General features: G+C 68.7%; 92 protein-coding genes (1 of these 92 only partly in view). 53 read left to right on the plus strand and 39 right to left on the minus strand.

What is annotated here, in order from left to right:
• Positions 1–53: 53 nt before the first annotated feature.
• Complete coding sequence (locus OD750_RS10715) at positions 54–6,098, plus strand: RHS repeat-associated core domain-containing protein (RefSeq protein ID WP_263544705.1); 6,045 nt, start codon at positions 54–56, stop codon at positions 6,096–6,098.
• Between the two features lie 8 nt (positions 6,099–6,106).
• Entirely contained in the window at positions 6,107–6,478 is a 372-nt protein-coding gene (locus tag OD750_RS10720; RefSeq protein ID WP_263544706.1) for a hypothetical protein, read from the plus strand.
• Between the two features lie 96 nt (positions 6,479–6,574).
• Here the strand turns inward: OD750_RS10720 and OD750_RS10725 are convergent, their stop codons facing one another.
• Positions 6,575–6,979, minus strand: a complete 405-nt coding sequence (locus tag OD750_RS10725) for a hypothetical protein (protein ID WP_263544707.1) — start codon at positions 6,977–6,979, stop codon at positions 6,575–6,577.
• Positions 6,980–7,132: 153 nt separating this feature from the next.
• Here OD750_RS10725 and OD750_RS10730 point away from each other — a divergent pair, with 153 nt between their 5' ends.
• The 4 genes from OD750_RS10730 to OD750_RS10745 are packed head-to-tail and all read left to right on the plus strand — an operon-like array spanning position 7,133 to position 10,986.
• Positions 7,133–8,221, plus strand: a complete 1,089-nt coding sequence (locus OD750_RS10730; RefSeq protein WP_263544708.1) for a DUF6895 family protein — start codon at positions 7,133–7,135, stop codon at positions 8,219–8,221.
• The gene (locus OD750_RS10735; RefSeq protein ID WP_263544709.1) at positions 8,218–10,083 is read left to right on the plus strand and encodes a YkgJ family cysteine cluster protein; all 1,866 of its coding nucleotides are present in this window, start codon (positions 8,218–8,220) and stop codon (positions 10,081–10,083) included. The genes OD750_RS10730 and OD750_RS10735 overlap by 4 nt, the downstream gene beginning before the upstream one ends.
• Positions 10,076–10,366 (plus strand): GNAT family N-acetyltransferase, encoded by a 291-nt coding sequence (locus OD750_RS10740; RefSeq protein ID WP_263544710.1) that lies wholly within the window; start codon positions 10,076–10,078, stop codon positions 10,364–10,366. The genes OD750_RS10735 and OD750_RS10740 overlap by 8 nt, the downstream gene beginning before the upstream one ends.
• Before the next feature lie 20 nt (positions 10,367–10,386).
• Positions 10,387–10,986 (plus strand): YdeI/OmpD-associated family protein, encoded by a 600-nt coding sequence (locus OD750_RS10745; protein ID WP_263544711.1) that lies wholly within the window; start codon positions 10,387–10,389, stop codon positions 10,984–10,986.
• Here the strand turns inward: OD750_RS10745 and OD750_RS10750 are convergent.
• Positions 10,974–11,870: a hypothetical protein gene (locus OD750_RS10750; RefSeq protein WP_263544712.1), complete on the minus strand. Its 897-nt coding sequence runs from the start codon at positions 11,868–11,870 to the stop codon at positions 10,974–10,976. The two genes, OD750_RS10745 and OD750_RS10750, sit on opposite strands and share 13 nt — an antisense overlap.
• 205 nt (positions 11,871–12,075) lie before the next feature.
• On the opposite strand from OD750_RS10750, the gene OD750_RS10755 reads away from it, so the two are divergent.
• The 4 genes from OD750_RS10755 (at position 12,076) to OD750_RS10770 (ending at position 20,307) form a co-directional block, all read left to right on the plus strand.
• On the plus strand, positions 12,076–15,165 hold the full coding sequence (locus OD750_RS10755) for a CHAT domain-containing tetratricopeptide repeat protein (RefSeq protein WP_263544713.1): 3,090 nt from the start codon (positions 12,076–12,078) through the stop codon (positions 15,163–15,165).
• A 72-nt stretch (positions 15,166–15,237) separates the two neighbouring features.
• On the plus strand, positions 15,238–15,597 hold the full coding sequence (locus OD750_RS10760; protein WP_263544714.1) for a hypothetical protein: 360 nt from the start codon (positions 15,238–15,240) through the stop codon (positions 15,595–15,597).
• Positions 15,598–15,648: 51 nt separating this feature from the next.
• Entirely contained in the window at positions 15,649–16,962 is a 1,314-nt protein-coding gene (locus OD750_RS10765; RefSeq protein ID WP_263544715.1) for a hypothetical protein, read from the plus strand.
• Between the two features lie 222 nt (positions 16,963–17,184).
• Positions 17,185–20,307, plus strand: a complete 3,123-nt coding sequence (locus OD750_RS10770) for a CHAT domain-containing protein (protein WP_263544716.1) — start codon at positions 17,185–17,187, stop codon at positions 20,305–20,307.
• Here OD750_RS10770 and OD750_RS10775 read toward each other — a convergent pair.
• The 6 genes from OD750_RS10775 to OD750_RS10800 form a co-directional block, all read right to left on the minus strand.
• Positions 20,287–21,516 carry a DUF1028 domain-containing protein gene (locus OD750_RS10775; RefSeq protein ID WP_263544717.1) on the minus strand — a complete coding sequence of 410 codons (1,230 nt, stop codon included), beginning with the start codon at positions 21,514–21,516 and terminating at the stop codon, positions 20,287–20,289. The genes OD750_RS10770 and OD750_RS10775 overlap by 21 nt on opposite strands.
• 52 nt (positions 21,517–21,568) lie before the next feature.
• Positions 21,569–23,341 carry a M14 family metallopeptidase gene (locus OD750_RS10780; RefSeq protein ID WP_263544718.1) on the minus strand — a complete coding sequence of 591 codons (1,773 nt, stop codon included), beginning with the start codon at positions 23,339–23,341 and terminating at the stop codon, positions 21,569–21,571.
• A 149-nt stretch (positions 23,342–23,490) separates the two neighbouring features.
• Entirely contained in the window at positions 23,491–23,910 is a 420-nt protein-coding gene (locus tag OD750_RS10785; protein WP_263544719.1) for a hypothetical protein, read from the minus strand.
• 115 nt (positions 23,911–24,025) lie between these two features.
• Complete coding sequence (locus tag OD750_RS10790) at positions 24,026–24,874, minus strand: hypothetical protein (protein WP_263544720.1); 849 nt, start codon at positions 24,872–24,874, stop codon at positions 24,026–24,028.
• 95 nt (positions 24,875–24,969) lie between these two features.
• Positions 24,970–25,098 carry a hypothetical protein gene (locus tag OD750_RS10795; protein WP_263544721.1) on the minus strand — a complete coding sequence of 43 codons (129 nt, stop codon included), beginning with the start codon at positions 25,096–25,098 and terminating at the stop codon, positions 24,970–24,972.
• Positions 25,098–26,333, minus strand: a complete 1,236-nt coding sequence (locus OD750_RS10800; RefSeq protein ID WP_263544722.1) for an MFS transporter — start codon at positions 26,331–26,333, stop codon at positions 25,098–25,100. The genes OD750_RS10795 and OD750_RS10800 overlap by 1 nt, the downstream gene beginning before the upstream one ends.
• Positions 26,334–26,431: 98 nt before the next feature.
• Here OD750_RS10800 and OD750_RS10805 point away from each other — a divergent pair, with 98 nt between their 5' ends.
• The gene (locus OD750_RS10805; RefSeq protein ID WP_263544723.1) at positions 26,432–27,328 is read left to right on the plus strand and encodes a LysR family transcriptional regulator; all 897 of its coding nucleotides are present in this window, start codon (positions 26,432–26,434) and stop codon (positions 27,326–27,328) included.
• Between the two features lie 4 nt (positions 27,329–27,332).
• Here the strand turns inward: OD750_RS10805 and OD750_RS10810 are convergent, their stop codons facing one another.
• From OD750_RS10810 to OD750_RS10825, 4 genes are all read right to left on the minus strand, one after another.
• Complete coding sequence (locus tag OD750_RS10810) at positions 27,333–28,025, minus strand: glutathione binding-like protein (RefSeq protein ID WP_263544724.1); 693 nt, start codon at positions 28,023–28,025, stop codon at positions 27,333–27,335.
• Between the two features lie 83 nt (positions 28,026–28,108).
• Positions 28,109–32,497, minus strand: a complete 4,389-nt coding sequence (locus OD750_RS10815) for a M64 family metallopeptidase (RefSeq protein ID WP_263544725.1) — start codon at positions 32,495–32,497, stop codon at positions 28,109–28,111.
• A 70-nt stretch (positions 32,498–32,567) separates the two neighbouring features.
• The gene (locus OD750_RS10820) at positions 32,568–36,989 is read right to left on the minus strand and encodes a M64 family metallopeptidase (RefSeq protein WP_263544726.1); all 4,422 of its coding nucleotides are present in this window, start codon (positions 36,987–36,989) and stop codon (positions 32,568–32,570) included.
• A gap of 100 nt (positions 36,990–37,089) precedes the next feature.
• Positions 37,090–37,341: a hypothetical protein gene (locus OD750_RS10825; protein WP_263544727.1), complete on the minus strand. Its 252-nt coding sequence runs from the start codon at positions 37,339–37,341 to the stop codon at positions 37,090–37,092.
• A gap of 672 nt (positions 37,342–38,013) precedes the next feature.
• Here OD750_RS10825 and OD750_RS10830 point away from each other — a divergent pair.
• A complete protein-coding gene (locus tag OD750_RS10830) occupies positions 38,014–40,815 on the plus strand; it encodes a winged helix-turn-helix domain-containing protein (RefSeq protein WP_263544728.1) in 2,802 nt (933 codons plus the stop codon).
• A gap of 425 nt (positions 40,816–41,240) precedes the next feature.
• Here OD750_RS10830 and OD750_RS10835 read toward each other — a convergent pair whose 3' ends face one another.
• Genes OD750_RS10835 through OD750_RS10855 form a run of 5 tightly spaced genes read right to left on the minus strand, consistent with a single transcriptional unit; the run spans position 41,241 to position 48,979 of the window.
• Positions 41,241–44,591: a response regulator gene (locus OD750_RS10835; protein ID WP_263544729.1), complete on the minus strand. Its 3,351-nt coding sequence runs from the start codon at positions 44,589–44,591 to the stop codon at positions 41,241–41,243.
• A 40-nt stretch (positions 44,592–44,631) separates the two neighbouring features.
• Complete coding sequence (locus tag OD750_RS10840; protein ID WP_263544730.1) at positions 44,632–47,154, minus strand: methyl-accepting chemotaxis protein; 2,523 nt, start codon at positions 47,152–47,154, stop codon at positions 44,632–44,634.
• Positions 47,151–47,693: a chemotaxis protein CheW gene (locus tag OD750_RS10845; protein ID WP_263544731.1), complete on the minus strand. Its 543-nt coding sequence runs from the start codon at positions 47,691–47,693 to the stop codon at positions 47,151–47,153. Before OD750_RS10845 ends, OD750_RS10840 begins: the two co-directional genes overlap by 4 nt.
• Complete coding sequence (locus OD750_RS10850) at positions 47,693–48,061, minus strand: response regulator (RefSeq protein WP_263544732.1); 369 nt, start codon at positions 48,059–48,061, stop codon at positions 47,693–47,695. Before OD750_RS10850 ends, OD750_RS10845 begins: the two co-directional genes overlap by 1 nt.
• A 33-nt stretch (positions 48,062–48,094) precedes the next feature.
• Positions 48,095–48,979, minus strand: a complete 885-nt coding sequence (locus OD750_RS10855; RefSeq protein ID WP_263544733.1) for a response regulator — start codon at positions 48,977–48,979, stop codon at positions 48,095–48,097.
• Positions 48,980–49,511: 532 nt separating this feature from the next.
• Here OD750_RS10855 and tcdA point away from each other — a divergent pair.
• Together tcdA and OD750_RS10865 are read left to right on the plus strand one after the other, a co-directional pair.
• Positions 49,512–50,303, plus strand: a complete 792-nt coding sequence (gene tcdA / locus OD750_RS10860; protein ID WP_263544734.1) for a tRNA cyclic N6-threonylcarbamoyladenosine(37) synthase TcdA — start codon at positions 49,512–49,514, stop codon at positions 50,301–50,303.
• A gap of 53 nt (positions 50,304–50,356) precedes the next feature.
• Positions 50,357–50,593 (plus strand): DUF6116 family protein, encoded by a 237-nt coding sequence (locus OD750_RS10865; RefSeq protein ID WP_272841928.1) that lies wholly within the window; start codon positions 50,357–50,359, stop codon positions 50,591–50,593.
• Here OD750_RS10865 and OD750_RS10870 read toward each other — a convergent pair.
• Complete coding sequence (locus OD750_RS10870; RefSeq protein ID WP_272841929.1) at positions 50,590–51,375, minus strand: TatD family hydrolase; 786 nt, start codon at positions 51,373–51,375, stop codon at positions 50,590–50,592. The two genes, OD750_RS10865 and OD750_RS10870, sit on opposite strands and share 4 nt — an antisense overlap.
• Positions 51,376–51,475: 100 nt before the next feature.
• Here OD750_RS10870 and OD750_RS10875 point away from each other — a divergent pair, with 100 nt between their 5' ends.
• Positions 51,476–52,456: a glycosyltransferase gene (locus tag OD750_RS10875; protein ID WP_263544735.1), complete on the plus strand. Its 981-nt coding sequence runs from the start codon at positions 51,476–51,478 to the stop codon at positions 52,454–52,456.
• Between the two features lie 59 nt (positions 52,457–52,515).
• On the opposite strand, the gene OD750_RS10880 is transcribed toward OD750_RS10875, so the two are convergent.
• Positions 52,516–53,067, minus strand: a complete 552-nt coding sequence (locus tag OD750_RS10880; protein WP_263544736.1) for a DUF11 domain-containing protein — start codon at positions 53,065–53,067, stop codon at positions 52,516–52,518.
• 197 nt (positions 53,068–53,264) lie between these two features.
• The gene (locus OD750_RS10885; protein ID WP_263544737.1) at positions 53,265–54,449 is read right to left on the minus strand and encodes a magnesium transporter; all 1,185 of its coding nucleotides are present in this window, start codon (positions 54,447–54,449) and stop codon (positions 53,265–53,267) included.
• A gap of 139 nt (positions 54,450–54,588) precedes the next feature.
• Here OD750_RS10885 and OD750_RS10890 point away from each other — a divergent pair, with 139 nt between their 5' ends.
• Positions 54,589–55,029, plus strand: a complete 441-nt coding sequence (locus OD750_RS10890) for a glycine zipper 2TM domain-containing protein (protein ID WP_263544738.1) — start codon at positions 54,589–54,591, stop codon at positions 55,027–55,029.
• 96 nt (positions 55,030–55,125) lie between these two features.
• Here OD750_RS10890 and OD750_RS10895 read toward each other — a convergent pair whose 3' ends face one another.
• From OD750_RS10895 to ygfZ, 3 genes are all read right to left on the minus strand, one after another.
• Positions 55,126–55,563, minus strand: coding sequence for a cell wall hydrolase (locus tag OD750_RS10895; RefSeq protein WP_263544739.1), 438 nt, complete (start codon positions 55,561–55,563; stop codon positions 55,126–55,128).
• Between the two features lie 790 nt (positions 55,564–56,353).
• Positions 56,354–57,172: a phosphate/phosphite/phosphonate ABC transporter substrate-binding protein gene (locus OD750_RS10900; protein WP_263544740.1), complete on the minus strand. Its 819-nt coding sequence runs from the start codon at positions 57,170–57,172 to the stop codon at positions 56,354–56,356.
• 72 nt (positions 57,173–57,244) lie between these two features.
• Entirely contained in the window at positions 57,245–58,069 is an 825-nt protein-coding gene (gene ygfZ / locus OD750_RS10905) for a CAF17-like 4Fe-4S cluster assembly/insertion protein YgfZ (protein ID WP_263544741.1), read from the minus strand.
• A gap of 117 nt (positions 58,070–58,186) precedes the next feature.
• Between ygfZ and OD750_RS10910 the strand changes: the two genes are divergently transcribed.
• The 12 genes from OD750_RS10910 to OD750_RS10965 all read left to right on the plus strand — a co-directional run bounded on the left by OD750_RS10910 (position 58,187) and on the right by OD750_RS10965 (position 67,791).
• Positions 58,187–58,357 carry a DUF1674 domain-containing protein gene (locus OD750_RS10910; RefSeq protein ID WP_263544742.1) on the plus strand — a complete coding sequence of 57 codons (171 nt, stop codon included), beginning with the start codon at positions 58,187–58,189 and terminating at the stop codon, positions 58,355–58,357.
• A 91-nt stretch (positions 58,358–58,448) separates the two neighbouring features.
• The gene (gene sdhC, locus OD750_RS10915) at positions 58,449–58,844 is read left to right on the plus strand and encodes a succinate dehydrogenase, cytochrome b556 subunit (protein ID WP_263544743.1); all 396 of its coding nucleotides are present in this window, start codon (positions 58,449–58,451) and stop codon (positions 58,842–58,844) included.
• On the plus strand, positions 58,841–59,233 hold the full coding sequence (gene sdhD / locus OD750_RS10920) for a succinate dehydrogenase, hydrophobic membrane anchor protein (protein WP_263544744.1): 393 nt from the start codon (positions 58,841–58,843) through the stop codon (positions 59,231–59,233). The genes sdhC and sdhD overlap by 4 nt, the downstream gene beginning before the upstream one ends.
• Before the next feature lie 19 nt (positions 59,234–59,252).
• Complete coding sequence (gene sdhA, locus OD750_RS10925; RefSeq protein WP_263544745.1) at positions 59,253–61,040, plus strand: succinate dehydrogenase flavoprotein subunit; 1,788 nt, start codon at positions 59,253–59,255, stop codon at positions 61,038–61,040.
• 10 nt (positions 61,041–61,050) lie between these two features.
• A complete protein-coding gene (locus tag OD750_RS10930) occupies positions 61,051–61,428 on the plus strand; it encodes an Mpo1-like protein (protein ID WP_263544746.1) in 378 nt (125 codons plus the stop codon).
• Positions 61,421–62,209, plus strand: coding sequence for a succinate dehydrogenase iron-sulfur subunit (locus tag OD750_RS10935; protein ID WP_263544747.1), 789 nt, complete (start codon positions 61,421–61,423; stop codon positions 62,207–62,209). Before OD750_RS10930 ends, OD750_RS10935 begins: the two co-directional genes overlap by 8 nt.
• Entirely contained in the window at positions 62,209–62,460 is a 252-nt protein-coding gene (locus OD750_RS10940) for an FAD assembly factor SdhE (protein ID WP_263544748.1), read from the plus strand. Before OD750_RS10935 ends, OD750_RS10940 begins: the two co-directional genes overlap by 1 nt.
• Complete coding sequence (locus OD750_RS10945) at positions 62,432–62,875, plus strand: protein YgfX (protein WP_263544749.1); 444 nt, start codon at positions 62,432–62,434, stop codon at positions 62,873–62,875. Before OD750_RS10940 ends, OD750_RS10945 begins: the two co-directional genes overlap by 29 nt.
• Positions 62,876–62,907: 32 nt before the next feature.
• Positions 62,908–63,456 carry a DUF4124 domain-containing protein gene (locus tag OD750_RS10950; protein ID WP_263544750.1) on the plus strand — a complete coding sequence of 183 codons (549 nt, stop codon included), beginning with the start codon at positions 62,908–62,910 and terminating at the stop codon, positions 63,454–63,456.
• A 72-nt stretch (positions 63,457–63,528) separates the two neighbouring features.
• The gene (locus tag OD750_RS10955) at positions 63,529–64,770 is read left to right on the plus strand and encodes a lipoprotein-releasing ABC transporter permease subunit (protein ID WP_263544751.1); all 1,242 of its coding nucleotides are present in this window, start codon (positions 63,529–63,531) and stop codon (positions 64,768–64,770) included.
• Between the two features lie 4 nt (positions 64,771–64,774).
• A complete protein-coding gene (gene lolD, locus OD750_RS10960; RefSeq protein WP_263544752.1) occupies positions 64,775–65,479 on the plus strand; it encodes a lipoprotein-releasing ABC transporter ATP-binding protein LolD in 705 nt (234 codons plus the stop codon).
• An 8-nt stretch (positions 65,480–65,487) separates the two neighbouring features.
• Positions 65,488–67,791 (plus strand): DNA internalization-related competence protein ComEC/Rec2, encoded by a 2,304-nt coding sequence (locus OD750_RS10965; RefSeq protein ID WP_263544753.1) that lies wholly within the window; start codon positions 65,488–65,490, stop codon positions 67,789–67,791.
• A 120-nt stretch (positions 67,792–67,911) separates the two neighbouring features.
• Here the strand turns inward: OD750_RS10965 and OD750_RS10970 are convergent, their stop codons facing one another.
• From OD750_RS10970 to OD750_RS10990, 5 genes are all read right to left on the minus strand, one after another.
• Positions 67,912–70,554 (minus strand): DUF349 domain-containing protein, encoded by a 2,643-nt coding sequence (locus OD750_RS10970; RefSeq protein ID WP_263544754.1) that lies wholly within the window; start codon positions 70,552–70,554, stop codon positions 67,912–67,914.
• Positions 70,555–70,567: 13 nt separating this feature from the next.
• A complete protein-coding gene (locus OD750_RS10975) occupies positions 70,568–71,815 on the minus strand; it encodes a TraB/GumN family protein (RefSeq protein WP_263544755.1) in 1,248 nt (415 codons plus the stop codon).
• 4 nt (positions 71,816–71,819) lie between these two features.
• A complete protein-coding gene (locus OD750_RS10980; protein WP_263544756.1) occupies positions 71,820–72,707 on the minus strand; it encodes a carbon-nitrogen hydrolase in 888 nt (295 codons plus the stop codon).
• Positions 72,704–73,738 carry an agmatine deiminase family protein gene (locus OD750_RS10985; protein ID WP_263544757.1) on the minus strand — a complete coding sequence of 345 codons (1,035 nt, stop codon included), beginning with the start codon at positions 73,736–73,738 and terminating at the stop codon, positions 72,704–72,706. The genes OD750_RS10980 and OD750_RS10985 overlap by 4 nt, the downstream gene beginning before the upstream one ends.
• A gap of 124 nt (positions 73,739–73,862) precedes the next feature.
• A complete protein-coding gene (locus tag OD750_RS10990) occupies positions 73,863–74,204 on the minus strand; it encodes a hypothetical protein (protein WP_263544758.1) in 342 nt (113 codons plus the stop codon).
• Between the two features lie 240 nt (positions 74,205–74,444).
• Here OD750_RS10990 and OD750_RS10995 point away from each other — a divergent pair, with 240 nt between their 5' ends.
• The gene (locus tag OD750_RS10995) at positions 74,445–75,338 is read left to right on the plus strand and encodes a DUF1800 domain-containing protein (protein WP_263544759.1); all 894 of its coding nucleotides are present in this window, start codon (positions 74,445–74,447) and stop codon (positions 75,336–75,338) included.
• Positions 75,339–75,548: 210 nt separating this feature from the next.
• On the opposite strand, the gene ykgO is transcribed toward OD750_RS10995, so the two are convergent.
• The 3 genes from ykgO to OD750_RS11010 all read right to left on the minus strand — a co-directional run bounded on the left by ykgO (position 75,549) and on the right by OD750_RS11010 (position 76,702).
• Complete coding sequence (gene ykgO, locus OD750_RS11000; protein WP_263544760.1) at positions 75,549–75,674, minus strand: type B 50S ribosomal protein L36; 126 nt, start codon at positions 75,672–75,674, stop codon at positions 75,549–75,551.
• Positions 75,675–75,777: 103 nt separating this feature from the next.
• Complete coding sequence (locus OD750_RS11005) at positions 75,778–76,410, minus strand: TetR/AcrR family transcriptional regulator (protein WP_263544761.1); 633 nt, start codon at positions 76,408–76,410, stop codon at positions 75,778–75,780.
• Positions 76,411–76,444: 34 nt separating this feature from the next.
• Entirely contained in the window at positions 76,445–76,702 is a 258-nt protein-coding gene (locus OD750_RS11010) for an acyl-CoA-binding protein (protein ID WP_263544762.1), read from the minus strand.
• A 252-nt stretch (positions 76,703–76,954) separates the two neighbouring features.
• Between OD750_RS11010 and OD750_RS11015 the strand changes: the two genes are divergently transcribed.
• Positions 76,955–78,943 carry an SDR family oxidoreductase gene (locus tag OD750_RS11015; RefSeq protein ID WP_263544763.1) on the plus strand — a complete coding sequence of 663 codons (1,989 nt, stop codon included), beginning with the start codon at positions 76,955–76,957 and terminating at the stop codon, positions 78,941–78,943.
• Positions 78,944–79,127: 184 nt separating this feature from the next.
• Here the strand turns inward: OD750_RS11015 and OD750_RS11020 are convergent, their stop codons facing one another.
• From OD750_RS11020 to OD750_RS11030, 3 genes are all read right to left on the minus strand, one after another.
• Positions 79,128–79,595 carry a phasin family protein gene (locus tag OD750_RS11020; RefSeq protein ID WP_263544764.1) on the minus strand — a complete coding sequence of 156 codons (468 nt, stop codon included), beginning with the start codon at positions 79,593–79,595 and terminating at the stop codon, positions 79,128–79,130.
• A gap of 223 nt (positions 79,596–79,818) precedes the next feature.
• Complete coding sequence (locus OD750_RS11025; RefSeq protein WP_263544765.1) at positions 79,819–81,108, minus strand: patatin-like phospholipase family protein; 1,290 nt, start codon at positions 81,106–81,108, stop codon at positions 79,819–79,821.
• 134 nt (positions 81,109–81,242) lie between these two features.
• Positions 81,243–81,524, minus strand: coding sequence for a polyhydroxyalkanoic acid system family protein (locus OD750_RS11030; RefSeq protein WP_263544766.1), 282 nt, complete (start codon positions 81,522–81,524; stop codon positions 81,243–81,245).
• Between the two features lie 232 nt (positions 81,525–81,756).
• Between OD750_RS11030 and OD750_RS11035 the strand changes: the two genes are divergently transcribed.
• From OD750_RS11035 to OD750_RS11050, 4 genes are all read left to right on the plus strand, one after another.
• Positions 81,757–82,425, plus strand: coding sequence for a cupredoxin domain-containing protein (locus OD750_RS11035; RefSeq protein WP_263544767.1), 669 nt, complete (start codon positions 81,757–81,759; stop codon positions 82,423–82,425).
• A complete protein-coding gene (locus OD750_RS11040; RefSeq protein ID WP_263544768.1) occupies positions 82,412–85,114 on the plus strand; it encodes a serine/threonine-protein kinase in 2,703 nt (900 codons plus the stop codon). The genes OD750_RS11035 and OD750_RS11040 overlap by 14 nt, the downstream gene beginning before the upstream one ends.
• 2 nt (positions 85,115–85,116) lie before the next feature.
• Entirely contained in the window at positions 85,117–86,208 is a 1,092-nt protein-coding gene (locus OD750_RS11045; RefSeq protein ID WP_263544769.1) for a putative porin, read from the plus strand.
• A 115-nt stretch (positions 86,209–86,323) separates the two neighbouring features.
• Positions 86,324–87,148: an FHA domain-containing protein gene (locus tag OD750_RS11050; RefSeq protein WP_263544770.1), complete on the plus strand. Its 825-nt coding sequence runs from the start codon at positions 86,324–86,326 to the stop codon at positions 87,146–87,148.
• 157 nt (positions 87,149–87,305) lie between these two features.
• On the opposite strand, the gene OD750_RS11055 is transcribed toward OD750_RS11050, so the two are convergent.
• A complete protein-coding gene (locus OD750_RS11055) occupies positions 87,306–87,920 on the minus strand; it encodes a protein-methionine-sulfoxide reductase heme-binding subunit MsrQ (protein WP_336407559.1) in 615 nt (204 codons plus the stop codon).
• Positions 87,920–88,909, minus strand: coding sequence for a protein-methionine-sulfoxide reductase catalytic subunit MsrP (gene msrP / locus OD750_RS11060; RefSeq protein WP_263544771.1), 990 nt, complete (start codon positions 88,907–88,909; stop codon positions 87,920–87,922). Before msrP ends, OD750_RS11055 begins: the two co-directional genes overlap by 1 nt.
• A 148-nt stretch (positions 88,910–89,057) precedes the next feature.
• Here msrP and OD750_RS11065 point away from each other — a divergent pair, with 148 nt between their 5' ends.
• The 17 genes from OD750_RS11065 (at position 89,058) to OD750_RS11145 (ending at position 109,851) form a co-directional block, all read left to right on the plus strand.
• Positions 89,058–92,258 (plus strand): PAS domain S-box protein, encoded by a 3,201-nt coding sequence (locus tag OD750_RS11065; protein WP_263544772.1) that lies wholly within the window; start codon positions 89,058–89,060, stop codon positions 92,256–92,258.
• Between the two features lie 104 nt (positions 92,259–92,362).
• Entirely contained in the window at positions 92,363–93,445 is a 1,083-nt protein-coding gene (gene serC, locus OD750_RS11070) for a 3-phosphoserine/phosphohydroxythreonine transaminase (RefSeq protein WP_263544773.1), read from the plus strand.
• Positions 93,446–93,458: 13 nt separating this feature from the next.
• Entirely contained in the window at positions 93,459–94,559 is a 1,101-nt protein-coding gene (pheA, locus tag OD750_RS11075; protein WP_263544774.1) for a prephenate dehydratase, read from the plus strand.
• On the plus strand, positions 94,556–95,662 hold the full coding sequence (gene hisC, locus OD750_RS11080) for a histidinol-phosphate transaminase (protein WP_263544775.1): 1,107 nt from the start codon (positions 94,556–94,558) through the stop codon (positions 95,660–95,662). The genes pheA and hisC overlap by 4 nt, the downstream gene beginning before the upstream one ends.
• On the plus strand, positions 95,659–96,978 hold the full coding sequence (gene aroA, locus OD750_RS11085) for a 3-phosphoshikimate 1-carboxyvinyltransferase (RefSeq protein ID WP_263544776.1): 1,320 nt from the start codon (positions 95,659–95,661) through the stop codon (positions 96,976–96,978). The genes hisC and aroA overlap by 4 nt, the downstream gene beginning before the upstream one ends.
• Before the next feature lie 73 nt (positions 96,979–97,051).
• Positions 97,052–97,738 carry a (d)CMP kinase gene (gene cmk / locus OD750_RS11090; RefSeq protein ID WP_263544777.1) on the plus strand — a complete coding sequence of 229 codons (687 nt, stop codon included), beginning with the start codon at positions 97,052–97,054 and terminating at the stop codon, positions 97,736–97,738.
• Positions 97,739–97,894: 156 nt separating this feature from the next.
• On the plus strand, positions 97,895–99,559 hold the full coding sequence (gene rpsA, locus OD750_RS11095) for a 30S ribosomal protein S1 (RefSeq protein WP_263544778.1): 1,665 nt from the start codon (positions 97,895–97,897) through the stop codon (positions 99,557–99,559).
• 169 nt (positions 99,560–99,728) lie between these two features.
• Positions 99,729–100,034, plus strand: coding sequence for an integration host factor subunit beta (locus tag OD750_RS11100; protein WP_263544779.1), 306 nt, complete (start codon positions 99,729–99,731; stop codon positions 100,032–100,034).
• 208 nt (positions 100,035–100,242) lie between these two features.
• Positions 100,243–100,527: a lipopolysaccharide assembly protein LapA domain-containing protein gene (locus OD750_RS11105; RefSeq protein WP_263544780.1), complete on the plus strand. Its 285-nt coding sequence runs from the start codon at positions 100,243–100,245 to the stop codon at positions 100,525–100,527.
• Positions 100,524–101,696, plus strand: coding sequence for a lipopolysaccharide assembly protein LapB (gene lapB / locus OD750_RS11110; protein ID WP_263544781.1), 1,173 nt, complete (start codon positions 100,524–100,526; stop codon positions 101,694–101,696). The genes OD750_RS11105 and lapB overlap by 4 nt, the downstream gene beginning before the upstream one ends.
• An 11-nt stretch (positions 101,697–101,707) precedes the next feature.
• The gene (locus tag OD750_RS11115) at positions 101,708–102,733 is read left to right on the plus strand and encodes an MraY family glycosyltransferase (RefSeq protein WP_263544782.1); all 1,026 of its coding nucleotides are present in this window, start codon (positions 101,708–101,710) and stop codon (positions 102,731–102,733) included.
• Positions 102,734–102,797: 64 nt separating this feature from the next.
• Positions 102,798–104,615 carry a nucleoside-diphosphate sugar epimerase/dehydratase gene (locus tag OD750_RS11120; protein WP_263544810.1) on the plus strand — a complete coding sequence of 606 codons (1,818 nt, stop codon included), beginning with the start codon at positions 102,798–102,800 and terminating at the stop codon, positions 104,613–104,615.
• Positions 104,616–104,640: 25 nt separating this feature from the next.
• A complete protein-coding gene (gene galU / locus OD750_RS11125) occupies positions 104,641–105,510 on the plus strand; it encodes a UTP--glucose-1-phosphate uridylyltransferase GalU (protein WP_263544783.1) in 870 nt (289 codons plus the stop codon).
• A 563-nt stretch (positions 105,511–106,073) separates the two neighbouring features.
• Positions 106,074–107,234 (plus strand): aminotransferase class I/II-fold pyridoxal phosphate-dependent enzyme, encoded by a 1,161-nt coding sequence (locus OD750_RS11130; protein WP_263544784.1) that lies wholly within the window; start codon positions 106,074–106,076, stop codon positions 107,232–107,234.
• A gap of 48 nt (positions 107,235–107,282) precedes the next feature.
• Positions 107,283–108,242 carry a hypothetical protein gene (locus OD750_RS11135; RefSeq protein WP_263544785.1) on the plus strand — a complete coding sequence of 320 codons (960 nt, stop codon included), beginning with the start codon at positions 107,283–107,285 and terminating at the stop codon, positions 108,240–108,242.
• Entirely contained in the window at positions 108,239–109,519 is a 1,281-nt protein-coding gene (locus tag OD750_RS11140; RefSeq protein WP_263544786.1) for an NAD(P)/FAD-dependent oxidoreductase, read from the plus strand. The genes OD750_RS11135 and OD750_RS11140 overlap by 4 nt, the downstream gene beginning before the upstream one ends.
• Complete coding sequence (locus OD750_RS11145) at positions 109,516–109,851, plus strand: tRNA-binding protein (RefSeq protein ID WP_263544787.1); 336 nt, start codon at positions 109,516–109,518, stop codon at positions 109,849–109,851. Before OD750_RS11140 ends, OD750_RS11145 begins: the two co-directional genes overlap by 4 nt.
• A gap of 146 nt (positions 109,852–109,997) precedes the next feature.
• Here OD750_RS11145 and OD750_RS11150 read toward each other — a convergent pair whose 3' ends face one another.
• The 3 genes from OD750_RS11150 to OD750_RS11160 form a co-directional block, all read right to left on the minus strand.
• Positions 109,998–111,194: an acetyl-CoA C-acyltransferase gene (locus OD750_RS11150; RefSeq protein ID WP_263544788.1), complete on the minus strand. Its 1,197-nt coding sequence runs from the start codon at positions 111,192–111,194 to the stop codon at positions 109,998–110,000.
• Between the two features lie 46 nt (positions 111,195–111,240).
• Positions 111,241–113,610 (minus strand): 3-hydroxyacyl-CoA dehydrogenase/enoyl-CoA hydratase family protein, encoded by a 2,370-nt coding sequence (locus tag OD750_RS11155; protein ID WP_263544789.1) that lies wholly within the window; start codon positions 113,608–113,610, stop codon positions 111,241–111,243.
• 119 nt (positions 113,611–113,729) lie between these two features.
• Positions 113,730–114,350 carry a TetR/AcrR family transcriptional regulator gene (locus tag OD750_RS11160; RefSeq protein ID WP_263544790.1) on the minus strand — a complete coding sequence of 207 codons (621 nt, stop codon included), beginning with the start codon at positions 114,348–114,350 and terminating at the stop codon, positions 113,730–113,732.
• A 289-nt stretch (positions 114,351–114,639) separates the two neighbouring features.
• On the opposite strand from OD750_RS11160, the gene ndk reads away from it, so the two are divergent.
• Positions 114,640–115,065, plus strand: a complete 426-nt coding sequence (gene ndk, locus OD750_RS11165; RefSeq protein ID WP_263544791.1) for a nucleoside-diphosphate kinase — start codon at positions 114,640–114,642, stop codon at positions 115,063–115,065.
• 26 nt (positions 115,066–115,091) lie between these two features.
• On the plus strand, positions 115,092–115,343 hold the beginning of the coding sequence (gene rlmN, locus OD750_RS11170; protein WP_263544792.1) for a dual-specificity RNA methyltransferase RlmN. It continues 855 nt past the right edge of the window; only the first 252 of its 1,107 coding nucleotides appear in the window; its start codon is at positions 115,092–115,094; its stop codon lies beyond the right edge, outside the window.

Genomic DNA, 115,343 nt, shown 5'->3' on the forward strand with positions numbered 1-115,343 from the left:
GAAGCCGGTTGCTGCCGGCTTGCGTGAGCGTTGGCTTTTTCCTGGCTCTCTGCTTGTCGTTCGGTGTCGTCGGTGCCCGCGGCGGCCCGGCCGACGATCCGATCTTCGCCGACGGTTTCGAACCTCGGCCGCCGTGCCTGCCGGGCGTGCCGGACGCCGACGGCGACAACCTCATCGATCTCGCCTGCGCGACGCCGTTCGTGCCGCCCGATCCGGCGGCCGTCGCGACGCCGATCGACCCGACCGTCGCGACCGACTTCCACGAGGCGACGCGATTCCTGTACGCGGGACCCGAACCGGTCCAGCGCGGCGTGGCGCCCGACGCGATCAGAAGCTGGCGCGCGGCGGTGCTGCGCGGTCGCGTGCTCGACGGCGACGGCGCGCCGCTGCCCGGCGTGCTCGTGCGCGTGCTCGACCGGCCGGAACTCGGCTACACGTATACGCGCGCCGACGGCATGTACGACCTCGCGGTCAACGGCGGCGGCGAGCTCACCGTCGATCTGCGCAAGCAGGGCTATCTGCGGGCGCAGCGCGCCGAACGCGCGCCGTGGAAGGACTGGCGCGTGATGCCCGATACGCGCATGGTCGCGCTCGACGACGCCGTGACCACGATCGGCCTGACGCCGACGAGCGACGTGCAGGTGCACCGCGCGAATCTCGTCGCCGACGCCGACGGCGCGCGCCGCGCGACGGTGATCTTTCCCGCCGGCGTCACGGGCGAACTCGTCGCCGCCGACGGCACGCGCCGGCCGCTGTCGACGATCCGCTTCCGCGCGACGGAATACACGGTCGGCCCCGAAGGCCCGCAGCGCATGCCCGCGAGCCTGCCGGCCAGCGCCGGCTACACGTACGCGGTGGAACTCGGCGCCGACGAAGCCGTCGCGCAGGACGCGCGTTCGGTCGAGTTCGACCGGCCGATCGTCCTGTATTTCGAAAATTATCTCAATTTTTCGACGGGTAGCCGCATCCCGCTCGGCTACTACGATTTCCGGCGCGGCTCGTGGCTGCCGGCGCCGAACGGGCGCGTCGTCAGGATCGTCGGCAACGTCGGCGCGCTGGCGTTGCTCGACATCGACGGCAGCGGCACGCCGGCCGACGACGCCGCGCTGACCGCGCTCGGCGTCACCGCCGGCGAGCGCGCGAAGCTCGCGCAGATCTATCCGGTCGGGCAGGTGCTCTGGCGCAGCGCGATGACGCATCTGACGCCGTGGGACTGCAACTATCCGTACGGGCCGGACCCGAATCCCGATCCGCCGCAGCCGCCCGAACCGCCGGACGATCCGCCGTATCCGGACGATCCGCCGACCGATCCGACCGACCCCGGCCCGCCGACCGATCCCGACGGCGACGACGATCCGGCCGAGACGGACGAGGCCGAAGACACCGACGAATCCGACTGCGAAACCGGCAGCGTCATCGACTGCACGAACGCGCGGCTCGGCGAATCGGTGCCGATTCCCGGCACGCCGGTACTGCTCACGTATCGCAGCGACCGCGTGCCCGGCGGCACGCCGGAAAGCTTCAGTGTGCGCATGCGCCTTTCCGGCGCCGCGGTGCCGCGGCAGGTGCGCAGCATCGAAAGCGAAATCTGCGTCGGCGGGCAGTGCTTCCGCGAAAGCGAAGCGCCGGCGCCGAACCGCTTCCGCAACTTCGCCTGGAACGGGCTCGACGCCTACGGCCGGCAGTGGCAGGGCAGCGCCGCGATGACCGCGCGCATCGGCTACGCGTATGGACTCGTCTATCAGGCGACGAGCGATGCGTTCGAGGCGTCCTGGGCCGGGCTGTCCGGCGTCGCGGCGATCGAGCGCGGTACCGGCACGGCCACGCTGTGGAGCCGATACGCGGGCCAGACGACGATCACGCAGCCGGGGCGTTCGGTCGGCGCGTGGAGCGCCGCGGGGCTCGGCCTCGGCGGGTGGTCGATCTCGCTGCATCACGTGTTCGATCCGCAGACGCGCACGCTGTACTACGGCGACGGCACGCGCCGCCGCATCGGCATGGTCGGCGACGGCGGCGCGACGATCGTCGAGCCGTTTTCGAGCCGCGTTTCGGCGAACCACGATCCGTTCGCGCTCGACGCCGACGGCACCGCGTTCCAGCTCGAGACGTTTCCGCGGCGCGACGCGCCGAACGGCTCGATCGGCCGGCAACTGGTCTATGCGCATCCGCCGGGTTCCGACACGTCGATCGAGCTGGCGCAAAGCTGCCCGCCCGACGACGACAACCACATGCGCTGCGCGCCCGGCTCGACGCCGGTTTGGCGCACCGTGCACCGTCTGGTCGCCGACGACCGTTCGCGCGTGATCCTCATTGCCGATACGGGTGTGTTTCGCGTGAACGGCGGCGGCGCGATCGAAGCGCTGCTGCCCGCGGAACTCGCCGGCCGCGACTGCACGATCGACCGGCTCGCGGCGTGGTTCGAGCGCCGCCTGTACTTCGCCTGCGTCGACAGTGCGGAAAAGACGCGCCTCTTCACGCTGTGGCCGGACGGGCAGGTCACGCTGCTCGCCGGCGGCGGCAGCGATGCCGGCGCCGACGTCGCGGCGTCCGCGGCGCAGTTCGAGCGGTTCGGCGCGCTGGCGATCGGACCGGACGGCACGCTGTTCGCGACCGAGCCCGGCGCGAACCGCATCCGGCGCATCGGCACCGACGGCCGCGTGACGATCGCGGCCGGCAACGGCACTGCGGGGTTCACGCCCGACGGCGCGACCGCCGCGGGCGCGGCGATCGGCGACGTCATGGCCATCGCGGTGTCGCACGAGGGCACGCTGCTGTTCGCCGAGTCGCCGCGCATTCGGGAAATCGCCAAGAATGGACAATTGCGCACCGTCGTCGGCGGCGGCGACGGCTATCCGTCGCGCGAGACGCAGAGCCTGGGTCGCGCCTTGTCGGTGCAGGCGAGGTCGATCGAATCGCTGCCCGACGGCAGCATCGTGTTCGACGACTGGGCCGGCGGCGTGCTGCGCTCGTCGCATTCGTCGTTCCGCCTCGACGGCCCGGAAGCGGCGATCACGATCGCCTCGCAGGACGCGCGCGAGCTGTACGTGTTCGACCGCAACGGACGGCACCTGCAGACGCGCGACGCGATCACCGGCGCCGTGCGCTACGCGTTCCGCTACGACCCCGCGGGCCGGCTCGTCGAGATCGAGGACGGCGACGGCAACGTGACGCGCATCGTGCGCAACGCGGCCGGCGTCGCGACCGCGATCGTCGGCCCGTACGGCACCGCGACGACGCTCACGATCAACGCGGCGGGTTATCTCGAAGCGATCGATCCGCCGCTGGTGGATCCGTGGCGCATGACCTACAAGCCCGGCTACGCGGGGCTGCTGCAGACGTTCACCGATCCGCGCGGCTACGCGAGCGCGTTCGAATGGACGCTGCTCGGACGGCTTTCGAAGGACACCGACGCCGAAGGCGGCTACCAGGAACTCGTCAGCTACGCGTGGGATTCGCAGCGCGCGCGGGAAAGCAGCTACGAGAGCGCGCTCGGGCGCAAGGGCGTGAGTTATCGGCGTCGCGCGCCGGGCGGCGACGCGTATCGCACGTCGGCGCGCAGCGACGGCCTCGAACGCCATCTGTTGAGCGCGCGCAACGCCTCGCAGGCGGTCTACGACCTGCGCACGGGCATGTTCGCGAACACGCGGTTCAACGCCGATCCGCGCTACGGTTTCCAGGCGCCGGTCGCCGGCGAAACCGGGGTTGCCTGGGGGACGTCGGTCGGCGTCGAGCGCCGCTCGCGCTACGTGCAGACCGGCGGCGACGGCACGTACGACGTGACCGAAACGCGCGAGATCGACACGCGCGTCTTCGCGCGCGCCTACACCGCGGCCGACCGCACCTGGACCTTCACGACGCCGATGGGACGCGAGATGCGCATCGTCGTCGACGCGCAGTCGCGGCCGTTGCGGCGCGAGATCGCGGGCGTGGCGCCGGTCGAATACGCGTACGACGGGCGCGGACGCCTCACCGGCGTCGCGCAGGGGCAGGGCGCGCTGCGTCGGAAATGGAGCTACACGTACGACGCGAACGGCTATCTCGCGTCGGTCGAAGATCCGCTCGAGCGCGTCGTCGAATTCGAGAGCGACGCGATCGGGCGCCGTCGCGTGCAGCGCCTGCCGGGCGCGCGCGCCATCGCGCTCGACTACGACGCGAACGGCAATCTCACCGGCGTGCAGCCGCCGGGTCGTCCGGTTCACGGGTTTACTTATAACAAAGTGAACACGATGACCGCGTACCGGCCGCCGGCGATCGCCGGCGGCGCGGTCGACCGCACGTACACGCCGAACCTCGACCGGCAGCTCGCGGGCATCGCCGATCCGGACGGCCGGACGATCGGCGTCGGCTACATCGCGAGCCGCACGCAGCCGCAGACGCTGACGCTGCCCGGCGCGGCGCGCACGTTCGGCTATACGTTCAACGGCCTCGCCGCGACGATCGACTCGACGAGCGAGCCGTCGCTGGCGTTCGAGTGGGACGGCCCGTTCTACGCGGGCTACACGACGTCGGGCGCGATCGCCGGCCGCGTGCAGCTCCTGCGCGGCGCCGTCGCGAGCGCGCCGGGGCAGTTCTGGTTGAACGGTATCCGCACGACGGCGGGCGGCGACGTGCACGACGTGTCGTACGACTACGATCGCGACGGGCTCATGCTGGGCGCGACGTTCGACGCCGGCACGCCGGTCGCGCTGTCGCTCGCGCGCGATCCGGCCAACGGCCTGTTGCGCGGCACGCAGATCGGCCTCGTCGCCGACACGCGCGGCTACGACACGTTCGGCGAACTCGACGACTATGCCGCGACTTTCGACGGCGACCCGCTGCTGCACGCCGCGTACACGTTCGACAAGCTCGGCCGCGTCGTCGCGCGCACCGAGACCATCGCCGGCGCGACGCACGTCACCGCGTACACGTACGACGTCGCGAGCCGCCTCGACACCGTCACCGTCGACGGCGTGCTGCAGGCCGACTACGACTACGACGCCAATTCGAACCGCCGCACGGCGACGACGCCCGCGGGCGCGACGAACGCGACGTTCGACGACCAGGACCGCCTCGCGACCTGGGGTGCGCAGACGTTCGAGTACAACCGCAGCGGCCAGCTCGCGGCGCGGCGCGACGGCGACGACGTCACGCGCTACGACTACGACGCGCTCGGCAACCTGCGGCACGTCGACCTGCCCGACGGCACCGACGTCGACTACGTGATCGACGGCCTGAACCGGCGCGTCGGACGCAAGGTCGACGGCGCGCTCGTGCAGGGCTTCCTCTACGTCAACCAGCTCAAGCCCGCGGCGGAACTCGACGGGGCCGGAAACATCGTCGCGAGCTTCGTCTACGCCGACCGCCAGTACGCGCCGAGCTTCATGGTCAAGGCCGGCCGCGCGTACCGCATCGTCGCCGATCGTCTCGGCAGCCCGCGCCTCGTCGTCGACGTCGAGACCGGCGCGATCGCGCAGCGCATGGACTACGATGCGTGGGGCAACGTCACGCTCGACACGAACCCGGGCTTCCAGCCGTTCGGCTTCGCCGGCGGTCTGTACGACCGGGCAACGAAGCTCACGCGCTTCGGCGCGCGCGACTACGACGCGACAACGGGCCGCTGGACCGCGAAGGACCCGGTCGGCTTCGGCGGCGGGCAGGTGAACCTGTACGCCTACGCCGGCAACGATCCGGTGAACCTCTTCGATCCCGGCGGTTACCGCCTGTCGTGGAACCAGGTCGCGAACATCGTGTTCAACGAGACGCGTTCGCTCGACGGCCCCGGCATCGACCAGGCGCGCAAGGACGTCGCGCACGCCGTCATCAACGGCGACGAGCAGTTCGGCAACGCGCGCCCGCAGACCTCGACGACGCGCGCACGCGTGCCGCGCGAGGAGCGCGACGTGTACGAACAGTGCAAGAGCGCGACCATCGACGCGTTCATCGACGAGTACATGGGCATCGACCCGACGAACGATGCGACGCATTTCAACATGCGCCGCAACGACAGCCGCAAGCCGTTCCAGGGGCACGAGATCGAGACGCAGAACGGCCCGTTCGAAAACAGCTACCCGACGCCCGATCTGCCGGGCACCGGCATCTACCTCAACACGTACCGCTAGGAGGCCTCATGCTCACCGCGTTCGCCATCGCCGCCTGGGCCGCTTCGGCCGACGAGACGCGGCTGTTCCGCGAAACCGTCGCCCGTCAGTCGCACGTGCTCGTCGCCCAATGCCGCGCGGCGGACCGGCGGCGCGCGCTCGTCTATCTCGCCGACGGCGGCGCGCTGTATGCCGAACTCGAGTCGGCGGACGCGGTCGCGCTGCTCGCCGACCTCGCGTTCGACGCGAACGGGCAGCGCAGCTTCGAGACGAACGGCGGCGTGGAAACGTATACGAAGGTCGGCGCGCGCATCGACGCGATGCTGCGTCTGCCGGCGCGCTTCGTGCGGCCGGCGCAGCTCGCGGACGCGCTGTCGGAAAAGATCGACGCCTGCCGGTGAACCGGGCGCGCGGCGGTCGCGGCGCGACCGGCGCAAAGACCCCGTATCGACGACACACACCGCCTGACGACAGGCGGTGCGCTTCTTGGCTTCGTTCTAGCGGCCGCGACCCCGAACCGGACCGCCGATCTTCGGCGGCACGAACTTCGGATTGATCTTCGGATTGACGATCTTCGGCGGCAGCTTGGCGAGCTTGGCCGGCGGGAGCTTGGCCAGTTTCGCCGGCGGCAGCTTCGCGAGTTTCGCCGGCGGCAGCTTCGCGAGCTTGGCGATCTTCGGCGGGAGCTTGGTCAGTTTCGGCAGCTTCGGGGGCAGCTTCGTCAGCTTCGCAAGCTTGGGCGGCAGTTTCGCGAGCTTCGCCGGCGGCAGCTTTGCCAGCTTCGCCGGCGGCAGCTTCGCGAGTTTGGCGGGTGGGAGTTTGGCGAGCTTCGCGGGCGGCAGTTTCGCGAGCTTCGCCGGCGGCAGCTTCGCGAGTTTCGGCAACTTCGGTCCTGCGGGCATGTCGGTGGCCTCCTTGGTAGGTCCGTTGCGACGACGAACCGCGAGGCGAGATCGGTGCATTGCATAAGCGTCGCCCCACGATCGACAATCACTGTAGGCCCATCTATTTGGGGAGTCAACCGCATTGTGGACTTGTCAAGGGGCGGCTCGGCGATGAGAACGAAGGCGAGGGAACGCGCGATCGGACGCGGCATGGGCTTCATCGTCGCGCTGGTCGAGACCGACGGCTGCCTCGACTACCTCGGTAGTGGTCTTTTGTACTTTTGCAGATCGCTGGCGACGACGTCGCCCGACCGGCACCTGCGCACGCAGGCGCGGCAGATCGGACGCGTCGCGTTCGCGCACTGGCAGTCGACGATGTGGGGCGACACGGCCGACCCGGACGCCGCCTGGTGGGTGGCCGAACTCGTGCGCGGCTACGCGGCCGGCGAAGACCTCGGCGTGCGTTCGCCGTCGATGAAGCGCTGGCTCGCGTCGGCGGTCGTGCGCTTCGACGTCGACGACTTCCTGCTGTTCGACCCGCGCCGCGAAGCGCCGCCCGCGGGCTGCACCGACGAGTGCGACTGCGGCACGCGCAGCCCGCGCGGCCGCGGCGTCTGCGTCAATCGCGCGTGCCGAGCGCCGCTTACGCGCATGAGCCGCTACCGCCTGTGGTGCAACGCGTTCACCGGCGCCTACTGCGCCGAGCGCTACGGCGTGCCGTTTCGCGCACGCTATCGCGACGTCGTGCGCTGGCTGCCGCAGATGCGGCCGTACCGCATCGACGGACGCAGTTCGACCGCGACGTTCTACGACATCGCCTACACGATCACGCACCTCGTCTACACGTTGAACGACTACGGCCTGTACCGGCTGGAACCGGCGTGGCTGCCGTGGGAGTACGAATTCCTGCGCACGTACATCGACACCGCGATCGCCTGCGACGACCCCGACCTCGTCGGCGAGTTCCTCGACGCGCTGCGCGCGTTCGGGCAGCCGGAAGACGACGCGGCCGTCGCGCGCGGCTACGACTACGTGCTCGGCGCGCAGAACGCGGACGGCAGCTGGGGCGTCTGGGACGCCGACACGCTGTACACCGGCTTTCACGCGACGTGGGCCGCGATCGACGGCCTGCGCGAGTTCGCGTGGCAGGGCCCCGCGCTGTTCTGGCCCGACCTCAAACCGTCGCTCGAGCGCTGGGCGCGCATCGACTACGCGCCGTCGGCGAACGTGCCGACCGAGAAAACCCGGAGACGCCGTTGAGCGCGCGCGCGCCGCTGCGGTTTCGCGCCGACCGGCGCTATCCGGTGACGCTCGCGCGGCAGGACGACATCGCCGATACGCACGACGTCTGCTCGCACTGCGTGTCCGGCGCCTGCTGCACGACCGAGGGCGCGATCGCGCTGACGCCGTTCGACGTGCTGCGGCTGGCGGCGTTCTTCGACGTGTCGCCGGGCAACTTTCTGGAAAAGTTCACGCAGGACCGCTTCGTCGATCCGGCCGGCGACGCGCGCTATACGACGTGGATCGAGGCGCAGGACTCGAGCATCGTCACGTTCCTGCGCCGCCGCTCGCTCGCCGCGGCGAGTCCCTGCGTGTTCCTCAAGTACGCGCACGACGCCGACGGCACGCCGCGGCGCGTCTGCAGCGTGCATCCGGCGCGGCCGCTCGCGTGCCGCGAGTACTACTACGACCACTGCCGCCGGCGCAGCACCGGCGAGACGGCGATCGTCCTCACCGACGGCTACGAGGCGATCCGCGACGGCGCGCTGACGCTCGATGCGGTCGACGCCGAACTCGCCGCGCTCGGCGCCGCGGCGCCGGACGACGGTTTCGCGACGCGCTGGCGGCGCGCGTTCTGGACCGAGATGCGCCGCGCGCTGCGCTGGGGCGACGCGAACGCCGAAGGCGCGGCCGATCCGGAACTCGCGGCGCTGCAGGACCCGCTCGACGCGAAGCTCGACCGCGTGCTGTCGTCGCAGCATCTGCGCTTCGAGGAAAAATACGGCCCGGTGCCGCATAGCGAACAATTGCATACGTATAACGCGGGGCGTTCGTTCCGCGACGCCGACGATCGCGCCCGGCTGCTGCGCATCGTCGCCACGCCGCCGACGCGCGGGCTGTATCCGGTCGACGCCGACTACGACTATCACATCGGGCTGCGCGGGCTGCTGCCCGGCGCCGCGCTTCCGCAGCGCTTCGGCAGGGTCGAGGCCGCGAAGCCCGATGCGCAAACGCAGGCGATCGCGCGCGGCTGGACGTTCCTGCTCGGCCTTGCCAGCCTGTCGGAGCGCAACGACGGACTGATGGAACTCGAACCGCGCGCGGAACTCGAGCGCGAACTCCTCGAGGCCATGCTGCGATTTCCGCGTGCGCCGCAGCGGCGCGTCGGCGTCGCGCTGCCGGCGCTCGCGCAGCGCTGGCTCGTGCGGGTCGTCGCGCTCGCGCTGGCGGAGGAGCACGCAAGTCTCGCCGCGCGCCGGCCGCGCGTCGACGACATCGTCGCGCTCTGCGCACGCGCGCAGCGCTTCGACGTCGCGACCGCGCCGAAGGAGCTCGCCGGCGTCGTCGACGCCGTGCGCGCGTACGCGGCGGCGCGATGGCCGCGCGGACGCATCGATGCCGAACTCGCGCTTTGGCGTGCGGGCCGGCGCGGGCCTGCGCGTCTGCAGCGGCTGACGGCGTTCGCATGGACCGCGTCGGCTCGCCGCTCAAGTGCGATCGCGACGGCGATCGTCGACGGCTTCGGCGGACGACCCTCGACGGCCGCGCGGCGGTTGTCGCTGCTCGACGCGTTCGTGCGCGCCGCGCCGCGACTCGCCGACGGCGTGCGGCTCCGGCTGGCGGCCATCGCGCGCGATGCGGCCGCGGTACTCGACGCGGCGGACGCCTGGCCGCCGGCGCTGCGGCGCGACCGGCCGGGCCTGTCGTTGCGGCTCGGTCTGCCGCTGCCGCGCGGCGCGCTCGCCGACGCGCTGGCGGAGCAGGCCGACGACGGCAGCTGGAACGCCGATCCGCCGCTCGCCGAACTGCCGGACTGGCAGGATCGCTACGTCCTGGCTATCGTGCAGGCCGGCGCAGCCGCGCTCGACATCCTGCAAGCCGTGGAGAACCGCGATGACTGATCACACCGGGCAATATCCGATCCGCCACGAACCCGACGCGCGCCGTTTCGTCGTCGTCGTCGACGGGCACGAGTGCGAACTCGTCTATCGCCTCGCCGGCGGCGTGATGAAGATCGTGCACACGGGCGTGCCGTCGGCCGTCGGCGGACGCGGCATCGCGGGCGAGCTCGTGCGCGCCGCGTACGACGCCGCGCGCGCGCAGGGCTGGAAGGTGATTCCGGCGTGCAGCTATGCCGCGGTGTGGGTCGAGCGGCATCCGGAATACGCCGATCTGGCGGGTTGAACGAAACCCGGAGGTGCGAGATGGGTACCCGCAATCCGAAAGTCGACGCGTACATCGCCAAGTCGGCCGAGTTCGCGCGGCCGATCCTCGAGCACCTGCGCGAGATCGTGCACGCGGCTTGTCCGGAAGTGGAAGAAGAGATAAAGTGGAGTTCGCCGCATTTCATGTATCGCGGCATGCTGTGCGGCATGGCCGCGTTCAAGCAGCACTGCGCGTTCGGCTTCTGGAAGGCCGCGCTCGTGGTGCCCGACGACAGGAACGACGAGGCGATGGGCAATTTCGGCTGCATCGCGACGGTCAAGGACCTGCCGCCGCGCCGCACGATCGAGGGCTACATCAAGAAGGCGATGAAGCTCAACGAAGACGACGTGAAGCCGGTGCGGCCGAAAAGCGGCGCGCCGAAGCCGCCGGTGGAACTGCCGGACGATCTGGCCGTCGCGCTGAAAAAGAACAAGAAGGCCGGGGCGACGTACGAGGCCTTCAGCCCCAGCGCGCGTCGCGAGTACGTCGAGTGGATCACCGAGGCCAAGCGCGAGGAAACGCGCGCCAAGCGCGTGGCGCAGGCCGTCGAGTGGATGGCCGAGGGCAAGCAGCGCAACTGGAAGTATCAGAACTGCTGACGCGGCGCGCGGCATGAAAAATCGTCGAAGGCGGCCGGCGCCGCCGTGTCGCGCGCCATCACGCGCCAATGGCCGCCGTCGCGCGCCAGGCGCAGCGGCAGCAGCTGCGGCTTGCCGTCGGCATCGGTGCGCCTGAGCACGATGTCGAAGCCGTTCGCGTCGTGCCAGCCCTTCGCGTCGGCGACGACGCGCGAACCCGCGACGCGCGCGCGGCACGCGAGCGCAAGGCTCGGACCTTGCGCGTCGAGGTCGGCGATCGCGACGGCCGCGGGCGCATTGAGGCTGTTGAGCACCGCGATGCGGCCGCCGCCGGGCGACAGCGCGGCGACGTCGCCGCCGTTGTGCACGAACGCGACCTTGCCGTTGTCGGCGCCGATCAGGAACGCGCCCGGCGAGTCATGCGCGAAGTCGATCGCGACGTGCAGCAGTCCGGTGTTCGCGATGCGACCGAGAAAGCGATGGCGCGCGCCGTCGCCGTCGGCGCTGCGCGTGGCCTTGATCGCGTAGTCGACGAAGCGCAGCGGCGTGCCGTTCGGCGGCGCGATGCGCAGCGTGCCGCCGTCGCGCGTGACGAGTCCGTGCTCGGCGTCGATCAGGCGCGCTTCGGCTTGCGCGGCGCAGCGCGCGTCGTCGGCGCAATGCAGTGCGTCGCTCGCGAACGGCAGCGACGGATCGCCTTCGGCAAGCGCCGGAGCGGCGAGGATCGCGGCCTCCGCGTCGGGTGCGAGCGCGACGATCGGAACGTCCGCGGTGTCGAGTTCGCGCACGCGCGACGACAGATCGACGACGCGCGGACTGTCGAAGCGCAGGCCGTCGTCCGGCGGCGCGGCGACGGACGATGCGGCGAAGGCAAGCGCGAAGAAGGCGTGGCGGGCTGGTTTCATCGGCGTTCCGCGCAGGTCGTATCGATGTCGCAACGTGTTCGCGTGCACGAAGCGAACACGCGGCGACGCTATAGGGACGACGGCGACTTTGTGCCAAAGTAGGCGCCGTCGCAATGTGTTCCAGCCGGCCCGTTACAGCGGAGGCGCCATGGAATCGAACGGGGGAAGGTGTCCGTGCCTCGCGCGGTTGGTCATGCGCGGGTTGATGGCAGTCGCGATCCTCTTGCCGTTCGTGTCGTATTGCGCCGCACCCGATGGCGCGCCGCCGAGGCTCGTCGACGGCACGCGCATCGAACGCAGCATGCCCGGCGATGCGCAGGACCGTCTGATCGTCGACGCGTCGCGCGGCGCGCTGGTGGTGATCGTCGAGCAGATCGGCGCGGACCTCGTCCTGCGTTGCGACAACGAAGCGCATGCGCGCAACTCGGCGACCGGCCGCTGGGGACCCGAAGTCGTCGTCGTTGAAAAGGCGTGCGACCTGTCGGTGCGCGCGCGCAGCGTCGGCATGCCGAGGATCGTCTATCGCGTCCGTGCGTTCGGGTTCGACAGCGCCGAAGGACGGCGCTTGCCGCCGCGTATCTGGAGATTGTGGTCGCAGGGACACTACGACAGCGGAACCGAAGACACCAAGGGCCATACGGCCGCGTTGGAAAAACTGCGTCAGGTCGAACGCGCGGTTGCGGCGCGCGGAAGCAGCGACGATCGGCGCTATCTGCAATACGGCAACGCGCACATGCTGCGTCGCATGGGCAGGTATGCCGAAGCCATCGCGGCATACGATGCGCTGACGAAAGGGTTGGACGCGAAGCGGCATTCGGTCTGGTTCGCGCGCGCGAGCAACGGCAAGGGATTGGCGCTGCGCGAACTCGACCGGTTCGAAGACGCCGATCGCGCGTTTGCCGACGCGGTGCGTTACGGGGCGGACCGCAAGGACGCGTACGAATGGGTTTCGGCGCGGAACAACCGCTGTCTGATACTGCACCACTACGGCCGGCTGGCCGAGGCGCGTGACTGCTACATCGCCGTGATTCCGCTCTACCGCGAGGCCGCGCCGAACCAGGTCGCCGTACCGATGCTCAACCTCGCGGCCGCCGCCGACACGCTCGGCGAGCCGGCGCTCGCGCTGAAGAACTATCGTGCAGCGCTCGAGTTGCGGCGTGCCGGCACGGATCGCAGCAGTCTCGCCATCGTGCTGCTCAACCTCGCGAACCATGAAGCACAGACAGGCGCGTGGCCCGACGCGCTCAAGCACAGCCTGGAAGCGCAGCGCATCTTCGAAGCGCTCGGCGATCGACCGCGGACGACCAACGCGTTGCGGCTGCGCGGCTGGATCTATCGCGAGTTGGGTGAGGCGAGCCGTGGGCGCGAATACTACGAAGCCGCCTTGCGCGTCGCACAGGAGAGCAACGACCGCAACGCGATCGCGATGGCGAAGTCGGGGGTCGCGCGCAGCGATCCCGACGATGGCGCGGCCGCGGCGGCGCATCGCGAGGCGATCGCCTATTTCGTTGAAACACGGCAGTCCGGGTTTGCGAGCCAGGAATGGCTGATGCTCGCCGAGCGGCTAGATGCGATGAATGCAGGCACTGCACGCGACGAGGCGTTGGCGGCCTGCGAAGCTTTGCTGCAAGCCAATGGCAATCGCCCGTACCGCGCGCATGCCGCGATGTTGCGTGGCCGCGTCGCGCTGCGCGAAGGCCGGCTCGACGAGGCGCAGGCGCGTGCTGAAGCGGCGATTGCGCTGCGCCGGCAGACGCGTGAGCCGGACGGTCTTGCCGATGCGCGTCTGCTCAAAGCACGCGTCGAGCGCCGACGCGGACGCGCCGATGCGGCCTTCGCCGAGATCGTGCGCGGGCTCGACGAACTACAGCGCGCCGAGCGCTTGCCGGGCAGCCCGATTCTCGCCGCCAATCTCTACGACCGCCGGATCGATCTGCTCGACGAGGCGACCGACATGCTGCTCGGCAGTGATGCGGCCAGCGAAGCCGATGTGGAGAGGGCGTGGACGCTGAAGTGGAAGTACTCGCGCATACCCGAAGCGGTGTCGCCCGCGCCGGCTGCAGCGGACGAGCGCGAGCTGGTCGACGAACTGCGCGCGAAAGTGATGCTGTTGTCCGGTTCGCGGGCGCCAGGATTCGTGAGTTCGTCCAAGCCATATACGTCCGAACAACTCGCCGAGATCGCAACACGCGTCGACGCCATCGAGTCGCAGCTCGACGCGCGGCGTGCTGTCGCCGCCGTCGGCGTTGTCGCGCCGCCGCTCGGTCTCGCTGCCGTTCGCGCGGCGCTTCGGCCCGGCGAGGCGTTCATCGCGATCAACCTCGGCGCGCGCACGAGCGGCGCCTGGGTCGTTACGACCGACGCCGTGCGCTGGGTTTCGCTGCCGACCCGCGCCGACGTGATTCGCGCGACGCGGAACGTGGTCGAACGCCAGGGCAAGGCGGAGTTCGATGTCCTGTCGCGACAGTTGTCGCCGCTTGCCGTCGCGACGGCATCGGCGCGACGCCTGCTGATCCTGCCTGATGGCCCCTCGAACCTCGTTCCGTTTGCCGGCTTGGCCGACCGTGACGGCAAGTACTGGGTCGAGCGCGGCGCGATCGTGTTGCTCGCCGCGCCGCCGGCGTCGACAGCGCCGTTGCGACCGAGCGCGCTCGCGCCGAAGTTTCCGGTGGTCGTCTGGGGCGGCGGCGCGTCCGGGGAACCGGCGCTCGTGCAGAGCAGTGTGCGGGTGTATCGCTCCGGCGCCGACATGGCCGAGCTGCCGGCGGTCGCCGTCGAAATCGGCCTCGTCACACGCGTGCTCGGCGAACGGCGCGTGAGGCTCGGCGACCCGCGCGCGATTGCTGCGCCCGAGACGGACCGATGGATGTTGCACGTCGCCGGGCACGGTCTGGCGAGTAGCGAGCATCCATACGCAGCGGCGCTTGCGCTGCCAAGCGAAGACGGATTCACGTTCATGAGCGCGCCGTCGCTCGCGCTCGGCGCCCGGCCGCCGAGCGTCGTGTTCGTCAACGTGTGCGAGGGCTTCTCGGGACGCCTGTTCGAATCGCAGCCGCCGTCGTCGTTCGCGCGCCGGTTTCTCGAAGCCGGTGCGAACGTCGTCGTCGCGGCGTCGTGGCCGATCGAAGACAGTCGCGCGGCACGCTTCGCCGCGCTCCTCTACACCGAACTCGAACGCGATCCGTCCGACGTCGCCGACGCGCTCGCGCGTGCGCAACGCACCGCGCTGCGGCACGGTGGTCTGCGCGAGCTGCGCAACTGGAGCGGGTATTCGGTGATTCGTTCGGACGGGTGAGAGATTCGGTCTTCTCAATGCAATGGATCATCGCAGCGCAGTGCTGCGAACATTTGATGAGGAGATACGACGATGGCGAATATTCTGGGCGAGTGGCCGGTCAAGACGCACGTGCCGGTGCCGGGGCTTTTTATGTATCCGCTGATCCAGGCCGGCCACAAGGTCGTTATCAAGGACGAGCATGGCCAGCTATATTTCGAAGCGTACTCGAGCGTAAACCCCACGACGCCCTATTTTCGAATCAAGGTCGAGTACAGCGGTTCCACCGGGGCAGTCCAAGGGAAAGAACGGTACATGCCCACCGGCGTCGAGTATTCGGTGACGGCGTACATCAAGGAATTCGGCGACTACGCGTACATCCTTGGGTACGCGCAAACCCACACGACCGCGGAAGACAGTGGCGGGCAGTGGGACGGCAATCGCCCGAAGTAACCGCATCGCACATCGTACCCTCTCGCATCCCCGTTCCGGATGAAGCCCGCCATGATTCACTACCCGCCTGAAAAAAATTACTGCGTCAACATTCTCGCGATCTTCGAAAAGAATGTCGGCGATGGCGAATGGTCTTTCAATCACCTGCTCGACGCCGTGAGAAACTGGCGTGGCTTCGGATATCGCTTCGTCGTACGCGAGCACGTGCGTTTGAAAGACAAGCCGATCACCGAAGAACTCGTCGAAGACGTCGACGAAATGTGGTTCTTCGGTACGGCGTTGTGCAACAAGCCGGAAAACAGCCTCCCACTAAGCGATGACGAAGTTGCCGTCATCAACGCACGAATGATCGTCGGCGTTGGCGTATTCGCCACGGGCGACCATGAGCAGATCGGTGCGTGCCTGTGCGAACGGATTCCACGCGTCGACAGGATGAGGGTCTGGCGAGGTGCCGATGCGCCTCGCCAGATGCCGCCGGATTCGTACAACTCGAACCTGCGTTCGCCATATCGCGATGTGATCGACTACAAGCTCACCACGATGTACGGGGACGTGGAAACTGACGACAGCGACACTTCCGCGAAGCAGATTTGGACAACCCGCGACGACGCATCGGGCACGGCGCACGAACTGTTCCAGCTCGGCTATGTGGGAACCGAAAAACAATGGGTAAGGTTCCTGCCGGATCACATGCACGAGGGGCGGCTTCGCGACTATTCCGCAACCGACGATCCGGCGATTTTCAGTCAAACCTACCCTGGTGCGCCGCTTCCGCGCATCGTCGCGTACGCGAATCGCATGAGTTTCAGCATGGGACGCAAAGGACGGTCCCTTGAATATCCGGTGGTTTCCGTCTACGAGTCCGAGAACTGCGAGGGCAATATCGTCGTCGATTCGACGTTCCATCACTGGACCGATTCGAACGCGCTGCGCCTGCGTTTTTCGCCGACGTGGCTGCACGTCGAGCAGTTTGCGATCAACGTCGCGAACTGGCTGCTGGGTTGGAGAGGGCGCGACAAGGTAAAAAAGGGAATTATTGAGTATATCGCAACAACGAGCGAGCAGAGGAAGAGATTGATCGAAGATGAGGCGATTGAAGAGGTCGCTGACGACATCGGTAAGGTGGCCAACTATATGAGCCGGCAATTGGGCGAGCATCGAATTGTCGTCGATGCGCTGGAGCGAATTCTGTACGGGAACGTACTAAGCGCGAAGAACAGGAAGAACGAGATGGAACTTGACACACGCATTCGCGCAGGATGGCCACAGTTGAAGGGCGCGAACCTCAAGGATCTGCGCGAGACCGGCAAGTTGCCGAGCGTCATACTCGGACTGACCTTCGCAGGCCAGGCACTTCCGGAATAGCGGGAGCGGTGCGGCTGTTTCGGACGATCGAACGGAGCTGCCGCCGCAAGTGCGACTGTGGATTTCCCGTCGCCACTGTATCGAGCCTCTCAACGAACGACGCGAACACGTCGCGTTCGCGCAGCGCGCACTTGCGCGATCGGCCTCCAACGCGCGATTGTGCCAAAGTAGGCAAAGCGCGCGAACGGCGACCACCAGCGGGTCGCCCGAGACGGGGGTCGGATGGCGCAGAAGGAAACGATACGGCTCGCCGCGCGAGCCGCCTGGGTCGTCATTCTCGCGACGGCGTGCGCCGCCGTGCACGCCGATGTGCCGCGGCTCGCGGACGGCGGCACTCTCGAACGCACGATATCGACCGGCGTCGACGATCGCATCGCGATCGACGCGAACGCGGGCCCGCTCGTCGTCGTCGTCGCGCAGAACGGCGTCGACCTGTCGCTGCAGGTCGACGGCGACGCGCACGTGCGCAACGCGCCGACGGGACGCTGGGGCGACGAGCTCGCGATCGTCGAACGCGATGCGGAAATCGTCGTGCGCACGCGCGCCACCGGCGTCGCGAACGCGCGCTATCGCGTTCGCGCGTTCGCGCTCGGCGGCGCGGAAGGCCGCCGCCTGCCCGCGCCGGTCTGGCGGCTGTGGGCGCAGGCGTACTACGACGCGGGCGTCGATGCCGTCGCGGGCTATCCGGAAGCGGCCGGCCGCTTGCGCGGCGTCGAGGCCGCGCTGGCCGCGAGTGCCGACGGCGGCGGCGAATCGCTGCGCGAAGTGCGGCTCGGCATCGCCAATCTGCTGCGCCGCGCGATGAAGCACGACGAGGCCATCGCGGCGTACGACGCGATGCTCGCGACGCTCGACGAACGCGAACAGCCGCAATGGGTCATGCGCGCGAGCAACGGCAAAGGCTTGTCGTTGCGCGAGAAAGCGATCTATCCGGAGGCCGACGCGGCGTTCGCGCGCTCGGAGGCGATCGGCGACGCCGGGCACGATCCGTTCGAATGGGTCTCGGCGCGCAACAACCGCTGTCTGATCAAGCAGCATCTCGGCCACCTCGCGGCGGCGCGCGACTGTTATCGCGACGTCATTCCGGCGTACCGCAAGGTCGCGCCGGAACAGGTCGCCGTGCCGCTGCTGAATCTCGCTGCCGCTGCTGCGGCGCTCGGCGAGCCGGAAACCGCGCTGCCGAACTTTCACGAAGCGCTGGCGCTGCGCCGCGCCGGCACCGATCGCGTGAGCCTCGGCGTCGTGCTGACGAACCTCGCGGTGTTCGAGGCGCGCACCGGCGCATGGCCCGAGGCGCTCGCCCACAGTCTCGAGGCGCAGAACGTGTTCGAGTCGATCGGCAATACCGCGCGTCTGGCCGGCGTGCTGCTCGTGCGCGGCTGGATCTACGAAAATCTGCACGAATCGTCGCGTGCCCGCGAATACTTCAACCGCTCGCTGGCGCTGGCGAACAAGACCGGCGACAAGGGCGCGATCGCCGCGGCGCGGTCGGTGCTCGCGGGCAGCGAGACCGACGATGCGCTCGCCGCCGCGGCGCATCGCGACGTCATCGACTGGTACGCGCAAACCGGCCAGTCGGAGTGGGAGATCGACGAGCGGCTGGAGCTCGCGCGTCGCCTCGACGCGCTCGGCGACGCCGCGGGGCGTACGGCGGAACTGGCGAAGATCGATGCGCTGCTGGCTGACGGTGCGAGCCGCGTGCAGCGCGCGCGGGCCGCAATGCTGCGCGCGACGGTGGCGCAGCGCGAGGGCCGCGACGCCGACGCGCTCGTGCTGGTCGATCAGGCGATCGCGCTGCGCGTGCAGGCGCGCCAGCCCGACGGAGTCGCCGCGGCGCGGCTGGCAAAAGCGCGTATCGAGCGGCGCGCGGGCCGTGCCGACGCGGCGCTCGCCGAACTCGAGCGCGCGCTCGCCGAACTGCGGCACGCCGAGCGGTTGCCGGGCAGCCCCGTGCTGGCCGCGAACCTGCTCGATCGCCGCGGCGAACTGATCGACGAGGCGACCGATCTCGTGCTCGGTCCGGAGCCCGGCACCGCGGCCATCGAACGCGCCTGGGCGCTGCGCGGCAGGTTCGCGTCGTCGCCGGCCGCGTTCGCGCCGGTCGACGCGGCGCAACGCGAACTGCTCGCCGAACTGCGCGCGAAGGTGATGGTGCTGGCCGGCGCGTCGTCGCCGCGCGTGGCAGCGGCCGCGAAGCCTCAGGACGCCGACGAGCAGGCCGCGGTGGCGCGCCGCATCGAGGCGATCGAATCGGAACTCGACGCGCGCGCCGCGCAGGAACGGCGCGCCGCTTCGCGCACGGCGTTGTCGCTGCCGGCGCTCGCGGCGGCGCTCAAGCCGGGCGAGGCGTTCGCGGCGCTCGCGCTCGGCGAACGGCGCAGCGGCGCATTCGTCGTCGCGCCCGACGGTTATCGCTGGGTGACGCTGCCGCGCCGCGGCGTGCTCGACGCGGCGACGGTCGAGTCGGTCTCGCGGCCCGACGCGTCGACGCTCGCACCGCTGTCGCAGGCGCTCGTTCCGCTCGCGCAGGCGCTCGGTTCCGCGCGCCGCGCGATCATCGTGCCGGACGGCGCGTCGCATCTCGTGCCGTTTGCGGCGCTGCGCGACGGCGACGGCCGCTACTGGGTCGAACGCCGCAGCGTCACGCTGCTGTCCGAGCCGCCGTCGCTGCCGGCGCAGCTGCGACCGCTCGCCGTCTCGGCGGGGTATCCGGTCGTCGTGTGGGGTTCAGGCCGCACCGCCTCCGGCCGCATCGTCGCCGATCGGGCGGTGTTTCGCTCGGGCGCGAAGCTCGCGCCGCTGCCGGGCGCGTCGATCGAGCTCGCGCTGATCGAAACCGCGCTCGGCGAATCGCGCGTGAGCCTCGGCGATTCGTACGCGCGCGTCGTCGCGCCGAACGCGGCGAACTGGGTGCTGCACGTGGCGGCGCACGGCATCGCCAGCGCGGCGCATCCGCAGGCCTCGGCGCTCGCGCTGCCCGACGCCGACGGCGGCGCGTTCACGCTGCTCGGCGGCGGCGAAGTAGATTTGGGTAAAATTCCGCCTCGTCTCGTTTTTTTGAACGCGTGCGAAGGCGCTGCCGGCCGCATGTTCCTGACGCAGGCGCCGTCGTCGCTCGCGAGCGATTTCCTGCGCGCCGGCGCCGATGCCGCGCTCGCCGCCGCGTGGCCGGTGGAAGACGCGCAGGCCGCGCGTTTCGCGCAGCTCGTGTACGCCGCGCTCGAGCAGCGCAGCGACGATGCGGCCGAGGCGCTCGCGCTCGCGCAGCGCACGGTGCTGACGCGCCGCCGCGGCGCGCCGCCGCGCGACTGGGGCGGCTATTCGCTACTCGTGCGACCGCGCTGACAGGCGCCGGTCGTCCGGCCAGCGCTTGCGCGCGAGGCGCAGCTGCGTTCGCGCGTCGCGCGCGAGACCGAGCGCGGCGAGCGCATCGATGCGCACGAGCGCCGACCGCGATGTCTCGTCGCGCGCCGGCAGCACGCCCAGCGCCTCGGCCGGCCGTTGCGCCTCGACGAGCCGGGCAGCGAGCGAGGCGCGCGCGGCCGCGGGTGCCTGCGCGTCGAGCGCGCGCAGATCGGCGAGCGCCGCATTGCGCTGCGCGTCGTCGACGTAGCGGGCGAACAGCGGATTGGCGCCGAGCGCGGCGTAACGACCCGCGCCGAGTTCGACCGCGCGCCACGCATCGTTCTGCGCGAACGCCGCCGCGAGGTATTGCAGCGCCAGCTGCGGCCGTTCGATCTCGATGGCGACGCGCGCCGCCTGCAGCCACGCGCGCGGCCAGGCCGGCGCCTTCGCGACCGCGCCGATCAGGAGATTCGCGGCGCGTTCGAACTCGCCGCGCCTGGCGGCCTGTCGCGCCGCGACGATGTCCTGCCGTGCGGCGTATTGCCCGTACAGCGAGGTCAGTGCCGCGATCGGATCGCTCGCGTGATCGACGCGCAGGTCGATATCGATCGGCCAGCCGTCGGTCGTGCGCACGAGGAGCGCGGCCGATTCGCGCCCGGTCGTCTGCCCGCCGGCGCGTTCGCCGGCAGCGAGCGATGCGAGCAGGCGTTCGGCGAGCGGGCCGCGCGCGGCGAGAAACGCCGACTCCATCGCGGCGATCACTTGCGGGCCGGCGAGGCCGTTGCCCTGCACGCTGTAGCCCGCGCCGCCGCGCGACCCGGCCCACGGCGACGCCGCGACGTCGCGGCCGGTATGCACGGCGCTCGTACCGTCGACGCGCACGAGCGCCACCTGACGGGCTTGGATCGTCTCGCCGTCGAAATCGCCGTCGTCGGCGAGGATGCGCGCGAGCGCGTCGGCCGGCGTCGCGCCGGCCGCCATCAGCGCGAGCGCCTGCGGGCCGTAGTGCGGGTTCGTCTCGAACTGCGACACGAGCGCGCCGACGCCGGCCTGCGCGGCCGGCACGCTCGCGCCGACGGCGAGGTTGTTCGTCTGCACCGCGACGCCGCAGGCGCGTGTCGCGGCGTCGCAGGCGACGATCGAGTAGGTCGCGTGCGCCGGTGCGGCGGCGGCGAGCAACAGCGGCAACCATCGGCGCAAGGCGGGCATCGGGCGACTCCGTTCGGGAATCGCGCTTCGATGCCGTCCGCGGCGCGACGGTTTAGTCCGCCGGCGCGCTGTCGACGCGCAGCACGGGATAGAGATTGAAGCGCTCGTCCCACGACGAATGCCGGCGCGCGAAGAACGCAAGACGCGCGCTCGCGTTCTTGGCGAACGCCGGGTCGTCGGCGAGCTTTTTGTTGAACGCCTCGGCGAGCGCCGGATCGGCCTTGAGCTGCGCGCGCGCAACGTCCTCGGCGACGTAGTCTTCCATGTATTCCTTCTGTTCGAACGCGCCGTTGAACAGGCCCCACGCGGCGAGCGCGTCGGGCGCGGCCGGCTCGAGCAGCGCGACGACGATGCGCGAGCGCGCCTGCGCGATCGGCACGAACAGCGCGCCGGCGCCGACGTCGCGCGTCTCGTTCTTCCAGTCGCCCGTGAGCGTCGCGCGCTGGTGACCTTCGACCGGCTGGCCCGAGAACGCGGCGCCGTCGGCGCGGAACGTCTGCGCGGCGAGCGACGCGGGCCGCTTCAGCGCGCGGAACTCGACGCCGTGCGCGGCGAGCCGCGCGCCGACTTCTTCGGCGAACGCGGCCGGCACGACATAGCCGGCCTTCGGCGCGTCGACGCTGCGATCGGGCACGACTTCGTCGCGCAGCGGCACTTTCCAGATTTGCGGTTTTTTCTCGTCGTAGCGGGTCATCAGCGCGCCGGAGATTTCCGACGGCGTGCGCGTGTACGCGTAGCCTCGGAAATCGATCGTACGCGTCGCTTCGGTCGCCTTGTAGTCGAGCGGCACGCGCGTGCCGCCGAGTTGCGTCGCGCGCGCGTCGGCTTCGTGCTGCAGCTTGCGCCATTGCGCGCCGCGCTCGGCGGTGAGTTCGAGCACGTCGACGATCGTGTTGCGCGTGATGCGAACGCGCGTCGGGTAGTCCTTCCACGAATGCGTTTCGACGAGCATGCCGAAGCGGTTGCGCAGCGGCAGGTAGCCGGTCGAGAAGCGCGGCGGCGGCACGCCGTCGACGAAGCCCGAGGCCGGATCGTCGGAGACGACGAACGACGGATAGAACGTCAGCGGCAGCGAACCCTGTTTGGCGAGCTTGCCGGCGGTGTCGTCGCGCAGCGCGCGGCCGGCCTTGCGCAGCGCGTCGTCGCCGGAATGCGCCGGCTCGACCTGGATCGACACGTCGTGCTCGAACTGCGCGCCGTCCGTCACATGCAGGTCGATGTACGCGACGGGATCCCAGGCGTTGACGAGGCCGAGCATCGCGCGCATCTCGGGCGCGTCGGCCTTGAGGTAGTCGCGGTTCAAATTGTAGTTCTGTGCGGTCGTGCGCCAGCCCATTTCTTCCGGGCCGCGCTGGTTCGGCCGGTTCCAGCGGCCGAAGCGCTCGTGCCCGTCGATGTTGAACACCGGCACGAAGACGAGCACCTGTTTGGCGAGCGCGCCCTTCGCCGCTTTCCCGGAGAGCGCCTCGCGCAGCGCGAGAAAGCCCGCGTCCTTGCCGTCGATTTCGCCGGCGTGGATGCCGCCCTGGATCAGGAGCACCGGCAGCGCCTTGGCGCGCGCCTCGTCGGGCGTCAGCGCGCCGGCCCTCGACGCGACGAGCGCGAGCATCGGCCGGCCCTCGGGCGTGCGGCCGAACTCGATGCAGCGCACGGCGTCCGGGTACGCCTTGTGGAAACGTTCGCACAGCGCCGCGACTTCGTCGTAGCGGCCGGTGCGTTTGAAGCCGGACTGTTCGGCGACGGTGGCGAGCGGATCGGCGGCGGCGAGCGCGTGGCTTGCGCCGGCGGTCGCGACGAGCGCGGCGAGGAGGCGGGAGAGGTTCATCGACGGTACCGTGGGAGTGCGGAACCGTCGATGTTAGTTCGCGTGCGCCGATGTGGATACGGCTGGACGATACCGCTTTGGCGCGTTTGCGGCAGTCCGCCCGCCGCGGTTTCGCGGCGGGCGGCGGGTGTCGTGTCGGGGATGGATCGTCAGAACGCGCGTACGAGGAGCCACAGCGCGAGCACCAGGCAGACGACGCCGAGGATCGCCTTGAACGGCGCGAGCCTCGCGGAGAAGTCGGCGAGTCCCTTGGTGAAGCCGTTCTCGCCGATCAGCGCCTTGAGCGCCGGCACCGACAGGATCAGCGACAGCGCGATGACGACGAACTGGGTGAGCAGGCCGATCAGGAAGTGGAACGGCGCGTAGCTGAAGGCGGACATCGCCGAGAGCAGGTGCAGGAACCCGATCAGTCCCCAGATCAGGCCGACGAGGCCGATCCAGCCTTCGACCGATTGCAGCTGGTTCAACGGACCGGCGAGATTGGCGTTGCGTTCGCGCAGCAGCGCGGCGATGCCGAGGATGCCGAGCAGTATCAGAAGTACGAGCGTGACGAACCACATGGACGACATGAGTTTCCTCCGGTTGGGTCGCGAACGGAACGCGTCAGGGACAGCGACGCGAACATAACCCATCGAAGGATGCCTGTGCGACGCCCGGAGCGGGGGCCGGGCGTCGCGGCGATGCTCAGCGTTCGCCGGCCTGCGGCGCGATCAGATCGAGCGCTTCGTCGAACTCCTTGCCGGCGTCGATGCTGTTCTCGCGGCCGAGATCGACTTCGGTATGCGTCTCGTCGTCGAACAGGCCGGCCGACAGGCGGTCCATCGCCGTGTTCATGTGTGCCTGGGCGACGGCGAGCTTGCGCAGCGCCGAGTCTTCGAGCGAACGCACGGCCGCTTCGCGGTCGGGCAGGTTCGTGCGGCGGCGCAGTTCGACGCGGCCGGCGGCTTCGGTGGCGAGGCTGCTCAGCGTCGCGAGCAGCGTGCGCGTCTCGACGAGCGCGCGCGTCGGTTGCGCCGGATTGCGCAGGTCGGCCTTGAGGCGGTCGAAGTCCGGATCGAGCGAAGCCCACTTGGCGCCGCTGATCTTGTACGGGAAGTTCGGCACGCAGCCGCACGACGGCACCTTGCCCTGCGCGTTGACCCAGTTCTTGCCGTAGTTGGTGAAGATCGAGCGGTACTCGTTGCCGACCTTGTACGAGAACGTCTGGCTGTGATCGGTGTACTCGACCACGATGTCGTTCGGGTACGGGCAGCCGGCCTTCGGAATCCAGACGAACACGTCCTTGCTGAAGTTGCCGTTGCCGGAGGTGTCGCTCCAGTCCCAGTACGCCGGCAGGTTGATGCGCATGCCGCAGGCGAACGCCGGCGGCGTCAGTTTCGAGTTGCCGAGCGTGATGTCGCCGGGCGCAACGTCGAGCAGCGTGTCCGGCGAGACGTAGTGCCACACTTTGTATTCGGCCATCGCGTTGGCGCCGGTCGCGGCGAGCGAGAGCAGGGTGCCGAGGGAAGCGGCCAGCAGGTTCTTGGTCAACATGACAATCTCCGTATCGTTTGGTTGGGTCCGCCCAGCGGCGGGTTATCCAGACGTACGGCGTTTGTCGCGCGCAGGGATCACGCACGAAAAAATTTTCAGCAGACCATGCCGCCGAGACTCGACGCGAAGATCGCCGCACCCCAGCGCATCCACAGCGCCGCGAGCACCGCCGCGAGCGCGATCGCGGCGATCCACACGGCGTAGCGGCGCGCGACGAGGCGCATCAGACCGGCTCGGGCGCCGCGCGCAGCCGCGGAAACTCGACCGCGCGGTCGCTCGTCGCGAGGCTGATCGCCGCGGCGGCGAGACCGAGCGCGATGCTCGCGAGCCAGATCGGGTCGTAGCTGCCGGTGGTGTCGTACAGCCGGCCGGCGAGCCACGCGCCGAGGAAGCTGCCGATCTGGTGGCTCAGGAACACGACGCCGTACAGCGTCGACAGATAGCGCAGGCCGAACATGCCGGCGACGAGTCCGCTCGTCAGCGGCACGGTGCCGAGCCAGAGGAAGCCGAACGCGGTGGCGAAGACGAGCGCCGACGCGGGCGACAGCGGCACGAGAAGGAACGCGACGATCGCCAGGGCGCGACCGCCGTACAGCGCGGCGAGCAGCATCGGTTTGGAGTGACGGTTGCCCCAGAGGCCGAACAGATACGAACCGGCGATGTTGGCGAGGCCGATCAGCGCGAGCGCGTACGCGCCGACGCTCGGCGCGAGGCCGCGGTCGACGAGAAACGCCGGGAAGTGCGTCGCGATGAACGCGATGTGGAAGCCGCAGACGAAGAAGCCGAAGTTGAGCAGCCAGTAGTGCGGATGCGCGGCGGCGCGGCGCATGACGGTGCCGAGCGACAGCGCGTCGTCGTCGGCCGCGGCGTTCGCGACGGCGGCCGGGCGGATGCCGATCGCCGCGACGATCGAGACGAGCACGAGCGCGGTCAGGCCGATCATCGCGCCGCGCCAGCCGGTGCTCGCGATCAGCGCCTGCGCGATCGGCACCACGGCGAACTGGCCGAACGAGCCGCCGGCGGTGACGAGACCGAACGCCATGCTGCGCTGTTCCGGGCGCACGAGGCGACCGACGCCGGTCAGCACGACGACGAACGTCGTGCCGGACAGGCCCAGGCCGATCATGACGCCGAGCGCGGTCATGACGTCGCCGGGCGCGTGCGCGAACGCGGCGAGCGCGAGACCCGCGGCGTAGACGATCGTGCCGACGACGAGCACGCGGCGCACGCCGTAGCGGTCGGCGACGGCGCCGACGAACGGCTGCGCGATGCCGAACAGCAGATTCTGCACCGCGAGCGCGAAGCCGAAGTACTCGCGGCCGAAACCGAATTCGACGCCCATCGGCTGCATGAACATCGCGAAGCTCTGCCGCACGCCCATGCTCAGCGTGACGATCAGCGCGCCGCAGGCGATCGCGATCACCGCGGCGCGGGTCCAGGAAGTGTCGCGCGTAGTCATGCGGGCGTGCGTTCCGTAAAGGCGATAGCGCACTTTACGCCTGCGCCGCGTTCCGCCATACCATTGCGCGGCGAGATTCACTCTCAAGGAACGGTGAAGTGTCCGACAGTCTCGGCGACATCGCGGTGTTCGTGGCGGCGGCGGACAGCGGTCGCCTCGCGCACGCCGCGCGCGCGCTCGGCATCTCGCCGGCGGCGGTCAGTGCGGCGCTCAAACGCCTGGAAACCTCGCTCGGCGCGAAGCTGATGCTGCGCACGACGCGCAGCCTGCGACTGACGCAGGAGGGCGAGCGCTACCTCGCGCATGCGCGCGGCGCGCTCGAATCGCTGCGGCAGGGGCGTCTGGCGCTCGCGAGCGACACGAACGACGTGCGCGGCCTCCTGCGCATCACCGCGCCGGCCGACTTCGGGCGCAATCGCGTCGCCGCGTGGCTCGACGAGTTCGCCGCGGCGCACCCGAACGTGCAGTTCCAGATGACGCTCGACGACGCCGTCGCCGATTTCTTCCGCTCGCCGATCGATCTCGCGCTGCGCTACGGCCGCTTCGCCGATTCGAGCCTGATCGCGCAGCCGGTCGCGACGCTTGCGCGCGTGCTGTGCGCCGCGCCCGGCTATCTCGCGCGGCGCGGCACGCCCGAGCGGCCGCTCGATCTCGTCGCGCACGACACCATCTGCTACATGGTGCAGCAGCGCGCGGCCGACCGCTGGCGGCTTTCGCGCGGCGACGACGACGTCGAAGTGCAGGTGCGCCCGCGCTGGGTGTTCAACGACGCCGAGATGGTGCGGCGCTGGGCGATACGCGGCAACGGCGTCGCGTATCGCATCCTGAGCGACATCGCCGCCGATGTGGAAAACGGGAAATTACAGCGCGTGCTGCCCGAATGGCACGGCGAACCCGTGCCGCTGAGCCTCGTCTATCCCGACCGCAAGCTGTCGCCGGCGCTGCGCCTCCTGATCGGTTTTCTGACCGAAAAGTGCGGGGCGCTCGCGTCGTAGAGCGCTATTTCTTGTCGAGTCCGAACAGCACGCGGCGGCCTTCGTCGCTCGTGATCGGGTTGCGCGCGGCGAGGTTTTTCGCGACGGCGTACGCACGGATCGTCGCCGGACGCGCGGCGACCGCATCGAACCAGCGCTTGAGATTCGGGAAGTCGGCGAGGTTCTGGCCCTGGCGCTCGTGCGGCACGATCCACGGATAGCAGGCCATGTCGGCGATCGTGTACGCGCTGCCGGCGATGAATTCGCGGCCGTCGAGCCGCTTGTCGAGCACGCCGTACAGGCGCGCGGTTTCGCGCACGTAGCGGTCGATCGCGTAGGGAATCTTCTCCGGCGCGTACGTCCCGAAATGGTGGTTCTGTCCGGCCATCGGCCCGAGGCCGCCGACCTGCCAGTACAGCCATTCGAGCACGGCGGTGCGGGTGCGCGGGTCGTCCGGCAGGAACTTGCCGGTCTTCGTCGCGAGGTACTGGAGGATCGCGCCGGATTCGAATACCGGAATCGGCTCGCCGCCGTCGGCGGGCTGCGTGTCGACGATCGCGGGAATGCGGTTGTTCGGCGAGATCGCGAGGAACTCGGGCTTGAACTGGTCGCCCGCGGTGATGTCGACCGGACGGATCTCGTAGGGCACGCCGGCTTCTTCGAGCAGCAGCGTGATCTTGTGACCGTTCGGCGTGCCCCAGTAGTAAAGCTCGATCATGGTCGTGTTCCTGCGCAAGGTCGAACGCGTATGCGTGCGGCGCCGCGCGTTTTCAAGCGCGGCGCCGCCTGTTTCGCGTCAGGTCACTGCGGCGGCTCGGACAAGAGCGTGATGGGCACGTCGGTCTTGCGGAACGCGCCGCCGCCGGGCGGCGCGATGTCGACGTCGACGCGGTTCGTGCCGCCGGGCGGATCTTCGCGCGTGGCCGTCGCGAGCGTCAGCGTGATGCGGCCGATCGGCGCCTGCGTGCGCGTCGCGGGCGCATTGCACGTGCGGCAGTAGCCGTTGTCGGCTTCGTACGCGACGAGCGGTTGCCCCGAAGCGAAATCGCCCGTCGACGCGCTCGCCCAGCGCGGCTGTCCGTTGGCGTCGACGTAGTACAGGAACGCGACGAGCGTCGGCGCGCCGTCGCCGTCGTCGATCGCGGTGACTTCCATGCCCCAGCCCGGATCGGCAGGCGCGAACCAGTGTCCCGAGAAGTCGGGCGAAGCATGCGCCGAGCGCGCGACGGCCGGTTCGATGCACCACAGCGCGGCCTTGCCGCCGACCGACCAGCGCATCGCCGCGAGCCCGCGAGCGTCGGCGCGATCGTCGGTGCGGCATGCCTCGTTGCGTGCGAAGTCGATCGACAGATCGCCGGATGCGACGGCCGGCGAACCGCCGCCGATGCCGCGCACGCGCGTGAGCGTTCTGCCGTTCGGGTCGGCGATCGGCACGAACGTACCGCCGCTGATGCGGCCGAGCGACTGGTACCATTCCGGCTTGCCGCTGTCGTCATAAGTGTAGAAAACGACGAAGTACATATCGCCGCGCTCGGGGTCGCGGCGGAACAGCTGCAGGTCGACGCCGTGGCCGGCGCGGCGGCGGTCGTACCAGTTGCCCGACGGCGGCGCCGTCGCGGTCTGGAACAACCGTGCGAAACGCGCGTCGAGCTCGCGGCGCCCGACGGCGTCGAAGAACAGGCCGTAGCGCATGATCGAGTTCCAGCTCGGCCGGAATGCGCCGGCGCGGTGGTAGCGCGCGCCGGGAAACAGCCCGATGCCGTCGTGCGCATACGTCGAGGGCACCGGCGCGTCGGCCGCGACGAGGTCGTTCCATTTGAGGTCGGCGCGCGCCGGGCGGCCGGTGAGATTCGGCTCCGTCGGCTCGGCGATGTCGCTGACGCTGTCGAGATACCAGTATTCGATGTATTCGTCGCCGAGCCAGCCGAGCGCGTGGCCGGTCTCGTGGGCGATCGGAGTTTTCGTGTAGCCGGCCAGGCGATGACCGCCGTCGGCGACGATCGATCCGGGCCACGTATTGATCGTCGCGTTCGCGCGACCGCCCCGCGGCATCTCGTTGACGAGCACGACGACGAGATCGTAGCCCGGCACGACGCGTTCGGCCGCGACCAGCGCGGCGTTCCGGTCGAGCAGGACGACGCCGCGGCTCGCGTAGTACGTCGCGCCGAACAACGAGGCGCGTTCGCGCAGCCGCGTATTGTTTTCGTCGACGACGCCGACGCCGGCCTGCGGCGAGGCGAGGAACGCGGCCTTGACCTCGAAGTCGCCGCGCCGCTGCGACCAGTAGTCGCCGCCGAACCAGTCGCGCAGATAAGTTTCCACATTGGCATAAAACAAAGACGCGTCGTCGACGTTCGGCACGCCGTCGCCGTTGGCGTCGACGAACGGCTCGGACAGCGCGCGCGGGTCGGCGCCTTCCTGCGGGTATGCCGGCCTGTCGCCATGGCCGTCGATGAGGTCGCCGTCGCCGCTGTGCCAGGCGCCGTCGCCGTTGCGGTCGAACCAGGTGTAGCCGTCCCAGACGCCGTTGCCGTTCGTGTCGGTGAAGGTTTCGCGGCCGGCGACGTAGCCGTCGCCGATGAACAGCACGCGGATCGGATCGTCGCGCGTCGACGCGAGCATCGTGCGGACGGGGCCGTCGCCGGACGGTGCCGGCAGTTCGTCGAAGACGATTTCGTCCGGCAGCGCCGCCGTCGTGTCGAGCGCGATCTGCTTGGGCAGCGCGCGCGTGCCGGGCGGCGGGTCGAGCACGAGCGTGCGGTCGTCGTTGACCGGAATCGTGAGCGGGCCGTTGCCGTACAGCCACCCGAGGCTGTGCGACCGGCGATCGAAGATGCTGCCGCCGCCGAATGCGACCTCGCGGCCGTGCGCATCGACGAGCTTCGGCCGCCACGCGCGCATCGGTCCGAGGTCGAGTGCGAGGGTCGCGTCGGCTTCGCGCAGGTCGACGCTCCGCCACGGCGTCGTATCGGTGCCGGCCGAGACGAAGCGCAGTTCGTAGACGCCGGGTCGCGTCTTGAGCATCGAGGTCATCGTGCGTACGCCGTTCGCGCACGCGGACTCGGTGCTGCCCAGGACCGGTTCGCCGAGCGTGCGGCCGTTTTCGCGCACGTGCATGACGGTCGAGCGATAGGTGTCGCAGTCGGCCCAGGTACGCTCGATCGTCAGCGTTCGCGTCGGCGCCGGGATCGTCAGGTCGACGGTCGCGTCGCCGTCGATGCGGACGCCGCGACGCTCGGTCGGTGCGAGGTGCAGTACCCGGAACGCGGTCTCCGGAAAGCGCTCGGCCTTGAAATCGTAGGTGTCGAGCGGCAGCGCGATGACGTAGGCGCCGGTCGTGGAAATCTCGGTCGACTGCACCAGCGCGCCGTCGCTCGCGCGATACGCGCTGAGCGTGCCGTAGTTGTCGCCGTTCGACAGGTCCGTCGCATCGACCATGACGCGGCCGGTCACCATCGCGCCGCGCCGCGGCGCGACCGTGACGCGCTCGCCGTCGGCGAAGCGGCGCGGGCCGATCGCCGTCGGCATCAGTCCGTCGCTGGCCGGAAAATTCAGGATGACGCGACCGTCCGGAACGAGCACGTTCCAGTTCGTGTAACCGGCGGAGAACGACACGGTGTCGCCGCCCGCGTACGCGCTGCCGTAGCCCTGCCACGACGGCCCGGCGTCGCCGCCGGCCGCGAGTGCGACGCGCGTGCCGCGGCGCAACGCCGGATGCCAGACCTGACCCGCCTCGAACACGAGTCCCTGCGCGCTCGACGGCAGGAACGGCGCAGCCGCGCTCAGCGAACAGCCGTAGCGCGCGCCGGGCCGGATGCGCAGCAGCACCGTGGCGAAACCGTTGCCGTTGCCCCAGGTCGCATCGTTTTCGTTGTGGCAGCCGACTTGCCAGTCGATATTCGGAACCGGACCGTCTGAGAGCGGACGCGCCGGCACGAGGATGCCGGCGTCGAGCGCGATGTCGGCGCGCAGGTCGCCGCCGACGACGCCGAGTGACCGGCGCGAGTTGAGCCAGCGCGCCGGCGTCGCACGGTCCGTTGCCACCAGCGTGACCGGTTTGCCGTCTCTCGGCACGGCGACGCCGTAGCTGCCGTTCGCCGTGACCGTGCCTTCGCCGATGATGTAATCGCCGCCGTATCCGGTCGGCACTCTGGCCTCGACCGCGACGTTGCCGGTCGGTGCGCCGCCGGTCGGCGTCAGCACGCGGCCTTCGATCGCCCAGCCGCGCACGAGCCGCAAGTCGGGCACGCTGCCGTCGGGGGCGGGTGCGATGTCGAATGCCTGCTGCGGATACGGCGGCGGCGGACGCGCATCGATCCGCACCGCGGCGCCGGCATCGACGTCGACGGTGTAGCGGCCGTCGGCGTCGACCGTGAAAAAACGCGAGCCCGTGGTGTCGAGGTCGATCCAGGCGCCGAACGCGGCGCCGAGCGCGCGGCCGTCGTCGCCGAGGATGCGGCCGCGATACGTGCGTACCGTCGCGGCTTTTGCGGGTACGGCGTGCGGTGCCGGCACCGCGATCGGCGCGACAGCCGTCGCGTCGGCGCGTACGGCGTCGATCGTCTGCGGCGAATGCGGCCCGTCGGGGAGCCGCAGCGCGTCGAGACGCCGCCGGCGTTCGTCCGTCGGTTCGCGGACGAAGGCGGTCGCGGCGTCGTCGCCTTCCTCGCGTCGGCGGCGTTCGTTGAACGCGGCGAGCTTCGCGATGGCTTCGGACGACGATTTGCCGGCCGACGACGACGCCCGCGCGAATTCGACGGCCGCATCGGCGGCTTTCTTCTGCGCCTCGCCGCGGAACGCCGCGTCGACGCGGCGGCTCCACAGGACGCGGCCCGACGCCTCGATCGCCGCGATCTGCGTCGCTTCCGCGAGCGCCGGCACGCGCACCGCGAGGCGGTACGCGCCGGGACCGGCATGCGCGACGCCACCGTGCACCGGCAGCGCGAACGGCGCCTGGTACAGCAGCCTGCCGGCGTCGTCGCGCAGTTCGATCCGCGCGGCGTCGCTGCCGCCGGCGATCGCCCGCCCCGGGACGAAGCGCTCGGTCGCGACGACGTCGGTCGCGGTCAGGCCGCCGTCGGCGGCATCCAGCAGCAACAGCCAGCCGGCGGACTCGGCTGCCGCGACGATGCCCGAAACGGCGAAGAGCAGGGCGCAGACAGCGGCACGGCAGCGGACGGCGATCGACATCGTTCATTCCCTGATGGCCGCGCGGACGCGCGGCAGCGTTCGATTCTATGTCGACGCGCGGCGAGGCGCGTCACGGCGGCGGTTCGGACAAGAGCGTGATCGGCACGTCGGTCTTGCGGAACGCGCCGCCGCCGCCGGGCGGCACGATGTCGACGTCGATGCGGTTCGCGCCGCCGGGCGGATCTTCGCGCGTGGCCGCAGCGAGCGTCAGCGTGATGCGGCCGATCGCCGCCTGCGTGCGTGTCGCGGGTGCTTCGCAGGTGCGGCAATAGCCGTTGTCGGCTTCGTACGCGACGAGCGGCTGCCCCGAAGCGAAATCGCCCGTCGACGCGCTCGCCCAGCGCGGCTGTCCGCTGGCGTCGACGTAGTACAGGAACGCGACGAGCGTCGGCGCGCCGTCGCCGTCGTCGATCGCGGTGACTTCCATGCCCCAGCCCGGATCGGCAGGCGCGAACCAGTGTCCCGAGAAGTCGGGCGAAGCATGCGCCGAGCGCGCGACGGCCGGTTCGATGCACCACAGCGCGGCCTTGCCGCCGACCGACCAGCGCATCGCCGCGAGCGCGGGCGCGTCGGCGCGGTCGTCGGTGCGGCACGCCTCGTTGCGCGCGAAGTCGATCGCGAAGTCTCCCGACGCGGCCGCGGGCGTGCCGCCGCCGGCGCCGCGCACGCGCGTGAGCGTCGTGCCGTTCGGGTCGGCGATCGGCACGAACAGGCCGCCGCTGATGCGGCCGAGCGCCTGGTACCATTCCGGCTTGCCGCTGTCGTCATAAGTGTAGAAAACGACGAAGTATATGTCGCCGTGCTCGGGATCGCGGCGGAACAGCTGCAGGTCGACGCCGTGGCCGGCGCGGCGGCGGTCGTACCAGTTGCCCGACGGCGGCGTCGCGGCCGACTGGAACAGCCGCTTGAAGCGTTCGTCGAGCGCGCGGCGCCCCACCGCGTCGAAGCGCGTGCCGACGCGCATGATCGAGTTCCAGCTCGGGCGGAACGCGCCGCCGAGGTAGTAGCGCGCGCCGGGGAACAGGCCGATGCCGTCGTGCGTATACGTCGACGGAATCGGCGCGTCGCCGGCGATGAGATCTTTCCATTCCACGTCGTCGCGTACGGCGCGCCCCGAGACGTTCGGCTCGACCGGCTCGGCGACGTCGCTCACGCCGCCTTCGACCGTCATGTCCGTGTATTCGTCGCCGAGCCAGCCGATCGCGTGGCCCGCTTCGTGCGCGATCGGCGTCGTCTGGTAGCCCGCATAGTGATGTCCGCCGTAGGCGACGATCGACGACGGCAGCGTGCCGATCGTCGCGTTCGCGCGGCCGTACAGCAGCGGCTCGTTGATGAGGATCACCAGCACGTCGTAGCCCGGCGCGAGCCGTTCGGCGGCGGTCATCGCCTTGTCGCGGTCGATCAGAATGATCCCGCGGGCCGACTCGAGTCCCGCGCCGAACAGGGTGCGGCGTTCGTACAGCGTCGCGCCGCTCGCGTCGTACAGCGACGAGCCGGCCTGCGGCGACGCCAGGAACGCGGCCTTCACTTCGAAATCGCCGCGCCGCTGCGACCAGTAGTCGGCGCCGAACCAGTCGCGCAGATAACTGTTCACATTGGCATAAAACAACGACGCGTCGTCGACGTTCGGCACGCCGTCGCCGTTCGCGTCGACGAACGGTTCGGAAAGCGTGCGGGGATCGGAGCCCTCCGGGGGCGGCATCTGCGCGGCGCCGTGCGCGTCGATGCGATCGCGGGCGTTGTTGCGCCAGACGCCGTCGCCGTCGCCGTCGTACCAGGCGTAGCCGTCCCAGACGCCGTTGCCGTTCGTGTCGGTGAACGTCTCGCGTTCGGCGACGTAGCCGTCGCCGATGATGAGTACGCGCAACGGCTCGGCGCGGTCGGACGCGAGGATCGTCCGCACGCTGCCGGCGTCGTCGACGGCCGGCGGCAATGCCTTGAAGACGAGTTCGTCGGGCATGTCGAACGCCGCGTCGAACGCGACGCGCGCCGGCAGCAGACGTCCACCGGCCGGCGGCCACAGCAGCACGTGCCAGCCGTCGACCACCGGAATTTCCAGGCGGCCGTCGGGGCCGAGGCTCAGCGTGCGGCGGTAGTGCGACACGGTGTCGATGACCACGCCGTCCGAGAATTCGACCGGCCGGCGCGCTTCGTCGACGAGCTTCGGGCGCCAGATGCGCGTCGGTTCGATCGCGAAGTCGAGCGTCGCGTCGGTGTCGCGCACGTCGAGCCGGCGCCATGGCGTGGCGGCGGTGCCTTCCGGTTCGAGCCGCAGTTCGTAGTCGCCCTGCGCGATCTTCATGACCGATTTCGCGGTGCGCACGCCGGCGTCGCACGACGTGTTCTGCGCGCCGAGCCGCGGGCGTCCCAGCAGCCGGCCGTTCTGGCGCAGCACGACGTTGCTCAGGTAGTTCTTGTCGCAGTCCGGCCACGACACGTTGACCGTGACGGTGCGCGCCGGTGCCGGGATGACGAGATTTACCGTCGTGTCGGACGCGACGACGATGCCGCGCCGCTCGGCCGGCGCGAGATGCAGCACGGCGTACGACGGGTCTTCGAAGAACTCGGCGCGGAAGTCGTAGGTGCCGTGCGGCAGCGCGATGTAGTACGCGCCGCCTTCGGTGATCGTTGTCGACTGGACGAGCGCACCGTCGCCGGCGCGGTACGCGCTGAGCGTGCCGTACGCGGTGCTGCGCCAGGCGATCGGGGTTTCGAGCGCGACGGTTCCGGTCACGGTCGAGCCGCGCCGCGGCGCAAGGTCGATGCGCTCGTCGCGTTCGAACCGGCGCGGGCCGATGGCCGCCGGCAGCAGTCCCTCGAACGGCGCGTAGTTCATGAGGACCGAACCGTCGCCCACGACCACGGACCAGTTCGTGAACGACGACGCGCCCTGCGCATGCGCACCGTCGACGGTCGTCGCTTCGACGGGCGTGTAGTTCGATCCGGCGTCGCCCCCGACCGTGACGGAAACGCGATGGCCGCGGCGCAGCGCCGGCAGCAGGATCTGGCCGCTGTCGAAGCGCAGGTCGGCGTACGTCATCGACAGGTATGGCGCGGCGGGCAGGAAGTAGCAGCTGCGCTTCACGCCCGGCCTGACGCGCAGCATCGCGGTCGCGCCGCCGGTGCCGGTCGCCTCGCTGAAATCGCCCTCGCCGATACAACCGACGCGCCACTCCACGTCGGGCATGGCGTCGTCGGCCAGCGGCCGTACCGGCAGCACCAGGCCCGGATCGACGGTCACGTCGACGCTGCGGTCGCCGTCGACGCGGCCGATCGCGCTGCGTCCGCTCAGATAGCGCTGCGGATTCGCAAGGTCCTGCGCGATCAGCGCGATCTCTTTCGTGCTGCCCTTGCGCAGCGCGATCGCGTACCGGCCGTCGTCGGTAACCGCGGTTCCGGCGTCGGAGGGCCCGTTGAGGTCCGTTTCCTCGGCAACGATCTTGAACGCTCCGGTCGCGGCGGCGCCGTCCGAGGTCACGACGCGGCCCTGCAGGACCCAGCCGCGCGCGAGGCGCGCGTCCGTCGCCTTGCCGCTCGTATCGACCGTGACGAACAGGCGCTGCTCGGGATAGGGCAGCGGCGGTTCGACGTGTACGCGAATCGCCGTACCGATATCGGATTCGACCGCGTAGCGGCCGTCGGCGTCGACCTGGAACGCGCGCGTTCCGCCCGGCATCTCGATCTGCGCGCGGAACGCGGTGCCGATGGCTGCGCCGTCCTCGCCGAGGATGCGTCCGCGATACGTGATCGGTGCGCCGATCGTGATGACGGGGCCGGCCTTGGACGCCGACGCGGGCGGGCTGTCCGCGATCGCCGTCTTCGCGTCGCGGCGGTCCGCCGCGCGCGCGATCGTCACGGGACGATACGGCGCATGCGGCGCGTCGGCGCGCAGCAGCGTATCGAGCCGGCGCCAGTTTTCGGCCGTCGGCTCGCGTTCGAATGCGGCGGCGACGCGCGTGCGTTCGTCACGGCGGCGGCGTTCGTTGAGTGTCGCGACGGTCGCGATCGCCTCGGACGAGGCCTTGCCGGCCGACCGCTGGGCGAGCTCGAGTTTCGCGGCGACGCCGTCGGCGGCGCGGCGCGCGCCGGCGCGAAAATCGGCGTCGATGCGGCGGCTCCAGGCGACGCCGCCACCGGCGTCGACGATGTCGATGCGCGTCGCCTGCGGCAGCGCCGGCACGCGCACCGCGAGTCGGTTTGCATCAGGCCCCGCGTGACGGAGGGCCTCGTTGCGCGGAACCGCGATCGGGGCGGCGTAGAGCAGGCGGTCCGCTTCGTCGTAGAGCACGATCCGCGACGCGCCGTCGACGTCCGCGGCGTGTCCCGGTTCGAAGCGTTCGGTGGCGACGACGGTCGTCTCGGCGAAGCGGCCCTGGCTCGTGTCGAATACCAGCAGCCAGCCGGGCGATTCGGCTGCGGCGGCGATCAGGCAGTACAGGCTCAACAACAGGGCGGCAACGCGCGCCCGGTATCGACTGGACGACAGCAGCATTGGTTTTCCCCCGCTTGGCCGCAGCAGCGTGCGGTAGCGTGTGGGAGTCTACCGTATCTTTCGTACTTTCGTGGCGATGTCGCCGCGGCGGCAGTTGCCGTCAGTCGCGCCGGTGCGTTTTGTCGTCGGCGGAGCCGCCGATCAGCGCGCCGCCGAACTTGGCGGCCAGAAAGAACAGCAACGCGGCGAGCACCGCGGGAACGGATGCGGCCAGCCATTCGGCCGCGCCGTAGTCGATGAGAACGACGACGCCGGTCGCGACGAACGCGCAGGCGAGCAGGGCGAGCGCAACGGTGACGCCGCCGAGCACGACGAGGCCGAACGGCGAGGCGCGGTTTGACGTCGCTTCCATTTTTTCGGCGGGCTTGCGTGAGGCGCGCAGGCGTCGCGGACGGGTCGCGGAACGGCGCAGAGCGCCCGGACCGGTCGGAGGAGCGAGGTTGCTGGTGACGCTCATGGTCATGATTGTGCGGTTGGGTCCGTGCAAGTCACGTGAGGGCGAATTCCCGATTCAAAAGACGTTAACGGCGCCGATTCCCCCCAATAGACGAAAGTCGGCGGCCGGGCCCGTCATCGGCGGACCGCCGACCGGCCGCGGGTCCGGGCTCGCGGGTGTTCTGTCCGATGAGTTCGCATGAACGCTCGCGGCATCTTTGGCCGACTCGTCGGGCCGGATCGAAGTACTGCCGGTTCGACGCGTCGGGGCGCACGGATTCGCGGCCAAAACCGCTCGCGAGTTCTTCAGGCAACTCACCGGACGGGACACCGGCAGCGGGACGTCGATCTGCCGACGTCGCCTGGCGGTTTCCGGCGATTGAACATTCGCTCGCGGATTCAATGATTGTGAGCGAATAAAATAGATACGTATCCGAATATACATTCTGTTTCATATTTTCTGCCGATCGGCCCTGTCCGGCGGATTTATCGACCGGCCCGCTGCACTAGACTCGGTGTGGCCAAACGGCGCCGTCGCGCGCGTCGCGGACGGCGCACGCGACGCGACCGGCCACTCACGAGATGACGGATGCAAGACGCTTCAGACGGCGAGCCGAATGCCGACGCTCGATTGCTGCGAATAGGGACGGTCGTCATCGATCTGCGCTACTCGCGCCTGACGCGCGACGGTCGCGAGATCGCATTGCCGCCGCGTGCGTTCGATCTGTTCGTACTGTTCCTGACGAGGCCGGGCGTGCTGCTCGCGCGGGACGATATTTTTCGGCGGGTATGGAAGGAAGTACTGGTCGAGGACGCGAACCTGACGCAGACGGTGTGGCTGCTGCGGCGCGCGCTCGGCGACGAAGGCAAGACCTGGATACGCACCGTATCCAAGCGCGGCTACGTGTTCGAAGGTCCGCCCATCGAAGTGCTCGGTGCGGCCGCCGACGAAAATCCGGTCGTCGAGGCCGCGCCGCCCGTGGCCGGGCGAGACGTGACGCCCGGCGCATCGGCCGATGCGGTGCGGACGGAGGCGGAATCGGCGCCGTCGGTCGCAAGGCCGCGCATCCGTCGTCGAATCGCGATCGTCGCGCTCGTCGCGACGGCGGCGGCCGCGGCATTGATCGGGCGATGGTGGTTCGCCTCGCGTGCTGAGGGCGCGCAGACCCCGGCTCGGCTCGTGGTGGTCGAGGCCGTCGCGGACGGCAACGACGGCGCGCCGCGCGCCGCGATCGTGCTGGCGAGCGAATGGATCGCATGGCAGCTCGGCGACCTGCATCTGCGCGACGTCGCGAGGGTGGCGGCCGGTGCCGATATCGGCGCGGCGCGCGCGAACGACGACGTGCTGCTGCTGTCGGCCCGTCTGGACGATGCCTCGCAGCGTCTCGTCCTCGACGCGCAGCGCGTCGGTCGCGGCGGGGACGAACACTGGCAGGTCGCCGGCGGTGCCGACGACCTGCCGCGGCTCGTCGACGCGCTCGCGCGTCAGGTGATCGCGGCCGTCGCCCCCGATCGGAACGAAGCGGCCGTTGCGTTCGCGCTGCCGCTCGACGCGGTGCGCCCGTACGCTCGCGCGCTCGATGCGCGGCGCGGCGGCGCGATGGCCCTGGCCGATCTTGAAGAAACGGTGCGCCGCGCGCCGCGCTTCGAACCCGCCCGTCTGCAGCTTGCGCGTCGCCTGGTCGAACTCGGCCAGATTGCTCCGGCGCGAGAGCATGTCGCCGCGTTGTCGACCTGGATCGCCGGCATGCCGTACCTCGCGCGCCGCTTGCTCGGCGCGCAGCGCGCCGAGGTCCTGCAGAACTTCGACGTCGCGGCGTACGACTATTCGGCGCTGGCGCGAGCGTATCCGCACCAGGTGCGGTTCCGGATCGACGCTGCGCGCAATCTCCTCGCCGACGATCGCGCCGACGAGGCGCTGCGCATGCTCGACGAGGCGTCCGGCGAAACGCCGCCGGCGCTGCTGCAGGCGCAATCGTTGCTGCTGCGCGCCGATGCGCAACTGGCCCTCGGCGACGCGCACGCCGCGCGCACGTCGGCGCTCCGCGCCGGCGCGATGGCCGGTCGCTGCGAGGCGTTGCACGCTCGCGCGCAGATGATCGCGGTTCTTGCCGGCGCGCAGGCGAGCGGGGGCGCGCCCGACGCCGACGCGTTGCGGCGAGCGGCGCGTCGTTTCGAGTCGGCCGGCGACGCGTTCGGCGCCTTGCGCGCGAACGTCGCGGCGGCGTCGCTCGCGCCGGACGGCGCGAATGCGCGGAGGCAGCTCGACACGTTGCTGGCGAAGGCCCGCGCAGTCGGCAACGTCGCGCTCGAAGTGCAGGCGCTGCTCGACCGTGCGCTGCTGGCGGCGAACGGCGGCGACTTTCCCGCGTATCGCGAAAGTCTGGCGGAAGCCGAGCACGCCGCCCGGATCGGCGGCAACGTCGTGCAACAGCGCGGCGTCGAAGCCCGAGTGCTCTACGACGAGGTGCAGCGCGGCGACTATGCCGCGGCGCGCCGGCGCATCGAACGATGGCGCGGCGACGCGCTGCGCGGATCCGCCGGCGTCGATCTCGGCATCAACATCGCGCGGTTCGAAGCTCACATCGGTGAATTTGCGGCGGCGCTGCGGACGCTCGGCGCGATCGGGCTGCGCGATCGAACGGCCGCGAACGCGCCGAGCGCCACGACGGCGGGACTCGCGTGCGTCGACGCCGACATTCTCATGAGGCAGGGCGCTCTCGAACACGCGCGAAGCCGGTTCGCCGTGTGCGCGGCCTCGCCGAGGCCGGTGGAGAGCAGTGTCGGACAACTGGGCCTCGCGGCCGTCGCCATGGTGAGCGGCGATCGCGAAGGCGCGCGGGCGCGCATGACGATGCCCAAGGTGGCGGACGATACGCCATCGAACCCGAACTGGCACGTATTGCAGACGACGTATCGTGCCCAGTTGCTGCTTTGGCTCGGCGATGTCGACGACGCACGCCGCGTCGTCGACCGCGGGCTCGCCTATGCCGAACGCAGCGGATTTCGGCGGCTGGAGGGGGCCGCGCGGCTGCAGCAGACCCAGATTCTGCTGTTCGAGCGACGGTACCGCGAAGCGGCGGCCGAACTGGAGCGGGCTCGCACGGCGATACCGGCCGACGACTGGTCCGACAACGCCACGGCGCGCCTGCTTGGGGCGTCGATCGCGCTGGCGAGCGGCGACGAGACGGCCGCGTGGCCGGTTCTGGCGGCATTGAACGTAGAGGCGCACGAGCGCGGCGACGTACTCGTGCAGCTCGAAGCGATGAGCCTTGCGCGCGATCGGCTCGACGCGATCGGCAGCAGCCGTGCGGCGTACGACGCCCTGATCGCGCAGTCGGGCATGCGCGGCGCGTCGCGCCGCTGGCTGGTCGACGGCACCGCGCGATAGGGATCTGTCGCGCGCGTTCCATCGGTTGCGGAACGGACGGACGAGCCGCATGCGGCCGGAAAAGCGTCGGGCGATTGCATCGACGAAGCGGTGCGGACGCGCGTCGCGTGCGCATGCGGCGAGAGGTCGCCGATGGGATGGACGGATGCGTGACGGGCTTTTTCGTAACGGTTCAAGCGGCCCGCCGTCCCCTCTGCAGCGAGGAAGACGACGGTCCTACCTCCCATGAACGACCGGGGGCGAGAGGCGGCGACACTATCCGAATTTTGTGGCGTGTCCACCTATTCGATTGGCTCAACATCCCATCATTTACTTCTCAATTTTGCGTCACGTTCGCCGATGTCGCGCATTCCGTTCGTCTCGACGCGCGGGCCGATTTCCTCCAACGGCGTCAAGAGTCGCCGACGAGCAGCGGCCTCGTTCGACTACGCGGTCGCGCGACCGGATTGCAGCAGATTGGCGACAAGACCGAGCAGGCCGTCTTCCGAGTACGGTTTGCCGAGCGTCACGTCGACCCCGGCCGTGCGAGCGAGCTCGCGATGCCGCTCGGTGGTGCGCGACGTGATCATGACGATCGGCACCGTGCGCGTCGCTTCGGACTTGCGGACGAACGATGCGAGTTCGAGTCCGTTCATGCGAGGCATTTCGAGGTCGACGATCAAGAGATCGGGCCGCTCCAGCTCGATGCGTTCGAGCGCTTCCAGGCCGTCGCGTGCAGTGACGACGCGAAAGCCCGCATCGCCGATCAACTGTTCGAGCGAACGGCGCGCGCTGAGCGAGTCGTCGACGATGAGCACCGACGGCGCCGGCGGGATCTCCTCGACGATCGACAGCGGTTGCGACGCTTCGCTGGCGCGTCGCCGCAGCAGTTGCGGCAGATCCACGACCGGGGCGATCGCACCGTCTCCGAGGATCGTGGCGCCAAGCAGGCCGGGATTCGGCGGTACGTGCGGACCGAGATTCTTGACGATGACGGCACGCGCGTCGCCGACCGCGTCGACGAGGATGGCGAACGGTTCGCCTTGTGTCGATTCGACGACCAGCGCATGGCGTTCTCCACGGCGACCGCGAGCGGACGTTTCGAAGCCAAGCAGCGTTTCCAGTCGCGTCGCCCCGATCGTCGCATCGTCGATCGTCATGCGCAGCGCACCGTCGCGCACGGACAGATCGTCGTCGGACGACGCGACGACGCGCCGGATGCCGTCGAGGCCTACCGCCACCGCGGCGTCCGCAGCTTCGACCATCAGTACGTCGGCGGCTACCTGGCTCAACGGCAGTCGGATTTCGACGTCGCAACCCTGTCCGCGCCTCGAGCGCAAGTCGAGCGAGCCTTTGAGCTCGACGATGCGTCGATGCACGATGTCCAAGCCGATGCCGCGGCCCGAGGTCAGCGTCGCGGCTTTGCGCGTCGAGAAGCCGTTGCGCAACACGAGCGCCGCGAGTTCGGCGTCGCCCGGTTCGGCGTCCGGCGCGATCAGGCCGTGCTCGATCGCGCGCCGGCGAATCGCCTCGGCATCGAGCCCGCCGCCGTCGTCGCGGCACAGCACGACGATCCAACCGGCGTCGCGGCGATACGAAAGCGCGATGCGGCCGGTGGCCGGCTTGCCGAGCGCGGCCCGGTGCGCGGGCGCTTCCAAGCCGTGGTCGACGGCGTTGCGCAGCACGTGCAGCAGCGGCTCGGCGAGCGCATCGACGAGATCCTTGTCGAGCGGTACGCCGTCGCCGTCGATGTGAAGTTCGCACGGTTTTTCCAATTGCCGCGACGTCTGCCGGACGATGCGCTGCAGTCGCGGCGAAATGTCCCGTACGGCGATCTGGCGCGCCCGTGTTACGTGCTCGCGCACGTCGAGCTGTACCCGATCCTGCTGCGACAGCCGGTCGCGCAAGTCGAGCACTTCGTCGTCGAGTTCGTCGATCGACGTGCGGGCGTCCGCCGACGCTTCGACGAGGCGCAGCATGACGGTGTGCAGTTCGTTGTAGCGATCGAGCTCCAGATCGTCCAACGCGCCGGCCTGGCGCAGTGTGTCGAGTGCCGCGCCGCGTACTTCGAAGAGCTGCTGCAGTTGCGCGATCAACGTCTGGAACGCGCGGGCATGGGTACGGATGTCGGCGTGATGGCGCTCGATGTGCACGATGCGGTCTTCGACCTGCCGCGCGCGAATGATCGTCTCGCCGGTGAGACGCCGGAGTTCGTCGAGCAGGCGCATCGGTATCGTGATCGTCGCCGTCGCGTCGGCGCTGCGGGGCTGTGACGATCGGTCGGCCGGCAAGGCGGCATCTTGCGCCGTCGCGTCGCGATCGACTTCTTCGCCGTGCGCCAAGGCGACGTCGGCGGATTCGTCGACGGTGCCGCCGTCCGCCTCGTCGAGCAGTGCGTTGGCACAGTCGTAGACGCGCTGAAGCTCGTCGATCGCGTGTTCGGGCGGGGGCGCGCGGCCGAGCACGTGGTCGCTCATCGATTCGAGGCAGTCCGCCGCATCGACGAGCAAGGCATCGATCTGCGCGTTCGCGCGCTCGGGCGAAGCCGCAAGCGCCGACAGGATTTCTTCGAGCGCGTGCGTGAGATTGGCGATGCCGCGCAGGCCGACGATGCTGCCGTCGCCCTTGAGCGTGTGCGCGACGCGAAGCGCGCGAGCGAGATCGTCCGCGGAATGGGCGCGCACGTAGCGCTGCACGCTGGCCGAGAAGTCCGCGCTGCGGCCGGGCAGTTCCTGCAGCATGCCCGCGAGCACGCCGGGCAAGGCGTCGGCCGCCAGTTCGAGCGCGACATCGGCCGCCTCGGCGATGCGTTTGCGTGCGAGCCGTGCGGTCGGATCGATGCCGACCGCGACAGCCGACAGTGCCGTGCGGAGGCCGGCGGCGTCGGTGTCGGCCAAGGCACGGCCCTCGATCAGGGCGGTTACGAGATCGGCCGCGACCTGTCCGTCACGCGGATCGTCGAGATGACCGAGCAGCAGCACCGGCCAGACGCCGGCCGCGTGCACGTCGTCCGGTGTCGGCGCGGCGTCGTCGCGCACGCGTTCGAGCAGGCGCCGGTAGCCGGCGCAGGCCTGGTGCAAGCCGACGAGTCCGAGTCCCTCGACGGCCGATTCGATCGGGACGAACGTGTCCAGGCAGGCGTCGAGCGCTTCGGCGCGCTCGTCGTGCGACGCGTCGTGGCGTTCGAGCGCGACGGATACGGCGGGAAGCAGCTGCGCTTCGATGGCCTCGCGAACGAGCGCGAGTTCCTCGCGCGAGATCCACACCGCAGTGCCGGATGGCGCGACCGTCTCGTCGTGCGGCAGCGCGTTGTCGTCTCCGGCCGCGTCGCGCGCCGCCTCGGCCGCGAGACTTGCTTCGCCACCGCTGCCGGCACGGCGCGAAGCGGCACGTGCGAACTCCGACGCCTCTTCGTTCAGCGCGCCCGAGACGAGTTCGCGCACGCGCGGCGGCAGCGCCGGCACGAACGACAGCGACAGCAGCGGATCGACGAGACGGACCGCGTCGTGCGGTTCGCCGCAGAGTACGTAGCCGCGGCAGTCGGCGATCCATGCACCGAATACCGTGCGATCGGCCGGCGAGAGGTCGGCCGGCCATCGGATCGGCAGCTTGTGCAGCAGGCGCAAGAGGTAGGCGAGTCCGCGCAAGCCGCGGGCGGCGCTTTGCGCTTCCATCGCCTGTGCGATCTTCGCGACCGGCATGCCTTCGGGGCGTGCGCGTGCGTTGCCGTCGAGCACTTGTGCCGCAAGCCGCGCGAAGCCGTCGACGGTATCGCTGACGTAGGCGTCGTTGATCACGCTTCCTCCCGCAAGGCCTTTGCCGCGGCCGTCGTCCCGCTCAATGCCGCGGCAGCGTGAACACGCGCACCGATTCGACGAGGTTCGTCGCGTAGTCGCTCAGGTTGCGCGTCTCGTCCGCCTGGCTTGCGAGCTGGTCGGCGGTTTCGCGCGTCGCGTTGCGGATCTGCAGCGCGCGCGTCTGCAGCGCGCCCGATGCGCGCGACTGCGCGTCGGTCGTCTGCGCAATGCTTCGCACGGAGTTCACGAGCAGTTCGGTCTTCTCTTCGGTCGAACGCATCTGGTCGCCGGCGCGTTCGGCGAGGCGGCTGATTTCCACGACTTGCGAGATCGCACGATTGATTGCCTCGACCGTGTCGACGGTCTCCGACTGGATGGCGCCGACGAGATTGGAAATCTGCTGCGTCGCGCCGCGTGCGCCTTCGGCGAGGCGTTTGACCTCGTCGGCCACGACCGCGTACGCGCGGCCGGTTTCGCCGGCCGCGACGGCCTGCATGCTCGTGTTCAAGGCGAGCAAGCTGGTGCGCTCGGCGATGTTGCCGATCAGATTCACGGTCGAAGTGATTTCCTGCGAGCGCTCGCCGAGCCGCTTGATGCGCTTTTCGGTTTCGCGAATCAGGTCGCGCGACGCGGAAATGCCGCCGACCGTGTCGCGCACGATCGTCAGCGCCTCGCGCGTGCTGCGGATCGCCTCGTCGGCAGCGCGGTCGGCCTGCGTCGCGCGCTCCGCGATGTCCCTGAGCGCATCGGCGGCTTCGGAAATCTCCTTCGATGCCGCGTCGATTTCCTTCGAACCTTCCTCGGCGACGGCCATCGCCGTCTCCGCGCGTTCGCGCACGCGGCTCGACGCGTCGGCCACCTTGCCGGAGATCTCGTCGACGTTAGAGAGCACCTGCGCGGTCTGCCTCGTCATGAGGTTCAACGCGTCGGAAATCGCGCCCGTGACGTCGGCCGTCACCGGCACCTTGACCGTGAGGTCGCGCGAGCTCAGGCGGCTCACCGCCTGCATGATCTCGATCACCGACTGGTTCAGCTGCTCGTTCTCGCGCGCCGCGGCCGCGAGCGTGTTGACGCGATCGTCGAGCAGGTTATCGAAAGCCTTGCCGAGCTGGCCGAGTTCGTCGTTCGAGGCGATGCCGGTGCGTGCGTCGAGATCGCCGTCGGCAAGCCGCCGGACGGTGCCTTGCAGACGTGCGATCGGCTGGTTGACCGAGCGCGCGAGGCGCGACGAGAAGTACCATGCGGCGAAGAGCGCGAGGGCGAGCAGCGCCGCGCCGAAAAGAAGGATGTTGCGCAGCAGGGCTGCGATCGGCGCGAACGCTTCGGTCTCGTCGAAGCGCGCGACGATGCCCCATCGCAGGCCCAGCACGTCCAGCGGCGCGTAGGCGCCGAGCGAGCGTTCGCCGAGACGGCTGACGTACGTCGTGACGCCGGTGTTGCCGCGCAACGCTTCGGTCGCGGCGAAGGACCGGATGGGTTCGAAGCCGACGGTGTCGTCTTTCGCATCCGCTCGTTTCGCCGCGACCTCGCTCATGCCGCTTGCGCGGCGTTGCGCGAGATAGCTCTGTTTGTTCTCGACGAACTTGCGAGCCAGGCTGCGTGCGGTGGCATCGGGACCGACGAGGTAGGCCTCGCCGGTCTTGCCGAGGCCCGCCTCGTTCCAGTTCCGGTCGAACGTCATGATCTCGTTCAGCCGCGCATCGGACGTCTGCACGATGACGATCGCGATGCGCTTGCCGTCGTCGTCGAGGGCGACGGCCATGAAGCCGCTCGGATCGAGCAGCGACGGCGCGTAGTCGGCCGCGAAATCGGTCAGATGGAACGCGTCCTCGCGCGGATTTTCCCGCACCGCGCGAAACGCCTCGCCGAGTTTGCTCTTGGCGAACGGCCCGTTCAGCAGCGACGTGCCGAGGTCCATTTCCTTCGCGTAGGAGTACGCGATGAGGCCGGTCGACGGTTCGACGAGGTAGACGTCGCGATAGCCGTACACGGAGACGAACTCGCCGATGCGCGGATGCAGTTCCTGATGCACGTTGTCGTAGGCGCTGCCGTCTTTCGTGCCGACGTATGCGGATTTCGCGCCGATCGGATTGGGATTGTTCGCGAGGTACTGGTACTGCATCACGTACGTGGCGTCGGACAGCTGCTCTAGGATGGGCTTGACGTCGAGGGGCTCGCCGCCGTTGCGCCGCGCGTATTCCTGCTGAAACTCGCCGAGGTAGAAGCGCTGCATGCGTTCGCGCGCGACCGCGGTCGGCACGCCGGGACCGACCGTGCCGACCGATTCGATCAGCTTCGGCGCCATCGTGCGGATCGAGCGCGCCTGCGAGAGCAGCATGACGCTGTTCCTGAGGTCGGCGAAGTAGTCGACGACCTGGTCGCCCTTGAGCGTACGCAGGCTCGTTATCTGCTCGAGCGCGCGTGCGCGCAGCGCATCGCGGCCGAGGTCGAAGGCGATGACGCTGATGGCGATGCCGACGGCGAGCGTCGGCAGCAGCGACAGCAGCAGCGTGCCGTACTGGATTCGACCACGGATGCTGTTCAACGCCTCGAACGGTTTCATGCAGGTTTTTTCTCCAGGGAAGAGGACGGGATGAGCGAAGCGGGAGCGGTGCCTGCGGCGAGCCGCACGAGCCAGAGATCGAAACGGAAGTCGTACCAGCGTTGTCCGTCATGGCGGTACGTTGCGCCGACGAAGCCGTCGAGCCCGTGCGGCGCGTCCCGGACGTCGTCGTGGGCCATGTCGGGCGGCAGGACGCGCGGCTCGACGGCGACCGGCAGCGCGAATGCGGCGTCGGCCTCGCCGTCGCCGACGACGACCGCATGGGCGCACCTGGCGCGTGCCGCCAGTCCGAAATAGTGCGGAAGATCGAACAGCGGCACGAGATTGCCGTGCCGGTTCAGCAGTCCGCAAAGCCACGGCGGCGTGTTCGGTACGAGGGTCGCGCGAACGTTGCGCAGCAGCTGCGCGACGCTGCCGGTGGGCAACAGGAGACCGAGCGGCTTCCCGTCGGACAGGTCGAGCACGATGCCGCAACGAGCGCGGCCCTCGGTGCCGTTCGTGGATGCCGGCACGGGCAGCGGAGCACTCGCGACGTTCATCAGGCAACGGCCGATTTGATCGCGTCGATCAGTTCGGCTTTCGAATACGGCTTTCCGACCAGCGATCGGGCGCCCTGCATGCGCGCCCACAGCTGATCGGCCTTCTGGTTCTTCGTCGACACCATCACGACGGGAATGGCCTTCGTCGACGGATCGGCCTGCAGTACGCGGCAGGCTTCGTAGCCGTCCATTTCCGGCATGACGATATCCATCAGGATCACGCTCGGCTTTTCGGATTTCGCACGATCGACCGCTTCGCGACCGCTGGCGGCGGTGATCGCGAGCCACCCCGCTTCGGTGACGATGGCGCGCAGGTTGGCCACTTCGGCGGCGGAATCGTCGACGATGAGTACGGTGCGCAAAGACATGGAACCTCCTTCATGGGCGCGAAGCGCCGTTCGTTATGCGGCGGGGTTGCTCGGCCAGCCCGCCGCCGGAATGAATCCGCGCCGTTGCGCTTGCGCCAGATCGTTCTTGCACAGCTTCGCCACGATCCGGTTGACCGCCTGATGGAAGGCGACGACGTCGATCGGCTTGACGAGATACAGATCGCAGCCGGCGAGCGCGCCGCGTGCTCGGTCGAACGCCGAGGACCGGCTCGTCAGCATGGCGATCGGCAGCCTGCGGGTGGCCGGGTTGCGGCGGACTCGCCGGCACACCTCGTAGCCGTCGACGCCGGGCATCACGACATCGAGAAACAGGAGATCGAAGGTCTGTCGCTCGAGAAGGTCGAGTGCCGCCGATCCGTTCGACACGCCCTCGCTGCGTATGCCGAGCTCGATCAGCGCCGCCTGGATCTGATTGCGCACCGTGATGCTGTCGTCGAGTACGAGCGCGCGTATTTGCGCCAGCTGCGGCGCGGGCGTCTGCGTCGACGCGGTCGGCGTCGGGATCGCCACCGCGGCGCGCGTGGGCGTGGCGCTCGATCCGCCGAGCAATCCTTGCGTGCCGTTCGCTTCGGACAGCACGATGTCGTCGAGCGTGCAGACGAGATGGGACCACAACGCGCGTCGCGAGATGCTGTAGCCGCGTCGATCGGGCGCATGCGCGTCGGCGAGATGGACGGCTATCACGCGCGGACTGTGGACCCGCAAGTTTTGCAGCGCGATCTGCCAGCCTGGCGCCAGCGGTTCGATCAACAGGATGTCGCAGCCCTCGTCGTGCGGGAGAGGCGACCAGACGTAGCGAAACCGCGACGAGGGCACGCGTGAAAGAATGATGCCGACGACACGTTCTTCGCGCGGCGAGAGGCCGCAGGCGGCGACGCGCCGGACGGCGGGCGTCACGCCTGCGACTCCGCCGCCGGGTCGGACGCGGCGGTGCCGCAGATCGACGGACGCAAGTCCGTGCGGCGACATTCGTCGCCCGACACCGGCCGATCGGAAAAAACAAACGTATCGCCGAGAAAAGTCGGAGTCATGCTCGCGCCTTTGCATTGCGTCGGAGTTCCGCAGGTTGCGGGTCGCGACCGCGATGGGTTCGGTCGCGGTCGTTCGTTTCCGTCAGGAGAAGAAAACGGCGGCGCAAGCGCGACCGGTTTCCACGCGGGACTGGATATTAAAAAATAAAACGTACACTTTTTTAGTATTTGCTTGCGGCAGAGCCGCAAGCGCCGTGGAAGCAACGCGTCGTTGAAGGGAGCCCGACCGCTTTTGGGGATGCGGAAACGATCGGGGTCTTGCCTTCGCCGAAACGCGGCAGCCGAGGTCAATCTAGGACGTGGCGCGCAGCTTCGACCTCAGGCCGATCTCAATTTTTTCTCAAGCGGCGTAGAAAAAGGCCGGACACAACATGCCCTGGTCCACGTAAACTATGACGATGAACGCGCAGCCCCAAAGATTCGACGGCGTCGACAGACTGTACGGACGTGGAAGTATCGAGCGCCTCGCGCGTGCGCACGTCGCCATCGTCGGCGTCGGCGGCGTCGGTTCGTGGAGCGTTGAGGCGCTCGCGCGCAGCGGCATCGGCCGGTTGACGCTGATCGACCCCGACGAAGTCTGCGTGTCGAACACGAATCGGCAATTGCACGCGCTCGAGGGCCAGTTCGGACTGGCCAAGGTCGACGTTCTGGCGCAGCGTTGCAGGGCGATCAATCCCGCGATCGAGGTACGCACGGTGCAGTCGTTCCTGACGCCGGTGAATCTCGGCGAGTTGCTCGACGGCGGATACGACATCGTTCTGGACGCCTGCGACAGTTTTCGCGTCAAGGTCGAAATGATCGCGTGGTGCCGCCGCCGCAAGCTGCCGCTCGTCGTCGTCGGCTCCGCCGGCGGCCGTGTCGATCCGACGCGCATCCAGGTGCGCGATCTGTCGCGCACCGAGCACGACGCGCTGCTGTCGCTCGTGCGCAAGAAGCTGCGCCAGGATTTTGCCTTCCCGCGCAATCGCGACCGCTACTTCGGCGTGCCGGCCGTGTTCTCGCTCGAAAACGTGCGCTACCCGCAAGCCGACGGCAGCGTCTGCGGCACGCGACCGGCCGATGCCGATGCGAGTTTCCGGCTCGACTGCGGTGCCGGCCTCGGCGCCGCGATGCACGTCACCGCGACCTTCGGCATGGTCGCGTCGGGCAAGATCATCGAGAAACTGCTCGCGAGATCCGACGTCGCTTGAGCCGCGGGCGGCGGACCGCATATCGTGGCATGTCGGACGGAGAGGACGGGAAGATGTCGAAAGCCGGAGTGCGCAGTTTCTTGCTGGGGCCGGTCGTTGCGTATCTGTCGCGGCTGCGTTTTCCGCGTCTGGCGCTCGTGACGGCCGTGCTGTTCGCGATCGACCTCGTCGTGCCCGACTTCATTCCGTTCGCGGACGAGATACTGCTCGCGCTCGCGACATTGCTGCTGACGCGCTGGAAGCGGCGCAACGATCCGCCGGAAATCGAGTCGCCGCCGCCGGCACGCTAGTCGGGTAGTGCGAACAGCCGTGCCGCGTTCGCGCGTGTCGCCGCGGCGATCGTCTCGCGCGATTCGCCGCGCAGGCTCGCGACGTGGTCGAGCACTTCCGCGACGTGCATGGGCTCGTTGCGTTCGCCGCGACGGCTCGCGAGCGGCTGGTCCGGCGCGTCGCTTTCGAGCAGCAGGAATTCGAGCGGCATGCGCGCGACGATGTCGCGCAGGCGTCTGGCCCGCTCGTACGTGACGGGTCCGCCGAAGCCGAGGCAGAATCCCGCCTTCCACAATTGCGACGCCTGCTCGTAGCTGCCCGAGTAGCTGTGCACGACGCCGCGCAGGCCGCCGACGCGGCGCACGCGGGCGATCACTTCGTCCACGGCGCGGCGCGCGTGCACGATCAGCGGCAGGTCGAATTCGCGTGCAAGTTCGAGCTGTCCGTCGAAATAGCGGCGCTGCGCGTCGGGATCGAGGTCGGTCACGAAGTAGTCGAGCCCGCATTCGCCGACCGCGACCGGCCGTTCGCGCGCGAGCGTGTCGGCAAGATCGGCCAGATGTTCGGGACGATGCTCGGGCAGATACATCGGATGCAGGCCGTACGCCGGGTGCAGGCCGTCGTGCGTGCGGCACAGCGCGGCCAGCGCGTCCCAACCGGCGCGCGAGATCGCGGGGATCACCTGCCGCGTAACGCCGGCGGCGCGTGCACGCGCGATGACGGCGTCGCGGTCGGTGTCGAATTCCGCGACGTCCAGGTGGCTGTGGCTGTCGGTCAGCGGGGCGGGCGAGGGTGTCGTCATCCGGCCGAGTCTCGCGCGCGGAGTGCGTGGCCGGCAAGCGCCGCGCTCGCCGGCCGCGGGTCGCGGCGCTAGACTCGCGTTTTTCCCCAGCCCCGCACGCATGACTTCCGCACCGCATTCCGCGAGCGTTCTTCTCGTCGCATGGCGCGCGGCCGACACGATCGCGGCGGCGATCGACGGCGCGCTCGCGCAAACCGTGCCGTGCGAGATCATCATTTCGGACGATGCATCGCCGGACGACACCTTCGAGGTCGCGCGGCGCCACGTCGAAGGCTACGCGGGACCGCATCGCGTCGTCGTGCGGCGCAGCGAGACCAACCGCGGTCTCGGGCGACATCTTTCGGAACTGATGGCGATGGCGCGCGGCGACGTGTTCGTCGTCATGGCCGGCGACGATATCGCGCGACCGCCGCGCGTGGAACGCAGCCTTGCCGCGTTTTCCGAAAATCCGGATGTGTACATCGTCGGCTCGGTCGTCGACGAAATCGACATGCAAGGCGCGCCGCTGCGCCGGGGCGTGCGGCACATGCCGCCGTCATTCGATCTTGCGTACTTCCTGCGCGCCGGCAAGCTCGCGACGCTGCTCGGCGCGACGATCGCGTTGCGGCGCGAGGTGTTCGACCGATTCGGGCCGCTCGTGGCGGGCGCCGAGGACAACATCCTGTCTCTGCGCGCCGCGTTGCTCGGCCGCGGCCTGTGCCTGGCCGAACCGCTGGTCGACTATCGTCAGAACCCCGAAAGCCTGGGCAACTGGATCTTCGCGCGCGGCGACGACACGCCGGAGCGTTTTCGCCGCCGCTACGAGCGCACCGTGCGCATGTACCGCGACGTCGCCGACGATCTCGAACACGCGGTTGCCGCAACCCCGGAGCTGGCGGCCGAGCGGCGCGTCCAGGCGATGCGCATCGTCGAGATGTACCGCATCGAGGCCGATGCGCGCGAGGCGATTCTGACGAAGCCGCGGCGCGATTGGATAGCGCCGATCTGGCGTGGGCTCAATCATCCGGGTTTGCGTCGCAAGAGTGCCGAGCGCGCGTTGAAGCTGCTGTTGCCGCGACGCTGGTTCGGTCTGAAGGGATAGATCCGCGACGACCGAAGTGCAGACGCGGCTCGCCGGCCCGGCAAACCGCGTCGTGCGGCCTACTGCACGTCGAAATACTGCAGGGCCACCGGCAGTGTGTTCGTCGTCGCCTGGTTGTTGCCGTTGTTCGGGTCGTTGGTGCCGGGCGGCGGATCGGCGCGAACCGTGGCCGTGACCGTGCCGCCGGGTGCGCCTCCCATGATCTGGATCATGAATCCCGAGTTCGGCGGAAGCGCCGGAATGTTGCCGGTATACGGCCCGGCGCCGTTCAGCGGCGGGCATACCGCGCCTCCGAATGGGTTGATGCAGGTCGCGTTCGCAGCGACCAGCGGCGGCATGAAGGTGATATTGAACGGCGCTCCGTTGGCATTCGCCGGGCCTGCGTTCGTGATCGTGACGTTGTACTGCACCGGTTGACCCGCCGGTGCGTCGGCGGTCCCCTGGATGAGAACCGCCGTGTCGGCCGTCGCCTGCGCGAAAACCGGGCCGGCCCATCCGCCGCACAGTCCGATCAACAGCAGCGCGCGCGCGCCGACCCGACCGATTCGGTGAAGGATCTCCGCGCCGCAATCGTTGCGGTCATTGAGACTATTGGAAAATTTGCAAAGCATGCCGCTCTCCTCGGAAGGTGAGGAAAGCCTACGTTGCCGGTCGCGATCCGCTCAATCGCCGGACGCGCCAAATTCGCCGTATGGACGGTAAACATTCCGTCGCGGTTGGCGAGGTGCGTACGGGAGACAAAGACACCTGCGCACGCCGCGATCCGTTGAGCGGCACCCGCGGGCAGCTCGCTTCCGATCGCGCGCCGTCAGGCGATCAGCCACGCGGCGAGCCCGAGAAACAGCGCCATGCTGACGACGTCGGTCGCGGTGGTAAGAAAAATGCTCGACGCCGTGGCCGGATCGGCGCCGAGGCGTTTGAGCGCCAGCGGCACCGCGGCGCCGGCGACGCCGGAAATCGCGCAGCTCGCGACCATCGCGACGAAGGTGATCGACGCGAGCATCCCCGGCTGCGGATGGTGCTGCATCGTCGCCAGCGCGAACATGCCGATCGCCGCGACGAGGCCGGTCAGCGCGCCGTTGGCGAAGCCGAGCAGCGCTTCCTTGGCCATCAGCGCCGCGGCCTGGCCGGCGCGCAGTTCGCCGAGCGTCATGCCGCGCAGCGTCACCGCGAGCGCCTGGCAGCCGGTATTGCTGCATTGTCCCGACAGCACCGGAATGAACACCGCGAGCAGCACGATGCGGTTGACGGTGTCCTGGAACGTGCCGACGACCGCGGCCGCGATGAACGCCGTGAACAGGTTCAGCTGCAGCCACGGATGGCGGAACTTCAAGGCGCGCAGCCACGGCGTGGCCGTGCGCTCTTCTTTTTCGACGCCGACCATCGAACCTGCCTGCGCGCTGATCTCGTAGGCCTGCTGCTCGAACAGCACCGAGCCGCGTACCACGCCGATCAGTCGGCGGTCGTCGTCGCAGACCGGATAGACCGGATAGTGGCGGGTGACCACTTCGTGCATCGCGTCGAACAGCTCCATGTCGGGCTTGAGCGCGAACGGCGAGCGCACCATGACGTCGGCCAGCGTGTCGTCGGCCGCGGCGTACAGGAGCTCACGGAACGCGACCACGCCGACGAGCCGGTCGCTCGTGTCCACGACGTAGATATAGGTGATCAGGGTGTGCCGCACCGCGTCGCGCAGCGCGTCGACCGCCTCGTGCACGCGCGTGCCGGCCGCGAACACCGCGACGGGTTCCTCCATGAGCCGGCCCACCGTGCCCTCGGGCCAGGCGCTGTCCTCGAGCCATTGCTCGCCGGCGCTGTTCGTCGCGGCGATGCGCTCGCGGCGCTCCGGCGCGAATTCCTCGAGAATCTCGACGGCCTGACCCGGATTGAGCTCGGCCAGCACGGCGGCGATTTCGGTATCGCTGCACTCGTCCAGCGCTTCGGCCGCGCCCTTGGGATCGAGTTCGCGTACGCGCTGGGTCAAAGGCACCATGGAGACCTGCCGGGGGCTTGAAAGTCGAAGCCCTAATGCTAGCTTAACGAAAGGCGGCCCGGGCTATGCGCTGGTTCAGCGTCAGGGGGGCAGCCTCGGGTCTGCGACAACGGCGTTTCTGCGCTCACGGAGGCTACCCATGAAATCGTTCCATTCGTTTCTCGGTTCGTTGACCCTGTTGCTCGCGGCCGTGCTCGGCACCGCCTCGACGACCGCCGACGCGCGCCGCTACGACTACTGTCGCAACTGCGGTGTCGTGCGCGAGGTGTATCGCGATCGCGACCAGGACCGGCATCTGGGCGCGGGTACCGTGATCGGCGCCATTGCCGGCGCGGCGCTCGGCAACCAGGTCGGCAAGGGCGACGGCCGCAAGGCGGCGACGGTCGCCGGCGCGGTTGCCGGCGGCGCGATCGGACACAATGTGGAAAAGCGCAATCGCGGTTCGCGCGACGTGTGGCGCATCGAAGTCGAAATGGACGACGGCGGCCATCGCAGCGTGACGATGAGCAGCAATCGCGAATCGCTGCGGCGCGGCGACCGCGTGCAGGTGCGCAACGGGCAGGCCTATCTGTATCGTTGATCGACGTTCGGTTTATTCAACGATAGCCGATGCCAACAACGCCGAACGCCCGCTTGCGCGGGCGTTCGGTGGTTTGCTTGCGACTCGCCGGCGGCGCTAGTTCACCGCGAAGAAGCGGTGTTCGCCGATCACGGCGAGCGGCGTGCCGGTCGCCCAGGACGGCGTTTCGGCGTAGCTGGCGAGGAAGTGGTTCGCACCGGGCACGACCAGCATGCGCAGATTGTCCGGCAGATTCCACATGTTGATGGCGGCGCCGGAAACGACCCAGGCGTGCAGCCACGATTCCAGGTTGTCCAGGTTGTAATTCTTGCTCGTAATGGACATGGCAAATTGTCCACGCGCCTTGACGACCTGGCACAGCGTATCGCCCCAACGGCGCTGTTCGCGGCGCCGCAGGGCGACTTCGGCCACGGCCATCTGGCCGAGCGCCGGTTCGCTGCGCGCTTCGAGATAGACCGTCGTTGCGAGGCAAGTCTGGTCGGCGAGAGGCTGCGGCATGACTTGCGTCAGCCACATGAGCCAGCTCAGTTTCATGGTCAAACCTCCGTGCACTCGGCACCATGGGACGCCGGGCCGCGGAAGCGCCGTGCATCTTGCGGAAAACCTGGATGTCGGTGTCGCCGCCGTTTCGGTAAGGCGGCGTGGCTGCCCTCGCAATGGGGAGGTTCAGCCGGTTAGTGACGTCTCCCGCTCTGTCGGGAGGGCCCAACCAGGGCGCCGGATAGGCACACGGCCCCGGACGCCAACGCCTGCGAGATCCGAATTCTTCCGGTTCGGCAGGCCTGGTTCGATCAGTTTTGCGAAGCGGGAATGTCTACCCGCGATGAGTCAGTGGGGCGCACCCTACCGGGTCCGGGGCAGGGTTGTCAAACCGTCCGGTACGCCAATTCCGCGGATTAACGCCTGTCTAACATGCTGTTCAGTCTGTATTTTGTTCTTGAAACGGGGTAATAGTTTCTTTGTAATCTTTAATAATAGTGGAAACAAGATGCCTCGACAGGGTCGTTCGCCTTGCCGTTGCTGGCGTTGCGGGGAGGCGGTCCGCAGGCGAAATGTGGCGAAATTATGGCGAAGTTGTGGCGGCCGGGGGCGGGGGCGGTGTAGATCGCAAGAACGCTTCAACGCCCCTGAAGGCGGCGCCGGCGAGGGGAGGGCGAAACGCGGGAAAAGCCACGTTTGCGACGAATGCGGCGGCGGACCGGCGAGGGCGGCGGGGTGAACCCCGCCGCGCCGCAAACCGCAGTCTTCGCGAAGACTGCGATCCAGCTTGTTGTTTTTTCGGGGATTTCGGCGAAAGCGAGGCCGCGCGCGGCACGACGCCAGGTCAATACCCGTAGAAATCCTTCAGCATGGCTTCGGCGCCGGCATAGTCGGCCGGCGTCGCGCGCACGAACTTGCTGATGCCGAGTTCGAGCAGGAGATTGGCGAGCGCCGGGTCCTGGTCGAGCTTGAGCAGCGCCTCGGTCACTTTCGCGCGGACGGGTTCCGGCACGGACGGCGCAGCGCTGATGGCCGCGCCGGCGAACTCGTTCGAGGTCTTGATCGGCACGAGGTTCGGGTACTGGTCCTTGAGCCAGGTCGGAATCATCGCGGCCTGCGCCTCTCCGGCGAACACGGCCTCGACGGCATCCTTCCACGACGCGGCCGACGACTGGATGTCGGGCTGGCGGATCGGATTCGGGTAGAACCCCAGCAGTAGCGCGTAGCCGAGGCTCGGCGCGCCCATGCAGACGATTTTCTGGCCGACGAGGCCCTCGAGACCGCCGGCCTGCAGATCCTGGTTCGAAACGAGCGTATAGCTCTGTTTTTCGGCCGTATGCACGAGCGGCACGAATTTCGAGCGCTGGATGCGGTAGTCGGCGAGATGCGCCTCGTCGAGCGCAAAATCGGTTTTCTGCGACTGGCGCAGGTCGCGCCAATAGAAGTGGTAGTTCTTCGGCGCGACCAGCGTGAATTTTTCGCCGGTCGCCTTGCCGAGATATTCCATCAGCGGCTTGTAGACCTCGGTGGCCTTTTCGGGCGGATAGATCGGTTCGACCCAGAAGCTGTAGTCGGCCGCCGCCGCCGTGCCGCCGAGGAGGAGTGCGCCTGCCGCCATCGTCGCTTGCAGTCGCTGTCGAACCGCATTGCCGAACCTGCTCATGCCGCATCCCCTGGTCACCGCGTTCGTCGCGCGATTATACGCACGGAGCGTCGCGCCATTTCACCTTGATTATCAATCCGGACGGTTCCATTTCGCAGAAATAACTTGAATCGATCCATTCGCCGCCGACAATACCGATCCGATTGTGGCGACTTCCTTGCGCACGACCGCCAGCGCGACGCGCCGTCCGGCGCCGTCGTTCGCCGACTGGAGCGCGACGCCGGCTTCGGCGCCACCGGTATCGCGCAGCGTTGTTGCGGCGGCCATCGTCGCTTCGTCGCCGGCGACGATCGTCAGCCGGCGTTTGTCGCCGCCGCCGCGAAAATGCAGGCGCGCGACGATTTCCTGGCCCGGATAGCACCCCTTCCTGTGGCTGATGCCGCCCAGGCGTGCAAGATCCAGCCACGACGGCAGCACCGCGTCGAGCGCGTGCGGCGGCAGCCATGGCAGGCCGGCGTCGATGTCGGCGCGCGTCCAGGCGTCGAGTTGCCGGGGCGTCGCATCCGACGCGACGGCGTCTGGCGGCAGCAACGCGGCGAGGCGCGTATCGTCGACGGCGAACGCGAAGGCACCGGCCGGCGGCGCCTCGCCGGGTTCGAGCGCGGCGACGACGTGTTCGACGATGTCGACCTTGGTCTTGAGCCGCAGCACGAACATCCTGAGCGGCCGTTCGAGCGCTTGCGCGTCGCCGCCGCGCAGGACGAGAACGAAACGGTCGTCGGCCGGGCGCAGCAGATGAAACAGCGCGCGGATACGGCCGTCGGGATTGAGCCATGCGGAGAGTTGCGCGCCGCCGACGGGCAGCGCGTCGACATCGTTGCAGAACTGCGCCTGGGCGTAAGCGGCCGCGTCGGGGCCGGAAAGTTCGATCGTTCGGGATCGCGATAGGGCGTACACGGCGGACACGATGGGGGCGAAGGCGCGATTATCGCAGGGCCGGCGGCACGTTCGTACGGCCAAAGCAAGGGTTGTCATGTCGCAGCCCGGGCGCTAACCTTCCGCCGCTTCACGACTATGCCCGAACCTACTTCCCAGCCAGTTCCGCCCGATCGCGCCGTGCCCGAGCCCGTGGCTCCGACACAGCCGGATGCGCCGTCGCGTCCGCGCGAAATCGGCGGCCGCCAGGGGCCGGAGCCGACCCGCTACGGCGACTGGGAGAAGAATGGTCGTTGTATCGACTTTTGATGCGTGAAGCGCCGCCCCCGGCGGCGTGCAGCGCATTCGAGGCGATGCGGCGACCGGTTCGGTATCCCGGTTGGCGTAAAGGATGGCGACCATGCCTCAGGCGGCACGACCCACATCTCCCCATCTGTCTGTCTATCGCTGGCAGGTTCAGATGGCCACCTCGATCCTGCATCGCGGCGCCGGTATCGCGCTCGCGGTCGGCACGATCCTTCTGCTCGCGCTGCTCGGCGCGCTCGCCAGCGGCCCCGAAGCCTATGCGAAGGTGCAGGCCTGCGCCGGTTCGCCGTTCGGACGGATACTGCTCGTCGGCTGGACCTGGTCGCTCGCGTACCACCTGCTCAACGGCCTGCGGCACCTGTACGAAGACGCCGGCTACGGCTACAAGATCAAGGAATTCGTCGCGACGAGCTGGATCAGCGTGATCGGCTCGTTCGTGCTCACCGCGCTCGTCTGGGCCTGCGTGCTCCTGCGCGGAGGTGCGGCATGAGCGCCAACGATCGTCTGCGCACGCCGCTCAAGAACGTCCGCGGCATCGGCGCCGCGCGCAGCGGCACCCATCATTTCATCGTCCAGCGCGTGACCGCGGTCGCGCTCGTGCCGCTGACGCTGTGGTTCGTCTGGCTCGCGCTGTCGCTGATGCACCTCGACTACGCGTCGGCGCGCGCGCTCGTCGGCCAGCCGTGGAACGCGGTGCTGATGATCGCGTTCATCGTCGCGACGTTCTGGCACGCGCAGCTCGGCCTGCAGGTCGTGATCGAAGACTACGTGCACACGCGCGGCCTCGAAGTCGCCTCGCAGCTCGCGGTCAAATTCCTCGCCGTGCTCGGCGCGCTCGCGTGCGCGCTGGCCGTCGTCCGCATCGCCCTGGCCAGCTGAGAAGCGGGAAGCGCAAAGAATGGAAAGCTACAAGATTCAGCAGCACAAGTACGACGTGGTCGTGGTCGGCGCCGGCGGCGCGGGCCTGCGCGCGACGTTCGGCATGGCCGCGAAAGGCCTGAACACCGCGTGCCTGACCAAGGTGTTTCCGACGCGCTCGCACACGGTCGCGGCGCAGGGCGGCATGTCGGCCGCGCTCGGCAACATGGGCGAGGACGACTGGCGCTTCCACTTCTACGACACCATCAAGGGTTCGGATTGGCTGGGCGACCAGGACGCGATCGAATACATGTGCCGCGAAGCGATTCCGGCCGTGATCGAGCTCGAACACTACGGCGTGCCGTTCTCGCGCACCGAAGAGGGCAAGATCTACCAGCGCCCGTTCGGCGGCATGACGACGCACTACGGCAAGGGCACCGCGCAGCGCACCTGCGCCGCGGCCGACCGCACCGGCCACGCGATTCTGCACACGCTGTATCAGCAGTCGCTCAAGCACGACGCCCGCTTCTATATCGAATACTTCGCGCTCGATCTGATCATGGATTCGGACGGCGTATGCCGCGGCGTGCTCGCGCTCGACATGGCCGAAGGCACGCTGCACCTGTTCCGCGCCCACGCGGTGGTGCTGGCGACCGGCGGCTACGGCCGCGCGTATTTCTCGGCGACGTCGGCGCACACCTGCACCGGCGACGGCGGCGGCATGGTGCTGCGCGCCGGCCTGCCGCTGCAGGACATGGAATTCGTGCAGTTCCATCCGACCGGCATCTACGGCGCCGGCTGCCTCATCACCGAAGGCGTGCGCGGCGAGGGCGGCTACCTCACGAACTCGAAGGGCGAGCGCTTCATGGAGCGCTACGCGCCGAACGCGAAGGATCTCGCCTCGCGCGACGTCGTCTCGCGCGCGATGACGATCGAAATCCGCGAAGGCCGCGGCGTCGGCGAGCATGCCGACCATATTCACCTGAACCTGATGCACCTCGGCCCCGAGGTGATCAACGAAAAGCTGCCGGGCATCGCCGAGAGCGCGCACATCTTCGCCGGCGTCGACGTCGCCAAGCAGCCGATTCCGGTGCTGCCGACCGTGCACTACAACATGGGCGGCATTCCGACCAACTACCACGGCGAAGTCGTGCGCAAGGTCGGCAACGACAACGACGCCGTCGTGCCGGGCCTGTTCGCGATCGGCGAGGCCGCGTGCGTGTCGGTGCACGGCGCCAATCGCCTGGGTTCCAACTCGCTGCTCGACCTCGTGGTGTTCGGTCGCGCCGCCGCGAACCGCGCGGCCGAGGTGATCAAGCCGGGCGCGCCGCACAAGGATCTGCCGGCGTCGGTCTGCGACGCGGCGCTCGCGAACTTCGACCGCCTGCGCTACGCGAACGGCGGCTCGGCGACCGCGGACATCCGACTCAACATGCAGAAGATCATGCAGAAGGACGCCGCGGTGTTCCGCACCGGCGAGACGTTGAAGGAAGGCTGCACGAAGATCTCGCAGACGTTCGATTCGTTCGCCGACGTCAAGGTCAGCGACCGTTCGCTCGTGTGGAACTCCGACCTGATCGAAACGCTGGAGCTGCAGAACCTGCTCGGTCAGGCCGTCGCGACGATGTACTCGGCCGAGAACCGGCCGGAAAGCCGCGGCGCGCATGCGCGCGAGGACTACAAGGATCGCGACGACGCCGAGTGGCAGAAGCACACGCTGGTCGCCGTCGACGACAAAGGCAAGGTCTCGTTCGACTACCGGCCGGTGCACATGTACACGTTGACGAAGGACGTCGACGTGGTGCCGCCCAAGCCGCGCGTCTACTAAGGCCCCAGCGATGGCGCGCGAAGGCGGACTCCTGAACTGGCAGTGGCGAGGCTATTCGCGCAACCATCGCGACCGGCTGAACCTCGTGCTGCACATCGTGGCGGTGCCGGCGTTCGTCGCGGGCATGCTCGCCACCGTGTCGCTCGCGCTCAAGGGGTTCTACTACGGCGCCGCCGCGGCGTTCGTGTTCGCGATCGTCGCGTTCGCGCTGCAGGGCATCGGCCACAAGCGCGAAGCGCAGCCGCCCGAGCCGTTCGACGGCCCCGGCGACTTCGTCGCGCGCGTGTTCGCCGAACAATTCATTACTTTTCCGCGTTTTGTACTAAGCGGCAACTGGATGCGCAACCTCGCAGGCCGGGCCGAACAGGACGACAACCGTCATGGCTGAATTCACGCTGCCGAAGAACTCGAAGATCCAGCAGGGTCGCCACTTTCCGGCGAAATCCGATGCGAAGAACGTACGCACGTTCAAGGTGTACCGCTGGAATCCCGACGACGGCAAGAACCCGAGCGTCGACACCTACGACGTCGATCTCGCCGCGTGCGGCCCGATGGTTCTCGACGCGCTGATCAAGATCAAGAACGAGATCGACCCGACGCTGACGTTCCGCCGCTCGTGCCGCGAGGGCATCTGCGGGTCGTGCGCGATGAACATCGACGGCACGAACACGCTGGCGTGCACGAAGGCGATCGGCGACTGCGACGCGAAGGAGGTGCCGATCTACCCGCTGCCGCATATGCAGGTGATCAAGGATCTCGTGCCCGACCTCACGCATTTCTACGCGCAGTACGCGTCGATCAAGCCGTGGATCCGCACGCAGAGCGCGCCGCCGCCGGACGCCGAGCGCCTGCAGTCGAAGGACGACCGCGCCAAGCTCGACGGCCTGTACGAGTGCATCCTGTGCGCGTGCTGCTCGACGTCGTGCCCGAGCTACTGGTGGAACGGCGATCGCTACCTCGGTCCCGCCATTCTGCTGCAGGCCTATCGCTGGATCGTCGACAGCCGCGACGAGGACACCGGTGCGCGCCTGGACGACCTCGAAGATCCGTTCCGCCTGTATCGCTGCCACACGATCATGAACTGCGCGCGCACCTGCCCGAAGGGCCTGAACCCGGCCAAGGCGATCGCCGAGATCAAGAAACTGATGGTGCAGCGCCAGTCGGTGTGATGACCGACGCGTCGCAGATCAATCGTCTGCGCTGGCGCTGCCGGCGCGGCACGCGCGAGCTCGACGCGCTGGTCGGCTGGTGGCTGAACGCGCGTTACGCGCAGGCCGACGAAGAGACGCAGCGCGCGTTCGCCGAACTGCTCGACGTGCAGGATCCGGATCTTTGGAACTGGCTCGTCGGACGCGAGGCGCCGCCGCGCGCCGACTGGCGGCGGATCGTCGATGAAATCCGCGCAAGCGATCGCGTTTGAGGTCGCGCCGTCGCGGCGCCTCGTCTATCTGCTGGTCTCGCTGGCCCTTGCCGCGATGCTCGCGGTGACGCTGTCGGGCGTGCCGCATGCCGACATCTGGCGCGGAATGATATTGCTCGGAACGGTCGTTTCCGCGACGCGATACGCCCGCACGGGCACATGGCGTGTCGCATGGCGCGAAGACGGCACCTGGGGCGTCGCCGACGCGCGGTCGGTCGCTTCCGAGGCGACGCTCGCGGGCTGGAGCCGGATCGGCCACTTCGCCGCGCTGCGCCTGACGCTCGCGTCCGGGCGGCGCTTGTCGCTATTGTTGCTGCCCGACAATGTCGACGCCGTCACGCGCCGGCGCCTCGTCGTGCGGCTCGCACGGGGCGAAGCTGCGCAAGCGGCTGCCGATGTGTCATTGTTGCCATGATTCGCGCGTCGTTCGCGCAGGTTCGCATGCCGATGAAAAAATCCCTGATCACGAGCGCGTGCCTCACCGCCGCGTGGGCGCTGTGCGGCACGGCCGCCGCGGCGCAGCCGCCGTCCAAGACGATGTTCAAGTGCGTCGACGCCGCAGGCGTGACGACGTTCCAGGCGCTGCCGTGCACGGCGGGCGCCAGGCAGTCGGAGGTCAAACTGCGCGAGCCGGCGAAAGAATCCGGAGCGCAGCCGGAACAGGCGCCGGAAATCGATCCGGAAACCGGCCTGCCGGTCGAGCCCAAGCCGCTCGTGTCGTACGAATGCACGACCGCGCAGGGCTGGACGTTCTACAAGCACCGGCCGTGCCCGCCGGGCGTGCGCGTCCCGACGCCGGGCGCCACGACCGTCGACGCGAGCGACACGCTCGCCGCGACGCAGGGCGAATGGATACGCGTCAGCGGCGCGCCGGTGCCGCGGCTGGAAGCCTGCCGCCGCATCGCCGAAGGCCCGGCGCGCAAGGGACACGTCTTCGACGACGTCGCCACCGAACGCGACCGCGCGGCCGGCAACGATCCGTGCCTGCAAAAATAACGGCCGCGTTATCGCACTCCCGGCGCCGTTCGCGGTCGGAAGCCGCCAGTGTCGCAAAGGAATGACGCATCGATGTTCCGACCGCTAGAACTCTTCATCGGCCTGCGCTACACGCGCGCCAAGCGCCGCAACCATTTCATCTCGTTCATCTCGCTCGTCTCGATGGCCGGCATCGCGCTCGGCGTCATGGCGCTCATCGTCGTGATCTCGGTCATGAACGGTTTCGACAACGAGCTGCGCACGCGCATCCTCGGCATGGTGTCGCACGCGACGATCGCCGGCGTTGGCGAAAGCGTGCGCGACTGGCCGGAGGTCATCAAAAAGGCCGAAGCGAATCCGCGCGTGCTGGGCGCGGCGCCCTACACCGAGCGCGAGGCGATGCTGCAGGGCCAGCGCGTCGCCGGCGCGCTCGTGCGAGGCATCCTGCCGGAGCAGGAGCCCAAAGTGTCCGAAGTCGGCAAGAAGATGGTCGCCGGAGAACTCCACGACCTCGTGGCCGGCGGCTTCGGCATCGTGCTCGGCAAGGAGCTCGCGTACAAGCTCGGCGTCGACGTCGGCGAGAAGATCGTCGTCTACGCGCCGGAAATCCGCGCGACGCCGGTCGGTGCGGTGCCGCGGCTCAAGTCGTTCACGGTCGTCGGCATCTTCGAGATCGGCATGGAGGAATTCGACTCGGGCCTCGCGATCGTGCACCTCGCCGACGCGCAGCGGCTGTACCAGACCGACGGCCCCGACGGCGTACGCCTGAAACTCGACGACATGTTCAAGGCGCTCGGCGTCGCGCGCGAACTCGCCGGCGACCTCGGCGGCCTGTACCGCGTGCGCGACTGGATGCAGGGCCACCAGAACTTCTTCCGCGCGATCGCGATGGAGAAGCGCGTGATGTTCATGATCCTGTCGCTGATCGTCGCGGTCGCGGCGTTCAACCTGGTGTCCACGCTGGTCATGCTCGTGACCGACAAGCAGGCCGACATCGCGATCCTGCGCACGCTCGGCGCGACGCCCGGCAGCATCATGGGCGTGTTCATGGTGCAGGGCGTCTTCGTCGGCGTGATCGGCATCCTGATCGGCGTGGTGTCGGGCGTGATCATGGCGCTCAATCTCGAGGCGGTGGTGAAATGGATCGAGCACACCTTCGGCGTCGCGTTCCTGTCGCCCGACGTGTACTACATCAGCGACCTGCCGTCGGACATGCACTGGAGCGACGTCGGCCTGATCGCGCTGCTCGGCTTCGTGTTTTCGCTGCTCGCGACGATCTATCCCGCGTGGCGCGCCGCGCGTACCGAACCCGCCGCGGCGCTGCGCTATGAGTAACGCGATGAACACGAACGACGACGTGGTGCTGCGCGCGAGCGGCGTGGCCAAGACCTATCAGGAAGGCAAGCTGCGCACCGACGTGCTCGCCGACGTGAGCTTCGCGCTCCGGCGCGGCGAGACGCTCGCGATCGTCGGCGCCTCGGGCTCGGGCAAGAGCACGCTGCTGCACATCCTGGGCGGCCTCGACACGCCGAGCACCGGCGAAATCGACGTCGCCGGCCAGCGGATGTCGGCGCTGTCCGACCGTGCGCGCGGCCTGCTGCGCAATCGCGCGCTCGGCTTCATTTATCAATTTCACCACTTGTTGCCGGAATTCACGGCGCTCGAAAACGTCTGCATGCCGCTTCTGATCCGCGGCACGCCGATCGGCCAGGCGCGCGCGCAGGCGACCGACCTGCTCGGCCGTGTGGGCCTCGCCGCGCGGCTCGAACACAAGCCGGGCGAAATGTCCGGCGGCGAACGCCAGCGCTGCGCCGTCGCGCGCGCGCTCGTCACGCGGCCCGCGTGCGTGCTCGGCGACGAACCCACCGGCAATCTCGACGAGAAGAACGCCGCGCAAGTCTACGGCCTCATGCTCGAACTCAACCGCGAAATCGGCACGAGCTTCGTGCTCGTCACGCACGACCTCGGCCTAGCGCGGCGCATGGACAGGGTGCTGGAGCTCCACGGCGGACGATTGACGGAGGCCGCCGCAACCGCGGCGTAACCCGACCGGTGCAGGCCGCCCCACGACATCCTGCACCGTATCCTTCGCACCCTCTCTCACCGGCCGGCGCGCTCGCGTGGCTCGCGGGCGCCGTCGCGGTACAGGCGCTGACGGCGCTGCCGCCGTGGCCCGTGTCGCTCGCGTGCATCGTCGTCGCGCTCGTCGCCTGCGTGTGGGCGCCGCGGCTGCGTCTGCCGGCGCTCGCGCTGTTCGGCGCGGGCTGGGCGATGCTGCACGCGGCCTGGGGCCTCGATCGCCGCCTGCCGCACGCGCTCGAAGGCGAAGACGTCGTACTCGTCGGAACGATCGCCGGCCTCGTCGACACGCGCGGCGAATCGACGCGCTTCGACGTGCGCGTGCGCGGCACGCCGGTCGACGGCGTCGTGCGCCTGTCGTGGTACGGCGACGCGCCGGCGCTCGCGCCGTGCGAAACGTGGCGGCTCACCGTGCGGCTCAAGCGTCCGCGCGGCCTCGTCAATCCCGGCGGATTCGACTTCGAACGCTACGCGCTGCAGCAGGGCGTGGTCGCGACCGGCTACGTGCGAGACGACGCGCCGGCCGAGCGCGTGATCGCAGGCGGCGTGTGCGTCGACGCGTGGCGCGCGCGCATCAGCGACGCGATCGCGCGGCAGTTCGGCGACACGGCGATCGCGCACCTGATCGCCGCGCTCGCGGTTGGCGATCAGCGCGCGCTCGGCGAGCCCGAGTGGCAGGTGCTGCGCGCGACGGGCATCGGACATCTGATCGCGATCTCCGGCTTTCACATCGGCATGCTCGCCGCGTTCGGCGCGCTCGTCATGCGCTTCGTATGGCGCCGGATACCGGCGCTCGCGCGACGCGTTCCGGCACCGCTCGTCGAAGCGCCGTTCGGGCTCGCGTGCGCGACGCTGTACGCCGCGCTTGCCGGGTTCGGTCTGCCGACCCTGCGCACGCTCGCGATGATCGCGGTCGTCGCGCTCGCGAGCCTGCGCCGGCGCCATCTGCCGATCGCTCAGGGACTCGCGCTCGCCGCGGTCGCGATCCTCGCGGTCGATCCGCTGGCGGTGCTGTCGGCGTCGTTCTGGCTGTCGTTCGCGGGCGTCGCGTGGCTCGTGTTCTGCCTTGGCGCACGCGCGGCGCGAGGAACGCGCGGACTCGTCGCGGCGCAGGCCGTCGCGACGATCGGCCTGACGCCGCTGACCGTGTGGTTCTTCGGACAGAGTTCGCTCGTCGGACCGCTCGCGAACCTCGTCGCGGTGCCGTGGATCAGCCTCGCCGTGGTGCCGCTGACCGTCGCCGGCAGCGTGCTCGTGCCGTTCGCGCCGTGGGCCGGCGGTGCTGCGCTGCAGGTCGCGGCGTGGCTGCTGCAGGCCCTGTGGCTGCCGCTCGAACGGCTTGCCGAGTTGCCGTACGCGCAGTGGTATTTCCCCGAAAGCACGCCGCTCGCATTCGCGTTCGCGGCGCTTGGCGCGTTGTGGCTGCTGCTGCCGCGCGGCGTGCCGGCGCGCTGGCTCGGCGTCGTGCTGCTGTTGCCGCTCGCGTGGCCGAGCGTGCGCACGCCGCCGCCGCGCGCGTTCGAAGCGGCGATGCTCGATGTCGGGCAGGGTCTCGCGGTGCTCGTGCGCACGCGCAACCACGCGCTGCTGTACGACGCCGGGGCGCGGTTTCCGTCCGGTTTCGATCTCGGTCAGGCCGCGGTCGCGCCGGCGCTGCGCGCGCTGGGCGTGCGCGAGCTCGATCGATTGATGCTCAGCCACGGCGACAACGATCACGCCGGCGGCGCGGCGGCGGTGGTCGCGGCGATGCGGCCGGCGCAGGTCGACAGCGGCGAGCCGGAACGCGTGAACACCCCGTCGCAGCCGTGCCGCGCGGGCGACGCGTGGAACTGGGATGGCGTCGCGTTCCGCGTGCTGCATCCGACCGACGCGAAAACCGTCAGCGAAAACGATCGCTCGTGCGTGCTGCTGATCGAAGCCGGCAATGCGCGCCTGCTGCTGACCGGCGACATCACGGCGACCGTCGAAGCGGCGGTCGTGCGGGCGGCGGGGCAGGGGCCAGTCGTCGTCAGCGTGCCGCATCACGGCAGCAAGACGTCGTCGAGCGATGCGTTCGTCCGAGGGCTGTCGCCGTCGATCGCACTCGTGTCGGCGGGCTATCGCAACCGGTTCGGGCATCCGCATCCCGACGTCGTCGCGCGCTACGCGGCGCTCGGCGTGCCGCTGATCGGCACGGCGGAGTCCGGATGTATACGGATGGAATTTTCCGCCGAACGCGGCGTGACGCCGATAGAACGGTGCCGCGAGGCGCGGCGGAAGTATTGGTCGGAGAAGTAGCTCTCGCTCGTCATCCCAGCGCAAGCTGGGATCCAGCCTTTGCTCGAAACTTTACGGCAAAGTCAAAAACTGGATCCCAGCGTTCGCTGGGATGGCGAGCAAGGGCCGGGTGTGCACCGACTACGGCAGCCGCTCCAACGCCGCCGCAAACCCTCGCGCAAACCGATCGCGCATGTCGCCCGGCGCCGCGCCGAGTTCGACCCAGCGCGCGATCAGCGCAGTCAGTTCTTCGCGCGGCGCGGACGGCGCGCCGCCGCCCGACATGTGCTGCGAGAGTCGCGCGATCTGCAGGTCCATGCGCCGCTTGCGATCGATTTCCGGCGTTTCGATCGCGCCGAAGAATTCCAGTTCGACCAGCAGGCCGCGCGCATCGTCGTCGCCGCCGAACGCCAGCGGCGTACCGGCGAGCGCGGCGTCGAAGCGCGCCTTGAGCGGCATGGCGAGCGGCTCGGCCGTTGCGCCGATCGCGTCCCAGCGCTCGACGGCGCCCTCGGTGTCGCCGTTTTCGACCGCTTCGCACAGCGCGAGCCGCGCGAACGCGTCGTGGAATGCGGCCTGCCGGCGCCGGCGGTCGGCGTCGCGCGCGTGGCGGTCGAGCGTTTCCTGGGCGGTCTGCCAGCGGCGTTCGAGGTCGCGGTCGCGCACGCCGGTCTCGTTCCAGCGTTGTTCGATGTCGCGGCGTGCCGCACGGGGCGCGTCGGCGTCGGCCGCGAGCTGTTCGAGCGCGGCGACGACATCGAGCGCCGACTGCTTCGCGTCGGCGTCGCGCTGCTCGCGCTCGCGGCGGTTCGTGTCGAGCTTGGCGAAGACCGCGTCGCAGTGCGCGCGGAACTCCTTCCACTGCGCTTCGTCGGTGCGGCGGCGGCCGTTGCCGATCGCCTTCCAGCGCGCCTGCAGGTCGCGTACTTCGCGCGCGGCGGCCAGCGGGTCGGCGCTCGCCGCATTGCGCTCGGCGTCGGCGATCAGGCGGCGCTTCGCCGCTTCGATCTCGCCGGCGTGCGCGTCGAGCTTCGCATCGATCGCGGCGACGAGATTCTTCAGGCGTTGCGCGAGCGTCTTGCGCGCGCGCGGCTCGACGCCGTCGAGCGTGCGCAGCGACGCCGATACGTCGCGACGGCGCGCCGACAGCGCGTTCCAGTCGACGTTGCCGTCTTCGGCATCCGGCGCTTCCCACGCTGCGAGCTGTGTTTCGATTTCCTGCTGCGCCGATTTGCGCAACTCGTCGCGCTTGTTGAAATAGCCCTGCGCGGGCTTGAGCGCCTGATTGCACAGCGCGTGGAAACGCTTGCCCAGCGGATTGCTTTCGCCGCCTTCCGTCGCGTCGAGCGCCTGCCATTCCTGGCGCGCGTCGCGCACGCGGTTCGCCACCGCGTCGGGATGCAGGCCGGCCGCGGCGAGCGCTTCGATGTCGTCGCACAGCGCCTTGCGGCGTTCGTTGTTCGACCAGCGCTGCCAGCGCTTGAGTTCGGCGTGGCGCGCCTGCGCGTTCGCGAGGCGCTTGTCGTGGCGCGCGATCGGCGGCAGGCCGTCGAGCACGCCCTGGATGCGCGTCTGCGTCGTCTGCGCGGCGGCGAGATCGCCGGCTTCGAGCTGGCCTTCGAGTTCGATCACGAGTTCGTCGAGATTGCGCCGCAGCGCCTTCTGTTGTTCTTCGTGCTTGAGCTTGTCGGCGAGCGTGCGCGCGAGTGCGGCTTCCAGATGCGCCTTGGCGAGCACCGCTTCGGCACTCGGCGCTTCTTCGACCGGCACGGGCGCCGGTTCCGGCTCGGGCGGCGGCGCGACCGCGAGCTGCGCGATGCGCTGTGCGAGCTTGCCGACGAGCGCTTCGGCCTTCTCGCGTTCGGGCAGTTCCGGCGCAGTCGCGGAGATCGCCTCGTGCGCTTCGACGACGAGCGCCTCGAGCGACGCGACCGACGCGGCCTTGTCGGCCAGGAGCGCCGTGCCGCGATCGCGCAGTTCGCGCAGGCGTTCGCGCTGCACGGCCGCCTCGGCGGTGTCGGACTTCAGAAACGCGAGCGTCGATTCGTAGCGTTCGCGCAGGAGCTTGGGCGCGCGCACGGCGACCTCGCTCCACAGCGGTTCGAGCGCGAGCAGTTCGGAGGCGCGCTCGGAACGCGGGCGGGCCAGCAGCGCTTCGATGCGTTCGCAGCACAGGCGTGCGCGCGCTTCGATCGTCGCCGCGTCGCCGGCGGCGATGCGCAGCGTCTCGACGCGTTCGCGCGCGAGGCGGCTGACGAGCTTGTCGGTCTTGCGCGTGCGTTCGGCCACGCGCGCGAGCGCGTCGACGTCGACGACGCGGCCGAGCGCGATATGGCGCAGCTTCACGTCGGCGTCGCCGACCGCGACGTCGATCAGGAGGCTCGTGCGCGTGACGCGCGCGAGCGCGGCGCCGCGCAGCTCGCTGTCGGCCGCGTCGATCGCGACGCGTTCGAGTTCTTCGGGCGACAGCGTGTCGAGTTCGGCGACCCGGCGATCGAGCGGCGGTACGCCGCTGCCGTTGCCGACGAGCATGGCGAGGTAGGCCGAGCGCGCGGTCTGGCGGATCGCGGCGTCGGCGTCGGCGGTCGAGCGCTCGCGCCACGCCTCGTACTGATTGAGACGGCGCAGCGCCGCGAGGCGCACGCCGGCATCGGCGTCGCTGCGCGCGATCGTCGGCAGCGCGGCCACGAGTTCGGCGTCGCCGGCTTCGGCCACGGCGCCGCGACGCGTCGCCGGATCCTTGCTTTGCCAGCGGGGCTTGAACAACAAACGTGCGAGTTTCATGCGTTCTTCGCCCTCAAGCGAGGCTCTTCAAGATGCGGAAACCGGCCATCCAGACGCCGATCATGCCGCCGAAATTGGTCAACAGAAAAACGAGCAGGGTGCGCGAAATGCGATTTTTCCACCAGCCCGTCCACTCGCTGACGTCGTGGCGCAGCGTATCGAAGTCGGCGACGCGCGGCTTGCGCAGCCAGATCTCGACGCCCGCGCTCGCGGCGCCCGGCGGTATGCCGGGCCGGAACGGCTTGAGCGGCGCGACGATCGCGGCGGCCAGCACCGACAGCGGATGTCCGCCGCCGGCGAGCGCGCCGAGGCCGGCGAGGCCGCCGGTGAAGAGCACCCAGTCGCGCAGCGCGTCGGTACCGAGGCTCGCGTCGCGCTTGAACAGGAGCGCGATGGCGACGGCGATCGCGACGAACACGCCGAGCGCGATCCACTTCGGCCAGCGCGAACCGGGCGGCACGACGTCGAGGTCGCGGCGCAGCTGTTCGGGCGGCTGCGTCTGCGCGGCGAGTTCTTTCTCGAGACCCGCGAGATGGCCGGCGCCGACGACCGCGAGCACGCGCTTGAACGAACCCTTGGCGCTTTCTTCGCGCAGCTTCGCGGCCATGTAGCTGTCGCGTTCGGCGATCAGGCTGCGATACAGCGGTTCGGATTCTTTCGCGAACTCGCTGAAAGCGCTTTCGAGCATGTCGCCGCGCTTGAGCTTTTCGATTTCCTGCTCGCCGATCTCGTCGCTCGAGAACACGCTGGCGCCGAGGCCGCTGATGATGCCGAGGCGATCCCAGAATCCGACGCTGCGATAGGCGCGCTTGAGCGTCGTGCCGATGTCGCGGTCCACCAGCCACACGGGCGTCTGCCGCGCTTCGGCGAGATCGACCGCGGCTTTCAGTTCGGCGCCGGGCTCGATGCCGTACTGCTCGGCGAGACGGCGCTGGAAGGCCGACAGCGCGAGATTCGCCGCGACGAGGCCGGCCTTGCCCTGGCGGATCACCTGGAACAAGTCCATTTTGCGCAGAAGTTCCGGGTCGCGCAGCGACGCGTGACGGTTCGCGTCGAGCTCGACCGCGACCGCTTCGAACGACTCGCGTTCGATGATGGCCTCGACCGCGGCGACGCTCGCGCGCGACACGTGCGCGGTGCCGAGCAGCACGAATTCGGTGCCGCCGAGCGTGACGCGGCGGATCGGCTGGTCGCGCAGCGCGTCGGGAGGGCCGACGTCGTCCGGCAGTACGGCCGGCGCGCTCAATTCTTCGTTGGTCACGCGGTCAGTCCCGGAAGCGGCGCAGAAGATCGTCGTAGGCGTCGATGCGGCGGTCGCGCAGGAACGGCCAGATGCGGCGGACGTTCTCGCTGCGGCGCATGTCGACGTCGGCGACGAGGAGTTCGCGCGTATCGGTCGATGCCTGCGCGATGAATTCGCCCTGCGGACCGGCGACGAAGCTCGACCCCCAGAATTGCAGCCCGCGACCGCCGTCGGGCGACGCTTCGAAGCCGATGCGGTTGCACGACAGCAGCGGCACGCCGTTGGCGACCGCGTGGCCGCGCTGCACGGTGATCCATGCGTCGCGCTGGCGCGCCTTTTCGGCGTCTTCGTCGGCAGGGTCCCAGCCGATCGCGGTCGGGTAGAGCAGAAGCTCGGCGCCGGCGAGCGCCATCAGGCGCGCGGCTTCCGGATACCACTGGTCCCAGCACACGAGCACGCCGAGCTTGCCGACCGAGGTTTCGATCGGATCGAAGCCGAGATCGCCGGGTGTAAAATAGAACTTTTCGTAAAATGCGGGATCGTCCGGAATGTGCATCTTGCGATACTTGCCGGCGATCGCGCGCGAGCGGTCGAACACGACCGCGGTGTTGTGGTACAGGCCGGCGGCGCGGCGTTCGAACAGCGACGCGACGACGACGAGCTTCAATGCCTCGGCGAGCGCGCCGATGCGTTCGGTGCTCGGGCCGGGAATGGTTTCGGCGCGGTCGAATTCGTCGACGCTTTCGTGCTGGCAGAAATACGGCCCGTTGTGCAGTTCCTGCAGCAGCACGAGTTGCGCGCCCGCCGCCGCCGCTTCGCGCAGGCCCGCTTCGATCGCGTCGAGATTCGCGTCGCGGCTGCCGCGGTCGGTTTCCTGCAGCAGCGCGACGCGCAGGGTATCGGCTTTCATTTCACCACTCCGTTCGGCAGCTGCATCGTGACGCAATGTAGGCTGCCGTTCTGCCAGATCAAGGGACGGCAAGGCACCGGCACGACCGTGCGGCCCGGGTGCGCCTTGCCGATGATGTCGGCGGCGCGCGCGTCGGCCGCGTCGCCGTACGCGGGCACGAGCACCGCGCCGTTGACGATGAGGTAGTTCGCGTACGACGCGGCGAGCCGCCGTCCTTCGTCAACGATCGGCCGCGCCCACGGGAGCGCATGCAGCGTATAGGGTTTGCCGTCGAGCGTGCGCAGCGCGGCGAGTTCGTCGGCCATCGCGGCGAGCTCGGCGTGGTGACTGTCGGCCGCGTCGTCGCAGGCCTGGTAGACGATCGCGTCGTTCGGCGCGAAGCGCGCGAGCGTGTCGATGTGCGCGTCGGTGTCGTCGCCTTCGAGATACCCGCGGTCGAGCCACAGGACGCGCCGCGCGTGCAGGCCGCCGGCGAGGATCGCCGTCATTTCGGCGCGATTTTGCTCGGGATGCCGCTGGGCGAGGCAGCGCCACGTCGTGAGCACGGTGCCGGCGCCGTCCGATTCGATCGCGCCGCCTTCGAGCGCCCAGTCGATGCGTTTGTGGTCGGCGTTCGCGAACAGGCCGCGTTCGACGAGGCCCTCGACCAGCAGATCGTCGCGGCTCGCGGCGAACTTGCCGCCCCAGCCGGTGAAGCGGAAATCGGTCAGCTTGAACGCCGTGACGTCGGCGCGGGCGAGCGTGATCGGTCCCGAGTCGCGCAGCCAGGTGTCGTCGTATTCGATATCGACGAAGCGCACGTTGTCGACAATGCCGGCGGCCGTGAGCAGCGCCTGCGCGCGAGTGCGCACCTCGGCGTCGGCGACGCATACGATGGCCGTTTCGAAGCGCGCGATCGCGCCGACGAGCGCGACATAGGTGGTTTCGACATCGGCGAGCCGGTCGGCCCAGTCGGTGCCCGCGTGCGGCCAGGCGACCAGAACCGCGGCCTGCGCCTCCCATTCGGCGGGCAGGCGGAATACGGATGACATCGGTGTCGCCGTCCTGTGCGAACGCGCGGCGGGATGCCGCGCAATCGCGCAGGATAGCCGACCGGCGAGCGCGTACCAAGCCCTTGTGTGACAAGGGCTTGCGGCGGTCTGCGCGTAGCGGGCCTCAGCGGCTGCGCTTGACGCCCTGTTCGGTCGGCGAGGCCTGTTTGAGCACCGCGTCGATCACGTGGTCGCGCTCGAAATAGACGATGAAGTTGTCGTATTCCCAACGGTTGATGACCGGATGCTGCGGCTTGTTTCCGCCGGCCGGATTGAGCTTCGCGCGCGGCGCGCCGTAGCGGTTTTCGACCTGCGCCATCAGCATGCCGCGGCGCGGCAGGTCGGTCTTCGATTCGGTTTCGACCCGCTGCATCAGCAGCGTGTCGGCGGCGGCCGGCTGCGCGAGCGTCGCGGCGCCGGCGGCGAGCGCGGCAAGGGCGAGGGTGGGGACGATGCGCTGGAACATGGCTCTTCTCCTTCGCCGTCAGGGGCGGCGCACGCGTTGTAGCAGATGGGCCGGGTCAGTTCCACGATGCGTGCCCGTCCTCTTGTCGACATTGCGACGGCTGCCGCACTCCCAAGCGGCCCCGGCGAGGCGAGCGATGCCGCGTTCCGCCGCCGTTTATCAATTTCTTTTCATGTTCGCGGCGTCAACGCCGCCCGTGCGTCCGCGTTGGTCGGCCTCGTTCCGTACGAAGGAAGCCGTATGTCCGACCGTGCAGCGCGACCGGCGATCGCGCGACTTTTGACCCGCGTCGCGTTCGCGCCGAGCGCGGCCGACGTCGCGTTCGTGCGCGCGCACGGCTTCGCCGCGTACGTCGACCGGCAGCTGGCATGGCGCTCGCTCGACGACGATGCGCTGTCCGGCAATCTCGAGCGCGTGCTCGGGACGCTGGCCTGCGATCGCGCCGCGCTCCTTGCCTGTTCGAACGATCCGCGGCGACCGCAGATCGAATGGCGCGCCGCCGCGCGCGCGCGCCGCAGCGCGAGCCGTCGCCAGCTGTACGAAGTGATGGTCGAATTCTGGTCGGGCTGGTTCGGCGTGCCCGACGGAGTCGACGCGCTGCTGCACGACCGCGACGTCGTGCGCGCGCATGCGCTCGGCCGCTACGCCGACCTGATGCGCGCGAGCGCGCGCAGCGCGGCGATGCTCGGGCGCGACCGGCGCCGCTGGCTCGCCGACCTGCTCGGGCGCTATTCGCGAGGCGCGACGGCGGGCGATACGGACATCGACGAGGCGCTGCGCTGTTTCAGCGGCTGGACCGCCGATCCGGTCGGCGGCGGTTTGCGTTTCGTCGCAGCCGGACACGACTACGGCGCCAAGCGCCTCTTCGGCACGCTGCTGCCGGCCGGCGGCGGCGTCGAGGATGGCGATGCGCTGATCGAACGGCTCGCCGCGCATCCGGCAACGGCGCGCCACGTCGCGACGCGGCTCGTGCGGCGTTTCGTCGGCGACGAGCCGCGCGACCTCGTCGATCTCGCGTCCTTCGCCTTCACGGCGTCGCGCGGGGACATCGCCGAAACGGTGCGGTTCGTGCTCGGATCGGCGGCGTTCTACGAGTCGGTCGGGCTCGATATCGAACTGGCGGCGCGGGACTAGCGGCGATCCGAAGAGAATAGGGCCGCACGAGGCGGCCCCACACCCCCAAAACAAAAGGGCCGCACACGGCGGCCCACGTACCCAAACAAAAGGGCCGCACGAGGCGGCCCACGTACCAAAGCAAAAGGGCCGCACGAGGCGGCCCACGTACCAAAGCAAAAGGGCCGCACGAGGCGGCCCTTCGGCAAATGCTTTGTTGCCGCAACCGGCTTAGCGCTGGCGCGCTTTGAAGCGCGGGTTGCTCTTGCAGATCACGAACACCTTGCCGCGGCGGCGCACGATTTTGCAATCGCGGTGGCGCTGCTTCGCGGACTTCAGCGAATTCAGGACTTTCATGGGGTAGCTCCTCGAAACAGCATTGCAAAAGACGGGCGAGCATACGCGCCCTGTCGGTCGATTGCAAGCCTTTCAGCCCTAAGGCGCTGGATTTGTTGCGTATTCAGCGCCGATAGGCCGACGCGAGCGTGTTCAGGTGCACGCGCTCGCCGTCGCGCAGGAACGGCGCGATCAGCAGCATCACCTGATAGATGCCCTGAGTCAGGTCGTCCTGGTTCGGGTCGGCGCGCGAATTGCGCACGGCGTTGAAGTTGAGCCAGAACGTGGTCAGCAGCAGCACGTTTTCGGCGCTCGCGCGGATCTCGTCCGGCGTCGCCCGCATGATGCCGGCGGCGGCGAGGCCCTTGAGCACGCCGGTCGCGCTCGTGCCCGCGCGCGTGAGCATGCGGCCGAAATGCATCTTGAGCTTGCGGTTGCGCGAGAGGATGTCGACGAGGTCGCGGTACAGGAACCGGTAGTCCCACATGCACTCGAACACGAGATGCAGCTGCAGCCAGACGTCCTCGAGATTCGGCAGGCGCTCGGTCGGCACCGTGAGCGCCTGGTCCATGCGCACTTCGTAAGCGCCGAAGAGCTGCTCGACGATGTCGTCCTTGTTGCGGAAGTGGTAGTACAGATTGCCCGGGCTGATCTCCAGCTCGTCGGCGATGTGGTTCGTGGTGACGTTCGGTTCGCCTTGCGCGTTGAACATCGCAAGGGCGACTTCGAGGATGCGCTCGCGCGTACGCCTGGCCATCAACGGTCTCCGCGCGTTGCGGCTGTATGGCGCTTCAACCGCCGAGCTTCTTCACCAGGTCGATGTACTTCTGCATCGCTTCTTCGTTCTTCGTGCCCTTGAGCTTCGCCCACGCCTCGTACTTGGCGGTGCCGACGAAATCGAAGAAGCCCGGCTTCGGTCCCGACACGTCGCCGGACGAACCCTGCTTGTACAGCGCGTACAGCTTGAGCAGCGTGTCGTTGTCCGGGCGCTCCGGCAAGTTCATCGCTTTCTTCGCGGCATCTTCGAACTTCGTGGTCAGGTCGGACATGATCGCTCTCGGTTATCGGTGCGTTGCGTTCTTATTGCCGCGACTCGACGCCGCGGCCCGGCGTCTGTCGCGCGCCGTGAGGCGGAGCTATATCACGCGTACCGGACAGGGTCAACGCGCTCGCGCAGCCGTTTCAAACGACGGTGCGAACAGGCTTGGAATGTCGCTCTTTGCAGGTCTATCTTATGCGCCGAAGGGAACGGCGCACCGCCGTCTACGAATCGCCGCCAGCGCGAGCATGAGGGGAACAGCATGACCTATTTCGTTACCGGGGCCACCGGTTTCATCGGGCGCCATCTCGTTGCCAATCTGCTCAAGCGCAAGGGCACGATCTACTGCCTCGTGCGCAAGGGATCGAGCGAGAAATTCGAGGCGCTCAAGGAAAGCCTCGGCGCCGACGACAAGCGGCTGGTCGCGGTCAACGGCGATCTCGCCAAGCCCAAGCTCGGCGTGTCGCCGGCCATGCTCAAGACGCTGACCGGCAAGGTCCAGCACTTTTTCCATCTTGCCGCTTTGTACGATCTTTCCGCCGACGCCGAGAGCCAGCACGCGGCGAACATCGACGGAACGCGCCATGCGCTCGCGCTCGCCGATGCCGTCAAGGCGGGCTGTTTCCACCACACGAGTTCGATCGCCGCGGCCGGCCTGTATCCGGGCGTGTTCCGCGAAGACATGTTCGACGAGGCCGAGGAACTCGACAATCCTTACTTCCGCACGAAGCACGACTCGGAAGGGCTCGTGCGCAAGGAATACGCGCGGCCGTGGCGCGTCTACCGGCCCGGCATCGTCATGGGCAATTCGAAGAACGGCGAGATCGACAAGATCGACGGCCCGTACTATTTCTTCCGCCTGATCAAGAAACTGCGCCAGACGCTGCCGCCGTGGATGCCGACGGTCGGTCTCGAAGGCGGGCGGCTGAACCTCGTGCCGGTCGACTGGGTCGCCGATGCGATGGACCACATCGCGCACAAGCCGGGGCTCGACGGCCACTGCTTCCATCTCACCGATCCCGCGCCGCGCCGCATCGGCGAGGTGCTGAACCTGTTCGCGCGCGTGGGCCATGCGCCGCAGATGACGATGCGCCTCGACGCGCGCATGTTCGCGTTCATTCCGAGCGGCATCCGCTCGGCGCTCGGCAACCTGCCGCCGATCCGCCGCTTCACGCAGGTGATCCTGCGCGACCTCGGCATTCCGCGCGAGGTGATGAAATACATCAACTACCCGACGCGCTTCGACTGCCGCGAAACCGAGCGCGCGCTCAAGGGCTCGAAGATCAAGCTGCCGAAGCTCGACGACTACGCCTGGCGTCTGTGGGACTACTGGGAACGCCATCTCGACCCCGACCTCTTCGTCGACCATTCGCTCGCCGGCAAGGTCAAGGGCCGCGTCGTCGTGGTGACCGGCGGCTCGTCGGGCATCGGCAAGGCCGTGGCGCTCAAGGTGGCCGGCGCCGGTGCGAAGGTCGTGATCTGCGCGCGTGGCGAAGAAGAACTCGCCGCGACGAAGAAGGAGATCGAAGCGGCCGGCGGCGTGTGCCACACCTATGTCGTCGACCTGTCGGACGTCGCGTCGTGCGACACGTTCGTCAAGCAGGTGGTCGCCGACCACGGCGGCTGCGACGTGCTCGTGAACAACGCGGGCCGTTCGATCCGCCGTTCGATCGCGCTGAGCTTCGACCGCTTCCACGACTTCGAGCGGACGATGCAGCTCAACTACTTCGGCGCGCTGCGGCTGATCATGGGTTTCCTGCCGTCGATGTCGGAGCGTCACCGCGGGCACATCATCAACATCTCGTCGATCGGCGTGTTGACGAACGCGCCGCGCTTCTCGGCCTACGTCGCCTCGAAGGCGGCGCTCGACGCGTTCTCGCGCTGTGCGCAGGCGGAGTATTCCGACCTCGGCATCAACTTCACGACGATCAACATGCCGCTGGTGAAGACGCCGATGATCGCGCCGACGAAGATGTACGACCACGTGCCGACGCTGAGCCCGGAAGAGGCGGCCGATCTCATCGTCGAGGCGATCATCGAGCGGCCGGTGCGCATCGCGACGCGGCTGGGCGTGTTCGCGTCGATCCTCTATGCGCTGGCGCCGCGCGCGTACGAGATCATCATGAACAGCGCGTTCCGCCTGTTCCCGGATTCGGCCGCGGCGAAGGGCATGGCCGGCCGCGGCGAAGCCGAGCAGCCGACGAACGAGCAGATCGCGGTGGCGGCGTTGATGCGCGGGGTGCACTGGTAAGGCGTCGCGGAATCGGCGTTCCTCGCCCTCGAGCGCGTCGCGCTCGAGGGTGCTTGAGCGAGTGACGCAATCATAAAAAAGCCCGCCGGCCAAGGCGTCCGGGGGAGGGATCCGGGTGCCTCGTGTGGCCGGCGGGCTATAAAACCGGTCCGGCGCTCTTCGCGCCGGACGCTACAGGTGACGCTTACTCCGCCTTCGCGCGCGTGCTCTTGCGCGCGGCCGGCTTCGCCGCGCCGCCGTTGAGCTTGCGGATTTCGCGCGAGAGTTCTTCGACGCGCGACGCGAGTTCGTTCAGTTCCTTGCGGCCCGGCACGCCGAGCTTGCCGAGCGCGCGCGAGACGCGGTCCTCGAACACTTTCTCGAGCTTGTCCCAGGTTTCCTGCGTGCGTTCCTTGACCTGGTTGACGCCGGACTCGACCGCGCCGCGCACTTCGTCGGCCTTGCCGAACGCGAGCTTGCGCGTCTTCTCTTCAAGGCTCATGCCTTCCTTGACGAGATTCTCGAACAGCTTGGTGCCTTCTTCCTGCGCCTTGGCGAAGGCGCCCAGGCCCGCAAGCCAGATCTGCTGCGCCGATTCCATGATCGACTTGCCGAGGTTTTCCGCCGGCTTCTCGGCCGGCTTGGCCTTCGACTTCAACTTCGGTTTGCTCATGACGCCCTCTTCGATAGGAGACGGGATGCGCGCACGCGCTTCCCGACGGTGCCGCGAAGTCTCGTTGCGCCGCCTAGAATAAACACACTATCAAGCGCTTGGCTTGCATCGAGTTCGAGTTCCTCCGGGACGCGTGCCTTTCCACAACCCCGCATTCGTTCGCTGCGCCAACGACTGCCGCCCCCTTGACTCAAGGGGGCTTCGCAATACTTCGTATCTTTGTTTATTTTTGTTGGCGCGCGCTGCGGCTCGGCCGCGCCGCCTTCGCGCGCGCCGTCGCGGGCTTCGGCACCACGAGTTCGTCGAGTTCGTCGAGCGCGCGGCGCAGGCGCGACGTCGACGGCGTCTTGCGCGCCGGCTTGTCGACGAGTCCGTCGCGGAGGCCGCGCGCTTCGTCGTCCATGATCGCGGCGCGGAACGCGAGGTCGTGCCGCGCGAGCACCGGTTCGAGTTCGGCGCGGCGCGCGCGCAGGTCGGCGAGCGTCGAGCGGTAGGCGTGCTCGGCCACTTCCTCGCGATTGGAATAGCTGAACACGTTGCTGAAGAACATGCGCATGTCGTCGGCGTTCGGCTCGAACAGCACGATGTCGGCGCCGTCGTAGTGACGCGCGTACTTCGAGAGGCTCGCCTGCATGCGCGACTGCAGCATGGTGCGGAACGTCTGCGACAGGATCGCCGGCAGGCCGCCCTCGACGAGGCTGTCGGGCGCGTCGTGGCCGTTCGACTGGGCGCGCGTCGCGTCGAACGGCACGAGCGGATTGATGCCGATGACGATGTCGGCGCCCTCGTCGAGCGCGACCGAGGCATGCAGCGTCCGCTGCAGCGCGCCGTCGACGTAGTACTTGCCGCCGATCTTCACCGGCGGATACAGGCCGGGCAGCGCCGCGCTCGCCTCGATCGCGAGCGAGATCGGCACGTCGTCGTAGCCCTCGGCGCCGAAGCGCACGGCCTTGCCGCTGTCGAGTTCGACCGCGATGACGTAGAGCTTGCGTTCGAGCTCGCGGAAATCGTTGCTGCGCCCGCCGCTCGTGAACACGCCGCGAAGGAAGTCCTCGATCGCCTGGTTGTCGAACAGGCCCGTCGGCAGCAGGCTGCCGAAGCGCATCAGCGTGTCCGACACGTTGAGGTCGAACGGGTTCTTCGCGATCGCGCCGAACCAGTCGAACAGCATGCGCGGCACGTGCGCGGCGCGGCGCAGGTACTCGAACATCGCCGGGCGCGCGAACACTTCGGGCCTGAAGCGCGCCTCGTGCGAGTCGCCGGTGAGGAAGATGCGGCACATCTCGGCGGTCGACAGCCGGTTGGCGAGGCCCGCGGCGAGAAACGCGCCGGAGCTGACGCCGACGTAGACGTCGAGCGCGTTCATGTCGACGCCTTCGATCGCCTCCTCGATCGCGCGCAGCGCGCCGAGTTCGTACATGCCGCCGATCAGGCCGCCGCCGGCGACGGCGAGGCCGATGCGCGCGGGCGCCCGGCGTTTGCGCGGCTGCCGTGCAGCCTGGATCACGAGCATGAGGGACTTCGATTCGAGGAGGTGGCCGATTGTAGCGGTCGGCCGCGACGCGACAAGCCGCACTGCGGCATCGCCGCCTGCGACCTTCGTCGAGCCCGCCGTCGCGCGCCGGCGAGGCCGCTATGTGCCGTTGGTCATGCCGTGCCGAAATGCTGGTCGAGGCGCTTTCGGATCTCGCTCTCCACCGCGGGCTTCAACATCGACAGCAGGAACCCGAGTTCGGCGGTGACGTGCACCTCGTTCTTAGCGAGCGCGATCTTGCCGTTCACGCCGCTGCGCTCGAAGTGCAGCACGTTGCCTTCCCAGCCGTAGGTGAGGTCGAACTTCTTGGCGATCTCCTTCGCGACGTCGGTGACTTTTTCCTTGGCTTCCTTGAGCGGCTTCTTGTGGGCGTGGCGGATGTCGATGCTCGGCATGAGGGCTCCTGTCGTCTCGTCGGCGCGTACTGCCGGTCCGCGCGGCTTTGCACTATGATGCATGAGTCGGCGTCGGGCGTAACGATCGGGGCGTTGCATCCGGCCTTCAACCGCCGTGCACGGAAACGGCACCGGGCGGGCGAAAGGGCAGGCGTGACGGCGGAGCGATCGTGCGCGACACGGTCGGCGCCCGAAGGCTGCCGACGGTCGGATCGGGCACTAAGGGGACGGAATGCGCGCAAGGTCGGTGTTGCTGGCAGTGCTGGTCGCCGCGCCCTGCGCGGCGCCGGCGGCGACGATCGAAGGCCGGATCATGCTGTACTCCGACGGCAAGCCGCTGCGCGCCGAAGAGGCCGCCGAAGCCGTCGTCTACTTTCGCCCCAGCGCGCCCGGCCCCGTCTCAGCCGCGGCCAAACCCTACACGATGACCACGCAGCGCAAGCAGTTCGTGCCGCGCATCCTGCCGGTCACCGTCGGCAGCACGGTCGAGTTTCCGAACCAGGATCCGATTCTTCACAACGCGTTCTCGACGTCGAAAGACAATGCGTTCGACATCGGTCTGTACGGCCAGGGCGAGGGCAAGGCGCAGAAATTCGACCATGCGGGCTACGTGCGCGTGTACTGCAACGTGCACCACTCGATGGTCGGCCACATCCTCGTGCTCGACACGCCGCATTTCGCGCACCCCGACGCGCAGGGCGCGTTCAAGCTGACCGGGCTGCCGGCCGGCAAGGGCGACCTCGTCGTGTGGTTCGACCGTGCGACGCCGTGGCACCAGGAAGCGACGCCTGGCCAGGGCGGGCCGGTCGAAGTGCGGCTCGACCTGGCACAAAAGAAGATTCCGCCACATATGAACAAGTTCGGAAAGCCGTACGGCAGGACTCCCGATGGCGGCTACTGAGGCGCCGCATCGGCAGGCCGGTTTCGCGCTGCCGCTCGCGCTGCGGTTTTTTCTCGCGACCGCGCTCCTGATCGTACTCGCGCTCGGCGCGGCCGTCGTCGTCACCTACGTGCAGGGCCAGCGCATCGCCGCGCAAGCGGTCGACAAGTCGCTCGACACGAGCGCGGCCGTGCAGCGCGAGGCCGAGCAGCGTCGGCTCGAACAGCTCGAACTCGGCCTGCGCGTGATCGCGTCGGACGCGAACTTCGTCAAGTACATCGCCGACGCGACGAGCGCGAGCAGCCTGCCGGGCCTCGGCGGCGACGCGGCGCCCGACGTCGCGTCGATGCGCGACCTTCTCGGCGACCGCCAGAAGGAATTCGGCTTCGACCTCGGCATCCTGCTCGACGGCAAGGGCGACGTGCTCGCGCGCACCGACCAGACCGAGGCGTTCAAGGAATCGCTCGCGGCCGACAGCCTCGTCGCGCCGGCGCTCAAGGATTCCACGCCGTTCAGCGGCTACTGGCGCCAGAGCAACAAGCTGTACCAGGCCGCGATCGTGCCGCTCGCGCAGGACCAGAACGTCGTCGGTTTCCTGCTGCTGGCGCTCGCGGTCGACGACGCGCTGGCCAAGAAGGTGGCCAAGGTCAGCGGCGCGCAGATCGCGTTCGTGATGCCGGTCGGCGGCAAGCAGGAGCTCGTCGCGAGTTCGTTCGACGGCGCGCAGGTGGCCGAACTCAAGAACGCGCTCGACGCGGGTTTCGACGCGAAAGCCGTCGGCGCCGGCGCGCGGCTCAATCTCGACGCCGGCGGTCATGCGTGGGTCGCGCGCGCGGCGGCGACCGCGGCGCCCGGCGAGGCCGATCTCGGCACCGTGCTCGTGCTCGCGTCGGCCGACCAGATCGTCGCGAGCTACCAGTCGATCTTGAACAGCGTGCTGTTGGCGGGGCTCGCGTCGCTCGTCGCGGCGCTGCTGCTGTCGTTCGTGATTTCCAAGGGCATCCTGCGGCCGGTCAGCGCGATGGCGCAGGCGGCCGAGGAGGCCGCCGCCGGCAATTTCGCCACGCGCATCGGCAGCGAGGGCAAGGACGAACTCGCACGGCTCGCGCGCGCGTTCGATTCGCTGCTGTCCGACCTGCGCGAAAAAAGCGACATGGAAGGCTACGTCGGCAATCTCGCGCGCTTCCTGCCCGAACCGGGGCAGGACGGTGCGCCGGTCGTCGAAGTGCGCACGCGGCCGATGCCGCAGCCGGTCGCGCCGCGGCGCGAGCCGCTCGCGCTCCTGGGCCTGGAATTTCGCGACCTCTTGACGCTGCCGGCCGAAACGCCGCCCGAAGACGTGCTCGCCGCGCAGCTGCGCGTGCAGCGCGTGCTCGACACGGCCGCCGCCGCGGTCGGCGCGACCGGCCGCGCGTCGGGCGGCGCGCGCTGGCTGTTCGCACTGGCCGGCGAGCGGCGCCTCGTCGATGCGTTGAGCCTGTTGCGCGAAGTGCTGCAGGCGGGCGGCAAGGCGCCGGCCGCGGCGCTCGCCGACGGCGCGATGGTGCGCGGCGCGGCGGGCAGCACCGACAGCCTGATCGGCGCGCCGCTCGTGCAGATCGACCGGCTGCTGTGCGACGCCGGGGCGGGGCAGCTGCTCGCGTCGCGCCAGACCGGCGACGCCGTGCGCGCCGTGCTCGGCGCCGACGCGATGAGCGCGGCGACGGGCGCGTTCAGCGGCAAGCAGTTCTATGCGCTGAACCCGGCCGTGCTCGACCGCGTTCCGGCCCCGCTCGCGCCGGCCGCGGCCTCGTCGCCCGATGCGACCGTGCGCCGCGACGCCGTGGGCGCCGCGACCACGCCGCGTTCGAGCGAGGCCGCGCGGCAACTTCGCGACAATGGGGAATTGGCGCCGGGTTCCACGTTGGGAGGACGCTACCGCGTGCTGTCGGTGCTCGGTGCCGGCGGCATGGGCGTCGTCTACAAGGCCCACGATCTCGAACTCGACGACATCGTGGCGCTCAAGATGTTGAAGCCCGGCGCGCTGATGGACGCCGAGCAGCTCGATCGCCTGAAAAGCGAGATCAAGCTCGCGCGCCGCATCACGCACCCCAACGTGCTGCGCACGTTCGACTTCGGCGAGGTCAACGGCCTGCCGTACATCTCGATGGAATACGTGCGCGGCATGACCTTGCGGTATCTCCTGCGCGAGGCCAAGCGCGTGCCGTATTCGGCCGGCCTGCGCATCGCGCGGCAGCTCGCGGCCGGGCTCGCGGCGGCGCACGAGGTCGGCGTGCTGCATCGCGACATCAAGCCCGAAAACCTCATCCTCGAGGCGAACGGCAACGCCAAGCTGATGGACTTCGGCATCGCCCGTCCGGTGCGCCGTTCGATGCCCGGACACACGCAGCCCGGCACGTTCCTGGGGACGCCCAACTACTGTGCGCCGGAGCAGCTCGCCGGCGAAGAAGTGGACGAACGTGCGGATATCTATTCCTGCGGCGTTCTCATGACGGAGATGTTTTGCGGCGCGCTGCCGTTTTCCGGGTCGAACACGATGGAGATCTACATGGCACAGATGCAGCAGGAACCGGCCAGGCCGTCGGCGCTGTGGCCCGAAATTCGCCCGGAACTCGAAACGCTGATCGTCCGCTGCCTGAAGCGCAGCGCGGCCGAGCGCCCGGCCAGCGCGGCGGAACTCGCCGCGGCCCTGTCGCAGCTGAGGGCCTGACGATGCGCGCGATCGTGCTGTACGCAGGGTTGTTGCTCGCCGCCGGCGCCGCCTCGGCGCAGGACGGCATTCTCGCCGGCAGCGACGCGGCCGACGCGCCGGCCGCGCGCTGGAGCTGGTTCGGCGATTTCCTCGCGCGCTACGAACACACCGACGGCCTGCCGAACAATCGCGACGCGCTGCATCGCACGCGCGCCCGCGCACGGCTCGGCGGCGAATACGCGGCGATGCCGACGCTGAACTTCGGCGCGGCGATCAAGCTCGCGCAGGGCAGCGATCACAATCGCGACAACCGCATCAACAACGACAACGAGCGCAGCGACGGCGCCGGCATCGACCAGCTGTACCTGCGCTGGCAGCCGGGCGACAACACGCGCGTGCTCGTCGGCAAGGCGCCGCTGCCGTTCGAACTGACGCCGCTCGTCTGGGACGCCGACCTGCGTCCGGCCGGCGCGAGCGTCGTGCAGCACGTGCCGGTCGGCGACTTCGACCGTTTCGAGATCGGCGCCGGCGTGTTCCGCGGCCAGCACCTGTACGACGACGACAGCCGCATCGCGGCGGTGCAGGCCGGCTGGCGCTGGCGCGAAGGCGCGCCGACCGGCGCGGGTATACTTCTGACGTATCTGGATTTCAGCAATCTGGAACAACTCACGTCGCAGGGCCTTGCGCGTACGAACCGGCGCGTGGCCGGCACCAACCGCCTGGTCAGCGACTATCGCCTGCTCGACCTGCAGCTGATAGGGCGCACGAGCGTCGGCTCGTGGCCGCTCGAAGCGCGAATCGACCTCGTGCGCAATCTCGGCGCCGACGACCGTCGCGACGGTGCGCGATTCAGCCTCGTGCTCGGCGATCGCCGTCGCGCCGGGGGCTGGGAGTTCGGCTATTCGAACCAGCGCATCCAGCGCGACGCGGTGATGGCCGCGTTCAACGAGGACGACTGGTGGTTCCACAGTTTCGCGCACGGCTACATGCCGTGGGTCGGCTACGGGTTCGACGACAACTGGAGCCTGCGCGTGGCCGGCTTCCGCGAGTTGCGCGAGGGGCTCGACGAGCATACGCAGCGGGTCGTCATCGATCTGGAATCGCGTTGGTAATGCGCCGGTCGCAAGCCGTGCTAAATTGCCGCCGCACAGACATACGGAGCGGGTCGTTCGACTGATGGAAATACGTGCGCGCTTGAGTTTTCCCAACGGAGAGCACCGAGACGTCGTGCTCGGTTCCGGTGCCTGCGGCATCGGTTCGGGTGCGGACAACCAGATCGTGCTCAAGGGGCCGGGCATCCAGCCGCAGCATGCGCGCATCGAAGTCGACGGCCGCGGCCTGACGCTCAACGTACTCGACCCGCGCGCGCGAACGCATCTGAATGCGCGGCCGGTGCGCGAGAAGGGCATCCTGCGCCTCGGCGACGTGCTCAGCATCGATACCGTGCAGATCATGGTCAAGCCCGACCGCGACGATGCGGTCCGCACGTCGGTGCCCGCGCACGATGCCAGTACCGAAGCGCCGGAAACCCGTGCGCGCATCGTGCCGGCGAAGGTCGTGCTGCGCGGCGTTTCCGGCAGTCACTTCGGCCGCATCGTGCCGGTGCGAACGCGCCTGACGATCGGCCGCGGCTCCGAATGCGACCTCGTGCTCGACGAGCCGGAGATGTCGCGCCGTCACGCGGTAATCGAAAACGCCGGCGACGGCGTGTATCTGCGCGACCTCGGTTCGTCCAACGGCACGTTCGTCAACGGCGTGCAGGTGCGCGACGCCGTATTGCATCCGGGCGACCAGATCGCGTTCGACCGCAACCGTTTTCTGCTCGAGGCGCCGGGCTTTCCGTTGCGCGGGCAGGATACGACCGACCGCGTCGCGTCGCAGACGCCGCAGATCACGCAGACGATGCAGGCGGTCAACGTGCCCGAGCCGAAGAAGCCGGACGCGGCGCCCCCGCCGGCCGCGTCGTCGAACCGCAGCGACATCTGGTGGCTGATCGCCGCCGCCGCATTGATCGGCGCGGCCATCGCGCTGCTGCTGATGTTCGGCTTCTAGTGTCCTGTCCGATGAGTTCGCATGAATGCTCGCGACGTCTTTGGCCGCGACTCGTCGTTGCGCTTCCTCGCCGTACCGCCGGTACGACTCGTCAGCGCGCCTGGATTCGCGACCAAAGCCGCTCGCGAGTTCTTCAAGCAACTCACCGGACAGGACACTAGGCCTTTCTCAGCGCGGCGGTCCAGCGCGCCCACGGCAGCCGCGCGAGCATCAGCACGACGAAGATCGCGAGATAGACGAGCGGTTCGCGCACGGCGATCTTTTCGCCCGACTTCACCAGCCACAGAAAGTGCAGCACGCCGAGCAGCGCGCAGACGTAGACGAGCCGGTGCAGCAGCTGCCAGCGCCGGCCGAGCCGGCGGATCATGCCCTTCGTCGACGTGAGCGCGAGCGGCACGAGCAGCAGCCACGCGGTGAAGCCCACCGTGATGTACGGCCGCTTGACGATTTCGACGAACAGCTCGCTCCAGAACCCGCCGAGATCGACGACGAGATAGATCGTCAGGTGCAGCGTGGCGTAGAAGAACGCGAACAGACCGAGCATGCGCCGGTAGCGGACGAGCGCATTGACGCCGGTCAGGCGGCGCAGCGGCGTGACCGCGAGCGTAACGAGCAGGAATCGCAAAGCCCAGTCGCCGCTGCGATGTTCGAGCTGCGCGACCGGATCGGTGCCGAGCGTCTGCTGCCACACGTCCCAGGCGAGCCACAGGAACGGCGCGAGACAGGCCAGAAAGACGAACGGCTTGGTCCGCGCGATCGCGTCGGTGCGCATCAATAGTTCGCCTTGAGGTCCATGCCCGCGTACAGCGAGGCCACCTGGTCGGCGTAGCCGTTGAACGGCAGGGTCGCGACGCGGTTGCCGAACAGCGACGAGCCGTCGCCGGCGATGCGCCGCTCGGTGCGCTGGCTCCAGCGCGGATGGTCGACCGCGGGGTTCACGTTCGAATAGAACCCGTATTCGCGCGGACCGGCCATGTTCCACGACGTCGGCGGCTGCCGTTCGGTGAATTCGATGCGCACGATCGACTTGGCGCCCTTGAAGCCGTACTTCCACGGTACGACGAGACGCAGCGGGGCGCCGTTCTGGTTCGGCAGCTCGCGCCCGTACAGGCCGACAGCGAGCATCGCCAGCGGATGCATCGCCTCGTCGATGCGCAGGCCTTCGCGATACGGCCAGTCGAGTACGCCGTAGGCGAGGCCGGGCATCTCGTCGCGCCGCGCGACGGTGGTGAAGGCGACGTATTTCGCGCGGCTCGTCGGCTTGAACCGCGCGAGCACGTCGGCGAGCGGCACGCCGACCCACGGGATCACCATCGACCATGCCTCCACGCAGCGATGCCGGTAGATGCGTTCGACGAGATCGGTCGGCTTGACGAGGTCTTCGAGCGCGAACGTGCCGGTGACCTCGGCGTGGCCGGCGATCTCGACCGACCACGGCTGCGGCTTGAACTTGCCGGAATGCTTCGCCGGGTCGTCCTTGTCGGTGCCGAACTCGTAGTAGTTGTTGTAGCTCGTCGCGTCGCGCCAGCTCGTTTGCGGGTCGGTCGCGTCGTACGGGCTCGGACGCTTGACGTTGTCGAACGCCTTGCCGGTCGGCGGCGCGGCGGCGGTCTTCGCGTCGGCGTCGCCGTTCGAACCGCAGCCGGCGACCAGCAGCGGCAGGCCGTAGCCGAGCGCCTTGAGCCAGCGGCGGCGGTCGCGGTAGACCGCCTCGTCGGTGATGTCGGACGGTGCGATACGGATGTCGTCGAATCGTGGCATGGCGGGCTCCGGGCGAAGCGGGCGGCGGGCGCCCGGCTCAGCGTACTGGCAGATGTGTCGAGATTGTCAACACGGACCCGGATTCTGTGACAGTTCTTTCGCGTCCGCCCCGTAGCGCGCCGACACCCGCTCGATATACTCGCTTGCAATGGGATCGGCGCACATCCAACTCGCGGCGGCGTTTCGGCTGTCCGACAGCCTCGTGCTGATCCTGGACGCGGCCGACGGCACCATCGTCGATGCGAACCCGGCGCTCGAGCGCACGCTGGGCTGGTCGCGCGACGAACTCGTCGGCTGCCGGCCGCTCGACATCGGCCTGTGGCCGTCGGTCGAGGCGCGTTCGCTGATCTGGGCGCGCCTGCGCGGCGAGCGTCGCATCGTCAACGAGCCGCTGCGCTTCGCGCGGCGCGACGGCACGATGCTCGGCGCCACGCTGCAGTGCGAACTGATCGACTACGACGATCGCGTGCTCGTGCTCGCGATCGCGCAGCTGACGCATGCCGATCCGCGGCCCGACGCCGCGATCGACGCGTCGAGCTACCGCTCGCTGTTTCTCGCCGCGCGCGAGGGCATCTACCGCAGCCTGCCGACGGGCGGCATGATCGACGTGAATCCCGCGTATGCGAACCTGTTCGGCTACGACTCGCCCGAACACATGCTGCGCGATTTTCCGCGCGTGACGCGCGAGCTTTACGTCGACGCCGCGCACGCCGACCGCATCTACGGCGAACTGTACGAAAAGGGCCGCATCGCGAACGAACGCGCGCGCGTCTACCGGCGCGACGGCAGCGTGATCTGGATCAGCGAGAACGCGCGCACGGTGCGCGATGCCGAGGGGCGGCTCCTGTTCTTCGAAGGGTCGATGGTCGACATCACCGACGAGGTCGCGGCCGAGGCGTGCCTGCGCCAGTCCGAGGCGCTGTATCGTATTCTTGTGGACAATTGCCGCGACGGCGTGTTTCTCATTCAGCGCGGCAAGGTCGTGTTCACCAACGGCGCGATGGCGGCGATGCTCGGCTACACGGTCGACGAGCTGACCGGCAGCGAATACATGAACCTCGTCGCGCCCGAGTCGCGCGAGGCGCAGACGCGCCGGCGCGCCGAGCGCGAAGCCGGCTCGCGCGAGGCGCAGGGCTACGAGATCCAGATGCTGCGCAAGGACGGCACGCGCCGGCTCGTCGAGGTGCGCGCCGATCCGGTCGAGTTCGACGGCGACATCGCGAGCACCGGCACCGCGCGCGACGTCACCGACGAACGCGCGAGCCGCGTCGCGCTGGCCGAGGCCGAACGCAAATTCCGAAAACTGTTCGAGCATTCGGTCGTCGGCCTGTTCCAGAGCCATCCGGACGGGCGCATCCTCGAGGCGAATCCGGCGTTCGCGCGCATGACGGGCTATGCGTCGGCGGCGCAGTTGCTCGCGTCGGGCACGCGGGCCGGCGACATCTACGCCGACGCGAACGAACGCGTGCGCCTGATGCGCCTGCTCGAACGGGAAGGCCGGTTCCGCGACGAGGAAGTGCGCTTCCGCCGCAGGGACGGCAGCGAGCTGTGGGTGTCGGCCGACGCGCATCTCGTGCGCGACGCGGACGGCGCCGTGCTGCACATCGAAGGGTCGACGCAGGACGTCACCGCGCGGCGCGACGCCGAGCGCGCGCTGCGCCGCTCGGAAGAGCGCTATCGTCTGCTGGTCGAGCACAGCCAGGCCGCGGTCTATGTCATGCGCGACGACCGCTACACCTACGTCAATCAGATGTTCGTGGCGCTGAGCGGCTACGAGGAGCACGAACTCGTCGGCATGCACTGGCGCGAGCTCGCTACGCCCGAAGGTCTGCGCATCATCGAGGAACGCCTGGCCGCGCGAGCGCGCGGCGAGCCGGTGCCGCACGACTACGAAACCTGGCTCAGGCACAAGGACGGGCGCGAGCTGCGCGTGAACGTCAGCGCCGGCGTGTTCCGCCTCGACGACGTCGACTACTTCAGCGGCACGCTGCGCGACGTGACCGAGCGGCACCGCTTCGAACGCGAGCTCGAACGCACCGCGACGCACGATGCGCTGACCCAGCTGCCGAACCGCGAGCTGTTCGACCGGCTGATGGCGCGGCGGCTCGAGCACGCGCGCGCGACGTCGCGCTTCGACTACGCGATGCTGTTTCTCGATCTCGACGGCTTCAAGTTCGTCAACGACAGCCTCGGCCATGCCGCCGGCGACCGCCTGCTGGTCGCCATCGCCGAACGCCTCGCGGCGAGCCTCGGCGACGGCGGCGTGCTCGCGCGCTACGGCGGCGACGAATTCACCGTGCTGCCGACGGCCTCGTGCGACGCGGCCGCGGCCGAGGTCGTCGCGCGGCAGATGCTCGCCTCGCTCGCCGAGCCGTTCGAGGTCGACGGTCATCGCATCTACACCGGCGCGAGCATCGGCATCGTGCTCGGCGCCGACGCGTATTCGACGCCGCAGGAAGTGCTGCGCGACGCGGATACGGCCATGTACCGCGCCAAGGCGCGCGGCAAGTCGGGCTACGTCGTGTTCGACGAGGCGATGCACGGCGAGGCGCGCGCGCGATTCGCGCTCGAAACCGACCTGCGCCTCGCGTTCGAGCGCGGCGAGTTCGACGTGTGGTACCAGCCGCTGGTCGACTTGAGGAGCGGCGCGCTCGTCGGCTGCGAGGCGCTGCTGCGCTGGCGCCATCCGAGCCGCGGCCTGCTGCTGCCGCCGGATTTTCTCAACGTCGCCGAGGAAACCGGCCTGATCGTGCCGATCGACTGGTGGATGCTCGAACGCGCCTGCACCGATCTTGCGCGCTGGCGCCGCGACTATCCGGCATTTTCCCATTTGCACGTCAATGTCAATGTGGACGACCGGCAGTTTTCCGAGCGCGACGTCGCGAGCGGCGTCGGCGACGTGCTCGCGCGCACCGGCCTCGCGCCGTCGGCGCTCGCCCTCGAAGTGACCGAAACCGTGTTCCGCACCGGCCGCAGCAAGGCCGAAACGATCCTGCGCGAGGTCAAGGCGCTCGGGGTCAGCCTCGTCGTCGACGATTTCGGCACCGGCTATTCCTCGCTCGATTCGTTCGCGTCGTCGCCGTTCGACGCGCTCAAGATCGACCGCGGCTTCGTGCGCGACATGGAATCGAACCGGCGCCACCGCGCGATCGTGCGCACGATCGCGGCGTTCGCCGAAGACCTCGGCCTCGCGCTGACGGCCGAAGGCGTCGAAACGAACGGGCAGGCCGAACTCCTGATCGCGATGGGCGTCGATACCGCGCAGGGATTTCTCTACGCCCCGGCGCTGCGTGCGCATGAAATGGAATTGCTGCTCTCGGCGGGCTCGGGGCTCAAACGCCGGGCGTAGCCGAGCGCGGTGCTCGGGGCCTTATGCACGCCGGTGATAGCGGGCATTGCCTTGATGCTGCGTCGCGGCATAATGCGGTGAAGATCGTCGAGGAGCAGTGCCCCGTGAGTCGCGGTTACAACTTCAGCGCCGGCCCCGCCGCGCTGCCGGAAGCGGTGTTGCGCCGCGCGCAGGCCGAATTGCTCGAATGGGACGGCGTCAGCGCGTCGGTGATGGAAGTGAGCCATCGCGGCAAGGATTTCATGGCGATGGCGCAGCGCGCCGAGGCCGACCTGCGTTCGCTCATGACGATTCCTTCCAACTACCATGTGCTGTTTCTGCAGGGCGGCGCGACGCAGCATTTCGCGCAGATCCCGATGAACATCGCGCGGCGCGACGAGCGCGCCGACTACGTCGTCAGCGGCGACTGGGGCGAGAAGGCCGTGCGCGAAGCCGGCCCGATGGTAAAAGTGCACGTTGCGGCAACGTCGGCGGCGAACGCCCACACCGCGCCGCCGCCGCGCGACACGTGGGATCTCGATCCGCACGCCGCCTACGTGCACTACACGCCGAACGAAACGATCCGCGGCGTCGAGTTCATGGACGTACCGGACGTCGGCGACGTGCCGCTCGTGGCCGATTTCTCTTCGTCGATCCTGTCGCACCCGGTCGACGTGTCGAAGTTCGGCCTGATCTACGCCGGCGCGCAGAAGAACATCGGCGCAGCGGGTCTCGTCGTCGTGATCGTGCGCGACGATCTTCTGGCGCGCAGCCCGAAGGACATCCCGAAGATATTCAGCTACGCCGAGCATGCGGCGAACGGATCGCTGCTCAACACGCCGAACACGTTCGGCTGGTATCTGTCGGGCCTCGTGTTCGAATGGATCCGCGACAACGGCGGCGTTGCCGAAATGGCCCGGCGCAACCAGGCGAAGGCCGATATGCTGTACGGCTACATCGACGGCTCGGGCTTCTATCGCAACCCCGTCGACCCGGCCGCGCGCTCGCGCATGAACGTGCCGTTCACGCTGCCGGACGCGCAGCTCGACGCGGCGTTTCTGCGCGAGTCGCACGACGCGGGCCTGCTCGCGCTCAAGGGCCACAAGCTCGTCGGCGGCATGCGCGCGTCGATCTACAACGCGATGCCGATCGAGGGCGTGCGGGCGCTCGTCGATTTCATGCGCGACTTCGCGCGGCGCAACGGCTAACGAGAGAGAAGCAATGAACGAGAACAACGACGCGGCGCCGCCGAACCTGGCGGACGTAAGGGCGCGCATCGACGCGATCGACCGCGACATCCAGGCGCTCATCGCCGAACGCGCCGGCTGGGCGCGCGAGGTCGGCAGGGCGAAGGGGCCGCTCAAGGCGGCCGTCGACTATTACCGGCCCGAGCGCGAAGCGCAGGTGCTGCGGATGGTGATCGACCGCAACCGGGGGCCGCTCTCGAACGAGGAAGTCGTGCGCCTGTTCCGCGAGATCATGTCGGCGTGCCTGGCGCAGCAGGAGCCGCTCAAGATCGGTTTTCTCGGCCCGGAAGGCACGTTCAGCCAGCAAGCGGTGCTCAAGCACTTCGGCCATTCGATCAAGGGCCTGCCGCTCGCGACGATCGACGAGGTGTTCCAGGAGGTCGCCGCCGGCAGCGCCGACTTCGGCGTCGTGCCGATCGAGAATTCGAGCGAGGGTACGGTGAACTCGTCGCTCGACCTGTTCGTGACCTCGCCGCTCAAGATCTGCGGCGAAATCGAGCTGCGCATCCACCAGCACCTGCTCGCGCGCGGCGGCCGTCTCGAAGACATCGAGCGCGTGTACTCGCATCCGCAGTCGCTCGGCCAGTGCAAGGCGTGGCTGCGCGCGAACCTGCCGAACGCCGAGCGCATTCCCGTGTCGAGCAACGCCGAAGCGGCGCGGCGCGCGCGCAGCGCGGACGACGCGGCCGCGATCGCCGGCGAAACGGCCGCGCACATCTACGGCCTCAAGGTGCTGGCGCGGCAGATCGAGGACCGGCCGGACAATACGACGCGCTTCTTCGTAATCGGCCGCGAAGTGTTTCCGCCGTCGGGACACGACAAGACGTCGCTCCTGATGTCGGTCAAGGACCGCCCCGGCGCGCTGTACGACCTTCTGACGCCGTTCGCCGACCAGGGCCTGTCGATGACCAAGATCGAATCGCGGCCGGCGCGCACCGGCAAGTGGGAGTACGTGTTCTTCGTCGAAGTGGAAGGCCACGCCGAGGACGCGCGCATGAGCGCGGCGATCGAAGCGGCGCGCGCGCGCGCGGCGGAACTGAAAGTGCTCGGCTCCTACCCGGTGGCGCTGCTGTGAGCTTCGACGCGCTGAAACTTGCGAATCCCGCGACGCGCGCGCTGCGCGCGTACGACCCCGGCCACGACCTGCCCGCGCTGCGCCTGGAATACGGCGAGCGTCTCGTCGAACTCGGTTCGAACGAAACCTCGCTCGGCGCGAGCCCGCGCGTCGCCGAGGCCATCGCCGCGGCGCTGCCGGACGTGTACCGCTATCCCGACCCGAAAGGCGCGTCGCTCAAAGCGGCGCTCGCGTCGACGCTCGGCGTGGGCGCCGAACAGATCGCGCTCGGCAACGGCTCGCACGAACTCCTGATGCTGATCGCGCAGTGTTTCGCCGACGCGTCGACTTCGGTCGTCTTTTCGCAGTACGGCTTCGCCGTGTTCGCGATCGCGACGGCCGCGACCGGCGCGCGGCCGGTCCGCGTGCCGGCGCTGCCGGCCGGACATCCGCGCGCGCCGCTCGGGCACGACCTCGTCGCGATGGCGGCGGCGATCGAAGCCGATACGCGGCTCGTCTACGTCGCGAACCCGAACAATCCGACCGGCACGTGGTTCGACGACGCCGCGCTCGACGCGTTCGTCGCCGCGGTGCCGCCCGAAACGATCGTCGTGGTCGACGAGGCGTATGCCGAGTACGTGACGAAGCCCGGCGTATCGAGCGCGCTGCGTCTCGTCGCCGACCATCCGAACGTCGTCGTCACGCGCACGTTCTCCAAGGCCTATGCGCTCGCGGGACTGCGCGTCGGCTATGCGGTCGGCTCGCCGGCCGTGATCGCCGTGCTCGAGCGCCTGCGCGAATCGTTCAACGTCAACGCGCTGGCGCTGGTCGCGGCGCAGGCGGCGCTCGGCGATGCCGGGCACGCACGGAAGATCCGCGACGTCACCGCGCAGGAGCGCGAATGGCTCGCCGCGCAACTCGCCGCGCGCGGCCTGCGCTGTTTTCCGTCGCAGACCAATTTCATCCTCGTCGATTTCGCGACCGACGCGGCGGTGATCGAGGCGAAGCTGTTCGAGCACGCGGTCGTCGTGCGGCCGATGGCCGGCTACGGCCTGCCGACGTGCCTGCGCATCAGCGTCGGCACGCGCGCCGAAAGCGAGCGGCTGCTGGAGGCGTTGCCGTGAGCGGATCGACGGAAACCTGGACGAGCGTCCCGGTCGCGCGAGCCCTCGGCGGCGAGGTGCGCGTACCCGGCGACAAGTCGATTTCGCACCGCGCGGTGATGTTCGCGTCGCTGGCCGAAGGCGTGTCGCGCGTCAGCGGCTTTCTCGAAGGCGAAGACACGCGCGCGACCGCGCGCGCGTTCGCGGCGATGGGCGTGCGCGTCGACGCGCCGTCGGCGAGCGAGCGGGTCGTGCACGGCGTGGGCCTTGCGGGCCTGGCCGCGCCGGCGCGGCCGATCGATTGCGGCAACGCGGGCACCGGCATGCGCCTCCTCACCGGCATCCTCGCCGGGCAGGCGTTCGATACGACGCTCGTGGGCGACGCATCGCTGTCGCGCCGGCCGATGCGCCGCGTGATCGAACCGCTCGCGCGCATGGGCGCGCGGATCGACGCGCAGGACGGCGGCCTGCCGCCGCTCACGGTGCGCGGCGGGCGCGACCTCGTCGGCATCGACTACGCGCTGCCGGTCGCGAGCGCGCAGGTGAAGTCGGCGATCCTGCTCGCCGGCCTGTACGCGAAGGGCGAAACGTCGATCGCCGAGCCGCATCCGACGCGCGACTACACCGAGCGCATGCTGGCCGCGTTCGGCTGGCCGATCGCGTTCGGCGAGGGCAGGGCGAGCCTCGACGGCGGCCATCGCCTGCGCGCGACCGACGTCGTGGTGCCGGCCGATTTCTCGTCGGCGGCGTTCTTTCTCGTCGCGGCGAGCATCGTGCCGGGTTCCGACCTCCTGCTGCGCGACGTCGGCGTCAATCCGCGCCGCACGGGCCTCGTCGACGCGCTGCGTCTGATGGGCGCCGACATCCGCGCCGAAAACCCGCGCCAGCTCGGCGGCGAGCCGGTGGCCGACCTGCGCGTGCGTCACGCGACGCTGCGCGGCGTCGACGTGCCGGCCGCGCTCGTACCGGACATGATCGACGAGTTCCCGATTCTGTTCGTCGCCGCGGCGGCGGCTTCCGGCACGACGCGCGTCACCGGCGCGGCCGAGCTGCGCGTCAAGGAGTCGGACCGCATCGCGGTGATGGCCCGCGGCCTGCGCGCGCTCGGCGTCGCGGTCGAAGAAACGCCGGACGGCGCGGTCGTCGAAGGCGGCCGCATCGGCGGCGGCGAGGTCGACAGCGCCGGCGACCATCGGTGCGCGATGAGTTTCGCCGTCGCGGGGCTCGTGGCGGGCGGTACGGTACGCATCGCCGACTGCGCCAACGTCGCGACGTCGTTTCCGGGTTTCGCCGATCTCGCCAACGGCTGCGGATTTGCGCTGTCGACCGGCGCCTGACAGCGGCCTCGACGGTCTGCGCCGTCGCCGGAACTGCTAGACTCTCAAGGTTTGCGCACAGGGAGTCCAGCCGATGAGTCGATCCGACAAGCCCGTCCCCGTTCTGACCGTCGACGGCCCCTCGGGCTCGGGCAAGGGCACGATCAGCCGGCTCGTCGCCGAACGGCTCGGCTGGCACCTGCTCGATTCGGGTGCGCTGTACCGCGCGGTCGGCTACGCGGCGAGCATGGCCGGACTCGACCTGTCCGACGCCGAGGCCATGACGCGCTGCGCCGAGACCACGAAGATCACGTTCCGAGATCCGAAAGACGGCGGAGAAACAAGGGTTTACGTCAATTCCCACGACTCGACCGACGAGCTGCGCACCGAAACCGTCGGGGCGGTCGCGTCGGCGATCGCGGCGATTCCGTCCGTGCGCGCCGCGCTCGTGGACAAGCAGCACAGCTTCCGCCGCGCGCCGGGCCTCGTCGCCGACGGCCGCGACATGGGCACCGTGATCTTCCCGGACGCCCAGACGAAGGTGTTCCTGACGGCCAGCGCCGAGGAGCGCGCGAAGCGCCGGTATAAACAGTTGAAGGACAAGGGATTGGCCGTTACACTTACGTCCCTTTTGCGCGAGATCGAAGCGCGCGACGCCCGCGACGCGGCGCGTCCGGTAGCCCCGCTGAAGCCGGCGCACGACGCCGTCTTGATCGATTCGACCGGCATGCCCGTCGACGCCGTGGTGGAGAAGGTGCTGAACCTCCTCCGTCCGGCCTGACAGTCGCATTCTTCGCTTTTGCACAAAGGGAAAGGTCCCGCCGAACGCGGGGAATTCAACGGCGTCGCACCGAATGCGCGCCCCAACAGGCAAGCCGGCACGTGAAGCACCGCAAGGGGCGTCGCGATGCGGCTTTTTTCCATTCTGGAACCCAACATGACTGAAAGTTTTGCCGAACTGTTTGAACAGAGCGAAGCCCTGATCAAATTCAAGCCGGGCACCATCGTTACCGGCATCGTCGTCGACATCAAGTCGGACGTCGTCGTCGTCAACGCGGGCCTCAAGTCCGAAGGCATCGTGCCGATCGAGCAGTTCCGCAACGAACGCGGCGAGCTCGAAGTGGCCGTCGGCGACGAGGTGAAGGTCGCGCTCGATTCGCTGGAAAACGGATTCGGCGAGACCATGCTCTCGCGCGAGAAGGCCAAGCGCTCGCTCGTGTGGGACGAACTCGAAGAGGCGCAGAAGGCCAACGCCACCGTCACCGGCCGCATCAGCGGCAAGGTCAAGGGCGGCTTCACGGTCGACATCAAGGACGTCCGCGCGTTCCTGCCGGGCTCGCTGGTCGACGTGCGTCCGGTGCGCGATCCGGTCTACCTCGAAGGCAAGGAACTCGAGTTCAAGATCATCAAGCTCGACCGCAAGCGCAACAACGTGGTCGTGTCGCGTCGCGCGGTCGTCGAGAGCGAGTTCAGCGCCGAGCGCGAATCGCTGCTCGAGAAGCTGCAGGAAGGCGCGGTGATCAAGGGCGTCGTCAAGAACCTGACCGACTACGGCGCGTTCGTCGACCTCGGCGGCATCGACGGCCTGCTGCACATCACCGACATGGCGTGGAAGCGCGTGCGTCACCCGTCCGAAGTCGTCAACGTCGGCGACGAGCTCGAAGTGCGCGTGCTCAAGTTCGACCGCGAGCGCAATCGCGTTTCGCTGGGTCTCAAGCAGCTCGGCGAAGACCCGTGGGTCAACATCTCGCGCCGCTACCCGACCGGCACCCGCCTGTTCGGCAAGGTCTCCAACGTCACCGACTACGGCTGCTTCGTCGAGCTCGAACCGGGCGTCGAAGGCCTCGTGCACGTCTCGGAAATGGACTGGACGAACAAGAACGTCAACCCGGGCAAGCTGGTCCAGGTGGGCGACGAAGTGCAGGTCATGGTGCTCGACGTCGACGAAGAGCGCCGCCGCATTTCGCTCGGCATCAAGCAGACCCAGTCGAACCCGTGGGAAACCTTCGCGGCCATCCACAAGAAGGGCGACAAGGTCAAGGGCCAGATCAAGTCGATCACCGACTTCGGCATCTTCGTCGGTCTCGACGGCGGTATCGACGGCCTCGTGCACCTGTCCGACATCTCGTGGCAGGCCACCGGCGAAGACCTCGTGCGCAACTTCAAGAAGGGCGAGGAAGTCGAAGCCGTGGTTCTCGCGGTCGATCCGGAACGCGAACGCATCTCGCTCGGCATCAAGCAGCTCGAGCAGGATCCGTTCGGCCAGTTCATGGCCGGCTCGCCGAAGGGCAGCATCGTCAACGGCACGGTCAAGGAAGTCGACGCGCGCGGTGCGACGATCGACCTCGGCGACGGCGTCGAAGGCTACCTGCGCGCCAGCGACATCGCCAAGGAACGCATCGACGACGCGACCCAGCACCTGAAGGTCGGCGACAAGGTCGAAGCCAAGTTCATCGGCATGGACCGCAAGGGCCGCACGCTGCAGCTGTCGATCCGCGCGAAGGACGAGGAAGAACTCCAGTCCGCGCTCGAAGAGTACCAGTCGAGCACCCTCGGCACCGCCAAGCTCGGCGCGCTGCTGAAGGAACAGCTCAAGAAGTAAGCGACATCGCGTTCGACGGCGGCCGTCCGGCCGCCGTCGTCGCTCGACGGGCGGCCTCGTCCGGGGCTGCCGTCGTCGCCCGCGCACAAATTCCCCTGTGAACCGGGTCGAATAATGCGCTAAGCTCCCGTCCTGAAACGGAACTCTACCCGGCGGAGCCGAAGTACCCATGACCAAGTCTGAGCTGATCGAGGCCTTGGCCGACCGGCAGAAGCACCTTGCGTTCAACGATGTTGAACTTGCCGTCAAAAACCTCCTCGAACAGATGAGCCAGTCGCTTTCGAGCGGAGAACGCATCGAAATTCGCGGTTTTGGCAGCTTTTCCCTGCATTTCCGGCCGCCGCGCATGGGGCGCAACCCCAAGACCGGCGCGGCCGTGGCGTTGCCCGGCAAGCACGTGCCGCACTTCAAGCCCGGCAAGGAACTGCGCGAACGCGTGAACGGACCGGAAGACGCCGGCCCGACGGCCGCCTGACCCCCGCACGCGTTCCGCGCGCGGCGCGGCAAGGACCCCAGTGGCCTGCAACCGAAAAATCGAAAGTAGCTCGCTCGTCCCGGCCGCGCAGTGCTTGCTGCTCGCTCGGCCAATAGCGGGTGCTATCGACCTCGCTCCGCAGCGGCGTCCTGCACGGCCAGTCCTTCGCGATCCCTCTTCCGATTTATCCGTTACAGGCCACTAGGCTATGCGCGTCGTCTGGATTGCCCTGATCCTCCTGTTCGCGATCGCCGGCGCGGTATTCGGCGCGCTCAACAGCGACAGCGTCGTTTTCGATTTCTACGCCGGGCAGGCCGACCTGCCGAAAGGCGCGGCGCTGCTCGCCGCGCTTCTGACCGGCTGGATCGCCGGCGGCGCGGCCGTATGGCTCGGCGTCGTCGTTCCGCTCAAGCGCCGGCTCGGCCGCGCGCGGCGCGAACTCGTGCAGCGCCCGCAGGCGGCCGCCACGAACGGGGCGCCGTCCGACGCATGAACCCGCTGTACCTTCTGTTTCTGTTGCTGCCGGTCGCGGCGTTTTCCGGCTGGTACGTCGCGCGGCGTTCCAGCGCGCGCACGTCCGGCGAGCGCGTCAGCGAGCTGTCGTCGAGCTATTTCCGCGGCCTCAACTACCTCCTGAACGAACAGCAGGACAAGGCGATCGAGGTCTTCGTGCGCCTGGCAGAGGTCAACCGCGACACGGTCGAGACGCATCTGGCGCTCGGCAACCTGTTCCGCCGCCGCGGCGAAGTCGATCGCGCGATCCGACTGCACCAGAACCTCGTCGCACGACCCGATCTTTCCGATGCGATGAAGACCGTCGCGCTGCTCGAACTCGGCGAAGACTATATGCGCGCCGGTCTGCTCGACCGCGCCGAAACGCTGTTTTCCGACCTCGTCGCGATGAAGGCGCACGCGCCGTCGGCGCTCAAGCACCTGATCGCGATCTACCAGCACGAGCGCGACTGGGGCAAGGCGATCGCGCACGCCGAACGCTTCGAGGAAATGACCGGCGAATCGCAGGCGCCGGTAATCGCGCAGTTCTGGTGCGAGCTCGCGGCCGAGGCGCGCAACCAGCGCCGCTACGACGACGCGTCCGGCCATCTCGTGCGCGCGTTCGAACGCGAGCCGCGGTCGGTGCGCGCGAGCATGCTGATGGGCCTCGTCGCCGCCGACCAGGAGCACTACGCCGACGCGGTCGCCGCGTTCGAGGCGGCGGCCGAGTACGACGTCGACTTCGTGCCGGAAATCCTGCCGCCGCTGCTCGACGCCTACGCCAAAAGCCAGCAGATGCAGCGCGCGGAGCAGTTCCTGTCGCACATCATCGAACGCTACCAGGGCATTTCGCCGGTGCTCGCGCTGACCAAGCTGTACGCGCGCACGCACGGCGAGCCGTCGGCGATCGAATTCCTGACGCGTCAGCTGCGCCAGCGCCCGTCGGTGCGCGGCCTGATGGCGCTGATCAACGCGACCTTGTACAAGGCCACCGGCGAAGCGCGCGAGAACCTCTTGATCCTGCAGGACCTCACGCGCAAGCTCGTCGAGGGCCAGGCGATGTATCGCTGCAGCCGCTGCGGCTTCGGTGCGAAGGCGCATCACTGGCAATGCCCGAGCTGCAAGAGCTGGGGCTCGGTGCGGCCGATTCACGGCGTCGCCAACGAGTAACCGAACCGACCATGGACGCCTGGATCGTACCGCTGGCCTTCGTCGTTTCCGCGGTCGCGACCGAGGCGGCGATCCGCTACGCGCAATCGCGCCGCCTGCTCGACGAGCCCGGCCGCCGGCGTTCGCATACGCAGGTCACGCCGCGCGGCGGCGGCGTCGGCATCGTCGTGGCGGCGCTCGTCGCCTTGGGGTTCGGCCTGCCGGCGCATCCGCAGCAGGTGCCCGCGATGATCGGCCTCGCGCTCGTCGCCGGCATAGGATGGTGGGACGACCATCGCCCGCTGCGCGCATCGCTGCGCCTCGTCGTGCACGCGCTCGCGGCGCTGGTCTTCGTCGCACCGGTCGTCGCGAGCCTCGCCGGCTACGTCGGCAACGCGACCGGCTGCGCCTGGCTCGCGCTCCTCGCCGCGATCATGCTGCTGAGCCTGGTCTGGTCGATCAACCTGCACAACTTCATCGACGGCATCAACGGACTGCTCGCGTCGCACGCGGCGTTCGCGTTCGCGGCGATCGGCGGGATCGACCATCTGTGCTTTCGCGGGTCGCTCGGCGCGCTGCCGTTCGCGCTCGCGGCGGCGTGCGTCGCGTTCCTGCCGTTCAACTTTCCGCGAGCCCGCGTGTTCATGGGCGACGTGGGCAGCGGCGCGCTCGGTTTTCTCGTCGCTGCAACGATCTGGCTCGCCGTGCTGTCTGGAGAACCGCGCTGGTGGATGGTCGGATCGATCCTCGCCTCGGGCGTCGTCGTCGACGCGACCGCCACGCTGCTCTCGCGCATGTTCGCCGGACGCCGCTGGTATAGTGCGCACCGCGAACATCTCTACCAATGGCTGGTGCGCAGCGGCCGGTCGCATGCAAGAGTGGTCGGCTACTACATGGCATGGAATCTTCTCATCGCAGCACCGGCGGCCGTCGTCGCGGCGCGTACGCCGCGATTCGGTCTCGCGCTCGGCCTGACCGCGGCGGTCTACGTCGCCGGCTTCGCGGTATGGGTGCAGGGCCGGCGCGCCGTGCTCGCCGGAGTGCGCGCCCGTGACTAATCTCGCTCGCCGCGCGATCGCCGCGATCCATCCGCGCCTCGCGGTCGTGCTGCACGATCTCACGATGGTCTGGCTCGCGTGGATCGGCACCTACGCGATCCGCTATTCGCTGCTGCCCGAACCGCAGCCGGTCATCTGGTTCGGCGTCGAAGTCGTGCTCGTGCTGTCGGTGCAGGCGCTCGTGTTCTGGTGGACCGGCCTGTACAAGGGCCTGTGGCGCTTCGCGAGCCTGCCGGACCTGTGGAACATCGTGCGCGGCGGCATCGCCGGCGCGCTGCTGATCGCGATCACGCTGTTCCTGTACAACCGCTTGTCGACCGTGCCGCGCGCGGTGCTGTTGATCTATCCGGCCGTGCTCGTCGTATTTCTCGGCGCGCCGCGCCTGGCGTACCGGTTCTGGAAAGATTCGCGGCTCGACCTGTTCCAGGCATCGGCCGCCGAACGCGTGCTCGTGCTCGGCGCCGGGCGCGCCGGCGAGGCGCTCGTGCGCGATCTCAAGCGCGAAAACAAATTCCGCGCGGTCGGTTTCGTCGACGACAACGCCTCGCTGCGCGGCGCGAAGCTGCACGGCGTGCCGGTGCTCGGCACGCTCGAGCGCCTGCCGGAGATCGCCGCCGAGGTCGCCGCGCGCATGCTGCTGATCGCGATGCCGTCGGCGACGAACGCGCAGATGCGCCGCATCGTCGAGTTGTGCGAGTCGACCGGCCTGCCGTTCCGCACCGTGCCGCGCCTGGACGACGTCGTCTCGGGCCGTTCGCAGTTCAACGAATTGAAAGAAGTGGCGATCGAAGACCTGCTCGGCCGCGATCCCGTCACGCTCGACTGGACGGCGATCCGCGCCGGCCTCACCGGCAAGCGCGTGCTCGTGACCGGCGGCGGCGGGTCGATCGGATCGGAACTGTGCCGTCAGGTCGCGCGGCTCGGCGCCGGCTCGCTGACGATCTTCGAGCTGTCGGAATTCAATCTCTATCGCATCGAACAGGAACTGCGCGCGGCGTATCCCGATCTTTTGCTCGATGCGCGCATCGGCAACGCCGGCGACGCGGCGGCGTGCGAGAAGCTGTTCGCCGACGTGCGCCCGCAGGTGGTGTTCCACGCCGCGGCCTACAAGCACGTGCCGCTGCTGCAGGGCCAGCTGCGCGAGGCGGTGCGCAACAACGCGCTCGGCACGCGCACGGTCGCCGACGCGTCCGACCGTCACGGCGTCGAATGTTTCGTGCTGATTTCGACGGACAAGGCGGTCAACCCGACCAGCGTCATGGGCGCGAGCAAGCGCGTCGCCGAAATCTACTGCCAGAATCTCGCGCGGCGTTCGCGCACGCGCTTCATCACCGTGCGGTTCGGCAACGTGCTCGACTCGGCCGGTTCGGTCGTGCCGCTGTTCCGCGACCAGATCCGCGCCGGCGGACCGGTCACGGTCACGCATCCGGAAATCACACGCTACTTCATGACGATTCCCGAAGCGTGCCAGCTGATCCTGCAGGCCGAAGTGCTCGGCAAGGGCGGCGAGATCTTCGCGCTCGACATGGGCGAACCGGTGCGCATCCACGATCTCGCCGAGCAGATGATCCGGCTCACCGGCAAGATTCCGGGCCGCGACATCCAGATCGCATACACGGGCCTGCGTCCCGGCGAGAAGCTGTTCGAGGAACTGTTCCACCCGCTCGAAAACTATTCCGGCACCGCGCATGCGAAGATTTTTCTCGCCCAGCCGCGCAGCATGAGCTGGGACCTGCTCAACGCGCAGCTCGCGCGCGCGACGCAGGCCGTCGCCGACTTCGACGAAGACGCGCTGCGCCGTTGCGTGAGCTCGCTGCTGCCCGATTTCGCCTGGCGCGACACCGACGGCGGCACCGTCGTCGCGCTGGCGCGCCCCTCCTGACGATCGACGACTACGAGGATTTTCGATGACCCAGCGTCTGCGCAAGGTGGTATTTCCCGTCGCCGGTCTCGGCACGCGTTTTCTGCCGGCGACCAAGGTCGTCGCGAAGGAAATGCTGCCGGTGCTCGACCGGCCGCTGATCCAGTACGCGGTCGACGAAGCGGTCGACGCGGGCGCCGACACGCTGATCTTCGTGACGAACCGCTACAAGCACGCGATCGCCGACTACTTCGACAAGGCGTACGAGCTCGAGCAGAAGCTCGAGGCGGCCGGCAAGAAAGAACTGCTGTCGCTCGTGCAGAACGTGCTGCCGAAGAACGTGCGCTGCGTGTTCGTGACGCAGCCCGAGGCGCTCGGTCTCGGCCATGCGGTGCTGTGCGCCAAGCCGGTGGTCGGCAACGAACCGTTCGGCGTGATCCTGCCGGACGACCTGATCTGGAACACGGGGGCGAGCGCGTTGAAGCAGATGGCCGATCTCGCGGCGTTCGAGAATTCCGGCGTCATCGCCGTGGAAGAAGTGCCGCGCGAGCAGACGAACAAATACGGCATCGTCGACGCGACGCCGATCAACGATCGCGCGGCGCTGATCAAGCTGATGGTCGAAAAGCCGAAGCCGGAAGACGCGCCGTCGAATCTCGCGGTGGTCGGCCGCTACGTGCTGCCGGGCCGCATCTTCTCGCTGCTCGAAAGCACGAAGCCGGGCGCCGGCGGCGAAATCCAGCTGACCGATGCGATCGACGCGCTGCTCAAGCAGGAGCGCGTACTGGCGTACCGCTTCGAGGGCGAGCGGTTCGACTGCGGCAACAAGCTCGGCCTCGTCAAGGCGACGATGCATTTCGCGCTGCAGGATCCGGCACTGGCGGAAGCGACGCGGGAATTCGTGGCCGGCAAATAAAGCAGCGCCGAACTCGCGGTTGCCGCCGCCGCCGCCGCCGCCGCTGCTGCTGCTGTCGCCGTTGCCGTTGCGGTTGCGGTTGCGGTTGCTGTCGTCGTTGTTTCTGCCGGTAGGAAGCCGGCCGCTTTACCCGGGGCCCCATGCGCCGCGAGCAAGCGGCTGGCGGAAAGGCCCGAAGGGTCGCGCACAGGGATGTGCGCGACTGCGCAGCGGTGCAGGAAGCACCGTCTGCGCGGCCCGCCGGGCGCTTGCGGCCTGGAGGGCAGGATGCCCGGAAGGCGCGGCGCCTGGGGTGGCTTTCTTTGCCTACTTTCTTTGGCCATCCAAAGAAAGTAGGTCGGCCGCCGGCAGGCGGGCGAAACGCTTTGTTCGACGCCGGGCTAAGGCTACAAAGCGACAATGCAAAAGCTGGATCCCGGCCTCCGCCGGGATGACGAGCAAGGGCGGCGAGCAAAGCGACGTCAAAGGCTGGATCCCAGCGTTCGCTGGGATGACGAGCGAAGAGCGACGAGCAAAGAGCGACGAGCAAAGAGCGACGAGCAAGAGCGACAGCCAATCACGTCATGGACCTCTCCTACATCCTCAACCACCTCGGCGAAGAAGACCGCGCGGCGCACCGCGGCGCGGTATCGCCGCCGATCTACCAGACCGCGATCTTCGCGTTCGAAACGGTCGCGGCGATGCGCGCCGGCTTCGGCGACGAGCTCGACCGCACCGTCTACACGCGCGGCAACAATCCGACCGTCGAAATCCTGCGCAAGAAGCTCGCCGCGCTCGAAGGCGCCGAAGACGCGCTGCTGTTCGGTTCGGGCGCCGCGGCGATCGCGGCCGGCGCGATCGCCTGCGTCGCCGCCGGCGATCACGTCGTCTGCGTGCAGAAGCCGTATTCGTGGACGCGTGCGCTCGTGCGCGACCATCTCGCGCGTTTCGGCGTATCGCATACGTTCGTCGACGCGAGCGACGTCGCCGACGTCGAAGCGGCGCTGACGCCGGCCACGCGCCTCATCGTGCTCGAAAGCCCGAACACGATGACCTACGAGGCGCAGGATCTCGCGGCGATCGCGGCGCTCGCCCGCGCACGCGGCATCCGCACGCTGTGCGACAACAGCTATGCGACGCCGCTGAACCAGTCGCCGCTCGCGCTCGGCATCGACCTCGTCGCGCACTCGGCGACGAAATACCTGAACGGCCACTGCGACGTCATGGCCGGCGTGCTGTGCGGATCGAAAGACCTGATCCGCGAGACGTTCCGCGGCCCGTACATGACGCTCGGCGCGATGCTCTCGCCGCACGACGCATGGCTCATGATCCGCGGCCTGCGCACGCTGCCGCTGCGCCTGCGCCAGATCGCCGCGACGACCGCGCGGGTGATCGAATTTCTGTCGGCGCATCCGAAGATCGAGCGCATCTGGTATCCGCAAGCCGCGAACGATCCACAGGCGCAGCTGCGCGGCGCGAACGGTCTGTTCTCGTGCACGATCCGCTGCGAATCGACGAGCGCGATCGAACGCTTCTGCGAAGCGCTGCGGCGTTTTCTGATGACCGTGTCGTGGGGCGGTTACGAATCGCTGGTATTTCCGGTGGCGACCGTCTATCCGCCCGACACGCGCACGGGTTTCGAGCGCGCGGGGCAGGTGCCGGTCAATCTCGTGCGCCTGTCGATCGGTCTTGAAGAGGCCGACGTGCTCATCGCCGATCTCGCGCAGGCGCTCGATCGCGTGTAGTTTGGCGCCTCGCCCGCAACGCCGACCCAACCCGTTCGAGGAATTCGCATGCGCCTTCGCCACAGCGTTCTGATCGCCGGCCTTTGTCTGGCTCTTGCGGCATGTCCGGCGACCGCGCCGGTCAAGGGCAACGCCGAGGCGGCGCACGCGGCCGGCATCGGCGCTCTTGCGGGCGAATACGACAACCACGCCGAACGCTGGACCGCCGACGGCCGCGGCGTGCCGGGGCCGACCGCGCCGCCGTCGATTCATCACTGGCTGGCCAATCCGACCGGCGATACCGATACGGTGCTGTGGCGCGTCGTGCTGCCCGACACCACGCCGGTGCAGGAAGGCCGCTGGCTGCTGCGCTACGAGCAGAACGGCTTCGTGCCGTATCGGCCGCTCAACGCCGACGCCGACGCGCAGTTCGCCGCGAAGGACGGCAAGTTTCGCTTCGAGGCCGCATCCTGGGCGGCGCTGACGCCGTGCACGCTCAAACCCGCCGCCTCGCGCAGCGGTACCGAGTTCGCGGCCGATCCGAGCGCGTGCAGCGCGATGCTGCCGGGCATCGGCGCAACCGCGGCGCTGCTGCCGCTGCGCTTTCGGCTCGACGGCGATCGCTTGCGCGTCGTCACCGTCGCCGACCAGGCGCGCGGCGTCGACGCGGCGACGGTATCGCAGCGCGTGCGCTGGTTCGGCGGCTGGGACGCGATCAACGGCGCGGGGCCGAAGGCGTCGGGCGAAAACACCGACTGGCATCTCAAGCGCGACCTGCGCCTGCACAGCGAAGGCGGCCGTATCGCGCTGCAGTGGCGCGACGGCGCGCCTTCGGGGTATACGCTGGAACTGGCGCGGCTGACGTACCGCGAAAGCAACACCGAGGTGCTGCGCCTGGCCGTGATCGAGGACGCGACCGGCAAGACGCTGGCCTACGTCTGGGCCGACCCCGATGCCAGGCGCATCGGCCTCAACCTCGGCTGGCTGCAGGTGGGACTGGAACAGGACAAGGACGCAAAGGTGCGATGACGCAGGACAGCTACTACCGCGCGACGGCGACGGCCTACGGCGGATACGCGCCGTATTCGGGACAGCGCGATGCGCGGGTCGTGGTGATCGGGGGCGGTTACGCGGGGCTCAATACGGCGCTCGGCTTGGCCGAGCGCGGCGTCGGCGACGTGGTGCTGCTGGAAGGCGAGCAGGTCGGCTTCGGCGCGTCGGGACGCAACGGCGGCTTCGTGTTCGCGGGCTACTCGCTCGGCGAGGAATCGCTGGTCGCAAGGCTGGGCGCGGAGCGTGCCAAGGCGCTGTTCCTGTGCACGGTCGGCGGCGTGGAACTGATCCGCAAGCGCGTCGCGAAGCATCGCATTCCATGCGCGGCGGTCGACGAGGGCGTGATCTGGGCGAACTGGTTTCGAGATCCGGCGGTGCTGCGCGAACGCCAGCGGTTTCTGGCCGAACGCTTCGGCGTGCAGTGGGAATGGGTGCCGCGCGAGACGGTGCGCGAGCTGCTGCACAGCGATCGCTACGCCGACGCGCTGTGGGAACGCAACGCGCTGCACCTGCATCCGCTCAACTACGCGATCGGCATCGCGCAGGCGGCGGCCGGGCAGGGCGTGGCGATCCACGAGAACAGCGCCGCGACGCGCCTGGAACGCAGCGGCGCCGGCTGGCGCGTGCACACCGCGGACGGCACGATCGACGCCGAACACGTGGTGCTCGCGTGCGGCGGCTACCTCGCCGGGCTCGATCGCGCGATCGACCGGGCGATCCTGCCGATCGCGACGTACGTGATGGTGACCGAGCCGCTCGGCGCGCGTTTGCGCGAATGCATCAACACGCGCGCGGCGGTGTACGACACGCGCTTCGCGTTCGACTACTACCGGCCGCTGCCCGATTCTCGGCTGCTGTGGGGCGGGCGCATCAGCGTGCGCGAACGCAGCGCGCGCGACGTGCGCGAGCTGCTGTACCGTGACCTGATGAAGGTGTATCCGCAGCTCGACGGCGTGCACGTCGATTTCGCGTGGTCGGGCCTCATGAGCTACGCGCGGCACCAGATGCCGCAGATCGGGCGGCGCGAGCCGGGCCTTTGGTACGCGCAGGCGTTCGGCGGACACGGCGTCGCGCCGACGACGGTGGCCGGCGAGCTGATCGCCGCGGCGATCGCGCAGGACGACGAGGCGTGGGCGAGTTTCGGCGATTTCGGCCTGGTGTCGGGTATGCGGCCGTTCGGTTTTCTCGGCGCGCAGGCGAGCTACTGGTGGTATCAGACGAAGGACGCCTGGAAGGCGTGGAAAGAACGATGAGCGAAACGATCAGCTGGGCGGATTTCGAGAAGGTGCTGCTGGTGGCCGGCACGGTGGTGAAGGCCGAGCCGTTTCCCGAGGCGCGCAAGCCGGCGCTGAAGGTGTGGGTCGATTTCGGACCCTACGGCGAGAAGAAGACGAGCGCGCAGATTGCCGCTTTGTATAAACCGGACGAACTCGTCGGACGACAGGTTGTCGGCGTGATCAATTTTCCGACGAAGCAGATCGGGCCGATCACGTCGGAATTTCTGCTGACCGGATTCACCACCGACGCGGGCGTGGTGCTGACGGCGATCGACAAGCCGGTGCCGAACGGGACGCGGTTGGCCTGAGAACCCTCTCCCCCGACGCCGTCGGGGGAGAGGGCAGGGTGATGGGGGCGACGCCGGCGTCTGCGTCGATCTCGGCGAAGTGCGAAGCGTCGCCCCCTCACCCCGACCCTCTCCCCAAGCGCGAAGCGCTTGGGGGAGAGGGAGGATCAAACCGCCTCGAACAACCCCGCCGCGCCCATGCCGGTGCCGATGCACATCGTCACCATGCCGTACTTGAGCTTGCGGCGGCGCAGGCCGTGCACGATCGTCGCGGCGCGCACCGCGCCGGTCGCGCCGAGCGGATGGCCCAGCGCGATCGCGCCGCCGAGCGGATTCACCTTGCTCGCGTCGAGGCCGATGTCGCGGATCACCGCCAGCGCCTGCGCGGCGAACGCTTCGTTGAGTTCGATCCAGTCGAGCTGGTCCTTCGTGATCCCGGCCTGCTTGAGCACCTTCGGAATCGCCGCGATCGGGCCGATGCCCATGACTTCGGGACGCACGCCCGCGACCGCGAACGATACGAAGCGTGCGAGCGGCGTCAGGCCGTAGTCCTTGATCGCCTGTTCGCTCGCAAGCAGCACGGCGCCGGCGCCGTCCGACATCTGCGACGAATTGCCCGCCGTCACGCTGCCGCCCATGCGGAACACGGGCTTGAGCTTGGCAAGGCCTTCCAGGCTAGTGTCCTTGCGCGGACCTTCGTCGGTGTCGATCGTGCGCGTGTCGTCGACGATGCCGCGCGTGGCGAGGTTCGGGTAGTGGTCGGCGAGCACGTACGGCGTGATCTCGCTCGTGAATTCACCGCCGGCGATTGCCGCGAGCGCCTTCTGGTGAGAGGCCAGCGCGAACGCGTCCTGGTCTTCGCGGCTCACCTTCCACTCCTCGGCGACCTTCTCGGCCGTGATGCCCATGCCGTAGGCGATCGCGATGTTCTCGTCCTGGAACACGGCCGGATTCATCGCGATCTTGTGGCCCATCATCGGCACCATCGACATCGATTCGGTGCCGCCGGCGAGCATCAGATCGGCTTCGCCCAGACGGATGCGGTCGGCGGCCATCGCGATGGCCTGCACGCCGGACGAGCAGAAGCGGTTGATCGTCACCGCCGCAACGGTGTTCGGCAGGCCGGCGAGCAGTGTACCGATGCGCGCGACGTTCATGCCTTGCTCGGCTTCGGGCATCGCGCAGCCGATCACGGCGTCGTCGATGCGGTTCACGTCGATGCCGGGCGCCTGCGCGATCACGCCGCGCAGCACGTGCGCGAGCAGGTCGTCCGGTCGCGTGTTCCTGAACACGCCGCGCGGTGCCTTGCCGACCGGCGAGCGCGTGGCGGCGACGATGTAGACGTCTTGAACTTGGCGGGTCATGGGTTATCCCTTCATTCGTTGGAGTCGGGTATCGAAGCCGCGCGCATCAGTTGCGCAGCGGCTTGCCCGTCGTCAGCGTGTGCACGATGCGCGCTTGCGTCTTGGGCATCTGCGCGAGTTCGACGAAATGCTTGCGTTCGAGGTCGAGCAGCCACGCCTCGTCGACCGTCGAGCCGCGCTCGATGACGCCGCCGCACAGCGTGTCGGCGATGCGCGAACCGATTTCGTAGTCGTGCGTCGAGATGAAGCGGCCTTCGAGCATGTTGACCAGCATCATCTTGAGGCTCGCCGTGCCGACATCGCCGCAGACCGGGATCGCGCGTGCCGGCAGCGGGGGACGATAGCCCGCGTCGGCCAGCGCCGCGGCTTCGCGCTGCGCGACGTAAAGCAGCTCATACGCGTTGAACACGACCGTGTCGGTCTGGCGCAGAAGGCCCAGTTCCTTCGCTTCGAGCGCGCTCGCCGAAACCTTCGCCATCGCGATCGTCTCGAACATCGTCTTGATGCCGTTGAACGGATCGGCCGGATTCGCCTTCGCGCAGCGCAGCGCGATTTCCTTCAGGCCGCCGCCGGCGGGCAGGAGGCCCACGCCGGCCTCGACGAGGCCGATATAGCTTTCCAGCGCCGCGACGGTTTTCGCGCAATGCATCTGGAACTCGCAGCCGCCGCCGAACGCCATGCCGCGGATCGCCGCGACGACCGGCACGAGCGAATACTTGATCCGCATGCTGGTGGCCTGGAAGTTCTTGATCATCGCGTCGAACGCGTCGATCTTGCCGGCCTGCAACAGACCCATCGCGCCCTTCAGGTCCGCACCGGCCGAGAACGGCTCGCGCGTCTGCCACAGCACGAGGCCCTTGAAGCGCTGCTCGGCTTCGCCGACCGCGTGCTGCAGGCCGTCGAGCACGAAGTCGTTGACGGTGTTCATCTTCGTCTTGAACGAGACGATGCCGACGTCGTCGCCGAGCGTCCACAGGCGCAGGCCGTCGTTCTCGAAAACGGTGGTGCCCTGATCGAACTTCTCGCCGATGATCGCGTCGGGATAGTGCTGGCGTGCGTAGACCGGGTGCGCCGAGCGCGGCAGCGCCTTGCCCTGGCCGGCCGAGTACGAGCCGTCCTTGCCGTGCACGCCGTTGCGGCCGTCGGTGACCCACGCAGGCAGCGGCGCGTCGCTCATGGCCTTGCCGGCCGCGATGTCCTCGGCAATGAAGCCGGCGACCTGCTGCCAGCCCGCGGCCTGCCACGTTTCGAACGGACCGAGCTGCCAGCCGTAGCCCCAGCGGATCGCGAAGTCGACGTCGCGCGCGGTGTCGGCGATATCGGCCAGGTGATACGCGGTGTAGTGGAAGAGGTCGCGGAACACGGCCCACAGGAACTTGGCCTGCGGATCGTTCGACGCGCGCAGCTTGGCGAACTTCTCGGCCGGGTCCTTGATCGCGAGGATCGCGGCGACCTCTTCCGACGCCGTCTGGTCGGCCGCGCGGTAGTCCTGTTTGGCAAGATCGAGCACGACGATGTCCTTGCCGACCTTGCGGAACACGCCGGCGCCGGTCTTCTGGCCGAGCGCGCCCTTGTCGATCAGGGCCTTGAGCCACGCCGGCGCCTGGAAGTACCGGTGCCACGGGTCGTTCGGCAGCGTGTCGGCCATCGTCTTGATGACGTGCGCCATCGTGTCGAGACCCACGACATCGGCCGTGCGGTACGTCGCGCTCTTGGGGCGGCCGATCGCCGGGCCGGTCAGCGCGTCGACGGCGTCGAAGCCCAGACCGAACTGTTCGGTGTGGTGCATCGTCGCGAGGATCGAGAACACGCCGATGCGGTTGCCGATGAAGTTCGGGGTGTCCTTCGCGTAGACGACGCCCTTGCCGACCGTCGTCGTCAGGAACGCTTCGAGACCGTCGAGGATGGACCGGTCGGTCGAGCGGTTCGGAATCAGCTCGACGAGATGCATGTAGCGCGGCGGATTGAAGAAGTGGATGCCGGTGAAGCGGTGGCGCAGGTTTTCCGGCAGTGCCTCGGCCAGCGTATTGATCGACAGGCCCGACGTGTTGCTCGCAATCACCGCGTTTTCAGAGAGATACGGTGCGATCTTCTTGTAAAGATCGAGCTTCCAGTCCATCCGTTCGGCGATCGCTTCGATCACGAGATCCACGCCGCGCAGAAGTTCGAGGTGTTCGTCGTAGTTGGCCGGCACGATCGCGCCCTGGCGCGACTTGTCGGCGAGCGGCGCGGGCGAGAGCTTGCCCAGGTTCGCGATCGCCTTGACGGCGATGCCGCTCTTGTCGCCTTCCTTCGCGGGAAGGTCGAACAGCACGGTTTCGACGTCGGCGTTGGTCAGGTGGGCGGCGATCTGCGCGCCCATGACACCGGCGCCGAGCACCGCAGCTTTGCGGATGCGTAGCGGTTTGAAGCTCATGGGAAACCTCGTGAGCGAAAGGAGCGGAAGTTTTAAACGAATGGTTTGACGCTTTTGCTTTAAAACGATCGTTTGGTTTTTCGGCCGAGCGCGGGCGCGGCGACGACCGGCCCGGCTGCTTACGGCGCGCGCAGGCCGGCGGCGGCGAAGCGGATCAGGTGCTCGACGGCGCGCTCGCGGTGCGTCTGCTCGGTCACGCCGGTCTTGCGCTTGATCACGCCGAAGTCGGCCATGGCGTAGGTGAGGGCGCCGGCGATGATGTCCAGGCGCCAGTACAGCTCTTCCTTGTCGAGGTTCGGCAGGCGCTGCGCGAAAGCGGCGTGGAAGCGCTTCATCACGTGGCCGTAGTTGTCGGACAGGAACTTGCGCAGCGCATCGTTGTGCTCGGCGAACGCACGCGCCAGGACGCGGATGAATGCGCCGCCGCCGGTGCGGTCGAGCGACAGGTCGAGCGCGGGGCGGATGAACGCGGACAGGAGGTCTTCCAGGTCGGAATCGGTCCGCGCGGCGGCCTTGTCGAGCTCTTCGATGCGGTGCGCGTTGAGATCGTCGAGCCGGCGCCGGAACACCTCGTTGATGAGGTTTTCCTTCGAGCCGAAATGATAATTCACGGCGGCAAGGTTGACGTTGGCTGCGGCGGTGACCTGGCGCAGCGATGCGCCGGCGAATCCATGCGTGGCGAACAACTGCTCGGCGGCGCCGAGGATGCGTTCCTTGGTGGAGAAGTGCTGGGTGTTCAAGTCGGTTCCTTGGCTTCCGTCCGCGATCGGCGCCGGTCTGGCATGCTCGCAGGCGGAATCGTAGGTAAAACGAGCGTTTGAATGCTACGAGACGATACGGTACGAGGTCAAACCGCCGCCGGAGGGAGCATAGTCGCGTCGCAGGTGTCGAGACGACCGTGCACGAAACGTGCGGATCAGCTAGAATTCGAAAGGATTTTGTCCGCTAACCCCGTATTTCTGCGCGTATTTGGTGCTAGCATCGCGCGCGGAGTTCAATCTGCTTTTCTTCCAATCTGGAGTATTTGACATGGCGCTGGAGCGCACCTTGTCCATCATCAAGCCCGATGCCGTCGCCAAGAACGTCATCGGCGAGATCTACGCGCGTTTCGAGAAGGCCGGCCTCAAGGTCGTCGCCGCCAAGATGAAGCAGCTGTCGCGCAAGGAAGCCGAGGGCTTCTACGCGGTGCACCGCGAGCGTCCGTTCTTCAACGCGCTGGTCGAATTCATGATCTCCGGCCCGGTGATGATCCAGGCGCTCGAAGGCGAAGGCGCCATCGCCAAGAATCGCGACCTCATGGGCGCGACCGATCCGAAGAAGGCCGCGCCGGGCACGATCCGCGCCGACTTCGCCGATTCGATCGACGCGAACGCCGTGCACGGTTCGGACGCCGCCGAAACGGCGGCTGTGGAAATTGCGTACTTCTTCGCTTCTACCGAAGTCAGCGCGCGTTGAGATAGGTGAGGATCAGTTCGGTGACGATGGCGAAACCCAACCTGTTCGACTACGACCGCCAGGGTCTGCGCGATTTGTTCGCGTCGATCGGCGAGAAGCCCTATCGGGCCGACCAGGTGATGAAGTGGATGTACCACCGCCACGTCACCGACTTCGCCGACATGACCGACGTCGGCAAGGCACTGCGCGAAAAGCTCTCGGCCGAGGTCGAGATCGTGCCGCCGAAGACCATGTTCGAGAAGCAGTCGTCCGACGGCACGCACAAGTGGCTGCTCGGC

It is taken from the genome of Tahibacter soli (assembly GCF_025717065.2).
Lineage (GTDB): Bacteria > Pseudomonadota > Gammaproteobacteria > Xanthomonadales > Rhodanobacteraceae > Tahibacter > Tahibacter soli.

Bases quoted from the DNA above. Each gene is read 5' to 3' on its own strand.
- lapB (WP_263544781.1), top strand. From the start codon at position 100,524: ATGAACCCGCTGTACCTTCTGTTTCTGTTGCTGCCGGTCGCGGCGTTT.
- OD750_RS10940 (WP_263544748.1), top strand. From the start codon at position 62,209: ATGACCGACGCGTCGCAGATCAATCGTCTGCGCTGGCGCTGCCGGCGC.
- OD750_RS10870 (WP_272841929.1), bottom strand. From the start codon at position 51,375: ATGACGACACCCTCGCCCGCCCCGCTGACCGACAGCCACAGCCACCTG.
- OD750_RS10875 (WP_263544735.1), top strand. From the start codon at position 51,476: ATGACTTCCGCACCGCATTCCGCGAGCGTTCTTCTCGTCGCATGGCGC.
- OD750_RS11140 (WP_263544786.1), top strand. From the start codon at position 108,239: ATGACGCAGGACAGCTACTACCGCGCGACGGCGACGGCCTACGGCGGA.
- OD750_RS10930 (WP_263544746.1), top strand. From the start codon at position 61,051: ATGGCGCGCGAAGGCGGACTCCTGAACTGGCAGTGGCGAGGCTATTCG.
- OD750_RS10845 (WP_263544731.1), bottom strand. From the start codon at position 47,693: ATGAACGTCGCGAGTGCTCCGCTGCCCGTGCCGGCATCCACGAACGGC.
- OD750_RS11035 (WP_263544767.1), top strand. From the start codon at position 81,757: ATGCGCGCAAGGTCGGTGTTGCTGGCAGTGCTGGTCGCCGCGCCCTGC.
- rpsA (WP_263544778.1), top strand. From the start codon at position 97,895: ATGACTGAAAGTTTTGCCGAACTGTTTGAACAGAGCGAAGCCCTGATC.
- OD750_RS10985 (WP_263544757.1), bottom strand. From the start codon at position 73,738: ATGTCATCCGTATTCCGCCTGCCCGCCGAATGGGAGGCGCAGGCCGCG.
- OD750_RS10755 (WP_263544713.1), top strand. From the start codon at position 12,076: ATGGCAGTCGCGATCCTCTTGCCGTTCGTGTCGTATTGCGCCGCACCC.
- OD750_RS10830 (WP_263544728.1), top strand. From the start codon at position 38,014: ATGCAAGACGCTTCAGACGGCGAGCCGAATGCCGACGCTCGATTGCTG.
- OD750_RS11030 (WP_263544766.1), bottom strand. From the start codon at position 81,524: ATGCCGAGCATCGACATCCGCCACGCCCACAAGAAGCCGCTCAAGGAA.
- OD750_RS10815 (WP_263544725.1), bottom strand. From the start codon at position 32,497: ATGTCGATCGCCGTCCGCTGCCGTGCCGCTGTCTGCGCCCTGCTCTTC.
- OD750_RS10950 (WP_263544750.1), top strand. From the start codon at position 62,908: ATGAAAAAATCCCTGATCACGAGCGCGTGCCTCACCGCCGCGTGGGCG.
- OD750_RS10995 (WP_263544759.1), top strand. From the start codon at position 74,445: ATGTCCGACCGTGCAGCGCGACCGGCGATCGCGCGACTTTTGACCCGC.
- OD750_RS10970 (WP_263544754.1), bottom strand. From the start codon at position 70,554: ATGAAACTCGCACGTTTGTTGTTCAAGCCCCGCTGGCAAAGCAAGGAT.
- OD750_RS11130 (WP_263544784.1), top strand. From the start codon at position 106,074: ATGGACCTCTCCTACATCCTCAACCACCTCGGCGAAGAAGACCGCGCG.
- OD750_RS11040 (WP_263544768.1), top strand. From the start codon at position 82,412: ATGGCGGCTACTGAGGCGCCGCATCGGCAGGCCGGTTTCGCGCTGCCG.
- OD750_RS10980 (WP_263544756.1), bottom strand. From the start codon at position 72,707: ATGAAAGCCGATACCCTGCGCGTCGCGCTGCTGCAGGAAACCGACCGC.
- galU (WP_263544783.1), top strand. From the start codon at position 104,641: ATGACCCAGCGTCTGCGCAAGGTGGTATTTCCCGTCGCCGGTCTCGGC.
- OD750_RS11020 (WP_263544764.1), bottom strand. From the start codon at position 79,595: ATGAGCAAACCGAAGTTGAAGTCGAAGGCCAAGCCGGCCGAGAAGCCG.
- OD750_RS10800 (WP_263544722.1), bottom strand. From the start codon at position 26,333: ATGACTACGCGCGACACTTCCTGGACCCGCGCCGCGGTGATCGCGATC.
- OD750_RS11100 (WP_263544779.1), top strand. From the start codon at position 99,729: ATGACCAAGTCTGAGCTGATCGAGGCCTTGGCCGACCGGCAGAAGCAC.
- OD750_RS10990 (WP_263544758.1), bottom strand. From the start codon at position 74,204: ATGTTCCAGCGCATCGTCCCCACCCTCGCCCTTGCCGCGCTCGCCGCC.
- OD750_RS11010 (WP_263544762.1), bottom strand. From the start codon at position 76,702: ATGTCCGACCTGACCACGAAGTTCGAAGATGCCGCGAAGAAAGCGATG.
- OD750_RS11120 (WP_263544810.1), top strand. From the start codon at position 102,798: ATGGTCTGGCTCGCGTGGATCGGCACCTACGCGATCCGCTATTCGCTG.
- OD750_RS10955 (WP_263544751.1), top strand. From the start codon at position 63,529: ATGTTCCGACCGCTAGAACTCTTCATCGGCCTGCGCTACACGCGCGCC.
- OD750_RS11055 (WP_336407559.1), bottom strand. From the start codon at position 87,920: ATGCGCACCGACGCGATCGCGCGGACCAAGCCGTTCGTCTTTCTGGCC.
- OD750_RS11065 (WP_263544772.1), top strand. From the start codon at position 89,058: ATGGGATCGGCGCACATCCAACTCGCGGCGGCGTTTCGGCTGTCCGAC.
- OD750_RS11115 (WP_263544782.1), top strand. From the start codon at position 101,708: ATGGACGCCTGGATCGTACCGCTGGCCTTCGTCGTTTCCGCGGTCGCG.
- OD750_RS10895 (WP_263544739.1), bottom strand. From the start codon at position 55,563: ATGAAACTGAGCTGGCTCATGTGGCTGACGCAAGTCATGCCGCAGCCT.
- OD750_RS10820 (WP_263544726.1), bottom strand. From the start codon at position 36,989: ATGCTGCTGTCGTCCAGTCGATACCGGGCGCGCGTTGCCGCCCTGTTG.
- OD750_RS10890 (WP_263544738.1), top strand. From the start codon at position 54,589: ATGAAATCGTTCCATTCGTTTCTCGGTTCGTTGACCCTGTTGCTCGCG.
- sdhC (WP_263544743.1), top strand. From the start codon at position 58,449: ATGCCTCAGGCGGCACGACCCACATCTCCCCATCTGTCTGTCTATCGC.
- OD750_RS10750 (WP_263544712.1), bottom strand. From the start codon at position 11,870: ATGAAACCAGCCCGCCACGCCTTCTTCGCGCTTGCCTTCGCCGCATCG.
- OD750_RS11025 (WP_263544765.1), bottom strand. From the start codon at position 81,108: ATGCTCGTGATCCAGGCTGCACGGCAGCCGCGCAAACGCCGGGCGCCC.
- OD750_RS10740 (WP_263544710.1), top strand. From the start codon at position 10,076: ATGACTGATCACACCGGGCAATATCCGATCCGCCACGAACCCGACGCG.
- OD750_RS10910 (WP_263544742.1), top strand. From the start codon at position 58,187: ATGCCCGAACCTACTTCCCAGCCAGTTCCGCCCGATCGCGCCGTGCCC.
- OD750_RS11135 (WP_263544785.1), top strand. From the start codon at position 107,283: ATGCGCCTTCGCCACAGCGTTCTGATCGCCGGCCTTTGTCTGGCTCTT.
- OD750_RS10795 (WP_263544721.1), bottom strand. From the start codon at position 25,098: ATGCGCCTCGTCGCGCGCCGCTACGCCGTGTGGATCGCCGCGATCGCG.
- sdhD (WP_263544744.1), top strand. From the start codon at position 58,841: ATGAGCGCCAACGATCGTCTGCGCACGCCGCTCAAGAACGTCCGCGGC.
- OD750_RS10770 (WP_263544716.1), top strand. From the start codon at position 17,185: ATGGCGCAGAAGGAAACGATACGGCTCGCCGCGCGAGCCGCCTGGGTC.
- OD750_RS10840 (WP_263544730.1), bottom strand. From the start codon at position 47,154: ATGAAACCGTTCGAGGCGTTGAACAGCATCCGTGGTCGAATCCAGTAC.
- OD750_RS10720 (WP_263544706.1), top strand. From the start codon at position 6,107: ATGCTCACCGCGTTCGCCATCGCCGCCTGGGCCGCTTCGGCCGACGAG.
- OD750_RS10765 (WP_263544715.1), top strand. From the start codon at position 15,649: ATGATTCACTACCCGCCTGAAAAAAATTACTGCGTCAACATTCTCGCG.
- OD750_RS10790 (WP_263544720.1), bottom strand. From the start codon at position 24,874: ATGTTGACCAAGAACCTGCTGGCCGCTTCCCTCGGCACCCTGCTCTCG.
- OD750_RS10945 (WP_263544749.1), top strand. From the start codon at position 62,432: ATGAAATCCGCGCAAGCGATCGCGTTTGAGGTCGCGCCGTCGCGGCGC.
- OD750_RS10775 (WP_263544717.1), bottom strand. From the start codon at position 21,516: ATGCCCGCCTTGCGCCGATGGTTGCCGCTGTTGCTCGCCGCCGCCGCA.
- OD750_RS10810 (WP_263544724.1), bottom strand. From the start codon at position 28,025: ATGATCGAGCTTTACTACTGGGGCACGCCGAACGGTCACAAGATCACG.
- OD750_RS10865 (WP_272841928.1), top strand. From the start codon at position 50,357: ATGTCGAAAGCCGGAGTGCGCAGTTTCTTGCTGGGGCCGGTCGTTGCG.
- ykgO (WP_263544760.1), bottom strand. From the start codon at position 75,674: ATGAAAGTCCTGAATTCGCTGAAGTCCGCGAAGCAGCGCCACCGCGAT.
- OD750_RS10760 (WP_263544714.1), top strand. From the start codon at position 15,238: ATGGCGAATATTCTGGGCGAGTGGCCGGTCAAGACGCACGTGCCGGTG.
- tcdA (WP_263544734.1), top strand. From the start codon at position 49,512: ATGAACGCGCAGCCCCAAAGATTCGACGGCGTCGACAGACTGTACGGA.
- OD750_RS10885 (WP_263544737.1), bottom strand. From the start codon at position 54,449: ATGGTGCCTTTGACCCAGCGCGTACGCGAACTCGATCCCAAGGGCGCG.
- OD750_RS11015 (WP_263544763.1), top strand. From the start codon at position 76,955: ATGACCTATTTCGTTACCGGGGCCACCGGTTTCATCGGGCGCCATCTC.
- lolD (WP_263544752.1), top strand. From the start codon at position 64,775: ATGAACACGAACGACGACGTGGTGCTGCGCGCGAGCGGCGTGGCCAAG.
- OD750_RS10825 (WP_263544727.1), bottom strand. From the start codon at position 37,341: ATGGAAGCGACGTCAAACCGCGCCTCGCCGTTCGGCCTCGTCGTGCTC.
- OD750_RS10880 (WP_263544736.1), bottom strand. From the start codon at position 53,067: ATGCTTTGCAAATTTTCCAATAGTCTCAATGACCGCAACGATTGCGGC.
- OD750_RS10745 (WP_263544711.1), top strand. From the start codon at position 10,387: ATGGGTACCCGCAATCCGAAAGTCGACGCGTACATCGCCAAGTCGGCC.
- OD750_RS10900 (WP_263544740.1), bottom strand. From the start codon at position 57,172: ATGAGCAGGTTCGGCAATGCGGTTCGACAGCGACTGCAAGCGACGATG.
- OD750_RS11005 (WP_263544761.1), bottom strand. From the start codon at position 76,410: ATGGCCAGGCGTACGCGCGAGCGCATCCTCGAAGTCGCCCTTGCGATG.
- msrP (WP_263544771.1), bottom strand. From the start codon at position 88,909: ATGCCACGATTCGACGACATCCGTATCGCACCGTCCGACATCACCGAC.
- OD750_RS10730 (WP_263544708.1), top strand. From the start codon at position 7,133: ATGAGAACGAAGGCGAGGGAACGCGCGATCGGACGCGGCATGGGCTTC.
- ndk (WP_263544791.1), top strand. From the start codon at position 114,640: ATGGCGCTGGAGCGCACCTTGTCCATCATCAAGCCCGATGCCGTCGCC.
- OD750_RS11150 (WP_263544788.1), bottom strand. From the start codon at position 111,194: ATGACCCGCCAAGTTCAAGACGTCTACATCGTCGCCGCCACGCGCTCG.
- OD750_RS11145 (WP_263544787.1), top strand. From the start codon at position 109,516: ATGAGCGAAACGATCAGCTGGGCGGATTTCGAGAAGGTGCTGCTGGTG.
- OD750_RS11105 (WP_263544780.1), top strand. From the start codon at position 100,243: ATGCGCGTCGTCTGGATTGCCCTGATCCTCCTGTTCGCGATCGCCGGC.
- cmk (WP_263544777.1), top strand. From the start codon at position 97,052: ATGAGTCGATCCGACAAGCCCGTCCCCGTTCTGACCGTCGACGGCCCC.
- OD750_RS10850 (WP_263544732.1), bottom strand. From the start codon at position 48,061: ATGTCTTTGCGCACCGTACTCATCGTCGACGATTCCGCCGCCGAAGTG.
- OD750_RS10785 (WP_263544719.1), bottom strand. From the start codon at position 23,910: ATGTCGTCCATGTGGTTCGTCACGCTCGTACTTCTGATACTGCTCGGC.
- OD750_RS11155 (WP_263544789.1), bottom strand. From the start codon at position 113,610: ATGAGCTTCAAACCGCTACGCATCCGCAAAGCTGCGGTGCTCGGCGCC.
- OD750_RS10780 (WP_263544718.1), bottom strand. From the start codon at position 23,341: ATGAACCTCTCCCGCCTCCTCGCCGCGCTCGTCGCGACCGCCGGCGCA.
- OD750_RS10725 (WP_263544707.1), bottom strand. From the start codon at position 6,979: ATGCCCGCAGGACCGAAGTTGCCGAAACTCGCGAAGCTGCCGCCGGCG.
- sdhA (WP_263544745.1), top strand. From the start codon at position 59,253: ATGGAAAGCTACAAGATTCAGCAGCACAAGTACGACGTGGTCGTGGTC.
- OD750_RS10935 (WP_263544747.1), top strand. From the start codon at position 61,421: ATGGCTGAATTCACGCTGCCGAAGAACTCGAAGATCCAGCAGGGTCGC.
- pheA (WP_263544774.1), top strand. From the start codon at position 93,459: ATGAACGAGAACAACGACGCGGCGCCGCCGAACCTGGCGGACGTAAGG.
- OD750_RS11045 (WP_263544769.1), top strand. From the start codon at position 85,117: ATGCGCGCGATCGTGCTGTACGCAGGGTTGTTGCTCGCCGCCGGCGCC.